This is a genomic window from Kluyvera genomosp. 1, assembly GCF_001266615.1.
GTDB classification, from domain to species: Bacteria; Pseudomonadota; Gammaproteobacteria; order Enterobacterales; family Enterobacteriaceae; genus Kluyvera; species Kluyvera cryocrescens_A.
On sequence record NZ_LGHZ01000008.1, the window covers coordinates 1 to 115,010 of the forward strand.

Sequence of the window (115,010 nt, forward strand, 5' to 3'; positions counted from 1 at the left end):
AGATGTGTATAAGAGACAGTCCCGGCGTTTCCCCTAATCACATTGCTTAAGTGAGCGGTGTTACGCTGCGGCGAGTTTTTTTATGTCTTTTATCAGTACGGTATTGTCTTCGTCATGCGGTGAGCGCGTTGCCTTTTGTGCGCTATCGGCAACATCAATTTTACAATGTGAACGGTTTTATATAGTATACCCCCCTATATTATTTGGAGGGCTTATGCCGCATTCACCTGAAGATAAAAAACGGGCATTAAGCCGCGTTCGTCGCATCAAGGGGCAGGTTGAGGCGCTGGAACGTGCGCTTGAGTCGGGTGAGTCCTGCCTGACCATTCTGCAACAAATCGCCTCGATTCGCGGAGCCTCTAACGGCCTGATGGGCGAAATGGTCGAAATGCACCTTAAAGACGAACTGGTGAGCGGTGAAACGACACCCGATCAGCGAGCCCTCAGGATGACGGAAGTCGGTCATCTGCTACGATCCTATTTAAAATAATCATCACAACGGAAGAGACAGCTATGAAATCACGTGCTGCAGTTGCGTTTGGCCCAGGTCAGCCGCTGAAAATTGTTGAAATTGACGTTGCACCGCCGAAGAAAGGTGAAGTGCTGGTCAAAATCACCCATACCGGCGTTTGCCATACCGACGCATTTACGCTGTCAGGCGATGATCCGGAAGGGGTGTTCCCGGCGGTGCTCGGCCATGAAGGTGGCGGTGTTGTTGTGGAAGTGGGCGAAGGCGTCACTAGCCTGAAGCCGGGCGACCACGTTATTCCGCTGTATACCGCCGAATGCGGTGAGTGTAAGTTCTGTAAATCCGGTAAAACCAACCTCTGTCAGGCGGTACGCGCCACGCAGGGTAAGGGGCTGATGCCGGATGGCACCACGCGTTTCTCCTACAACGGTGAGCCGATTTACCACTACATGGGCACCAGTACCTTCAGTGAATACACCGTGGTTGCTGAAATTTCACTGGCTAAGGTCAACCCGCAGGCGCCGCTGGATAAAGTGTGTCTGCTGGGCTGCGGCGTCACCACCGGTATCGGGGCGGTGCACAATACGGCCAAAGTGAAAGAAGGCGACACCGTGGCGGTATTCGGCCTCGGTGGGATTGGCCTGGCGGTTATTCAGGGTGCGGTTCAGGCGAAAGCTGGGCGTATTCTGGCGGTGGATACCAATCCAGAGAAGTTCAAACTGGCCGGTGAAATGGGCGCGACCGATTTCATCAACCCGAAAGATTACGATAAGCCAGTTCAGGACGTCATTGTTGAACTGACCGACGGCGGCGTGGATTTCAGCTTTGAATGTATCGGCAACGTCAACGTGATGCGTTCGGCGCTGGAATGCTGCCATAAAGGCTGGGGTGAGAGCATCATCATTGGCGTGGCGGGCGCGGGCCAGGAAATTAAAACCCGTCCATTCCAGCTGGTGACCGGCCGTGTATGGCGCGGTTCGGCATTTGGCGGCGTGAAAGGCCGTACCCAGCTGCCGGGCATGGTGGAAGAAGCGATGACGGGCAAAATTCAGCTCGATCCGTTTATCACCCACCGTCTGCCGCTGGACAAAATCAACGAAGCGTTCGATCTGATGCACGAAGGAAAATCCATCCGTACCGTGATTCATTTCGGCGATAAGTAATGCCGGCTATCCGCTAACGCCGTTCACTTAAGTAAAGTCATTAGGGGAAACACCGGGATTGGGTTCCCGGAGGGATGCCAAACCCGGTGGTCGCCCCGGGTATCTCAATCTTAAACTTACGGTGTTAGCCTACCCGCGGGATTTTTCCCGCGGGTTTTCTTATTTGTGACCCGCCTTGCGTTTTACACCTTTCCCGATAAGAAATTAGCGGCTATGGCCGATGACTCTATTACTTACCTCAAGTACAAGAGAGTCAACTCATGGATAAAAAATCTGCGCCGGGTCGTGCGCAAAAGATCGGTTTCCTCCATCACATCCGCCTGGTTCCATTCTTCGGTTCCGTGTTGGGCGGTATCCTGCTGCTGTTTGCCTTGAGTTCAGGTCTGGCAGGCTACTTCATGTGGCAGGCTGATGCCGATCAGCGGGATGTGACTCAAGAACTTCAGGTTCGCGTAGGGCTTTCGGACAGCGCTAACTACCTGCGTGAAGCGCGGTTGATGATGATTCATGCGGGGGCGGACAGCCGTATTGCGGAAATGGACAGCATGAAGAGAAACCTGGCGGCGGCGCAGGCAGGAATTAAGCGTTCACAGGAAGGTTATAAGCTTTACACCGACAGACGCGTTAAAACCGAGGCGGATGTCGCCCTCGAAGCGGAGATGAATCAGCGTTACAACGCTTATCTCGACGGCATGAAGCCGATGCTCAAGTACGCGCAAAACGGTATGTTTGAAGCGATCATCAATTATGAAAGCGAACAGGCTCGCGCGCTGGATGATGGCTACAATGCTGTGCGACTGAAGGTTATCGATATTCGTACCGCGCGCGCCAATCAGCTCAATGAACTGGCGCATAGCCGGACAACGCTGGGCGTGATGTTTATGATTGGTGCCTTTGTACTGGCGGTGCTGATGACCATCATCACCTTTACGACGCTGCATCGCGTGGTTATTGTGCCGCTGCAAAGAGCGGGTACCCGGATTGCGCAGATTGCTAACGGCGATCTGACCATGGCCGATGAAGCGGTCGGGCGCAGTGAGATTGGCCAGCTCAATGGAAACCTGCAAAAAATGCAGCACTCGCTGGTGAAAACGGTTGGGACCGTTCGCCAGGGGGCGGAAGAGATTTATCGCGGCACCAGCGAAATTTCGATGGGCAATACCGATCTCTCCTCCCGAACCGAGCAGCAGGCAGCGGCGATTGAACAAACCGCGGCCAGCATGGAAGAGTTGGCGGCGACGGTGAAACAGAATGCCGACAACGCGCACCACGCCAGCAAACTGGCGGAAGATGCCTCCGGTAAAGCGTCTCGCGGTGGGCAACTGGTCTCCGGCGTCGTTTCAACGATGGGCAACATTTCAAGTAGCTCGAAGAAAATCTCAGAAATCACCTCGGTGATAAACAGTATTGCCTTCCAGACCAATATTCTGGCGCTCAATGCCGCGGTAGAAGCGGCGCGCGCCGGTGAGCAGGGGCGTGGATTTGCGGTGGTGGCCAGCGAAGTGCGTACGCTGGCAAGCCGAAGCGCCCAGGCCGCAAAAGAGATTGAAGGGCTGATCAGTGAATCGGTCACGCTGATTGAACGTGGTTCCGATGAGGTTGTCCGCGCCGGTACAACCATGACCGATATCGTGGATGCGGTGAAAAGGGTCACCGATATTATGCTGGAGATCGCCGCTGCGTCCGATGAGCAAAACCGTGGGATTCAGCAGGTGAGCCAGGCGGTGACCGAAATGGATAACGTCACTCAGCAAAATGCCTCACTGGTAGAAGAAGCCTCGGCGGCTGCGGCCTCATTGGAAGAGCAGGCGGCGCGCTTGACTCAGGCTGTGGGGACGTTCCGTATTCAGGCAGGTGAGCGGGCAGTGGTGGAGACGGCGAACGTTAAGCCGACCTTTACGCCAAATCGTCCGGCGGTTGCCGGTGCGGATAACTGGGAAACGTTCTAAGGTAGGAAAATACCCCGTAACCGTTAAGGTTACGGGGTAGAGCGATTACTGAGAATCCGGTAACGCGTAGGCAATAATGTAGTCACCGCGATCTGGCGACTGACGTGCGCCACCGGCGTTAATCACGATGTATTGTTTGCCGGTTTTCGGCGACACATAGGTCATTGGGCCAGACTGGCTTCCCACCGGCAGACGGTCTTTCCAGATCTCTTTCCCGGTTGCGGTATCAAACGCGCGCAGGTAGAAATCCTGAGTCCCGGCGAAGAACAGCAGACCAGACTGAGTCGACAACGATGCACCTAGTGTTGGCATCCCGATTGGAATTGGCATATGCATGCGGATCCCCAGCGGCCCGGTGTCTTCAACGGTGCCGACCGGTACCTGCCAGACAATTTTCCCGGATTTCAGGTCTACAGCCGACATCGTACCGAATGGCGGTTTCTGGCATGGAATCCCCAGCGGTGACAGGAAGCGTTCGCGCATCGCGCCAAACGGTGTTCCGTCCATCGGTACGATACCCATCTCGATACCGCTGGCATTCTTGGCTACGTTGGCACGTGGCACCATGTAGTTGGCCAATCCCAGACGCATATCGTTGACGAACATCAGGCTGTTGTTCGGGTCAACCGACACGCTACCCCAGTTCATACCGCCCAGCGAGCCCGGATATTGCAGCGATCGGTCAACGCCCGGCGGGGTGAAGATCCCCTGATGACGCATCTCTTTAAACTGAATACGACACAGCAGCAGGTCAACCGGTGTGGCACCCCACATGTCCGACTCTTTTAAGGTTTCATTGCCAATCATTGGCATCCCGACGGAGTACGGCTGGGTTGGTGAATAGCGCTCGCCTTCGACGTTGCCTGCCGGAACAGGGCGTTCTTCCACTTTGGCCACCGGTTCACCGGTTTCGCGGTTGAGCATAAAGATCATGCCCTGTTTACTGGTTTGCACCAGAACCGGTGTAGTACCGCCTTTGCCGTCAGGTAAATCATACAGCAGCGGCTGGGAAGGCAGGTCGAAGTCCCACAGGTCGTGGTGAGTCGTCTGGTAATGCCAGCGTACTTTACCGGTTGTGGCGTCAACCGCCACGATGGAGGAGCTGTATTTGTCGTCCAGCGCCGTACGTTCACCAGCCCAGAAGTCAGGGGTGGCGTTACCGGTTGGCAGGTAAACGAGATTCAGTTTTGCATCATAAGACATTGCCGACCAGACGTTCGGCGTACCGCGCGTGTAGGTCTGTCCTTCCGGCGGCAGGCCGGTCAGGTTCGGGTTACCCGGATCCCAAGCCCATGCCAGTTTACCGGTACGGACATCATAAGCACGCACGACGCCCGGAGGCTCGCCGGTGGAGAAGTTATCCGCGACGCGACCACCCACCACCACCACATTCCCGGCAACCAACGGCGTTGACGTTTGCTGATAGTAGCCAGGTTTGATTTCACCCATACCAACACTCAGGTCAACCACACCGTGGTCACCAAAGTTATCGCACAGCTGGCCGTTATCGGCATTGATCGCGATGAGACGTGCATCAGTAGTCGGCAGGAACAGACGACGCGGGCAGGCGGCGGGTTGTGTTGATGCGGTTGGTGTAGTCAGTGCCTGGGTATCTTCAAAGTAGCCCAGCCCACGGCAGCGCTGCCAGTTTGGCGCGGTAGCCTTAGAATCGTAACGCCATTTCTCTTTACCGCTGTCGACGTCCAGAGCCAGAACTTTACTGTAAGGCGTACAGACGAAGAGGGTATCACCAACCTGCAGAGGCGTGTTCTGATCTTCTGCACCTGAGCCGTTGCTAACGGGAATATCACCGGTGTGAGCGACCCAAGCCACCTGAAGCTTATCAATATTCTGCTTGTTGATTTGATCCAGCGCGGCAAAACGGTCGCCGTGGGTGGTATTACCCCAATGTTCCCAGTTCTTCTGTTCTTCGCCTGCGGCGACGGGCTTCACCGGCACCGCTTCAGTAGCGGATACCAGCGCCTGTGGCTTAAACATCCAGCCGAGGCTGACGAGCAGAACCACCGCTAAAATAGCGGCCAGACCAAATGCAGGGCCTTTCGATGCAGGTTTGCTGCTGGACATGAATGGCCACACCAGTGCGCTCAACAGAGCCAAAACACCAAAGGCGAACAGGCGCGAGAACAGCGGCCAGTAATCCCATCCCGCATCCTGGATGGACCAGATTATGGCGACAATAAACGCCAGACTATACAGCGCGATCCCACCACGATGCTGGCGCGCAATGAGAATGGCGCTGACTATCATAACCAGCCCCATGAGGGCGAAGAACCAGGTCCCGCCAACGGTGGCAAGTTTCGCCCCAAGTGCGCCGATAGCGAGGCCGATTATCATCATCAGCGCGATAAGAAGCCACTGCAGGATCCGGGGGAATCCTCGCGGCACGTTGCCAATTTCCATACTCTTCTCCTTGCAAAAACAGATATAGATGCACGGAATGAACCATTTGGAATCATTGGGCCGTGACTCTATTACGAACGAAGCGATAGGTAGTCGCTAAATGAAAGAAAATAGTTCAGTTGAGAAACTATGCGTGAACCATTTGGTTAACTTATGGCTATGATAGATCTGTTAAAATGCATTGCGCAATTGTTAAAAAATAATTTCGCATTAATTGTGTATCCCTCCGCGTTATCCCATCCTCGAATGCGAGGGTGTACTGACTTTTTGGGCCTGATATCTGTGTTCTCCGTAGGTGCTGGCATTCAGGGCGAAAGCTACAACAGGTAAGTGAAGAAATGACCGTAGCTAAATGATGAATGTATTAAGGGTTAATTCTTCAGAAATGCGGTATGAGGTAGAATCATCGACATTTGTTAAGTGATAAAATAATGTTTGACTTATGGGTTAAAGATGCTTATATCACTATTGTCTATGCTACTTGCGGGTTTTATATAAATGCTAGGTACTGATGGTTTTTCTAAATGGATTTTTAAAACAATTTATCGTAATACCCACCCAAGACGTTATCATCACAATAAAAATCTATGGCCATATTTTCAAGTCAAGCGTAAGGACGATGGGTTTATTGGTGATGTTTATTTTAAGCATCATAAAATACCGAACTCTGTTCTTGATGTTCGTGTTAAAGCTAAGCCATTACTTATTATGGCAACAGGGCCTTCAGTGAGCAATATCGATAGTCAATTTTTCGATGCCTCTTTTGATTACCTAGGTGTTAACGGTGCATTCTCAATGAGAAGCGTTAAGTATAATTGGTATGTCATCATTGACCGAGACTTTGTCTACAAGAGGCTATCCCTGGTGCAAGAAATTGTGGCTAGAAAGGATATTATCCTGTTTTGTACCTATAATAGTCTGGGTGCTATCTTCGCTAATATTCCTACCGATAATATTCGCTGCCATTTTAAAATTTTTGAGGCAGCATCAAACGCTGGAGTTAAACGGTTTTTAGGTGCGGTTTCTCAGGTTGATTTTACTGATGAAAACTTTCATTGGCATAACGGTTTTGGATTCTCTGATAATATAGAAAAGCTGTTATTCGACTATGGTACGGTAACCTACGCAGCTTTACAGATTGCCTGCTTGTTAGGCTATAAAGAGATTTATATTGCGGGGTTGGATATGAATAACTTCAACACTCCCCGATTTTATGAAACCCCACAGGATAAGTTGTCAACAAGGCTTGATATCGATTTTGTAAATATTTATAACTCATTCATCTCGGCAAAAAAATATTGTTCATCACATAATATACAGGTGATAAATCTATCTCCGGAGAGTGCTATCGATGCTTTTCCGATGATCCGCTGGGATAATGTCGTAAAGCAGGCTTGAAATCGAAATTACGGCCCTGGTGGGCCGTACCCAGGTCACGATGGCATCGATTTACGCACCGCACTCAGCAAAATCTGTGCACCAGGCGACAGCGGGGTGTCTACACGGGTCAATATGCCAATTGGTTCGCCCTGGCCCTGCGTACCGATTGGTAAAGCGGTGAGAATACCGCGGCGTAAATCATCCTTTACCGCTCCGGATGGCACGAACCAAATATAGTTATAGTCGACCGTCAACTGGCGGGAGAGGGAGGCGGAAAGGGTTTCAATGCACCCAGCCGGCATTTTACATCCCTGGCTTTGTAGCAGCGTTTCGGCATTTTGCCGTGGAACTGTCCCTTTCGGCGATACCACCACCGGCCATTCCAGCACCCGGCTAAGGGTGATGTTTTCATGTAAGAGGGGATGGTCCGGGCGAACCACCAGCTTCAGTGATTCAAGGAACAACAGCTCATAATTCAGTCCGGTCATCAGCTCCGGATCGGACATCCGGCCAATTCCCAGATCGATATCACCCGACTTTAACGCCGCCAGCAGCATCGTATTGTTCATGGTGGCGACCTGTAAGGTCACCTCTTTTTGCTGCTGGTGGAAAGGTCCAATAACTGCGGGTAAAACGCCAAGGGCGGCAGTGGGAAGCGCGCCGATGCGCACGACATCATTGTTAACACCTTCTTTACGAATGAGTGCCTGCCCGGCGTTGTTCAGGGCATCAAGTACCTTCACCGCATGGGTTAAAAACTGCTCGCCGGTTAGGGTGAGCTGTGCGCCCATACGACCACGTTCGAACAGACGAGAACCGGTTAACTGCTCGAGCTCATTGAGGGTCTTAGAGAGCGCAGGCTGGCTTAAATTAAGGGTTTCAGCCGCTCGCCCCAAAGTTCCTTGCTGAGCGACGGCTACGAATGTGTGCAGATGGCGCAGACGAATGCGCTGACTAAAGAGAGCATTTTTTTCCATAAGCGATGTTAAAAACAGAGCGGCATCAGTGACAAGTAATGTTGTTTAATTTTGATAACTTGCTAGCAAATTATTATTAACATTTGTGCGGTTTAACAGACAAGCGTTTTGTTGCATCAGAGAAGGGTACCCGCTTCGTTGTGATGGCGAAGCGGGGAAAGGCGATCACACGTCGAAGAAAACGGTCTCTTTCTCACCTTGCAGATAGATATCAAAGCAGTAGACCGTTTCATTGCCACGGGTTTCTTTGCGGCCGATCAGAGTCTGCCGGCGGACTTCCCATTCAATGATATTCAGCACCGGATCTTTCGCGTTGGCTTCTTGTTCATCGGAGAAATACATACGCGTATTCAGACCGATGTTGATCCCGCGAGCCACAATCCACAGATTGACGTGTGGCGCCATTATTCTCCCATCGCGGCCTGCTACCGGACCGGGTTTGATGGTGTCGAAGCGCCATACGCCGCTGTCGAAGTTCGAGCAGGCGCGGCCCCAGCCGCGAAAATCCTCATCCAGCGCCTTTTCCTGTTGTTGGTCGGCAATGTGGTTGTAGCGGCCGTTGCTATTCGCCTGCCAGATTTCAATCAATACATCGCGGACTGGCGTACCGGAACCGTCGAACACGCGGCCTTCAATGGCAATGCGCTCGCCCGGCGTGTGGCTATTGGTCAGCGTTGGACCAAAATTTTTCTCGAAAATATGGAAACCTGCCGCATCGGGGGCAAGCCCAATATGTACGTAGGGACCGGCGGTTTGTGACGCGGTTTCCGGCAAATAATCTTTCATCGTGCAGCCCCCTGAGTGCGGTTTTCGAATAACGTGGCGCGGTGGCCGCGGAGAACTAAATCAAAGCGGTACGCCAGGCAATCCAACGGTATGGCTGCGTGGGTGTCCAGTTCGGCAATCAGCGTACGAATGGCATCGTCGTTGTTAATTGCCTTCACGATAGGGCACTGCTTAATGAGCGGGTCCCCTTCAAAGTACATCTGGGTGATTAACCGCTGGGCAAAGGCTTCACCGAAAATAGAGAAGTGGATGTGCGACGGACGCCAGTCGCTGGCCTGGTTACGCCATGGATATGGGCCTGGCTTGATAGTGCGGAAAAAGTAGTAGCCATTTTCATCCGTCATCACGCGACCACAGCCACCGAAGTTAGGGTCGATAGGCGCCAGATACTGATCTTTCTTATGGCGATAGCGGCCACCGGCATTTGCCTGCCATACTTCAACCAGCGTGTTTTTCACTGGGCGACCAAAGCCGTCACGCACGTAGCCGTGAACAATTATACGCTCGCCAATCGGAAGGCCTTCTTTGGCGTAGTTAAGGATCAGGTCGTTATCCAGCGGGCCGAGATCCTGCTGGGAAAAGACTGGTCCGGTAATTTCAGACAGCGAGTTTTGCAGCGAGATCAGGGCATTGCGCGGTGAACGCAGGACGCTGGTTTTATAGCCTGGCGCGTAGGCAGGGGGATGGTTGTTATAATCCCGGTGAATCACTTCTTGCGGTGACCATTTTGTGCTCATAGGTGGCTCCGTGTAGGGTATTTTATTATTGCCACAGACAGTGTGTGTAAATGCTTTGTTAATTTAAAGTGAATTTAAGGTTCTTTTTAAATAACCTGAAGTTATGCAATGCGAAAAATTCATTCGCTAAATCAACTCAGTAGCCGGGATCACACTTTGTAAATTCTTACCCCATAGCGTCTTTGGTTTTCCTAAACTGCAAATATGGTCACAGGAGACATGACACCATGGCGCACACCCTTTCAGCAGATGATATTCGGGAAGAGTTTTCACAAGCAATGTCGGCAATGTACCAGCAAGAAGTCCCGCAATATGGCACCTTGCTGGCATTAGTGGCTGACGTAAATCTGGCGGTGCTGGAAAATAACACGCGCTTACATGAGCAGTTGGCCAACGCTGATGAGCTGGCACGTCTGAACGTTGAGCGCCACGGTGCGATTCGCGTGGGTACCGCGGAGGAACTGGCAACGCTGTGTCGCATTTTCGCCATTATGGGAATGGAGCCGGTTGGCTATTACGATCTGTCGGTCGCCGGCGTGCCGGTTCACTCGACCGCGTTTCGGCCGGTGGACGACGCAGCGCTACAGCGCAACCCCTTCCGCGTTTTTACTTCTTTACTGCGTCTTGAGCTTATTGACGACGTGGCTTTGCGGCGCAAAGCCGAACAGATTCTGGCACGCCGTGATATTTTCACCCGTCGCTGCCGGGCGCTCATGGATATTCATGATGAGCAGGGCGGCTTGACCGCTGCCCAGGCGCATGAATTTGTCCGCGAAGCATTAGAAACCTTCCGCTGGCATCGCCACGCGACGGTAGATAAGGAAACTTACCAGGCGTTAAATCACCAGCATCGGCTAATTGCCGATGTGGTGTCCTTCCCGGGTTGCCACATCAATCACCTGACGCCACGCACGCTGGATATTGACCGGGTACAGTCACTGATGGCGGAATACGGTATTGAACCGAAAGCGGTGATTGAAGGCCCGCCGCGCCGTGCTGTACCGCTGTTGTTGCGGCAGACCAGCTTTAAAGCGCTGGAAGAGCCCGTGCAGTTTGCCGGTGAACTGAGCGGTACCCATACCGCCCGTTTTGGTGAAATTGAACAGCGCGGCGTTGCGCTGACGCCAAAAGGCCGGGCGCTGTACGACAAGCTGCTCGCGGAAGCTGGGGTTGGAAAAGACAATTTGACCCATCAGGAGCACCTGCAGGCGGTGTTCAAAGCTTTCCCGGACAGCGAATTTTTACTGCGACAGCAAGGGCTGGCATGGTTCCGCTACCGCCTGACGCCAACCGGCGATGCGCATCGGCAGGCGATTCACCCCGGCGACGACCCGCAGCCGCTTATTGAACGCGGTTGGATTGTCGCGCAGCCCATTACCTACGAAGATTTTCTGCCGGTCAGTGCGGCAGGGATTTTCCAGTCCAATCTCGGGGGGGATGCTCAAACCCGCAGTCATGGTAATGCAAGCCGTAACGCCTTTGAACAGGCGCTGGGGCGCGAAGTCCTTAATGAGTTCACCCTGTATGAAGAGGCTGAGATGCGCAGTAAACGCCGTTGCGGTCTGCTCTGAAACGAGTACCCTGCAGGGATTGAAAGCAAAAAGGACAGAAACATGCAGTATGCTTCAACCCACGTAGAAACCCAGCAGGGAAGGTTATCGGGCATTGTCGATGGGGATGTTCACCTGTGGCGCGGAATTCCTTTTGCCGCGCCGCCGGTCGGCTCATTACGCTGGCGTGCGCCGCAGCCGGTAATGCCGTGGACCGGTATTCGCCCGGCCGACCGCTTTTCCGCTTCAAGCTGGCAAAGCAGTGAATACTGCGTGGCGCTGGGCGGCGGCGATCCTGGCCGTTTTTCCGAAGATTGCCTTTATCTTAACGTCTGGTCGCCAGCCAGGCGCGACACGAACCTTCCGGTCATGGTGTGGCTTCACGGTGGCGGTTACGCTATCGGCGCAGGCGGCCTGCCACCTTATGACGGTAAAGCACTGGCGCAACGCGGCGCGGTGGTGGTGACAGTCAACTACCGTCTGGGGCATTTGGGCTTTTTTGCTCATCCGGCGCTGGAAAGCGAAGACGGTGAGCGGTTGTACAACTTTGGCTTAATGGATCAAATCGCCGCGCTTAAGTGGGTACAGGAGAATATTGCCGCCTTTGGCGGGAATCGCGACAACGTCACATTGTTTGGTGAGTCCGCTGGCGCGCGCAGCGTCATGTCATTGATGGTCTCACCGAAAGCGGGTGGGCTTTTCCACAAAGCGGTCATCCAAAGCAGCTATACGCTACCCGACCTCCCACGAGAGACAGCACTGGCACGCGGTCAGCGGCTGACTGAATATCTTAATCTTCCCAATGCCTCTGCGGATAGCTTGCGAGAGCTGCCGGCAGACGTGTTCTGGTCGCTTGAACCACCCCATAACATCGGCCCGGTTCCCATCGTGGGGGATGTGGTGTTGCCGCAGCCCATGCTCGATCTCTTTTTTGCCGGAAAACAGCACGCCATGCCGGTGCTGGTGGGTTCTAATAGCGATGAAGCCAGCGTGATGCCGGTATTTGGCATTGATCTTGCCGGACAGATTAAAAAGCTGCGCCGGGAAAGACGTTTGGGTCTGGGCCTGATTAAGCTTCTCTATCCGGGCGTAAAAGGTGATGAGGAGCTGGGGCGACAGGTTTGCCGCGATATGGCATTTACCACTCTTGGCTATGTGGTGATGCAGGCACAACAGCGGGTTAATCAACCTTGCTGGCGCTATTGGTTTGATTATGTGGCTGAAGCCGAACACCAGACCTACCTTCACGGTGCCTGGCATGGAAATGAAGTGCCTTACGTGTTTGATACTCTCGGACAAATCACGCCGTCTTGTGATTATGCCACCGAGGGCGATCTCGCATTTGCGGCGCAGGTTGCTGATTACTGGGTGGGCTTTGCCCGTGATGCTAGCGCTAGCCATACCGTGCTGACGGGGCCGGTGCGCTGGCCTGCTGCGGTCCGTGGCCGGGATCGCTTATTGCGCATGGGGCTTAACAAGCAGGCAGGATTCCACGTGGAGAACCGTTTTATGCGTGCGCGAATGGCGCTCTTTAAACGCGTAATGAAACACCATGTGAATCTGGATTAGCAGATTTTGTTCGCTGACCAATTGGATTATCAGTCAATTTTGTCTAGAGTGAGCGGTTCTGACGCCGTTTTTATTTTGCAGCATTCCGACTTTAAAAGGACGCTTTGCCAGGCATGAATCGCAGACACTTTCTCAAATCTTCAATGGCTGTTGCCGCCGTGTGCGGTACCTCCGGTTTTGCATCGCTTTTCTCCCAGGCCGCGCTGGCCCAGGAGTCCGATATCGCCGACGGCCAGACGCGTCGTTTTGATTTCAACGTCCTGCAATCTATGGCGCACGATCTGTCGCGCCAGCCGTGGAGCGGTGCGCCGCGCGCGCTGCCGGATACGCTGGCAAACCTGACGCCGCAGGCCTACAACAGCATTCAGTACGATGCTTCGCAGTCGCTTTGGAATAACGTTAAAGAGCGCCAGCTCGACGTGCAATTCTTCCACGTTGGCATGGGTTTCCGTCGCCGCGTGCGGATGTTCTCACTCGATCCGGCTAACCAGCAGGCGCGCGAAATTCACTTCCGCCCTGAACTGTTCCAATACAACGACGCGGGTGTGGACACAAAACAGCTGGAAGGCCAGACCGATCTGGGCTTTGCCGGTTTCCGCGTCTTTAAAGCGCCGGAACTGGCGCGTCGTGACATCGTCTCCTTCCTCGGTGCCAGCTATTTCCGCGCGGTGGACAGCACCTATCAGTACGGATTGTCGGCCCGTGGTTTAGCCATTGATACTTACACTGATAGCCTGGAAGAGTTCCCGGACTTCACCTCGTTTTGGTTTGAAACGGCAAAACCGGGCGCAACTACCTTTACTGTTTACGCGCTGCTCGATAGCGCCAGCGTCACCGGTGCCTACAAGTTCGTGGTGCACTGCGAGCAGGCGCAGGTGATTATGGATGTGGAAAACCACATCTATGCGCGTAAAGATATCAAGCAGTTGGGTATCGCGCCGATGACCAGTATGTTCAGCTGTGGCAACAACGAACGCCGCGTCTGCGATACGATTCATCCACAAATTCACGACTCCGATCGTCTGGCGATGTGGCTGGGCAACGGTGAGTGGATCTGTCGTCCGCTGAATAACCCGCAGAAGCTGCAGTTCAATGCCTATCAGGATAAGAACCCGAAAGGATTTGGCCTGTTGCAGCTTGATCGCGATTTCACCCACTATCAGGATGTGATGGGCTGGTACAACAAACGCCCAAGCCTGTGGGTTGAGCCGCGCAATCATTGGGGTAAAGGGGCCGTCAGCCTGATGGAGATCCCAACCACCGGTGAGACGCTGGATAACATTGTCTGCTTCTGGCAGCCAGAAAAACCGATGAAAGCCGGCGATACCATGGACTTCAGCTACCGCCTGTACTGGAGCGCGATGCCGCCAATCCGCTCTCCGCTGGCGCGCGTGCTGGCGACCCGTACCGGCATGGGCAGTTTCCCTGAGGGTTGGGCGCCGGGCGAGCACTATCCGGACAAATGGTCCCGACGTTTCGCCATTGATTTCGTCGGCGGCGATCTGAAAGCGGCTGCACCGAAAGGTATTGAGCCGGTGATTACGCTCTCCAGCGGTGAAGCGAAACAGATTGAGATCCTCTACGTCGAGCCGTTCGACGGCTATCGTATTCTGTTCGACTGGTATCCAACCTCGGATTCGACTGACCCGGTCGATATGCGCCTGTTCCTGCGTTGTCAGGGCGATGCAATCAGTGAAACCTGGCTGTATCAGTATTTCCCACCCGCGCCGGACAAGCGTCAATACGTTGACGACCGAATTATGAAGTAATGCCTCGACAGCCCGGCTGCACAATGCGATGCCGGGCTTTTTTATCCGAACGGAATGCCCGCATATGACGCCCATAGAAACCATTACTGCCAGTGAAACACTGACGCTCCAGGCCGTGAATGAAAGCCATATTCCCGCGTTGCATCAAATGGTGCTGGCGAACAAAGCCTGGCTTCAGCAGACGTTAAACTGGCCGCAGTTTGTGAAAAGCGAGCAGGATACCCGCCAGAACGTGCAGGGCAACATGATGTTGCATCAGCGCGGCATCGCCAAAATGTTCCTTATTTTTAATGATGCGACGATGGTCGGCGTGCTCTCGTTTAACCAGATAGAACCGTCGAATAAGACCGGTTACATCGGTTACTGGCTGGATGAACATGCGCAGGGTAAGGGACTTTTATCGGCGGCGCTGCAGGCGTTTATGAATTATTACGTTGAAAGCGGTGAGATTCGTCGCTTTGTGATTAAGTGTCGGGTAGACAATCTGCGCAGTAATCAGGTCGCGCTGCGTAACGGTTTTACCCTGGAAGGCTGTTTACGGCAGGCCGAATTCCTCAATGACGTGTTTTACGATCAGAATATCTACGCCCGAATTATCGATAAATCGGCGTCATAGCGTGCCGAATAACGGCGTGCGGATAATGCGCTGCGTACCGGTTAATGATTTACGTCCCCGCAGATGAATGGCATCTCCCGGCAGCGCTTCCACCACCACGCTGTCGGTTAAATCGATATGATGCTCCAGAAGGACATCGCCCATCACCTGAACGTCACCCTGAATCAGCACATGATCGTCGAGCAGAATAGGACCGCCGCGTAATCTTGCGTTACCACCAACCAGCACATGATGTTTCAGTACGCAGTTACCCTCGATAAGCGCATTCTCGGCAACCTGAGCGCTGTAGCGCAGGGTGGGGATCTCATCGTCACCGTACCCAGCAATAATATGTGCATGGCCGTAAACCTTCGCACAGTCGCAGACCCAGATATTGTTCTCCTCATTGCCTTCAAGCCGTGCGTGGTCATAAATTTCTGCACGGTGTTCGACAAACACGTAGTTAAGCCACGCATTGCCGTAGATTTGCGCCTGATGCACCACCCGGCAGTGGCTAAGGCGAGCACTATCAAAAATTTGCAGCTCCCGGTCCTGTTCGGCGGTTAACCCCTTGGCGCCAATGATTTGGCTTCGTTCGCCAATCCGCGCGTGACCGAATAGATGACAGGTGCCATGCACCTGAGATGTCTGTACTGTAACGTGGCCGCTCAGGCGCGCCTGATGGCTTATGTGGCTGCAATCCACCCATGCGTTATCGCTGATTACTGCTTGATGGCTGATTTCACAATGCCCGGTTACTCGCGCATGACCATCGACTCGTGCCTCGGCGTAGACCACGCTGTTTTCATCGTAGATCCAGCAATCGCCGTCCTGACTGAGTCCTTGTTCATCCTCCAGCCATCCACCGCGTGCACCAGCGGTGACGTCGGCAAAATTACGCAGGGCGATAAGCTGCCGCACAGTGCGAGTCTCTTTCGCGCCGGGGGCTCCAATCTGCACGCTGCGGGTTTCTTCGCTAAGACGGAATTTATTCATGATACCCCCGGAAAAATGCCTCTTTTAACTGTAGCAAAACCTGAACGAAAGCCGCGTTTATGCGGTATAACATGAGGTTCTTACAATAATAAACAGCAGGGGTGAACAGGGTGATTTCGAGTCTTATTGCCATAGCCGCAGTATTAATCATGGGCGTCATGAGTCCGGGGCCAAGCTTTATCTACGTGGCGCGAACCGCCGTAGTGCACTCACGACTGCATGGTTTAATGACAGCACTGGGAACCGGTGTTGGGGCGTCACTGTTTTCCATTATGGCGATGCTCGGACTGCAAAAAGTCCTCAATGCGGTACCGGAGCTATTTATGGGCCTGAAAATCGCAGGGGGTGCCTATCTCATCTGGATGGGAATCAAAATTTTCCGTGGTGCTCGGCAACCAATGGCAATTGCCCTCGGCGGCGAAAAATCAGACATGTCGCTTTGGAGCGCATTTCGCAATGGGCTTTTGACTCAGTTGAGCAACCCGAAAACGGCGATCGTTTTCGCCTCTATCTTTACCGCGCTGCTGCCGAGTCATATTCCAGTGGCCTTCTACTATATTGTACCGGTGATGAGCTTTGTGATTGATGCTGGCTGGTACTCGCTGGTGGCGTTTTTGCTGTCGGCGGAAAGGCCGCGCCGGGTTTATCTGCGTATCAAAGGCGCGGTGGATCGTACGTCGGCGACCATTCTGGGCATTCTTGGATGCAAGCTTATCTTTACCTCGTTTTCTCGCTAGCGTCACCAGAAAGAATCATTTAAAATGCAACTTAAACAATATTTGAATTAATAAACTAAATGCATAATGAAAACGATGAAGCCCGGGTGTTGCATCTTCCCGCAGGCTATTTTGGCATGGTTCTGGGCACCATCGGCATGGGCTTTGCCTGGCGTTATGCCAGCACGATCATGCCGGTGAGTCGTGCGATTGGTGATGGGTTAGTCATCCTGGCCATTGTGATGTGGTCTTTGCTCACGCTGTCGTTTGTGACCCGTGCGCTGCGTTTCCCATACAGTATCTGGCAGGAGATGAATCACCCGATCGCCAGCAGCTTTGTCAGTCTGTTTCCTGCCACTACGATGCTGGTGTCGATTGGTGTCACGCCATGGTCGCGATCGCTGGCGCTCGCACTGTTCAGTGTCGGTGTTGCGCTACAGCTATGCTATGCCGCGTGGCAAACTGCCGGGCTTTGGCGTGGTGAACATCCGGCGGAGGCGACCACTCCCGGTCTCTATTTGCCAACCGTCGCTAACAACTTTATTAGTGCGATGGCCTGCGGAGCGTTGGGTTTCAATGATGCCGGGCTGGTATTTCTGGGGGCGGGCGTCATCTCATGGCTGACGCTGGAGCCGGCAATCGTGCAGCGTTTGCGCAGCGGCGGTACGTTGTCTGTGCCGCTGCGAACCTCGCTGGGTATTCAGCTTGCTCCGGCGTTAGTGGCTTGTAATGCCTGGCTTAGTGTAAATGGTGGCCATGCCGATGTTTTTGCCAAAATGCTGTTTGGTTATGGCCTGTTACAACTGCTGTTTATGCTACGACTGATGCCCTGGTATCTCCGTCAGGCTTTTAACGCCTCGTTCTGGAGCTTCTCGTTTGGTATTTCTGCGCTGGCTTCGACGGGCCTGCATCTTGGTCACGCCAGCGGCTCCGGATTTTTCCACAATCTCGCGCTACCGCTGTTTGTTTTCACCAATATCATCATTGGCCTGCTGCTGCTCAGAACGCTGATGTTACTTCTACAAGGCAAACTTTTGACCCGCGTTGCCCCCTCAACGCTGATGAAACCGAAGGATGAATAATGACCATTCGTGATGAAAACTACTTCACCGACAAATACGGCCTGACCCGCACCCATTCTGACGTGGTGCATGCGGCAACCCTCGTTAAACCGGGCAAAACCCTTGATTTGGGCTGCGGCAATGGACGTAATAGTCTGTATCTCGCGGCTAACGGCTACGATGTTACCGCATGGGATAAAAACCCGATGAGCATCCAGAATCTGCTGTCGATCCGCGAGGCGGAGGGGTTGGAAAACCTTCAGGCGTCGGTTCAGGATCTCAATGCGATGAGTTTCGACGGTGAATATGATTTTATTCTCTCGACCGTGGTGATGATGTTCCTTGACGCCAAAACTATCCCCGGTTTGATTGCCAACATGCAGCGTTGTACCAAACCTGGCGGCTACAACTTGATTGTTGCGGCGATGGATACCGACGATTTCCCGTGCACCGTTGGGTTCCCCTTTGCCTTTAAGGCCGGCGAGCTGAAAAACTATTACGCAGGTTGGGAATTATTAAAATACAACGAAGACGTTGGCGAGTTGCACCGCACCGATGAAAACGGTAATCGCATTAAATTACGTTTTGCCACGATGCTGGCGCGCAAACAATCATAATTGCCATTTATATGACGGGCGCAAGCCCGTTATATAATGAATAGATATTGATAACAATTAATAAATATTGAGATCGATCTCCATTTTTGCCACAACAAATAGTCAATTCCTTTGCTATAACTTACTGGCATCTGTGCATTTTTCAGGGATCATTCTCATGCGTACTCAAGCATTTTTTAAAGTAGCGGCCCTTGTGGGCGTTATGGTTTTGGCTGGCTGTGCTTCAAAAACGACAACGCCTGAACAATATTCAGGCTTTTTAAAAGATTACTCTGGCCTAAAAGAAACAACCTCAGCATCAGGAAAAACGGAACTGCGTTGGATTTCTCCTGATTATAAATCGAGTAACTATACCAATATCGTCTACAACCCTGTGACGTATTACCCCGTACCTAAACCGACCACTCAGGTAGGGCAAAAGGCGCTGGCAGACATTCTCACCTACACCAACACCGAACTGAAGAAAGCGCTCAGCGAACGCAAACCGTTAGCGACGACGGCTGGCCCGCATAGCTTGATTTTCCGTGGTGCCATTACGGCGGTCGACTCCAGCAAGGAAGGGTTGCAGTTCTACGAAGTGATTCCAATTGCGATGGTGGTGGCGGGGACAGAAGCTGCTACCGGTCATCGGACGATGAATACGAACCTTTATTTTGAAGGGGAAGTGATCGACGCTACGACCAACAAACCGGTTATTAAGGTTGTGCGTAAAGGAGAAGGTAAAAACCTGGCCAACTCGGATACCCAGCTAACACTGGATACGTTGAAAAAAGTGATCGACGACATGGCAGTTGACGCCGTGAAGTTCGACCCTAATCAAAAATAACTCCCCATTTATTGAATTGCAAAGGGCGGCAGAAGATGCCGCCCTTTATTTATTCAGCTTCGGTAACAATCATTCGCCGATAATTAAGCGAATGATTAACGCAAACGAAAAGACATTTACGCGCGACTGGCGAAAGGCATACGCCAGACCTGCGGTTTAGCAAACATCACCAGATTCCCCAGCAGAATCAAGACCAGGCCGATAATGGCATTGGCGTGCCACTGGTATCCCTCATACAGAGTCGACAGCGTTAGCGCGACCAGCGGGAACAGCAGTGTGCTGTAGGCGGCGTTGCTGGCACCAATTCGCCCGACGAGGGTAAAGTACACGCCAAAAGCGATGACCGAACCAAAGATAGCCAGATACAACAGTGCGCCGACATAGCTCACCGTCCACTGGATAGCGAAGCTATCGCCGCGCAGCAGGGCGATAATGCCAATAATGGCGGTTCCGTAAAGCATCGCCCAGGTATTGGTGGTCAGCGTCTCTAGCCCACGCCTCTGGTGGCGCAGGCTGAGCATATTGCCCAGAGAAAAACCGTAGGTTCCCAATGCGCTCAGCAAAATCCCGGCCAGCAGGGTGCTGCTCATACCCACGGCGCGTAGATCTTGCCAGAACAACGTAATAATTCCTGCCAACCCTAAAAATGCGGCGAAATAGAAACGCTTGGGTGGCGTCTGGCGATAAAACAGGAAGCTATTGATGGCGTTAAACAGCACCGCCATTGAGAAAATGACCGATTCCAGCCCGGTATTAATCCATTTTGCGGCGGTATAAAAACACAAGAAGTTAAAACCGAATACGCAGCAGCCTTGGAGTACGCAGAAGAGATGGTCGCGCAGCGTCAACGGGCGCAGACGACGCAGGCTCAGCAGGATGGTCAGCATGGTGACGCTAGCAATGGCGAAGCGCCAGAAAATCGATACCGCTTCTGGCACCGGACCCTGTTGTAAAAAGATAGCAATCCAGGTGGTTCCCCAGATAACCACGACCAGAGCGTAAAGCAGCGCGTTCATAAATCCTCTCATCCCATGACAATATTGCATTTAGTCTGTCGCGACGTGACTACCGCCGCTTGCAGAAGGTTGCGAGCGACTTGCATATTCTTGCGGTTTTTTATCAGGCGTGATGCGCACAGTGCTGGAATCCCGGCGGCTCAAGCCCTAGACTGAGGAAATTGTTCTTTGTGGCTGAGATGTTAATGACCCACACCTACGCGACGTTTGAAAGATTACAGAGTCAGAATGCGGTTCTGAGGGAGACCGTCGCGCTCAATTCCGGGATCCAACTGGCGGCCTGGTACAACAAATGCGACAACCTGACGGTACAAAGCGACCATCACACGCTCAGTCTGTACGTGGCTGACGGCTATGAAAGCTATCAGAAAACGCCGCACGGCTGGAAAAACGGCGGTGGGCCGGATCGTTTCTGTCTGATGCCACAAGACAGCGAATCGACGTGGGATATCCGTGGCGATCTGTCGTTTGTGCATTTGTACTGCACCGAAGAACATCTGAGAAAGGTGGGGGAGCAGGTATGGGATCGCAGCCCAGCATCGCTCAGTCTGGATGAACAGATTTTTGGTGATGATGCAAAAATCACCTTACTTTACCGCCAGTTTTTGCTGAGCTACGACTGGCAGCAGGCGGCAAACCAGCTCACGCTCAGTAGCGCTAGCACGCTACTGTTGACCCATCTTTTGCAAAATTATGCCAACGTGAAGTGGCGGCTGCCGACCGTGACAGGTGGCCTGGCGCCGGCTGTGCTGCGCAATACGCTGGAGTACATCGACGCCCATCTCTCCACGCCGCTGACGCTGGCCGATTTGGCCGCACAGGCCAATTTAAGCGAATATCACTTTGCCCGGATGTTCCGCCAGTCGGTCGGGCTTGCGCCGCACCAGTATGTGATGCAGCGCAGAATGGATCAGGCTCAGCAGCAGGTCCGCTATACTGCGCTGCCGCTCACCGACATTGCGCTAAACTGCGGGTTTAGCTCTGCCAGCCATTTCAGCAATCGTTTCAAAGCGGCAACCGGTAAAACACCTTCTCAACTACGCGCTACGCTTGCGGGATAACAGCGCAAAGCTTATCCCGCCAATCACCAGCCCCCAAAATGCCGAGCCGATACCCGCCAGGGTAATACCGCTGGCCGTCACCAAAAAAGTGATCAGCGCCGCGTCACGTTCGTGCGCGCTGTTTAACGACTGAAACAGACTACCGCCAAGCGTCCCCAGCAGTGCCAACCCCGCCAGCATCTGGATCCACACGGTAGGCAACGCCGCCATCAGCGCGGTAATCGAACCGCCAAACATTCCCGCCAGCAGATAAAACACACCAGCGGCGGCCGCCGCTTGCCAACGTTTTTGGGCATCCGGATGTGCGTCAGGACTTTGGCAAATCGCAGCGGTAATGGCGGCGATACAGACTGAGTAGACGCCGAAAGGCGCTAAAAGCAGGCCAAATGCACCGCTGATGACAATTAAGGGCGAAATCGGCACGCGATAGCCTGAAGCCTGAAGCGTGGCGAGGCCAGGGGCGTTTTGTGATGCCATCGTTACCAGGAAAAAGGGAATACCAATACTCAGCAATTGGGTCATGGAGAAATGCGGAGTAATAAACTGCGGCGCAACGAAAGCCATGCTTAAGGAATTAGTGACAACGTCACCTTTTGCAACTGCCACAATAATACCGACTGCTAGCGCGGCCACCACCGCGTAACGGGGAGCCAGCGCTTTAAACAGCAACCAACCCACCAGCATACTGCCGCACAGCAGCAAATGTCCCTGTAGCGTGGCAAAAGCCTCGAGACCAAACCGCAGGAGGATGCCTGCAAGCATGGCGGCAGCCAGCGAATGGGGGATAAGCTTCATCAACCTGGCAAACCAGCCGGTGAGACCACACAGGACTACCAGCGCATTCGCAAAGATAAAAATGCCCACCGCATCATTCAGCGTTGAGCCCTGTAAGCTTCCCACCAGTAGCGCTGCCCCGGGCGTTGACCAGGCGGTGAGAATTGGGACTTTGCGCCACAGCGTCAGCACGAGGGTACTGACGCCCATGGCCAGGCCTAACGCCGTCATCCACCCGGATATTTGCAGAGCGTTGGCACCCGCGGCGGCGGCGGCCTGCCAGATGATGGCGGCGGAGCTGGCATAACCCACCAGAACCGCGATGAAGCCGGCCAGCAGAGTAGGAAAAGGAACGAAAGCAGCGCGCATTTGAGATCTCTTGTGCGTTATAACATCCGATTACTTTAGCATTGTGCGTTATAACGTACAACCGGTGTTGATGATTTGCTAAAGTGTGGGGTATGGCTGGGGTATACTGGCCGCGAGCAATGTAATGGAGGTGGAATGAATATTGCGCAACATCTTGCGGTGACGCTCAAAACGCTGCGCCAACAGCGCGGCTGGAGCTTGTCTAAGCTTGCGGAAGAGACCGGTGTCTCGAAGGCGATGCTGGGGCAAATAGAACGTAACGAATCCAGTCCCACCGTGGCGACTTTATGGAAGATTGCCACCGGGCTGAACGTACCGTTTTCGGTGTTTATCACCCCCGAAGAATCAAACGGCGAGCAGGCTTTTGACCCGCAGCAGCAGGCGATGGTCGTTACGCCGGTTTTTCCCTGGGATCCGGAACTGTGCTTTGACCATTTCTCCATTACTCTGGCCCCCGGCGCAGTCAGCGAATCGACGCCGCACGAAAAAGGGGTTATCGAACATGTGGTGGTGATCAGCGGAACGCTGGATATGTGCGTTGAAGGGCAATGGCAGTCGCTTGATGCCGGTAGCGGCTTACGATTTGCAGGCGATCTGGCTCACGCTTACCGCAATAGCGGCGAGCAGACTGCGCACTTTCACTCTATTATCCATTACCCCAAAGAAAAAGCCGCAGGCAAGCCCGCGGCAAATCACGACAATGAACCATAACGTGGCCGTTACGAGGAAGTCCGGAATACGACACTGACTGTACCGTAGCGGTACCGGCGGTGGAAATGCCGATTCTGGCAATAGGTTGTTGAAAATAATCTATTCGTGATGCGCTCTGGGGTAAATGATTTCGTCTGTTGTCGCTTGTGGCTACAATAGGCACATACTTTGTGAACCTACTGGATAATCCCGACTGTATGTACCCGCAGAACGCTCACCTTGAACTTCTTAGCCCCGCCCGCGATACGGCGATTGCCCGCGAAGCCATTCTCCATGGTGCTGACGCCGTCTATATTGGTGGCCCGGGATTTGGCGCGCGGCATAACGCCAGCAACAGCCTGCAGGATATTGCTGAGCTGGTGCCGTTTGCCCATCGTTACGGCGCGAAAATCTTTATCACGCTGAATACTATTTTGCATGATGACGAGCTGGAACCGGCTCAGCAGTTAATTACGCGTTTGTACGAGACCGGTGTGGATGCGCTCATCGTGCAGGATATGGGCATTTTGCAGCTGGATATTCCTCCAATAGAACTGCACGCCAGCACCCAGTGCGATATTCGCAGCGTAGAAAAAGCGAAGTTCCTCTCTGACGTGGGCTTCAGTCAGATTGTGCTGGCGCGTGAGCTCAATTTGTCGCAGATAAAAGCGATTCATGAGGCTACCGACGCGACCATTGAATTCTTCATTCACGGCGCGTTGTGCGTTGCCTATTCCGGGCAATGTAACATCTCTCACGCCCAGACCGGCCGTAGCGCCAACCGCGGTGACTGCTCGCAGGCTTGCCGCCTGCCGTACACCCTGAAAGACGACCAGGGGCGGGTGGTCGCATTTGAAAAACACCTGCTGTCGATGAAAGATAACGATCAAACTGCCAACCTTGGTGCGTTGATTGACGCGGGTGTTCGCTCCTTCAAAATTGAAGGGCGTTACAAAGACATGAGCTATGTGAAGAACATTACGGCGCACTATCGTCAGATGCTCGATTCCCTGATTGAACAACGCGGGGAGTTTACGCGCTCTTCAGCCGGCCGCACGGAGCATTTCTTTGTGCCATCGACGGACAAAACCTTCCACCGCGGCAGCACCGATTATTTCGTTAATGAGCGGCAAATGAATATTGGTGCCTTCGACTCACCTAAGTTTGTCGGCCTGCCGGTTGGCGAAGTGCTGAAGGTCAGCAAAGATACGTTGGATGTAGAAGTGACAGAGCCGCTGGCGAACGGTGATGGCTTGAATGTGCTGATTAAGCGTGAAGTCGTGGGTTTCCGCGCCAACACGGTCGAGAAAATAGGCGAAAATCGATATCGCGTGAAGCCAAATGAAATGCCGGCCGACCTGTATAAAGTGCGCCCGCATCAGGTGCTTAATCGTAACCTCGATCATAACTGGCAGCAGGCGCTGCTCAAAACATCCAGCGAGCGCCGCGTGGCGGTGGATATCGTGCTTTCCGGCTGGCAGGAGCAATTAATTCTGACGCTGACCAGCGAGGATGGTGTGTGCGTGACGCATACGCTGGATGGGGACTTTGCCGCCGCCAACAACGCTGAAAAAGCGTTACAACAGCTACAAGATGGGGTCAGCAAACTTGGGCAAACCCTTTACTATGCTCGCGATGTTGAGGTGATGTTGCCTGAAGCGCTCTTTGTGCCGAACAGCATGCTCAACCAACTGCGGCGTGAAGCGGTCGAGATGCTCGATAAGGCGCGTCTGAATGCCTATCGCCGGGGCCAGCGCAAAGCGGTCGCCACGCCACCACCGGTTTATCCGGACAGCCACCTGAGCTTCCTGGCTAACGTCTATAACCATAAAGCACGCGAATTTTATCATCGCTATGGCGTGCAGCTCATTGACGCTGCCTATGAGGCCCATGAAGAGAAAGGCGATGTACCGGTGATGATCACCAAACACTGCCTGCGCTTTGCCTTTAACCTTTGCCCGAAACAGGCCAAAGGCTCCATTAAGAGCTGGAAAGCGACGCCGATGCAGTTGGTTAATGGTGATGAGGTTCTGACGCTGAAATTTGATTGCCGTCCCTGCGAAATGCATGTTATTGGCAAAATGAAAAATCACATTCTGAAGATGCCGCTGCCGGGAAGCGTGGTGGCATCGATGAGCCCGGATGAGTTGCTGAAGACGCTGCCAAAGCGCAGAGGCTAAACGTCTGGAAATGAAAAGGCCGGAAAGTGGTGACACTTCCCGGCCTTTTTAATTAGTTACGCTGGCCGTTTGGCAGTGGCAGTTTGTTGTCGCCGTCGTGTTTTGGCGGCTGGCCTTTGCCATCATGCTGCTGGCCTTTATTGTCATGCGGCGGCTGGCCTTTGCCATCGTGCTGCTGGCCTTTGTTGTCACGTGGCGGTTGACCTTTGCCATCGTGTTGGCCTTTGTTATCACGTGGTGGTTGGCCTTTGCCATCATGATGTTGGTCTTTATTATCGTGCTGCGGTTGGCCATTGTGCATCTGTTCTACAGGTGGCTTTTTCGGCGGTTCCTGGTGGTCTGCCGCAAACGCTGTTGAACACAGACCCATTGCCAGAATGGCGGATAACGCAATTACTTTCTTCATCATGTACTCCAGACATTGCTTCGTTGATGGGCCTAGTTGACGCCCCAATCATGGAGTAATTGTGGAGGCCCGGGGAATTAGGATTACTCCGGGCGGTTTGTATAAAATACCATCTGATTGTTATTTCAGGATTTAAATCCGGCGGCGGTCATCAGAACGCGAAACAGGCCACCGACCACCGTTAGCGCCAATACGCTACTGCCCCACAGGGCGACTAACCAGAAAACCCGCGAAACCCATAGCTTCTTCATCAATGATACCCCTCATCCTGCGGGACTTTGCCGCGAAATACGTAGTAGCTCCAGAAGGTGTACGCCAAGATAACCGGAATAATAAACAACGCACCAATCAGCATGAATTCCTGGCTTTGTTCGGGCGCCGCGGCCTGCCACAGCGTAATCGATGGTGGAATAATGGCGGGCCAGATGCTGATGCCTAATCCGCTAAAGCCTAAGAATATCAGCGCCAACGTCAGGATAAACGGCTGCACATGGCTGGCTTCAAGGCCGAGATGGCGCCACAGCAGGGCGCTGGCGGTGACAACCAGCAGCGGCACTGGCAGGAGATAATAGAGATTTGGCAAACTGAACCAACGCGCGGCAATCTGGCTATGGATGAGCGGTGTCCACAGGCTAATCACAGCGATAACAGCCAGCAGCGCCAGCAGTAAGCCGCGTGCGGTTTTCCGCATTGTGTGTTGCAGAGTAGATTCACTCTTCATCACAAGCCAGGTCGCCCCCAGCAGGGCATACGCCACCACCAGTCCCACGCCGCAAAACAGGGTAAATGGGGTTAACCAACTGAACGGCCCGCCGCTGTAAGTCCGGCCGGTCACTTCAAATCCATTAATCACGGCACCCACGACAACGCCCTGGCAGAAGGTGGCGAGGATAGATCCGCCCATAAAGGCTTTATCCCAGAATGGACGATGCGACGGCGTCGCGTTGAAGCGAAACTCAAAGGCCACACCGCGGAAAATCAGCCCAACCAGCATCAGCGTCAGGGGAATGGTTAGCGCGTCAATAATGACCGCGTAAGCGAGCGGAAATGCACCAAACAGACCGGCACCGCCGAGCACCAGCCAGGTTTCGTTCCCATCCCAGACCGGCGCCACGCTGTTCACCATCAGATCACGATCCTGCGGGCTGCGGGTGAAGGGAAACAAGATACCGATCCCCAGATCGAAACCATCCATGACGATATACATCAGCGTGGCGAAGACAATAATCACAAACCAGATAACGGAGAGATCGAGGCTCATGGGCGCTCCTCCTGATGAGAACTCGGGGTGATGGCCGCGGATAACGGGCGCGCAGGGGTGCCGTGAGGCTCAACGTTGAAAGGCTGGGGGCCTTTACGGATCAGTCGCACCATATAGCTGTAGCCGACGCCGAAGACCGAAGTGTAAACCACGAAGAAGGCCAGCAGGCTGATGCTCATATGCAAGTCGCCGTGCGCGGACACCGCATCCACCGTGCGCTGTAAACCATATACAACCCAGGGCTGACGACCCACTTCGGTGGTGACCCAGCCAGCCAGGATAGCGATAAGCCCCGATGGGCCCATCAACAGGGCAAACCACAGGAACGGTCGTGAGGTGTAGAGCGTTTGTCGCTTGCGCAACCACAGTGCGACGACGCCCAGCAAAAGCATCAACATACCCAGCCCGGCCATAATACGGAATGACCAGAAAACAAGGGTGGAGTTAGGACGGTCCTGTGGCGCGAATTCTTTCAGCGCCGGTACCTGTTTATCAAGGCTATGGGTAAGGATCAGGCTGCCCAAGGCGGGGATCGCCAGGCCATAGCGGGTTCGTTCCTGTTCCATATCCGGCCAGCCGAACAGCAGCAGCGGTGTGGCTTCACCCGGTTTATTCTCCCAATGCCCTTCGATGGCGGCAATTTTGGCCGGCTGATGTTCAAGGGTATTGAGCCCGTGCATATCGCCAACCATCGCCTGAATCGGCGCGACGATAAGCGTCATCCACAGCGACATCGAAAACATAATGCGTATCGCGGGCGTTTGGTTGCCGCGCAGTAGGTGCCACGCTGCCGATGCGCCAACAAACAGCGCGCTGCTGAGAAAGGCTGCGATCGACATGTGGAACAGGCGGTAGGGGAATGAGGGATTAAACACTACCGCGAACCAGTCAACCGGGACGACCTGACCGTTGACAATCTCGTAGCCCTGAGGCGTTTGCATCCAGCTATTGGAAGCCAGGATCCAGAAGGTAGAAATAATGGTCCCCAGCGCGACCATGCAGGTCGCGAAGAAATGCAGTCCTGGACCTACGCGGTTCCAGCCGAACAGCATCACGCCGAGGAAACCGGCTTCAAGGAAGAAGGCAGTGAGTACTTCATAGGTCAGCAGTGGGCCGGTAATACTGCCAGCAAACTGGGAGAAACCGCTCCAGTTGGTACCGAACTGATAGGCCATTACCAGGCCTGAAACCACCCCCATGCCAAAGTTAACGGCAAAGATTTTGGACCAGAATTGATACAGCGAACGCCAGACCGGGTTACGGGTTTTTAGCCATAACCCTTCCAGCACCGCCAGGTAGCTGGCAAGGCCGATGGTGATCGCGGGGAAGATAATGTGAAAGGAAACGGTAAACGCAAACTGTATGCGCGCAAGGTGAAACGCATCAAGACCGAACATGCAAACTCCGTGGAGAAAAATGACTCGGTCTTGATTCTAAAGCTCGCCTGCTGCGGGTTGCAGAGACAGTCAGGCGCTATTAATCCATAACAGTTTCTCAACCCGACAGGCTAACTTTCCCCACAAAGACAACCGGCCCAGATGGCCCGATAAGTGTTGAACCACCAACGGGCTCGAGGCTGACCGCCAGCGTTGTCTGATTATCCAGCCTGGTATCGTCCAGGCGGAATGTATTGTGGCCCGGTTGGGTAATCAGCCCTAGCGACAGCGGTGGTTCATGGCCCTTAATCAGCCATAGCTGTAGGTTCTTGTCCTGTGGAAGCGTCACGTTAAGTGCTGAAACCTGAATCACGCGCGCTGATTTGTCGAGGCTGACCACGAATTGCGTGTTGGATTGTGTCCCATTAAGGATTGCCACGGGTTGCATCGCAGGTGAGGTCTCAGGCTTTTGTACCAGGTTGAAAATCAACACACCTGCCAGAATGGCAGCCAGCGACCAGCCAAGCCAGGTGGTAGCGCCTATTGGCGCTGGGGCTAGGGGAGCATGGTTCACTTTCTGGGCAATTTTTTGCCAAATTTCAGGTGACGGCACGCTCTCTGGCGTGATGGCATCCAGGCCGCTAAAGGCTTTCTGCCAGTGCAAAACCTGCTGAGCAAACGCATCATCCTCATTGAGCCGTTTATCAAGCTGTAGCCGAGTGGGGGTATCGACCAGCCCAAGCACATATTCGGCGGCGAGAATGGCATCATTTTCTTGCGTATTCATAGGCCAATGCACTCCCGAAGATGGATTAATGCGCGTCGAATCCAACTTTTAATTGTCCCTTCGGGTTGATTCAAAGAGAGCGCAATCTCGGTTTGTGACAACCCGCGATAATAAGCCAGTGCAATGCTTTGGCGCTGTTCCGCGGGGAGATGTTCCATACAGTGATGCAGCCGCTTCGCTTCCTGATGAATATCCTCAGCAGGGAGCGGTAATCGCGACATCTCATCTGCTTCATCAATCTCTTCGACTGAACAACAGCGGTTCTCGTGTTTACGTAAATAATCAATCGCGCGGTTGCGGGCAATATGATTGAGCCATATTTGCGGTTCACTGCGCTGCGCGTCGTAATACAGTGCCGATTGCCAGATTTGAATAAAAGTATCGTGAAGGATCTCTTCGGCCCAATCCCGGCGGCGGACAATGCGCAAAATAATACCGAATAACCGCGGTGATAGTGTTCTATAGAGCAGTTCAAGAGCCTGTTTATCGCCACAGGCAATCTGGCTCATTAATCCTGCATGGATATGCGCTGCATTTGTCGTCATTGGTGTCCCTGTTAAAGGTGCAGCCACAGGGCATGTGGCTGCACACAGTATAGGCAACAAATGCTTATGGCATCAGTACAGTATCAATAACGTCAATAACGCCGTTGCTTTGGTTGACGTCGTAGGTGCTGATGTTGGCAATATTGCCGCGCACATCTTTCAGCTGGATATTATGCGGGCCATTGGCCATCACCCACAGCGACTCCCCGTTTACGGTTTTCAGTTCGGCTTTACCGCCACCGGCTTTAATCTTTTTCTCAAGCGCTTTCATATCGTATTTGCCCGCCACTACGTGGTAGGTCAGTACGGCGGTCAGTTTCTGTTTATTTTCCGGTTTTAACAGCGAATCGACCGTTCCTGCCGGTAATTTTTCAAATGCCGTATTGGTTGGGGCAAAAACGGTAAAAGGCCCTGTGCCTTCAAGAGTCGGTACCAGGCCTGCGGCTTTTACCGCAGCAACCAGGGTGGTGTGATCTTTCGAATTCACCGCATTTTGCACAATATTTTTGGACGGATACATCGCTGCGCCGCCAACCATCACGGTGCTGTTGTCCATCATGGCCGCCTGAGTGACACCGCTCATGACCAGTGCTGAAAAAAGAAGAGATGGCAGAAATTGTTTCATTTTCATTTCCTCATTGATGTTTTCGGAGAAGGACTCCGTAGCCCTCATGAAGTAATACGATTGAGAACAGAAATCGGATGCACAAAAAACGAAAAAATAATCTGATAGTGTGGCGGCGGCTGAATTTATATCAGTTACATAAAAATGCATATTTTTTAACGCTGATATAATATAGGAGCTACGTTAGTGTCACCGGGAATCATCATGAAAAAATACCAGCGCCTCGCCGAGCAGATGACGGAACAGATAGCCCTCGGGGTGTGGCAGCCGGGCGATAAGCTACCGTCGCTGCGTGAGCAGGTGGTGAATAGCGGCATGAGCTTTATGACCGTGAGCCACGCCTACCAGTTACTGGAAAGCCAGGGACGCATCGTGGCGCGTCCGCAATCCGGTTATTATGTTGCGCCACGCCCGGTGGCAACGCGGCCCGTCTCGGCTCCCGCGCAGGTGATGCCGGATAATGCGGTTGATATCAATACCTACATTTTTGAAGTACTGCAGGCCAGCCGCAATGCTGCGGTATTGCCCTTTGCCTCGGCCTTCCCGGACCCTAAATTGTTTCCGCTACCGCAGCTCAACCGTTCACTGGCGCAGGTGAGCAAAACGGCGACCGCCATGAGCGTGATTGAAAACCTGCCGCCGGGAAATGATGAGCTTCGGCATGCCATTGCTCGGCGCTACGCGCTGCAGGGCATGACCATTTCACCGGATGAAATTGTGATCACCGCCGGAGCCCTTGAAGCATTGAACCTGAGCCTACAGGCGGTGACGGAGCCGGGTGACTGGGTCATTATTGAGAATCCCTGTTTCTATGGCGCACTGCAGGCGTTGGAACGCTTGAGACTAAAAGCGCTGTCGGTGGCGACGGATGTAAAAGAGGGGATCGATCTCGATGCGCTGGTGCAGGCGCTCGAAACCTATCCGGTCAAAGCCTGTTGGTTAATGACCAATAGCCAAAATCCATTGGGCTTTACCCTGTCGCCGGAAAAGAAAGCCCGGCTGATTGAGATTCTGACTGCGCACAATGTCACGCTGATTGAAGATGATGTTTACAGCGAACTGTACTTTGGTCGGGAAAAACCGCTGCCCGCCAAAGCGTGGGACAAAAACGATATGACGCTGCACTGCAGTTCGTTTTCTAAATGCCTGGTACCAGGATTTCGTATTGGCTGGGTGGCTGCGGGAAAACACGCCCGTCGCATTCAGCATTTACAGCTGATGAGCACACTCTCAACCAGCTCGCCGATGCAGTTGGCGCTGGTGGACTATCTGGCGACCAAACGCTACGACGCCCATCTTCGACGCCTGCGGCGTCAGTTGGCCGAGCGTAAACAGTTGGCCTGGCAGTCGCTACTGCGGTCTATGCCGCCGGAGGTGCATATTCACCATAATGACAGCGGCTATTTCCTGTGGCTGGAACTGCCCGCCGGGATGGATGCCGGCCAGCTCAGCGCCAAAGCGCTGGAGCACCACATCAGCATTGCACCGGGGAAAATGTTCTCGACAACCGATAACTGGGCGTCATTTTTCCGCTTCAATACCGCCTGGGGTTGGGGGGAAAGGGAAGATAAAGCCGTGGAAACATTGGGGGGGCTTATTCGGCAGTTAATGGGGTAATTTTCCACACATCATTTGTCCCCGCGTAAAGTCATTACGCAGGGATTTCTCTTTTCGGTCATAGGAAATTCGCATAGCGCCCTGTGGCCGATAACTCCTTGTCTATAATCCAGATTATCCATTCCCAATTGAGCATATTTGCGGAATGCGCCCTTGGTCACAACCTGTACAAATTTATGAAAGCCGCACAGGTGGCCGGCATGGCGACGTCTATTTTTAAACAGGGAGATATTTTTAACGGCACGGCTGCCGCTCAATTTCATTGTGACAGGAGTAAAACTTTATGAGCAAGAAATTTGCCCGCAGCAGCCTGTGCGCGCTTGTGATGACTGTGGCAACCGCCAATGCCGCCGAACCACCGACATCGCTGGGTAAGGGTGAAGGGCGTTTGGATATTATTGCCTGGCCGGGCTATATCGAACGTGGCCAGACGGATAAACAATACGATTGGGTAACCCAGTTCGAAAAAGAGTCCGGCTGCCAGGTAAACGTAAAGACGGCGGCGACCTCGGATGAGATGGTCAGCCTGATGGCAAAAGGCGGTTACGATCTGGTGACCGCTTCCGGCGATGCCTCTTTGCGTCTGATTATGGGCAAACGCGTGGTGCCTATTAACACCGCGTTGATTGAAAACTGGAAAACCCTCGATCCCAGACTGGCCAAAGGCGCGTGGTTTAACGTGGACGGCAAAGTCTACGGCACACCGTATCAGTGGGGGCCAAACCTGCTGATGTACAACACCAAAACCTTCCCAACGCCGCCGGACTCCTGGAACGTGGTCTTCGTTAAACAAAATCTGCCGGACGGCAAAAGCAACCAGGGACGTGTCCAGGCTTATGATGGCCCGATCTACATTGCTGACGCGGCGTTGTTTGTGAAAGCCACCCAGCCGCAGCTGGGTATTAGCGACCCCTACCAGTTGACCGAAGAACAGTACCAGGCGGTGCTCAAAGTGCTGCGCGATCAGCACGGACTGATTCACCGCTATTGGCATGACACCACCGTGCAGATGAGCGACTTTAAAAACGAAGGCGTTGTGGCCTCCAGCGCCTGGCCATATCAGGCCAACGGTCTGAAGGGCGAAGGTCAACCGATTGCAACCGTCTTCCCAAAAGAAGGGGTGACTGGCTGGGCGGATACCACCATGCTGCATGCTGAAGCGAAACACCCCGTCTGCGCCTACAAGTGGATGAACTGGTCGCTGACACCAAAAGTTCAGGGCGACGTCGCGGCTTGGTTTGGCTCGCTGCCTGTCGTGGCACAAGGCTGTAAAGCCAGTTCCCTGCTGGGTGATAAAGGCTGTGAAACCAACGGCTACAGCTTCTTTGACAAAATTGCCTTCTGGAAAACACCGATTGCGGAAGGCGGAAAATATGTGCCGTATAGCCGCTGGACTCAAGACTACATCGCCATTATGGGCGGCCGTTAATTCGCCAGGAGTCCATCATGACGTACGCAGTAGAGTTTCATGACGTCTCGCGGCTGTATGGCGACGTGCGGGCCGTGGATGGCGTAAGCATTGCCATCCACGATGGTGAATTTTTCTCCATGCTGGGGCCGTCAGGCTCCGGCAAAACTACCTGTCTACGTCTGATTGCTGGTTTTGAACAGCTTTCCGGCGGGGCAATTTCGATTTTCGGTCAACATGCCAGCGAACTGCCGCCGTGGGAGCGCGACGTCAATACCGTCTTTCAGGACTACGCGCTGTTTCCCCATATGTCGGTGCTGGATAACGTCGCTTACGGGCTGATGGTTAAAGGCGTAGCAAAAAAAGAGCGACAGAGCAAAGCCGCGCAGGCGCTGGAAAAAGTGGCGCTGGGCTTTGTTGCGGGACGTAAGCCATCGCAGCTTTCCGGTGGCCAGCGCCAGCGGGTGGCCATTGCCCGCGCATTGGTCAATGAACCGCGCGTGTTGCTGCTCGATGAGCCGCTAGGCGCGCTCGATCTCAAGCTGCGTGAGCAGATGCAGCTCGAACTCAAAAAGCTACAACAGGAACTCGGCATCACCTTTATTTTCGTCACGCACGACCAGGGTGAAGCGCTGTCGATGTCTGACCGGGTGGCGGTGTTTAACAACGGCCGTATTGAACAGGTCGATACGCCGCGTGCGCTTTATTTGCGCCCGCGTACGCCGTTTGTCGCCAGTTTTGTCGGCACTTCTAACGTTTTTGATCCGTCAACGGCGCAAACCCTATGTGGGATGGAAGGTAGCTGGGCGCTGCGACCAGAGCATATTCGGCTCAATGAAGGGGGAGAAGTTCAGGCCACAGGCCGGGTGCAGGCGGTGCAGTATCAGGGCGCGGCGACCCGCTATGAGTTATTGCTGGAAAGCGGCAGCAAGCTGCTGGTAAGCCAGGCCAACTTTTCCGCCGGGCTCAATATGGATGGCCCAACCGTTGGCAATACGGTAATGGTGTCGTGGGCGCGGGATGCGATGGTTGCTCTGGACGGAGGGAGGTGAATGGAGATGAGCATGACGCCGGTTCCTCCTTCTCGCGGTCTTAAACGGCTGTCGAGCCTGTTCTGGCGTCGGCCGACGCTGGGATTATTTCTTTTGCTGCTTGGGCCGCTGATGTGGTTTGGCATCGTCTATTTTGGATCGCTGCTCACGCTGCTGTGGCAGGGCTTCTACACATTCGATGATTTCACCATGTCGGTGACCCCGACGCTGACGCTGGCAAACCTGTACGCGCTGTTTAACCCGGCCAACTACGACATCATTGTGCGAACGCTGGTGATGGCGCTAGCGGTCACCGCCGCCAGCGCGCTGCTGGCGTTTCCGATGGCGTGGTATATGGCGCGCTACACCAGCGGCAAGCAAAAGGCCTTCTTCTACGTGGCGGTTATGTTGCCAATGTGGGCGAGCTATATCGTTAAGGCGTATGCCTGGACGCTGCTGCTGGCAAAAGACGGCGTGGCGCAGTGGTTTCTCAACCATCTGGGGCTGGGACCCATGCTGAGCGCGATTTTGGCCGTGCCGGGCGTTGGTGGCAATACGCTATCAACCTCTGGGCTGGGGCGTTTTCTGGTGTTCGTCTATATCTGGTTGCCGTTTATGATTTTGCCGGTGCAAGCGGCGCTGGAACGTATTCCGGCCTCGCTGCTACAGGCTTCCGCCGATCTGGGGGCGCTGCCGCGCCAGACTTTCCGCCACGTGGTGATCCCGATGGCCATTCCGGGGATTGCTGCCGGCTCGATCTTCACCTTCTCCTTGACGCTGGGTGACTTTATCGTCCCGCAGCTGGTGGGGCCTCCGGGCTATTTTATTGGCAACATGGTCTATTCCCAGCAGGGCGCTATTGGCAATATGCCGATGGCGGCGGCATTCACGCTGGTCCCGATTGTTTTAATTGCCCTTTATCTGGCGTTCGTGAAGCGCCTGGGAGCGTTTGATGCACTCTGAACGGGCACCGCTGTTTCTCAAAATCGCCGCCTGGGGCGGAGTTATCTTCCTGCATTTTCCGCTGGCGATCATTGCTATCTACGCGTTTAACACGGAGGACGCCGCATTCAGCTTTCCCCCGCAGGGCCTGACGCTGCGCTGGTTTAGTGAGGCGGCAGGGCGCGGTGATATTTTTGATGCAGTGACACTGTCACTTAAAATTGCGGCGTTTTCCACCGCGATTGCCTTAATACTTGGCACACTTGCTGCAGCGGCACTCTGGAGGCGGGATTTCTTTGGCAAAAGCGCCGTGTCCTTGCTGCTGCTTTTGCCCATTGCTCTACCGGGCATTGTGACCGGGCTGGCGTTGCTGACGGCATTTAAAGCCGTGAATCTGGAGCCGGGGCTGCTCACGATTGTTATCGGTCATGCCACCTTCTGCGTGGTGGTGGTGTTTAACAACGTGATTGCCCGTTTCCGGCGAACTTCATGGAGCCTGGTCGAGGCGTCGATGGATTTGGGGGCTAATGGCTGGCAAACCTTCCGCCATGTGGTGTTGCCGAATCTGAGTTCGGCGCTGTTGGCCGGCGGAATGCTGGCGTTTGCGCTGTCGTTTGATGAAATTATCGTCACCACCTTTACCGCCGGGCATGAACGTACCTTGCCGCTGTGGCTGTTGAATCAGCTAGGACGTCCGCGCGATGTCCCGGTCACCAACGTGGTAGCCCTGATGGTGATGGTTCTGACGATGATACCGATTTTAGGGGCATGGTGGCTGACTCGCGAAGATGAAGGTACCACCGGCGGAAGTACGACGTTTAAATAAAACAGGATCATGCTATGCAACATAAGTTACTGATTAATGGTGAACTGGTGGCAGGTGAAGGCGAAACGCAGCCGGTGTATAACCCGGCGACGGGTGAGATCCTGCTGACCATTGCGGAAGCGTCTGCAGCCCAGGTCGATACCGCGGTGATGGCCGCTGACCGTGCGTTTGAGCTGTGGGGCCAAACCACGCCAAAACAACGCGCGGAATGTTTGCTGAAACTGGCCGATGTGATTGAAGAACATGCGGAAACCTTGGCGAGGCTGGAGTCGCTTAACTGCGGTAAACCGCTGCACTGCGTGATAAACGATGAGATCCCGGCCGTTGTTGATGTGTTTCGTTTCTTCGCCGGTGCGGCACGTTGCCTGAATGGTCTGGCGGCGGGGGAATATCTCGAAGGACACACCTCGATGATACGTCGCGATCCGGTCGGCGTTGTGGCTTCCATTGCACCGTGGAACTACCCGCTGATGATGGCGGCGTGGAAGCTCGCTCCGGCGCTGGCGGCAGGGAACTGCGTGGTGATCAAGCCGTCTGAAATCACGCCGCTAACGGCGTTAACGCTGGCTGAACTGGCAAAAGATATCTTCCCGGCAGGGGTGATTAACGTACTGTTCGGACGAGGGAAAACCGTTGGCGATCCGTTGACCGGACACGCTAGCGTAAGGATGGTATCGCTGACCGGATCGATTGCTACCGGTGAGCATATTATTGCCCATACCGCGCCATCGATTAAGCGCACCCATATGGAACTGGGCGGAAAAGCACCGGTCATCGTGTTTGATGACGCGGATATTGATGCGGTGGTGGAAGGGGTCAGGACCTTCGGTTTTTATAATGCGGGCCAGGATTGTACTGCTGCCTGCCGTATTTATGCGCAGCAGGGCGTTTACGGCAAGCTGGTGGAGAAATTGGGCGCGGCGGTGGCCAGCATCCAGCTTGGTGCACCTGAAGATCCCGCGACTGAGCTGGGGCCATTAAGCTCTGAAGCGCATCTGGCGCGGGTGAGCGAAGCGGTGGCGCGGGCCAAACTGCTGCCGCATATCAACGTGGTGACCGGCGGTGAAAAAGCCCCGGGTAAGGGCTATTACTTTCAGCCGACTTTACTGGCCGGGGCGCGGCAAGAGGATGATATTGTGCAACGTGAAGTCTTCGGCCCGGTGGTCAGCGTGACAGCTTTTGAAGATGAAGCCCAGGTGCTGGCGTGGGCCAATGACTCCCAGTATGGCCTCGCCTCCTCGGTGTGGACGCAGGATGTCGGACGCGCACATCGCCTGAGTGCACGCCTGCAATACGGCTGTACCTGGGTTAACACCCATTTTATGCTGGTGAGCGAAATGCCGCATGGCGGGCAGAAACTTTCCGGCTACGGCAAAGATATGTCGGTGTACGGGCTCGAGGATTACACGGTAGTTCGCCACGTGATGATAAAACACTGATATACAAGTCACGATGAGTAAGGTAAGCAAAATTCTATTGATATCTATTTATTGCAGAGCATCAGCGGGCGGGGATTGCCGAACTCTCAATAATCGTTGTCTGCATCATTCATGGCAGATCTGATAATTAGCACAACCAACAACACCAAAACGGCAAGGATGCCGACTATCCACCACATATGTTTTCCTCGACACCACTTGTTAGTTAACTATTTACGATGGTGCAGAATTAATCCAATGAAGATGGTGATTTACATTGCGCTATAACCACGAATTATACCTCATTTCTTTTACCTTCGGAAAGATGCCCTGTCCATGATGATAAAAGACGCATTACTCCCTTCGCGGTAGACGCGCTGCCAGCCGCACGACGGTTCATTTTTGACATGCCGGGAGCAACGTGCGAGGATCCGCGCCGTTGAAAAACTGAGCATAGTTAGCGGAATGAATAAGAGTCTTGTTTTTACTGCCGTGGTGATTGCTGCGGCGATGAGCGTGGGTATTTGGTTTTCTGCCGGACGCATGGCGACATGCGAAGGTAATAATCGCGTCACGTCTGCCTGTTTAGGAGAGGTCTGGGACGCGGAAAAGGTGAATTTGATTCCACAGTACGATCCGAATCGCTATGTCAGCGATCCGACGGCTGACAGTATTTTTTCTCCCTCCCAGCTAAAACGCTAAGTTAAGCCTGAATCACAGAATTAACCGCCGCATAGGCATAGGATAATCCTGTCTTGATTTCGACATGCAGCAAATTCATCTGGAGATGAGTTGCTGCGTGCGAGATGCGTTCAGGCTTAAAGCGGCAAAAAACTTGATGTACGTCAAAAAAAGTAGCATATTGCGCCGCTTTAACTATCAATGATAAGGACTCGATTGGTGACGCTGTACCAACATATGCTCATCTTTTATGCCGTGATGAGCGTGATCTGCGCTTTTATTACCTGGTTTCTGACAAAGGAAAGCGCCACCATTCGGCTTATTGCTGCACTGCTGATTGGCGCAACCTGGCCATTTAGCTTCCCGGTTGCGCTATTACTGTCGCTGTTTTGACAACTACTTACTGAGATCGCTGAGCAGAATGGCAATGCTTTTCCCGCCTTCGGTCTGCTCAAGGGCAATTTTGACGATAATCGTCAGCGGTACCGATAACAGCATGCCGACCGGGCCGAGCAGCCATCCCCAGAATATCAGCGATAAAAACACCACCAGCGTAGACAGACCCAGACCGCGTCCCATGATGCGTGGTTCAAGAATGTTGCCAAATACCAGGTTAATCACCAGATACCCCGCAAGTACGATAAGCGCATCGTAAAAGCCGTTAAATACCAGAACCTGCAGGATAGGGGGAATCGCCGCCAGCACCGAGCCGATATTCGGAATATAGTTAAGGGCGAAGGCCAACAGACCCCAGATAAACGCAAAGCGAACATCCAGCAGCTCCAGCATCCCCCAGGCCACCAGACCGGTCACAATACTTATCGCGGTTTTCAGCACCAGGTAGTGCGATACGCTATCCAGCGCTCGTTGGATAGCAGCCATGCCTTCGATTGGTCTGGCCATCACCTGTTGAAACTTGGCCGGTAGCTGCGGGACTTCCAGCAGCATAAATACCACGGTAAGCAGCAGTAAAAAGATGGACGACATCGCGTTGGAGAGCTGCGTCAACAGCCTGGAAACCAGCGTCATAGCTGCATTAGGGTCGATATACTTAATCAACTCATCGGGGCTGACACCGATACCAAAACGCTGCAACCAGGGTTGTAGATTATACAGCGGCACCGCCAGCGATGAGCGATATTGCGGCAGGGTGCGCGCCAGTTCATTAAGTGACGTACCCAGCGATGCCAGCAGCAGCACGGCTGCCATGATGATCACCGCTATCAGTAACGAAATTGCCAGTACCCGAGGCACTCGCCAGCGCGCCAATAGCTGAACGACAGGGTTAAGTACCACCGCAATAAACAGCGCCAGCACGAAGGGGACAATGATGTCTGCGGCAAAGCGAATGCCGGTAAGTATGATCACCAGCATGCCCAGCATGATGACAATTTTTAATCCATTAAGCGTAATGATCGGCCTGGACACGTTGGTTAACTCCGCTAAAAACTATAAAGAATATGATAATTGCGATTTACCTGATAATAAATGCATTCACATCAAACAACATCGGTAAAGATTTGAAAACATTTTGAGATACTTCGACAACTGTGATAGAAATTAGCTGTGTTTAACTACTGAGGACAATTTTACTCCGCAATGATGAGAAGCAATACCGCGGATAATTGTAATTTTATGGACAATATGTTCAGGACGTACATTTCTACCAAACCTTCTGTTTTACCTTCCTATTCTGCCTTCTGTGGTGAGCAGCACTGGCGCAACGCGCTATAGTCTCCTTCTTCGTTTGAGCTAAATTTTAATCATTTTTTTTCAGTTTGCGTTTCTCGCAAGCTGCGCCGGATTATATTCTCATGCAGGAGAAGCACCATGTTTTATTGGATTTTATTAGCCCTCGCTATCGTTGCTGAAATTACGGGTACGCTGTCTATGAAATGGGCAAGCGTCAGTGATGGAAACACCGGCTTTATTTTAATGCTCGTGATGATCGCGCTGTCATATATTTTCCTTTCGTTTGCAGTCAAAAAAATAGCCCTCGGTGTGGCCTACGCGCTGTGGGAAGGTATTGGTATTTTACTGATTACCTTATTCAGCGTAATGCTGTTTGACGAAAGCCTGACAATAATGAAAGCTGCGGGCCTGGCAACGCTGGTTGCGGGTATCGTGTTGATCAAATCGGGTACGCGTAAATCTCCGCGTAAAGCGATGGATAAAGAGGTGAACCATGCAGCAGTTTGAGTGGGTTCACGGCGCGTGGCTGGCAGGTTCCATTGTTCTGGAAATTGTCGCTAATATTTTCCTGAAGTTCTCTGATGGCTTCCGCAATAAGCTGTACGGCGTGCTTTCACTGGTTGCCGTACTGGCGGCGTTCAGCGCGCTGTCGCAGGCGGTGAAAGGTATCGACCTCTCGGTGGCTTACGCTATCTGGGGTGGTTTTGGGGTTGCCGCAACGCTCGCGGCAGGGTGGATCCTCTTCGGCCAGCGCTTGAATAATAAGGGCTGGGTCGGTTTGGGCCTCCTTCTGGTCGGAATGGTACTGATCAAACTTGCCTGATGTGATCGCTGCCCGAGAAATCGGGCAGCGAAATCGCCCGTCTGTATTACGCTTGTAACAAAGGGTGGTTCGAGCAGAGGCGAGGGTGATATATGTTAAATCCGTCACGCTGGCGTAATATTGCCACAGCCAGAACGCTATTTGTGATGATCTTTTTGGCCGGCATCGGTCTGATATTTTCTATTATCTCTCTGCTCTATCTCTCACAGCAGCTGATTAGCACCAAAACGAATGATATCGACGCGCGGCGATCCGCACTTTCCGTTGATGGGGCGCTACAGACATCAATTAATCGCGTGTTGTCACTGGTTATTGATAACGCTATCTGGGACGACGCCGTTCGCGAAGTTTATACACCGACCCTGGATACAACCTGGCTGTATAACACCTGGGGTGCGGGCTATAAGATTAATAATCTTTATGACGGTACCTTCGTGCTGGATGAAAACTTTCACGTGCTGTGGGGATCGTTTCACTCCAATCCATTCAGTGAGCAAAACCTTAACTTCTTTGGTGAAGGGTTACAGTCGCTCATCAGTAAAAACCAGGCATCGCTTCGTGCAGGCAAAAATATGTTTGCCGGGATTACGCGTACCCGCGAGGGGATTGCGTTTATCGGTATTGGTCTTATTCGACCGATGACCGGGCGATTGCAGGTGTATGACGCCACCCGTCGCTATCTGGTGATCACACGGCACGTCAATCCAACGCTGCTGCGTAACCTTGGCAATACCTTTCAGATTGAAAACCTGACTCTGACGGATGCTCCGCGAAATCAATACAATATTCCAATTCGGACTGCCGGAGACAAGGTTGTCGGCTGGCTTGACTGGCAGTTGCGTCAGCCTGGAGCCGAAGCGGCAAGCGCGGCATCGCCGCAAATTCGTGAAATCGTTTTGCTGGCCGCCGGGCTGATCCTGCTGTTTATCCTGCTTAGCAGCCTGGGGCTTTGGAAGCTGGCGCGCGGCGAACGGCAGGCGCGGGAAATCGCGCTGACCGACTGGCTTAGCCATTTACCAAATCGCCGGGCGTTAATTGAACAGCTTGAGCGTATTAGCCTGCGCGGCGACAAAGATCTTAAAACGGTGGTCTTCATCGATCTTGATGGTTTCAAAGACGTTAACGACATTTACGGTCACGATATTGGTGATGTGCTGATTATTCGCATTGCCGACATGCTGCAAACGTTAGTGCCTTCTGGCGGAATGCTGGCACGCATGGGGGGCGATGAATTCGCCATGACCGTCGGCGGCCAGCGTTCGGAGGCGCAGGCTACCGAGTTTGCCGTACGAGTACTGGATTACCTGAATGCACCTATTCGTATTGGTGAACGGACCTTGCATATCAGCGCCAGCATCGGAATTGCCAGCGGCATGCTCCAGGATAGCTCAAGCTCCGAACTGTTCCGCCAGGCGGATATTGCCATGTACCACTCAAAAATTACCGGCAAGGGGCGAATCACCCATTATGATGCCGAACTTAACAGCGTCCGCGAGTATCAGCTGTCAATTGAAAACGATATTCGCCATGGCCTTGAACATGATGAATTTGAAGTCTGGTACCAACCGATTGTTTGTGCGCGTTCGCAGGCGATGGTTGGTGTTGAGGCGCTGGTGCGATGGCCGCGTCGGGCGAAAGGGGAACTGCGCCCTGACGCCTTTATCTCGATTGCTGAAACCAGCGGGCTGATTTATTCCCTTGGCCAGTTTGTGCTGGCGCGCGCCTGCCGGGATCTGTTAGCGCATAATGATTTGAAACTGTCGGTGAATATTTCTCCAGCGCAGTTTCGCGATCCGGAGTTTGAAGAAAAAGTCTCCAGCGTGCTGAAATCGTCGGGGTTTCCTCCTGCGCGATTGCAACTGGAAGTGACTGAAACTTATGTGCTGGAAAAACCGGAACGCGCACGCGCGGCTATCTCGGCGCTGAAAGCGCTTGGCACCGCAGTCGCGCTGGATGATTTTGGTACCGGGTATTCCAGCATCGGTTATCTCCGCCGTTTTAACTTTGACACCATCAAGATTGATAAATCGCTGGCGGGGCTGGTTGATAACGACGACCAAGCGGCAGCGCTGGTGGGGGGGACCATACGTATCGCGAGCGCGCTAGGGATGACGGTGATTGCTGAAGGGGTCGAGACCGAGAAGCAGATGAAGCTGTTGCGGCTGGCGGGCTGCGATCAGCTGCAAGGTTTTTACTTCAGCGAACCCATGCCGCTGTCATCGCTGCTGGCGCTAAGACACCAGCAGCGCTTGAGCTAGTTTCCTGCGGCCAGCGCTTCGAGCTTATCGCGAAAACCAGTGACGGAGATTGCGCGGTTATCCGCGCGCCAGCGATCTTTCGCCGCCGGTGCCGAACTTTGTACCGCAATTACCTGCCAGCCCGCATCAGTTTTTAACAACAGCGGTGAGCCACTATCGCCTGGCAGAGTATCGCACTGATGTGAAAGTACTGAGGTTTGTGCCCAACCGGTGACCGTACAATCCTGATGGCTGTAAAGAGAATCGAGGTGATCCACCGGGTAACCTGACTGCGTCACTTTACGATCTACCGCTTTCAAGGCTGCGGTGAGTTCGGCCTTATCGCCGGTAAACAGCGGAATTGGCGTAATGCCGGACGGCGGATAGCGCAAAACTATCAGACCAAAATCCCAGGGCGCGGCGGAGGCGGGAACAATCCAGCCGTCACCGTCGGCTTTAAGCCGCTTACCGAGCGATGGATCAACGCGACCTTCAATACCGTGAATTTCATAGCGCCAGCTGCCTTTTTGCGAAATGAATCGCAGGGCAACGGCTTTGTCCAACTTACCGCGCGGAGGCTCAAGCAGACAGTGCCCGGCGGTGAGCGCCAGGTTAGGGGAAATTAGGGTGGCGGTGCATAGGTTACCGCTGGCGGTTTCCAGTTGCCCGATGGCATCCCACGGTTGCTGCGCCGGATTGGTCACCAGCACGCGATCGTCCTGACCAAAGAACAGGGTTTTAATATCTTTTGCGCTGATGTCGCTATCACCGTCATCGGCGTGTGAAAGAAAAGGCAGTACCGATAACGATCCCAGTAAACAACACACAAAGGCTGTACGCATATCACTCTCTGATGGGGCAATTATGATTATTAATGAAATACCCAATGAGACTACTATAGACGGGAGAAATGAAAAGTGGGAGAAAAATCAGCGAACTACACTCAGTAAAAGAAAAACTGGGTTGCGATGAGTGCGCAGACGATAAGTAAAGCCAGGATGAGCTCGAAACGATAGCGCCGCAACATGATTGCTCTCCAGGAAAAAATCGGCGCTATATAAGCGCCGATGTATTATCAAGAATTAACTACCGCTTGAATTACGCAGCTGGCTGAGCAGCTGGTTTTGCAGCTTCGTGTTTCACTGCTTTTTTGTGTTTTTTAGCAGCTTGAGCTTTCTGCGCTACAGCTGGTTTAGCAGCCGCTTTTTTGTGTTTTTTAGCAGCCTGAGCTTTCTGCTCTACAGCAGGTTTGGTTGCTTCGTGTTTTGCTTTTTTGTGTTTTTTAGCGGCCTGAGCTTTCTGTGCTGGAGCAGCTTTTTTGTGTTTTTTGTGATGAGTCGTTTTTGCTGGAGCCGCGTGAGTAGCGGTTGCAGATGCAGCCGGAGCTGGAGTAGCAACAGCGTCAGCAGCGAATGCAGCGGAAGACAGACCCATAGCAGCGGCAACAACCAGAGCTAATACTTTTTTCATTCTAATACCCTCGAATTGGTTTTTTCATTCAACCCCACTGCGGGGCCGTTGAAAGAACTATACCTTCGAGCGTGAATGTCTTCCGTGAGTGATTGGTTTCGGCGTGTAACGTAATGTACGAGATTTGTAGACTCTCTGTACGGGGCAATTTTTCATTGCCCCGTAGCATCTTAGCTATGGCGAGCCGTTTGAGCTGAGCGTCGGGAAATGTACACGCGCAGGATAAGCGCAAAGGCCATGGCAACCACGACGGCGGCAATCAGGTAAATACTCTCAAGCCCATAATAACCCGCAATCCAACCGGCAACAGGCCCGGTAATGCCCAGGGCTAAATCCAGGAACGCGGAGTAAGTACCCAGCGCCGTTCCCTGGTTTTGTTCTTCCACCTGTTTAACCGCTTCAACGCCCAGCGCCGGGAAGACCAGCGAAAAGCCAGAGCCAGTCAGAAATGCGCCAATGCCAGCAACCCATGCATTGGGCGCCTGCCAGATGATCAACAGACCCAAACACTCCACCACAAAACAGATTAGCGACACGCGCACGCCGCCAAAACGAATAATGGTATTGCCAAGAACGAGGCGAATGCAGATAAAGCCGATGCTAAAGAGCGATAGCGTAAACGCCGCACCTTGCCAGCCATGGGCGGTAAAATAGAGAGTGATGAACGTCGCGATGACCCCAAAGCCGACGGTGCCTAAACCCAGCCCCAGACCGTAAGGCCAGATTTTACCCGCCACCACATGGAACGGGGCGCGAACGCCGGCACTCACGCTGACATCGGCACGGGTACGAGCAAACAGCAGACCTATCAGCGCAATGATCACGATAAGCGCGGCAAACCCGGCGATACCGAACCAGCCGTTTAACAGCACGCCGAGCGGCGCACCGGCGGCCATAGCGACGTAGGTGGCGACGCCGTTCCACGAGATCACTCGTGAAGTGTGGATAGCGCCAACGGTTTTAATGCCCCATAGCGTGGATCCGGTGGAGGTAAAGCTTTCACCCACGCCCAGAAACACGCGTCCTATCAGCAATAGCGCCACTGCTGTGATAGGACTGGCCATCGCCGCTGCCGCCGCAAGGGTAAATAACCCGCTCATCAGGCAGCAGATGATGCCCAGACTCACGACTTTTTTCGGCCCCCAGATGTCGGTATAGCGGCCGGCATGCGGACGACTGACGAGGGTCGAAATGTACTGCAGGCTTATTACGGCACCGGCAACCAGCGTGCTGTAGCCGAGGTCATAGTGAATAAAGCCCGGCAGTACCGCCAGCGGAAGTCCGATGGAGAGGTAGCAGATACAGGTAAAAACGACGATCGAAATAATGCGTAGATTGAGCTGCGTGTTGCTGGTGTCGGGAGTCATAACGCTAAATTGATCAGACAAAAAGGGGCTTCATTATAGGAAGTGCCAGCTAGTATGGCGAGACGATAAGGCATTTTATGACAATCACATAAGTACTAAATATAAGGGGCGGCAGATCAGTCGCCGCCCCTTATGGTTAACGTAAGCGTCTATGCAGCAGTAGTCCGGTCAGCAGCGCTCCAATCAGCAACAGCGCGATAAATCCACCCACGCCGTTCCAGCCATATTGATGCCAGAATACGCCGCCTAGCGTCCCGGCAATGCTGGAACCCAGATAGTAGCTAAACAGATACAGCGATGACGCCTGGCCTCTGGCGCGACGTGCACGAGGACCAATCCAGCTGCTGGCGACCGAGTGCGCGGCAAAGAAACCAGCCGAAAAAAGCAGCATGCCGGGGAAAATCACCCACAGCGGGGAAAAGAGCGTCAGCAGCAGGCCGAGCAGCATCACGCCGGTAAAGAAGATCATCACCGGCCCGCGCCCGTAGCGAGTGGTCATCATCCCGGCTTTTGGTGAGCTCCAGGTCCCGGTGAGATAGGCAACGGAGAGCAAACCGACGACCGCTTGATTGAGCGACCAGGGCGACAGCATCAGCCGGTAACCAATATAGTTAAACAGCGTGACAAAGGCGCCCATTAACAGAAAGCCTTCCACGAATAGCAGCGGCAAACCGCGATCGCGCCAGTGCAGGAGGAAGTTAATCAGCAGCGATTTGGGTTTCAGTGAGCTTGGGCGAAAATGGCGAGACTCCGGCAGAATGCGCCAAAACATAATCGCCGCGCCCAGCGCAAAGGCGCTGATAACCGCCAGCGCCACCCGCCAGCCGAAGAAATCGGTAAATACCCCGGTAAGCAAACGGCCGCTCATGCCGCCAATCGAGTTGCCGCTGATATAAAGTCCCATCGAGAAAGCCACAAAACTCGGGTGGATCTCTTCACTTAGATAGGTCATACCGACCGCTGCCACCCCGCTAAGCGACAGGCCAATCAGCGCGCGCATTATCAAAATGCCGTGCCAGCTGGTCATCATGGTTGAGAGCAGTGAACAGCATGAGGCCAGCACTAAGGCAGTCACCATCACCTGTTTACGACCAATTGCGTCGGACAGCGGGCCGGTAAACAGCAGACCCACTGCCAGCATGGCCGTTGATATCGAGAGTGAAATACTGCTTTGCGCCGGTGAGACGCCAAACTCGTGAGAGAGCACAGGCAGAATCGGCTGTACACAGTACAGCAGGGCGAAAGTCGCAAGCCCCGCAGAGAAGAGCGCCAGCGTCACGCGGATAAAGGGCGGCGTACCGCGGCGTATGAAGGTATTAGATGCAGAAGGGGTATCATCGCGGACATCAATTACGGGAGTATGGTCTGCGGTCGTTGTGCGGCTCACGGGAAAATCCTTGCTCAAAAACGAGATGTAATAACGACATAGGTCACATAATTAGAGTAGGAAATCGTAAATATTCTGTCTAATATATTAATAATCTCAATTAAGACTTTAAAAATATGAATATTGAGCTTCGCCATCTTCGCTATTTTGTGGCCGTCGCCGAGGAGCTGCATTTTGGCCGCGCGGCTGCACGATTAAACATCTCTCAACCGCCGCTCAGCCAGCAAATTCAGATTCTCGAACAACAGGTGGGGGCCCGTCTTTTCGCCCGCACCAACCGCAGCGTGAGCCTGACGGAAGCAGGGCGACAGTTTCTTGCCGACAGCCGACAGATTCTGCTGCAGGTCAACGAAGCGGCCGCACGAGCCAGCCGTTTGCATCACGGCGAGACCGGCGAACTGCGCATCGGTTTTACCTCGTCGGCCCCGTTTATAAAAGCCGTCTCCGATACCTTGTCGACCTTTCGGCAACGTTATCCCGATGTGCACATCCAGACGCGTGAAACCAACACGCGCGAGCAAATCTCGCCGTTGACCGAGGGTGGCCTGGAGCTAGGGCTGATGCGTAATACGCAGCTGCCGGATACCCTCGACTGGCAGGTCATTTTGCGCGAACCGCTATTAGCGATGATTCACCGCGACCATCCGCTGGCGCGTCAAGAGGCAGTGAGTTTGGTTGAGTTGGGTAAAGAACCGTTCGTTTTCTTCGATCCTCATGTCGGAACCGGGCTGTATGACGACATTCTGGGGTTAATGAGACGTTACGGCGTCACGCCTACAATTACCCAGGAAGTTGGAGAGGCGATGACCATTATTGGCCTCGTTGCGTCTGGGCTTGGTGTCTCGATTTTGCCCGCCTCATTTCGGCGGGTACAGCTGCAGGAAATGCGCTGGGTTCCGATTGCGCAAGAGGATGCGGTATCGGAAATGTGGCTGGTTTGGTCAAAGCATCATGAGCTCAGCCAGGCGGCGGAGCGGTTTAAACAGCATCTGTTAACTGCGGCAAAGGTGAGCGTTTCGGCGTTAAAAGTGTGAAAAAATGTGCGGTAAATCACAAGGCTAAGTAAAAATTTGACGCAGGCCATTGAAGTACTTCACCATAGCCCAAAGTTTATTTCGAAGCGCGAAAATAAGGGAGTTTTACGGTGGTAGCGGACAGTCAGCCAGGCCATATCGATCAAATCAAGCAGACCAATGCGGGGGCCGTTTATCGCCTCATTGATCAGCTCGGCCCGGTATCCCGTATCGACCTCTCCCGACTCGCTCAACTGGCCCCGGCCAGTATCACCAAAATCGTTCGTGAACTGCTGGAAGCACATCTGGTCCAGGAAACTGAAATCCAGGAAGTGGGCAGCCGCGGGCGTCCTGCCGTCGGTCTAAAGGTGGAAACCGAGGCCTGGCACTATCTATCAGTGCGCATTGGTCGAGGTGATATTCATCTTTCTCTACGCGATTTGAGCAGTAAGCTAGTGGTTGAAGAGCTGCTTGAACTGTCGCTTGAACACGCCGAACCTTTCTTAAACCGCGTGCTTGCGCATATTGATCAATTCTTTATTCGTCATCAGGCGCTGCTTGAACGTTTAACGGCGATTGCCATTACGTTACCCGGCATTATTGATACCGAGAATGGGATAATTCATCGGATGCCGTTTTACGACGTCACCGACGTCCCGCTAGGCGCAACGCTTGAAGCGCACACCGGCGTGCCGGTTTACATCCAACATGATATCAGCGCCTGGACCATGGCCGAGGCGCTGTTTGGCGCGTCGCGCGGCGCGAGAGATGTTATTCAGGTGGTGATTGATCATAACGTGGGCGCCGGGGTGATTACCGATGGCCGCCTGCTGCATGCGGGCAGCAGCAGTTTGGTGGAGATTGGCCATACTCAGGTCGATCCCTACGGAAAACGCTGCTACTGCGGTAACCATGGGTGCCTGGAAACCATCGCTAGCGTGCAAAGCGTGCTGGAACTTACCCAGGTGCGTATGCAGCAGTCAATGAGCTCAATGCTGCACCAAAAGCCTCTGACCATCGACTGGCTGTGCCAGGCGGCGCTGCAGGGCGACCTGTTGGCGAAGGACATCGTCGGTAGCATCGGGACTAACGTCGGACGTATCCTGGCCATCATGGTGAATCTGTTCAATCCGCAAAAGATTCTTATCGGTTCGCCGTTTAATCTGGCCTCTGACATTCTGTTCCCGGCCATTGCTGACTGCATTAAGCAACAGTCCCTTCCTGCGTACAGCAAACATATCTCCGTCGAGCAAACGCAATTCTCTAACCGGGGCACTATGGCCGGTGCGGCGCTGGTGAAAGATGCGTTGTATAACGGAACCTTGCTCATCAGACTGTTACAGGGTTAACAATTTTTTGCGGTTTTGCAAAAAATTGCGCTACCTCAATCTGCCTTAGCTGTGCATCACGTAAACTTTCACCCGGTTGAATTATTCATTGCCTTGATTTTTACAGGCGTCGCTGTGGGGTTAGTTAGTCATGCTTAATCGTTTCTTTATAACTGGGACTGATACTTCTGTCGGTAAGACGGTGGTTTCTCGTGCGCTATTACAGGCGCTCGCCGCCAGCGGGAAACGGGTAGCGGGATATAAGCCGGTCGCAAAAGGCAGTAAAGAGACCGCGGACGGTCTGCGCAATAAAGATGCGCTGGTATTGCAAAGCGTTTCATCGCTGGCGTTGCCTTATGAGGCAATCAATCCCATTGCGCTAAGCGAAGAAGAGAGCAGCGTGGCGCACAGTTGTCCTATCAATTACACCTTGTTGTCCGATGGCTTAGCGAATCTCAGTAAGCAGGTGGATAACGTGGTGGTCGAGGGCACCGGTGGCTGGCGTAGCTTGATGAACGATCTGCGTCCGCTCTCCGAGTGGGTGGTGCAAGAACAACTGCCGGTATTGATGGTGGTGGGGATTCAGGAAGGTTGCATCAACCATGCGCTGTTGACGGCACAGGCGATTGCCAATGATGGCTTGCCGCTCATTGGCTGGGTCGCTAATCGTATCAACCCCGGGCTTTCGCACTACGCGGAAATCATCGATGTGCTGAGCAAGAAACTGCCGGCGCCGTTGATTGGCGAGCTACCGTATCTCCCGCGTCCTGAACAGCGTGAACTGAGTCAATATGTTGATTTAGCGATGCTCAGCAACGTGCTGACGGTAGATCGAATCCTGGCGTAGGGTGCGAGACAGCACTGATGCAATAACGCAGGCAATCAGTAAGCCGGGCAGCAGCGTATACTGCCCGGTCATTTCACAAATCATCAGCGTCGACATAATCGGTGCATGGGTCGTGGCGGCCAGCAGCGTGGCCATACCGGTTATCCCCAGTAAAATAGCCATGTCGTGACCCCCACTAAACAGCGCACTCCATGAATCGGCAAATAAAATCCCGACTGCCAGCCCGATAAACAGCGTTGGCGTGAAAACCCCACCGGGCGCGCCCGAGCCGCTGCTGGCGAGAATTGCCAATAGCTTACAGAGAAATATCCCGCCAATCACCGCAAATACTGGCGGCGCGAGTAAAAAGCCCTGTACCACGCTGTAGCCGTTGCCCCATACGGCAGGAGTCAGCAACGACAATAAACCGACCAGCAAACCACCAAGTGCCAGTTGCCAGGGCGGGGAGAGTTTGAGCAGTAAGAAACCGCGATGGCTGGCGTCCATCAGCCACATCAGTAGCGGCCCTGCGAAACCACAGACCAGACCAGTCGCAAGCATGAGCGCGTAGTGGGTCGCGTTGAGCGTCGGGAGATCGCCGACGCGGTACAGCAACTCTGCGCCACCGTTCATCATTTGGGTAGTCAAGAGGGCGACGACTGCGGAAATCACCACTGGGCCCAGCGAGGCGAGCATCAACGTGCCAAAGAGGATCTCGGCAATAAACAGGCTACCGGCTAACGGTGCGTGATAGGCGCTGGCCATCCCGGCCGCGGCCCCGCAGGCAATCCACAGTTTCCATTCCGCTTTTGGCGTGAAGCGTTGCGCAAAGAAAGAGGCCGCAAGTGCCGCCAGCAGGATCATTGCGCCTTCACGACCAATGGCGCTGCCGCTGGCAACAACCAACAGCGAGGCCGTGGATTTGATGAGGCTTGCGCCGGTGTCAAATTTTCCTTCATCACTTTCCAGGGCCTCCATGTAATCCGTAGGCGCATGAGGGCGCTGGCGAGTATAACGTTGCCAACCCCACAACAATGTCCCAGCGGCCAGCCCGCCGAGAGCCGGGGTTATTAGCCTTCGCCACCAGACCAGACTCTCAGCCGCGTTGACCAGGCTGCCGCTGTCATTGCTTAACAGCAGCCACTCCAGGAAGTACATCGCGTGACGGAACAGTGCTACCGCGAGCGCAGCCAGAACGCCGATGACGGTGGCAATGAGCAGGCGGCGCAGCATGGCCGTGAGGTCAGGATAGTGATGAAGACGCTGCATGGTGATTAGCGATACAGCTTTTTATCAGCGACAGGGATCAGCAGCGCTGACTGCCAGTGACCCAACGTTTGCTGTGTCAGTTGCCCCAACGCGGTAAAAAACGGATGCTCGGCTTTATCGATAAATTCGGCAATAAAACGGTTAGCCCACGGCAGCAGATGCCAGGCCAACAGCTGATCGCAAGCCGGCTGGCGATTATTTTCCAGCAGCCAGGCCGCCAGCATTAATAGCGTGCCAAAGTGGTCTTCCGGCTCATTTTGCTGGACGTCAAAGGCAATCTGGTTGTCGCGCATCCATTGACGCAATGCCAGCGTGGAGTCGCCAAATAAGACGTTTTCGCGATCCAACCATACCGAACCCCACGGCGGTGTTGGCAGTGCAGAAGGGCCGATAAACAGTCGCTGCCAGGCCTGGGCCAGTGACTCGTCGCTGGTGGCGGCAAAGCCAGCAGACAGTGCTTCAGCATTTTCAACCGGATAGGGCCATTGCGCGGCCCATTCGCCAGCGGTAAAGGCGGCAACCAACGGCTCAGCCAGCGTGCTATCCGGTGCGAAGTAAAACAGTGCGCCGAGAACACGGGCGGAGAAGGCTAATGCGTCATCGTGCTGAACGTCATTCATTACTACATATCCTTAAAAGTGTGCGGGACGAATCCCGCACCGATAGATTACCCGGCAATCGCCATACCGACGGTCATATGCAGGCCGTAAAACAGCCCTCGGCCGATAAACTCACCTGCCAGCATCAGCAACAGGCCGATACCGAGGCCAATTGCACGCGGCGGTACACGGCGCAGCAGCGGGCACAGCCAGCAGCCTAAGCCTGCCGTTAGCAGGGCAAAACGCCAAACCTGCAGGCTGCCCCAGTTTGGCAAGAGCGCATTGGCCTGCTGTACGGAGCTGTGAATAGAGCCAAGCTCAGAGGTTTGCAGCACCACGACTGCAAGGCTTGCCAGTAAAGCCAAAACGCTTAACGATGCAAAGAATTTGCCGTTAAACGGTACTTTCGCCAGCTTCAGCAGCAGGGCGGCAAACAGCGGCCCGGTGAGTACCACGGTTAAGAAGAACGAGGCCGTCGTGTAACCATTATACCAGGTTGGGACCGTATCTATCTGATAAACCCGCGTCATCGCCCAAACAAACAGCAAACCCAGCACCATGGCGATCGCCATCCAGATACGCCCGAGCGCAGCCGGCATTTTCCCGAGAACGGAGAGCAGCCACCAGAAGCCGCCTACGGCAAAAAATATCGAGCCGCTGGCGATTTCATTACTCAGCGCTGAAGCACCGATGCGATTGAGTGAATTGAATGCGCGTAGCGGTGAACCGAGGTGCAGAACTGACGCAAAGAAGGCGATTCCCATGATGAGCCACAGGAAAAACATATTGAGCACGATCCGTCGCTGATCCGCCATTTCATTTCGCGCGGCCAGCCAACCCATACCGGTAATTATTGTTGCGCCGACAACGCATTGCCCCAGTACCGTAAACAGTACTAACGGCCATTCATGCCATCCACTTCCCATCTCACACCTCCTTTGGGTTGGCCAGATAGCCGGTTGTGTCACCGCACGGACGTGCGTTGGCGTTAGGTTTAATCACAATGCTCGGTTTAGTGAAGTGCGCGGATGGCAGCGGGGCCACCGCAGCCAGCTGGCCGTGCTTCTGGCGCAGCTCTTCAATCGGGCCGAAGTCCAGCGCGCGCAGCGGGCAGGATTCCACACAGATCGGTTTCTTGCCGTCCGCTACGCGTTCGTGACAACCGTCGCATTTGGTCATGTGACCTTTAGCGGCGTTGTACTGCGGCGCGCCGTATGGACAGGCCATATGGCAGTAGCGGCAGCCGATGCAGACATCTTCGTCAACAACCACAAAGCCGTCTTCACGCTTGTGCATCGCACCGCTCGGGCAGACCTTGGTACAGGCCGGATCTTCACAGTGGTTACAGGCTATTGACAGGTAGTAGGCAAAGACGTTCTGGTTCCAGACGCCGTTGTCCTCCTGCCAGTCACCGCCCGCGTATTCGTAAATACGGCGGAAGCTGACGTCCGGGGTTAAGTTCTTGTAATCTTTACAGGCCAGCTCACAGGTTTTGCAACCGGTGCAGCGTGCAGAATCGATGAAAAATCCGTATTGCGTACTCATGGGCTAGTCCTTATACCTTCGCGATCTCAACCAGGTTTGTGTGCTGTGGGTTGCCTTTCGCCAGCGGTGATGGGCGATGGGTGGTCAGCGTATTGATACACGACCCGTGGTCAACGCGATCGCCGTTCATATCGGCATCGTGCCATGCGCCCTGGCCCATTGCAGAGACACCCGGCATGATGCGCGGCGTCACTTTTGCCGCAATACGGACTTCGCCACGACCATTAAACACGCGCACCATATCGCCGTTCTTGATGCCGCGTTTTTGCGCATCAATCGGGTTAAGCCACACTTCCTGGCGGCAGGCTGCCTGTAGTACATCGACGTTGCCATAGCTGGAGTGGGTGCGGGCTTTGTAGTGGAAGCCGAACAGCTGTAGCGGGAATTTGTCGCGCATCGGGTCGTCCCAGCCTTCGAAGGTGGAGGCATAAACCGGCAGCGGGCTGATGGTTTCATCTTTCTCAAGCTGCCAATTGGCGGCGATATCAGCCAGACGCGCGGAGTAAATCTCAATTTTCCCCGACGGGGTTTTCAACGGATTGGCTTCAGGATCGTTGCGGAAATCTTTATAGGCGACAAAGTGGCCGTTCGGATCTTTGCGCTTGTAGATACCCATTTTCTTGAGTTCATCGTAGGTCGGTAGTTCGGCGTCTTTCGCGCGCATTTTGGCGTAGAGATATTGCAACCACTGCTCTTGGGTTCGGCCTTCAGTAAACTTCTGGTGCACATCATCACCCAGGCGTTTGGCGATTTCGCTTAGGATCCAGTAAATCGGTTTACGCTCAAACTTCGCGCGGGTTACCGGCTGGATAAAGATCAGATAGCCCATATTCCCGGCATAGTCGTTCGGGATAATATCTTCTTGCTCAACGGTCATCAGGTCGGGCAGCAGGATATCAGCGTATTTCGCCGACGCGGTCATGAAGTTTTCAATCACCACGATCATTTCGCACTTGCTCTCATCCTGCAAAATCTCATGGGTTTTGTTGATGTCAGAGTGCTGATTGATGATGGTGTTACCGGCATAGTTCCAGAAGAACTTAATCGGGACATCGAGTTTGTCCTTGCCGCGCACGCCGTCGCGAGTGGCAGTCATTTCCGCACCGTGATCGATGGCATCGGTCCAGGTAAAACAGGAAATCGCCGTTTTGACTGGATTGGTGAGTACCGGGAAGCGTTCGATGGTGATGGTATAGGTGGATTCACGGGCGCCGCTGTTGCCGCCGTTGATACCCACGTTGCCGGTGAGAATCGATAGCATCGCAATGGCGCGGGCGGCGAGCTCGCCGTTGGCCTGGCGCTGTGGTCCCCAGCCCTGGCAAATATAAGCCGGTTTGGTGCTGCCAATTTCACGTGCCAGCTTGATAATGCGATCGGCGGGAATGCCGGTGATGCGCGATGCCCATTGCGGTGTTTTGGCGATGCCGTCGTCACCCTGACCCTGAATATAGGCTTTATAGTGGCCGTTGGCCGGCGCACCTTGCGGCAGTGTGGTTTCATCGTAGCCCACGCAGTATTTATCGAGGAACGGCTGGTCAACGAGGTTTTCGTCAATCATTACCCAGGCAATACCGGCGACCAGCGCCGCATCGGTACCGGGGCGAATCGGGATCCACTCATCTTCACGCCCGGCAGCCGTGTCGGTATAGCGTGGATCGATAACGATCATGCGCGCATTTGAGCGTTCGCGCGCCTGCTCGAGGTAGTAGGTGATCCCGCCGCCGCTCATGCGCGTTTCTGCCGGGTTATTACCAAACATCACCACCAGTTTGCTGTTTTCAATATCGGAGGTGCTGTTGCCGTCGTTAGTGCCGTAGGTGTAGGGCATAGCGCAGGCGATCTGTGCGGTACTGTAGGTGCCGTACTGGTTGAGCGAACCACCGTAGCAGTTCATCAGGCGCATCACCGCGGAGCCGGAAGGCGAGGAGCGTGTAATATTACCGCCGACGATCCCGGAGGAGTAATTGATGTACACGGATTCGTTACCGTAGTCTTTCACCACTCGCTGCAGGTTGCTGGCGATGGTATCCAGCGCCTCTTTCCAGCTGATCCGTTCAAATTTGCCTTCACCGCGCTTGCCCACGCGTTTCATCGGATAGTTCAGACGGTCGGGATGATTGATGCGGCGGCGAATGGAGCGTCCGCGCAGGCAGGCACGCACCTGGTGATCGCCATAAATATCATGTCCGGTGTTATCGGTTTCAACCCAATAAACTTCATCATCCCTTACGTGTAAGCGAAGTGCACAGCGGCTGCCGCAGTTGACGGAACACGCCCCCCAAACGACTTTATCGTCAGTACGATTGGCCTGCTGGACGGCGGCCGCAGTGGCGCGTAAAGAGAAGGGCAGTGAAAGCCCACCTGCCGCCAACGCTAAAGAACCGATGGCTGATGATTTAATCAGGCTGCGCCGACTCAGCCCTCCCTGCTTTTCCAGATTCGACATGACTCACTCCATTATTGTTTATTGATTTCAGATGGAAATTAAAATCCGACTAATAATGGGGGGATAATACCTGGTTAGTGGTATACAAGTATTATCCCTGGTCAAATAGGAATATGACTACATCCGGATATTTTCGGTGGGGTGTTTGCCAGGTTCTCACCTGCTGTGCATAATTGTTTTACAACAAGAAAACATTATTTTTACGGTTTATGTTTTTCGCGCAAAGCAGAACATTCACTGTCCCCTACAGGAAAATACTCATGCAGGATATTGCTTCGCACATCGTTCCGATGCCGGCGATCGATACGGTCACGGTTCCCTACAAAGGGGTAAATTTTTTGCGCCCCGAAATTTTGCTCGATTTTATTAGCGTGACAAAAGGACATGTTCTGGCTATCACGCCGCTGGCGGTGCTCTATTCCACCGTTGGCGTGTCGCAAGCAACTGAACTGCGTAAGATCCCGGTGTTGGTATCCGGGCGGGTGATTTATCCCATCAGCTCTCAAACGCTACCGTGCCTGCACGCGAAGCTCACGATTAATACACATTCACAGCAGCTGCGCTTCCAGGGCAATCTTGATGCGCTGTCTGACGATAGGTCATTAAAAGATGTCGTGTTAATTGGGATAGCGTTGTCGTTCACGGTGACGCAGGAGGAGTGAAACGCGGCCGCCTCCGGAGAGGCGGTACGACGTTACTGGGCACTGTCGGTACGGGTATAGAGGATTTTGAATGTGTCGTTGGCGCAGTGCCCAACCACCTGTGCTCCCGGCTGATCGGCCTGATCATTGGGAACCACATCAAGCGTGAAGGCACTTTCAACCACGCCGTTGTTGACGATTTTTTGCTGAATGTCGCTTCTGACGCGTTCGCATGAATCCGGGACCGCTGCCAGCGCGGGCATAGCGCCTACAAATAAGAGTGCCAGTAACCAGCGTGAAGATCTCATGATCGGCTCCTTTTCAATAGACTCGGAAAAAGTATAGCAGTGGTAGTGTAAATAATTGTATTTGCTAATATCATTGAGAAAATCCCTAAACAGGACGGCGGTGTGAAGAAACTTATTTTATTGGCGTCAGTGATGACGGTACTCAGCGGCTGCGACAAAAACGATTCGCCTGAGGCATACACGCCGGAAATGGCCAGCTTTTCTAATGAGTTTGATTTCGATCCGTTGCGCGGTCCGGTGAAAGACTTCAGCCAGACGCTGCTTAATGAGAAAGGTGAGGTGGCAAAGCGGGTCAGCGCGCAGCTGTCTCGTGAAGGCTGCTTTGATTTGTTGGAGTTTCACAATATTGAAGAAGATACCGCCGCGCTGCTGGTGCTTGATGCAAACTACTATCTGGATGGCGTGACGCGCGAGAAGCGGGTGCGTTTACAGGGGAAATGCCAGTTGGCTGAATTTCCGTCGGCGGGAGTTGCCTGGGAAACCGATGACAATGGATTTGTGGTGAAAGCGCTCAGTAAAGAGAGCGAAGTGGATTACCGCTATGACGGTGAAGGTTACCCTTTAGGGAAAACCTCAACGGTGAAGGACAAGACGCTGTCGGTGGTTTCGACGCCGTCGCAGGATGGGCGTAAAAAACTCGATTACACCGCAGTCAGCCTGCTGAATAAGCTGCCGATTGCCAACGTTACGCAGAGTTGTCAATACGACCGACACGATAATCCCGTGAGCTGCGAACTTAAAATTGTCGATGAAAGTGCAAAGCCTCCGGTGACGCAGCACTACACCATTAAAAATACGATTGAGTACTACTGAGTCGAAATGAGAAGGGCGCCGATGGCGCCCTTTTAACACTATGGGTTGATTGAGCGACCGGTTGAACGGTCGAGGCAACGCAAGGTGTTAGGTTCCCAGTACGCATTGACGTTCGGGCTTTGCTGACATTTATCGCGGGCGTCAAAAGCAACATCGGTTTTATCCCACTCTTTTTCCGCGCGTTTGTTGACCTTCTGGCGCAATTGGCGGGTGTCGTTCCACTGCTCTTTGTCCATCGCTGCATTCTGGCGGCTCTGGGCGCTATCGCCAGATTCGATAACCAGTTTGTTGGTTTCAGCAGAGGCAGATGCGGTGTACACGATGGCACCCAGCGCGAGCATTGCCGTCAGGCACAGGCGTTTGCCAAGTGTAATTTTCATTTGCATGTTCCTTTGAGATAGTGAATACGATAACTCCTGACTTCAGTCTACTACATCTCTTTCGGCTGGCATACCTGCGAAAAAAACGTGGTCGAATCGCCTGATTTTTTCCGTATGATGGGTAATCCCTTCAATTATCAATGAATCATCATGTTAAAGACCTCACTGTTATTTTTCGCGACTGCACTGTGTGAAATTATTGGTTGCTATTTACCCTGGTTATGGCTGAAGCGGGGCGCAACGCCGCTACTGCTGGTACCTGCGGGTCTGGCACTGGCCATGTTTGTATGGCTTTTAACACTACATCCTGCCGCCAGCGGGCGGGTTTATGCAGCCTATGGCGGGGTTTACATCTTCACTGCGCTGCTGTGGCTTCGGGTGGTGGAAGGCGAAAAGTTGACTCTCTACGATTGGCTCGGCGCGGCGGTTGCACTGTGCGGGATGCTGATTATTGTTGCTGGCTGGGGGCGGGGCTAAATCCGCTGCCCATGCTGAGGTGTGGGCTTTTCATCTCTCCTGATTCATCCCCTTTATTTTGTGATCCCTCTCGGCATTTTTGATCTCTATACTTGTATGGTAGTAGTTCAGGGCGTAAATTTCGCTCACTAACCGATGAGATGTAAGGATTGAAGATGAAAATTGTGGGTGCTGAGGTTTTTGTAACCTGTCCTGGTCGTAACTTTGTCACATTGAAAATTACCACCGATAGCGGATTGATCGGCTACGGCGATGCCACGTTGAACGGCCGCGAGCTGCCGGTGGCATCCTATCTGAAAGATCATCTGTGCCCGCAGCTGGTAGGGCGCGATGCTCACCGCATCGAAGATATCTGGCAGTTCTTCTATAAAGGCGCTTATTGGCGTCGCGGCCCGGTGACCATGTCGGCCATTTCGGCCATCGATATGGCGCTGTGGGACATTAAAGCCAAAGCGGCCAACATGCCGCTTTACCAGTTGCTGGGGGGGGCGTCCCGTGAAGGCGTCATGGTTTATTGTCACACCACCGGGCGGACCATTGATGAAGTGCTGGAAGATTACGCGCGTCACAAAGAGATGGGCTTTAAAGCCATTCGCGTGCAGTGCGGCGTACCGGGAATGAAAACCACTTACGGGATGTCAAAAGGCAAGGGCCTGGCGTATGAACCGGCGACCAAAGGTCAATGGCCTGAAGAGCAGCTGTGGTCGACGGAAAAGTATCTCGATTTCACGCCAAAACTGTTTGATGCCGTCCGTAATCAGTTTGGCTTTGACGAACACCTGCTCCATGATATGCACCACCGTCTGACGCCAATTGAAGCGGCGCGGTTTGGTAAAAGCATTGAGCAATACCGGCTGTTCTGGATGGAAGATCCAACCCCAGCAGAGAACCAGGAATGTTTCCGTCTGATTCGTCAGCATACTGTGACACCTATTGCGGTCGGTGAAGTGTTTAACAGCATCTGGGATTGTAAACAGCTGATTGAAGAGCAGCTGATTGACTATATCCGCACCACCATTACCCACGCAGGTGGCATTACCGGGATGCGCCGCATTGCTGACTTTGCCTCCCTCTACCAGGTCCGTACCGGCTCCCACGGCCCATCCGATCTTTCCCCTGTTTGCATGGCGGCAGCGCTGCACTTTGATCTGTGGGTACCGAACTTTGGCGTTCAGGAATATATGGGCTATTCCGAGCAGATGCTGGAAGTCTTCCCGCACAGCTGGACCTTTGATAACGGCTATATGCACCCAGGTGATAAACCGGGCTTAGGTATCGAGTTTGATGAAAAGCTGGCGGCCAAATATCCGTATGAACCTGCGTATTTGCCGGTAGCGCGTCTGGAAGATGGCACGCTGTGGAACTGGTAAGTCAATTAACTTTTTCATTTTCTTAATCATTATTAGCGAGAAATAACATGGACTTCATTAACGATCGTTTCATGATCGAGAGTGAAGTCGGTGTTCGGTTATATAAAGAAGTCGCAGCACAATTACCGATCATCGACTATCACTGTCACCTTGATGCTAAAGAAATATACGAAAATAAAAGAATTAAGAATATTACTCAGCTATGGCTGGCGGGTGACCATTATAAATGGCGTGCAATGCGTGCTAACGGAATTGCAGAACATTTTATTACCGGGGATGCCAGTGCAGATGAAAAATTTAAAGCGTGGGCTGAAACGGTGGAGGCGTCATTTGGCAATCCGCTATATCACTGGACGCATTTAGAATTAAATAAATACTTTGCCTGCAATGAGATGCTAAGCAGTGAAAACTGGCAACGCATTATGCAGCACTGTAATCAGCAGATGGCTAGCGATGACTTTACGCCGCGTAGCTTGATTATGCGTTCTAATGTGGAAGTTATCTGCACTACCGACGCGCCGTTAGACTCGCTGGAATACCATCGTTTGCTGCAGCAGGACGCAACCTTTAAACCCCGCGTTTTGCCGACGTTCCGTCCGGATGATGTTTTTGAGCCTGATGCAAGTGTCTTCGCGCGCTTTGTCGATAAACTGGCGGCGCTGACCGGCCAGAATATTGACTCGTTTGCGAATTTTTCAGCCGCTCTCGCGCAGCGTATCGACTGGTTCCATGAATCGGGATGCCGTATTTCCGATCACGGTCCGGTAGCTGTGGAATATCAGGCGGCGGATGAGCAACACGTTAACGCGTTGTTCTGCCAAAAGCGCGGGGGGAAAGCATTAAATGGGCTAGAAGGGGCGCAGTTAAGCAGTGCGATCTTTGTCATGCTCGCAAAGGAATACAAACAGCGCGGCTGGGCAATGCAGATTCACTTCGGTGCGATTCGCAGCAACAACAGCAAAATGTACCAACAACTTGGAATGAATACCGGGTTTGATTCCATCGCCGACCAAAGCAATCTGGCTGCCGGTTTGAACTCGTTGCTCGATGCAATGGCGAAGGCGGATGGGTTACCAAAAACCATTCTCTACAATCTTAACGCCAGCTATAACGATATTGTTGCCACCACCATTGCGAATTTCCAGTCGGGCGAAGACGGTGTGAAATCACCGATGCAGTTTGGTTCCGGCTGGTGGTTTAACGATACCCGTCGCGGTATGGAGAATCAGCTTAATAGTTTAGCTGACCAGGGTTTATTGATGCACTTTGTTGGCATGCTTACCGACTCCCGGAGTTTGGTTTCTTACACACGTCATGATTATTTTCGTCGGATTCTTTGCAATTTAATAGGCAGTTGGGTTGACCGTGGGGAAATTCCTGATAACGACAGGATTTTAACGCGGATGGTTAGAAATATATGTCACGACAATGCGGTTAATTATTTTAGATTCTAACGTCCTTCCTTAAATGAGGGTAGAACATGTCTCGTACTAATAGAAAAATAACAATTCCCGTCAGTATTGGCTATGGCTTAACAGATATCATGGGTGGCGGTGCGTTTACCGTTATTGGCGCCTGGCTTTTATTCTTTTACACAACATTTGTCGGTTTATCGCCGGTCGAGGCTGCATCAATTGTCGCTATTGCGCGTATTGTTGATGCGATAGTCAGCCTGTTTATGGGCAGCTTTACTGACCACTTCTATAAAAATGCATTAGGCAAAAGATTTGGTCGTCGCCGCTTCTTCCTGCTGATTGGCGCTCCGCTGATGCTGGTCTACACGCTGCTGTGGGTAACCGGTATGAGTTTCTGGTTCTATTTGGCGGTATATCTGGCCTTTGAAGTGATTGCGGCGATGGTGCTTATTCCGTGGGAAACACTGCCATCGGAAATGACCAAAGACTTCAACTCCCGTACCAAACTCTCTACCTGCCGTATGTTCCTGTCGGCCTCCGGCACGTTTCTGGCAACCTTCATTCCGGGGCTGTTGATCAGCCACTTTGGTGAGCACGATCCGCACGCGTATTTTATTAACGGCGTCGTCTTCTCGGTGCTGTTTATGCTGTGCGTGTTTATCTCCTGGAAAGTGACCTGGGAGCGCGAATTAACGCCAGAAATGCAGGCTGAACTGGAAAGCCACCGCCAGCCGACGTCCTTTATGGAGAAAGTGGCGGCCGTGGGCAGCCTGTTTAAAGAGTACTACTCCACGCTGAAAGTTCGTGCGTTCAGAAAGCACCTGGCAATTTATCTGTTCTCCTTTACGGCGAAAGATGTCTATAACACGGTGTTTGTCTTCTTCTGCGTTTACTGCCTGAATGTCTCGTCTTCGTTGTCGGGCACGCTGTTGTCGATGAGTATCGTGGGTCTGCCGGTGACGTTGTTAGCGGGTGTGGCGATTATCAAATTTGGTCCATCGCGGCTGTATGTCTTCGCTTATACGCTGATGATGCTGTGTCTTGCCGGGTTGTTTATGGTTTACCAGTTCCCGACTGACAACAAAGTCACCATTCTGCTGGTGCTGGCCGCGCTGTATCAGGTGGGGCGCTGCGTACTGGAGTTTACGCCGTGGAACGTCTTCCCATTCATCCCTGATATTGATGAGATGATTACCCGGCAGCGTCGTGAAGGGCTGTTTGCTGCAGTTATGACGTTCTCTCGCAAAACCACGGTGGCAATTGCGACGTTCGCCGTCGGTGTGATGCTGCAAGAGGGCGGTTTTGTGAAGGGCAGCCAAGTGCAGCCGGAAAGTGCGGTCAATACCATCGCCATGATGCTGTTTATCGGTACGGCGGGTCTGCTCCTGATTGCTCTGTGGCAGGCATTGACCTTCCATCTGAATAAACAGACGCACAAGATTTTTGTCGATGAAGTGGAGCGCCTGAAGGCCAACGGTTCGAAACTGGACGTTACACCGCAGGCTCGGCATATCGTCGAAGACCTGACCGGTTACTCGTATGACGATCTGTGGAACGAACCTCAGAACGTTGAGGAACAAACGTCTCGCCCCGCTCGGGCGCACTAACGATACCGCTGACAGCATAGGTAGGTTTTGCCTATGCTGTCACACAACTTAAAAATCATGTCATACCAATCACCAATAAGTTAACGCAAATCAAAAACACGTCGAATGAACTCGTTAATCTAGTATGGCAATCAACGTTCTCTACAGTGAGTCAAAAAGATGCAGAATAAGCTATTAACCGCTAAGGCAACTCTCCCGACCTACGACCGCAGCAAACTGGTGTCCCGTATCGTACACCTTGGCTTTGGTGCGTTCCATCGCGCTCATCAGGCTGTCTATGCCGATATCCTTGCCGCAGAACACGGCAGCGATTGGGGTTATACCGAAGTTAACCTGATTGGCGGTGAGCAGCAGATTGCCGACCTGAATCATCAGGACAATTTATACACCGTGGCAGAAATGTCGGCTGATGCCTGGACTGCTCGCGTAGTCGGTGTCGTCAAAGACGCGCTGCACGCCCAGGTTGATGGCCTGGAAACCGTGCTGGCAAAAATGTGCGAGCCTCAGGTTGCCATCGTCTCCCTGACCATTACCGAAAAAGGCTATTGCCACTCACCGGCAACCGGCCAACTGATGCTCGATCATCCATTTATTGTGGCTGACTTGCAGAACCCGCACCAGCCGAAATCCGCACCGGGCGTGGTAGTTGAAGCGCTGGCGCGTCGTAAAGCGGCGGGTCTACCGGCATTCAGCGTGATGTCCTGCGATAACATGCCGGAAAACGGCCACGTGATGCGTAACGTGGTATGTGCCTACGCGCGCGCTGTTGATGCAGATCTTGCGGACTGGATTGAATCCCACGTGACGTTCCCGTCAACAATGGTTGACCGTATTGTGCCTGCCGTGACGGCAGAAACGCTGGATAAAATCGAACAACTGACCGGCGTTCGCGATCCGGCGGGTGTCGCCTGCGAACCGTTCCGTCAGTGGGTTATCGAAGATAACTTTGTCGCGGGTCGTCCGGCGTGGGAAAAAGCGGGAGCGGAGCTGGTCAATGACGTTATCCCCTTTGAAGAGATGAAGCTGCGTATGCTGAACGGCAGCCACTCTTTCCTCGCGTATCTGGGCTATCTGGCAGGTTACCAGCATATCAACGACTGCATGGGTGATGAGAACTACCGCCGCGCGGCGCATGATTTAATGTTAAAAGAGCAGGCGCCAACGCTGAAAGTGCAGAATGTCGATCTGGCGCGCTACGCCGATCTGTTGATTGCGCGTTATACCAACCCGGCGCTGCGTCACCGCACCTGGCAGATCGCGATGGATGGGAGCCAGAAGTTACCACAGCGTATGCTCGATTCCGTACGCTGGCATCTGGCAGACAATAGCAGTTTTACCCTGTTAGCCTTAGGCGTCGCTGGCTGGATGCGCTACGTGGGCGGCGTGGATGAGCAGGGGAACGCGATTGAAGTCTGCGACCCACTGCTGCCGGTGATTCAGGCGGCCGTTGCACAAAGCAAAGAAGGCGAATCCCGCGTGAAAGCGTTGCTGGCCATCGAAGCGATCTTTGGTAACGATCTGCCGCTGAACGGCAAATTTGTCGACCAGGTGACTAACGCTTATCTGTCGCTTGTGAGCAAAGGTGCGAAAGCTACCGTTGCGGAATATACCGCCTGATAGAAAGACGGCGTTCTAGCCTACGGGTTTCTCATTCTGGAACATGTACCGCAGAACGGTTAATGGCCTGAATTGATCCCTATCAAGCATTGTGAATGAACCCGCTTCGGCGGGTTTTTTATGCTTGTTGATCGGCTTCTTCGGTGGCACATTGCCACCACACAAAAGGAGTGGTTATGGCCGACATCAGAAAATTCACCTCACGTATTCCATCAGAGCTTTATGTTTTTCTTGAGAAAATGGCAAAAGATGAAAGTCAGTCGATCAATGGAATGATTATTAAATTGTTGAAAGACGAAAAAAACAGCCGGGAATCGGCAAAAAAATAGGATTGGCGGAGCTGCCAACATCTGAATCATTCAGGCCCGGAATGGCGCTGTTTGAACCCCGGTTGACGTCCCGTTAGCGTTACGGGGAGGTGAGGAATTTACCTTGTTATCACACGGGGAAATTTCCCCTGAATGGTGCTGGACGGTTGGGGATGCAGGATATATCCCGTAAAAATTGACGGCCATCAATTAGATCTCATTCATTCATCGTAGTGATGATTTTTCAATTGTCATACATTTAATGTGGTGGCACATTGCCACCACACCAGCCAAGCAGGCAGGTCTGCGTCGGAGCGCTTACTCCGCTCTGGAACCATCATGAAACTGCCTGTCTCTTTCAATCTCTTTGTATTGCTGTCTGCCTCGTTACTTGCTGGTTGTGCCGCTACTCCTCCCACACCGGCCATTCAGTTGACCGATACCGCGTTATGTACTGAACTTGGTCACGCACAGGCCGTGGGGGATTCAGCCCGCGTCGCGGAGGTGATTGGGGAGGGCAAAAGCCGCGAAGCGCACAACGCCTTAACTCTAGATCAGGGAACATGCACCACGCTTGCGCAAACGGGGGCAAACGCCGCCCAGCAAGAGGCTATCCAGGCCCAACAGCAGCGCCAGGCATGGGCTTCAGCTAGCGCTCAGCTTCAGCAGTACGCAGCTCAACAGCAACAGCAAGAATATCAACAGCAGCAGTTGGCCAACCAGCAAATGCAGCAGGCGCAGCAGAATATGAATGCGTGGCAGCAAACGCAGGCGCTGAATCGCATTGCCAATGGGCTGAATGGCTATTAATTTATCAAACAGTCAGGTGCAATACGTTAATTAAGACGACGTTATGATCTTGAAGCATGAAATAACGGTAACTGAAATTAGCTGTGGCATGATTAAATCGTTATTCAGTTTATAAACCATTCGCCATGAATAATTTTATCTTTGGCGCTGTCTTATTGGCGGCGCTATTTGGAATTGTGCGGGCTTTTGAGCAAATTGCTTACGTATCAGGACTAAATAAATGAAGATTTTCCACGATAAATTTCATGCCAACCACTGTGCGCGTCTGGTTGTTGCTTATCTGATTGTGTTCTGGATGGTACGATTCTTTCATATTCCGGATGGCACCTGGCCTTTGATTACCTTAATTGTCCTGATGGGACCAAACAGTCGGACGGAGAATGTCGTCAAGAGGGCATGTCACCGGTTAGGCGGCACGTTGACCGGAGCCGCTTGCGGGATGCTAGCGCTATACCTTGAAGTTTGGTGTTTCCCCGCAGCCGTGGTTTGGGTGGCGCTGACTATTTTATTATGCGGTTATTTCACGCAGAGTAAGCGTCCGTATATGGCATTGCTCATAGGTGTAACGTTTTCCGTGGTGGTACAAACGCCGATTGCCGGCGACTATCATGTCGCATTGTGGCGCTGCCTGGATGTGATGATTGGTGCCGCTGTCGCGATGGCCTGTTGCATCCCATTCCAGTATCGCGAGAAGGCTGTGCAATGATTTATCGGTTTCAGCGTGTTTTAATGCGCAGATATTACATTTCTTGAAAATAACTCAAGAGACTTGAAATAATGGACGATTATTTTCATGTATGAGACATCATTGTGAACAATTAATACTATGTCCATGAAGACAATTATGGCATGGTTATAGCAGGAGATTAATGGACTATCTGGAATAAGGAGCTCGGGCTATGTACAAAAAAATTCTCATGCCTGTAGATGTGTTCGAAATGGATTTGAGCGATAAAGCGATTCGTCATGCGGTATATCTGGCAGGCGAAAGCGGTGAAATTACGCTACTCAATGTATTACCTAACAGCAACCGTTCAATTTTACGTGGTTTCGCCTCAGATATTAAAAAGTTTGAGGACTACATGCTGGCAGAATCCACCAAAAAGATGGTTAACCTACAGCGCTTATTTGATATGCCATCTGAGCGTCTGCATACCGAAGTCCGCTTTGGCAATATTCGCGATGAGATTTTGGCGATGAGTAAAACCGGTGAGTACGATGTCATTGTCATCGGGTCACGTCAGCGGGGAATGAGTACTCATTTGCTGGGGTCAAACGCAGAATCTATTCTGCGCTACGCGAATATCCCTACGATGGTTGTTCGCTAATAAAAAAGGCCTTCATTGTGAAGGCCTTTTTACTATTCTTCGCTAAACCAATCGCGATTTTCCTGACGAATAAGTAACACCGACTCGCTAATTTCTTGTAGATGCTGAGTCATGGCTTTATCTACGGCATCGACATCGCGTTTCTCCAGTGCGGCAAAGATTTCGTGATGCTGTTTCAGCAGCATTTCAGGAGAAGAGACGTGATCAAGGCTCATATAACGCACTCGGTCAATGGCGGCTTTAATATTCTCGATGGTATCCCAGGCCAGCTGGCAATCGGCAATACTGGAAAGCAGTTGATGGAATTCATCATCAAGCTGGAAAAAATCGTTAAGCTGCTGACGGTCAATAGCAATACGCTGCTGATGCAGATTCTGCTCAAGCTGATAGCTTTGCGCGTCGGTTATCATGGTTGCTGCGCGACGTGCCACGGCGCACTCGATGGCCTGGCGGACAAAGCAGCCGTTACGCACTTGTGAAAGCGAAATTTTATTAACGTAGCTACCGCGCTGCGGGCGAATTTGAATAAGACCGTTCTCGGCAAGCTTAATAAATGCTTCGCGTACCGGCTGACGGGAAACGTCAAACCGCAGAGAGACCTCTTTTTCAGACAGCGGGGTACCTGGTGCAATAAGACAATGCACAATATCACGACGCAGAATGCGATAGATCTGTTGGTTGACGGGCTGTGTAGGGTTCAGTTGGGTTTCGGCGGCCATTGAATCGTTCTTATCAGCTGATTAAGCTGCTATTTTACGCTTTTTTTACCCTCTAGCCCAGACCCGACCGACGGTCGGGCCGGGATTTAATGCTAACTTTGGCGATGAACGCTCAGGCCAGCGTATGTTTGGCTAACCGGCATCATTTCAACGGTATTGATGTTAACGTGTTTTGGCAGCGTCGCAACCCACCAAACCGCTTCGGTGACATCTTCCGGGGTCAGCGCATTGGCGTTTTGATAAGCTTTATCGGCTTTCGCGTCGTCACCTTTAAAGCGGACGTTTGAAAACTCGGTGCCGCCTACCAGGCCTGGCTCAACGTCGGTCACGCGAACGGCTGTGCCGTGCAGATCGGTGCGCAGGTTCAGGCTGAACTGACGAACAAAGGCTTTGGTTGCGCCGTAAACGTTGCCGCCGGCATAAGGCCAGCTGCCAGCAGTGGAGCCGATATTGATAATATGTCCGCGATTACGTTCGACCATGCCCGGCAGAACCGCGCGAGTCATATACACCAGGCCTTTGTTGTTGGTATCAATCATATCTTCCCAATCTTCGACGCTGGCTTTATGCGCCGGTTCCAAACCCAGCGCCAGACCGGCGTTGTTGACCAGAATGTCGATTTCGCGCCATTCGGCAGGAAGATTGGCAATGGTTTCTTCGATGGCGGCGCGATTGCGCACGTCCAGCTGTACGGTCAGTACGCTGTCGCCCAACTCATCTTTCAGTGTTTTTAAACGTTCGTTGCGACGGCCAGTGGCAATCACTTTATGCCCGTTGGCAATAAAACGGCGTGTGATGCATTCGCCAAAACCCGCCGTTGCCCCGGTTACCAGTACGATCATCTCTCTGTTCCTTCAACGCGTTAATGTGTCCTCACGATAGCACGCTATCTTTATCTGGGGGAAGATACCGCAATAGCCCGAGAAATCATTGCGGTCTATCAACGGCTTGCTACTCTATGGCAAAGTCTTAATCAGGAGCACACGATGTCGGTCATGAATCCATTTTTTTCCAGCAGCACGCTGCCTTACCAGGCACCGCCGTTTAACGAAATCAACGACAGCCACTATCGTCCCGCTTTTGACGAAGGTCTGAAGCGCAAACGTCAGGAGATTACTGAGATTGCGGAAAACCCGGCGCCTGCGAGTTTTGATAATACCTTTGTGGCGCTGGAAAAAAGCGGTGAAATGCTCTCCAGAGTCACCTCGGTTTTCTTTGCTATGTCGGCCTCCCACAGCAACGATGAAATTCAACGCCTGGACGAGCAGTTTTCGGCGGAATTGGCTGGGTTAGCCAACGATATTTACCTTAATGATGCGCTGTTTAAGCGTATTCAAAATATATGGCAACAGCGCCACCAATTAGCACTGGATGCAGAGTCACTGCGTCTGGTTGAGGTCATTTATCAGCGCTTTATTTTGGCGGGTGCCATGCTTGAAGAGACACAGAAAGCGGAGCTCAAAGCCTTAAATACCGAAGCCGCCACCCTAAGCAGCCAATTTCATCAGCGTTTGCTCGCTGCGGCAAAAGCGGGTGGATTAGTGGTCGAAAGCGCGGCAGAGCTGGACGGTTTTAGCGACGATGAAATTGCAGCTGCCGCAGCTGCTGCATCCGATCGCGGTTTTGCCGAACGCTGGCTGATCCCTTTGGTTAACACCACGCAGCAGCCGGCACTGGCGTCGCTTCGTCAACGTCAAACGCGTGAAAAACTGTTCAAGGCTGGCTGGCAGCGTAATCAGCAGGGGGACGATAACGATACCCGCGAACGATTACTGCGGCTGGTGGCTATTCGGGCGAAGCAGGCGGAGTTGATGGGCTACGATGATTACGCCAGCTGGAGCATGGCCGATCAGATGGCCAAAACGCCAACCGCCGCCTTTAACTTTATGCGTGAAATCACCCCGGCAGCGCGAGCGCGTGCTGAAAGCGAGCTGGCGGATATTCAGGCTCTTATCGACGATAGTGGCGAACATTTTAACGCCGAGGCCTGGGACTGGTTGTTCTATTCAGAACAGGTACGCCGTGAGAAATATGCGATTGATGAAGCGCAAATTAAACCGTGGTTTGCTCTCGACAGCGTGCTGGAGAAAGGTGTGTTCTGGTCGGCGAGCCAGCTGTTCGGTATCCGTTTTGTCGAACGCTTTGATCTCCCTGTCTACCATCCTGATGTGCGTGTCTGGGAGATTTTCGACGCCGACGGTGAGGGGATGGCGCTGTTTTACGGTGATTTCTTCGCGCGTGACAGTAAAAGCGGCGGGGCGTGGATGGATAACTTTGTGCCGCAGTCTACGCTTTTCGGCACGCGTCCGGTCATCTACAACGTGTGCAACTACCCAAAACCCGTAGCAGGTAAAAGTGCGCTGATTTCCTGGGACGACGTTATCACATTATTCCATGAGTTCGGACACGCGTTGCATGGGCTGTTCGCTAACCAGCGCTACGTCACGCTCTCCGGCACCAACACGCCGCGCGATTTCGTTGAGTTCCCTTCGCAGATTAACGAACACTGGGCTAGCCATCCTGAGGTATTCGCCCACTATGCGCGCCATCATGAAACCGGTGAACCGATGCCGGAATCGCTGCGCGACAGTTTGTTCCGGGCGGCAAACTTCAACAAAGGTTATGACATGACCGAGTTGCTGAGTGCGGCTCTGCTGGATATGAACTGGCACAGCGTGGAGACCTCGGCTTTACCGCATCACGTTGATGAATTTGAAACACAAATATTGCGCCAGGAAAATATCGATCTCGCCGCTGTTCCGCCACGCTATCGCAGCAGCTATTTCTCACATATTTTTGGCGGTGGGTATGCGGCAGGGTATTACGCCTATTTGTGGACACAAATGCTCGCCGATGATGGTTACCAGTGGTTTGTGGAACACGGTGGCTTAAATCGTGAAAATGGTCAGCGCTTCCGTGACGCTATTTTATCCCGGGGTAATAGCAGCTGCCTGGAACAACTCTACCGGGACTGGCGCGGCCACGATCCGTTAATTGCTCCGATGTTAAAAAATCGCGGATTGAGCGATTAAGATTATCTCTGGATAAAACGCCCGGTGGTCCACATTGACGCCGGGAAAATAGAAAAAAAACCCGCACACAGGGCTGGCGGGTTAAGTCGAACAATAAATAGAGCATTCATGCTGTCTTCCCTGGAGTGAAGACAACCGCGTCAGTTTTACGTAACGGTAACAGTTACGCAACCTGACATTTTCGGTAGGGTACGAAGGGAGAAAGGTAATTGGTGCGCTGGCTCACGCACTCTTTACAAATGCGTGCAGTTGTTGAAGAAACTCGGCATTAGCCTTGTTACTATTGAGGGGTAACTTGTTGAGTTAATGGATTTAATATCGACATTCTGCCCGGAGGCTATAATGAAAAAATCCCAGCGTAAAGCACGTCGCGAATCTCTCTGGTCTACCCGTCCTGAGCATCAGGACTTACAGGAGTCGCGTTCCGGCAGATTGTGGGCAGGGCGCAAAGCGAGCTGCCAGAGTAAAAAAGCGTGGAAGAATTCTGATTTAATGAATCCGCTCGCCGTTTAGCGTTAGTTGAATATTGTGATGATAGGATTCTTATCAGAAACGGTTATCTATTCCAGGAGGGAGGATAGCTGTAGAAAGAAAATCTATCCATGCAAGCATTTATACCGCCAGCTTTACTGGCGGTTTTTTTTGCCCGTTAATCATTCCACTTTCCGCTTAAATAGGCTGTCAGAAAACCGGAAAAAAGAATGAGACCCATCGCAATAACAAAAACTTGCATATTATCCGGCATGATGACCTCCGCTTTAACGATCGACGACACTCATCCTCTAGCGTACTCATTTAAACGTAGACTAACGGCGTTATTTGTTAAATTAATTATTTGTTGCAGTAAACTTTTTACGGTAGGCCAGCGGGCTTATTGCTAAATGTTGCTGAAAACGCAGCCGCAAGTTTTTCGCATTGCCAAAGCCGGTTAATTCGGCGATCTTTTCCATACTGTCTCGACGTGTGGCCAGGTAATGTTGTGCTAATTGAAGACGCTCATCGAGCAGCCAGCGGGCAGGGGTTTTGCCGGTAGCGTCCTGGAAACGCCGCAGGAAGGTGCGTTCACTCATTCCTACCCGCTCGGCAAGCGATCGCACGCTATGGCTCCCGGCCAGATTCTGATAGAGAAAATCATATAACATCCCCAGCCTTTGACTTTCGCGGGAGCGTGCTACCGGCTGTTCAATATGCTGTTTCTGCGCGCCGTCGCGATGCGGCTGGATAACTAATCGACGTGCCACCTGGTTGGCGATCTCAAGCCCGTAGTCCAGACGCACCACGTGCAGACATAAATCAATTCCCGCCGCACTGCCGGCTGAGGTAAACACCGACTCCTCCGCAATATAGAGCACATCCTCGACCACGCGGATATCAGGAAAACGCTGCTGCAAATCTTCGGTATAGCGCCAGTGGGTGGTGGCCCTTTTTCCAGTCAGCAGACCCGCTGCCGCGAGCACAAACACGCCGGAACAGATGGATAATACCCGGCAGCCGCGTTGATTCGCACTGACCAATGCCTGACAAAGCGCCTCCGGTACCAGGCTATTGCCTCCGCGCCAGCCGGGAACAACAATCGTATCCGCCTGCTCAAGGAGGCTGAGATCGCCATCAGCCATGACCCTCACGCCGCCCGTGGCGCGTAGTTCACCTTCATCAATCGCAGCCACGGCAAAGCGATACCAGTTCTCACCCATTTCCGGTCGAGGTAGGCCAAAAATCTCCACCGCCACACCAAATTCAAAGGTACAAAGGCCGTCATAGGCGAGCACTACAATCAGTGGGGCTAACTTTGTCATTTTATGGCTGTTTTCTGTCATTTCTGCGGGCAGTCCTCATGCAAGCGGCCTGTATATACTCAAGCGGTTGTTGCCATAGAGGTAACATATAACAGGAGAATAAACGATGAGTTATGTAACTGAATACCCTGCAGCGCCTTCGCCTCTGGCCACCGTCCACTTTCGTCAGCGACTGGCGCTGGAGACCGATTGCGCCGATGTTTACGCCTCAATGCAGCAGCATGATGCCGATTTTGTACTGCTGCATGTTGTCGGCAGCCCGGAAGCTTTTGCTCGTCGCCATATTCCCGGAGCTATTCATCTTCGTCACGCGGAGATCACCGGCGAGAAAATGCAGGAATGGCCAGAGGACACGCTGTTTGTCGTCTATTGCGCAGGACCACATTGCAACGGTGCCGACCGCGCCGCGCTGAAGCTTGCCGAGCTGGGCCGTCCGGTAAAATTAATGCTGGGTGGGATTACCGGCTGGGAAGACGAAGGTTTTGCATTTAGCAGTGGAACATGAATTTTCTTCACGTGTGATGAAATTTTCTCGTTTGCCAGCGCCGGTGATGGATGACAGTATTTGGACATATAGCCGTCCAGAAGGCTAAATAATTCAAATAATACATTATCACTCAGGGCAACCAGTTTGTCCGAGTGAATAAGGAGAATCGCATGCCACATCAACACGCACCTTATCGCGCCGACATCGTTGGCAGTTTCTTACGCCCGCTGGCCATTAAGCAGGCACGCCAGCAGTTCGCTGACGGTGAAATCGACGCGCAGCAGCTTCGCGCCGTTGAGGATGCGGAAATCCGCCGTGTGGTGCAGCATCAGTGTGACTGTGGCCTGCATGTGGTGACCGACGGTGAGTTCCGCCGTGCCTGGTGGCATTTTGATTTCTTTGACGGCCTGCAGGGCGTTGAACGCTATGACTCCGATAAAGGTATCCAGTTTAACGGCGTGCAAACCCGTGCCCATGGTATCCGCGTGACGGGAAAACTGGGTTTTGGTGAGCATCCAATGCTGGAAGATTTCCGCTTTCTGAAAAGCATCAGCGGCGAGGCAACGCCGAAAATGACCATTCCAAGCCCAAGCGTGCTGCACTTCCGCGGTGGGCGTAAAGATATTGATGCCACGGTATACCCAGATTTAGCAGACTACTTTAATGACCTGGCTGATACCTGGCGTGATGCGATCCGTGCCTTCTATGACGCAGGTTGCCGCTATTTGCAGCTTGATGACACTGTCTGGGCCTATCTGTGTTCCGATGAGCAGCGCCGTCAGGTTCGTGAGCGCGGCGACGATCCGGACCAGTTAGCGGCTATCTATGCCGATGTACTGAACCGCGCGCTGGAAGGTAAACCTGACGATCTGATTATCGGTCTGCACGTTTGTCGCGGTAACTTCCGTTCAACGTGGATTTCTGAAGGCGGCTATGAGCCGGTGGCAGAAATTCTCTTCGGTCGCGTCAAAGTGGATGCGTTCTTCCTGGAATACGACAACGACCGTTCCGGTGATTTTGCGCCGCTGCGTTTTGTCCCTAAAGGTGAACAGAAAGTCGTGCTGGGTCTTATCACCACCAAAAACGGCGAGCTGGAAAATCCGGAAGGGGTTAAAGCGCGCGTGGCAGAGGCGGCAAAACATGTCGCGCTGGGCCAAATCTGCCTTAGCCCGCAGTGTGGTTTTGCTTCCACGGAAGAAGGTAATAGCCTGTCCGAACAACAGCAATGGGATAAAGTGCGTTTGGTAACGGGAATTGCCGCCCAGGTTTGGGCGTAAGATTTCAGCGGATAAGTATGACGCCACCCGATGGTCGGAAACGATTGTCGGGTGGCGTTTTGCTGTGTGTGAACTTAGATAGCGTTCAATTCCGGACGCCAGGTACTGGCTTTGATGCCGCGGAAGATCAGTGCCCAAGCCAGCACGATGGCAATCATCATGATAGGGAACAGCGTTAACGGCGGGAAATGCGTGAGGATCTGCCCGGTCAACAGTGGGTTAAATGCCGCCCCCAACCAACCCAACGCCTGGGCGGAGAAGTAGCTGGCTTTCATGCCCGGTGGCGCGATGTTATCGATCAACATGTATTCACCCGGAGCATAAATTATCTCGCCAAGAGTGAAGACGGCGGCCGCGAGCCCCCAGTACACCAGATTGTTGCCTGACAGCATAAAGCCTGCCAGCCCCAGTACGTAGCAGATGGTTCCGAAGGTCATTAGCGGGCGCAGGTTATTGGCCGTTAATTTGCGCCCAATGGCGTACTGCAGCGTGACGACTACCGCAGCGTTGACCGGCAGGATCACCGCCACCACTTTTTCGGCAAAGGTACTGTCACCGATGGTCAGTACGTACTGAGACAAACAGGAGGCAAACGATCCGCCGACGAAAGAGGCCAGCAGTCCGGAAAGGGTAAACCACAGCAGCGCCCGGTCATGCAGCAGCACTGATGGTGACCAGGCGACGGGTTTCTCCGTCATCTCACCGGGGGTTAGACGTTCAACGTAGCGCTGAATAAACAGCAGCGGGAAGGCGGCACAAATCGCGGCCAGCCAGAACGGCAAATTAATGCTGTGCATCACCAGCAACGTGCCAATCGGCGGGCCAATGGTCCAGCCAATATTCAAAAATGAGTAGTTCAGTGAGAACACCCGTGCCTTGGTGCTGGCGGCCAGTGTATCGGAAAAATAGGCTTTCAGGACGGTTGAAAAGACCGAATAGGAACAGTTAATCAGGGCGAAGAAGAACACCACCAGCGGAATGCTATTCACCAGTGGAATGGCAACAAATCCGGCGATGAAAAAGGCCACGGCAATCAACATGTAGCGCTTTTTATCAAACTTGTCGGCCAGGATGCCGAAGCCAAGGCTGAAGACCACGCCGACTACCAGCGCGATAGACATGGCATAGCCGATGGTATCTACCTTCATGGCGTATTGCCGGGTGAGGTAGATGGTCATAAAGGGGAGTGTGGCACCGCGCCCGATAGTTAACAGCAATGACGATGCCAACAGCGCAATCGTGGATCGTCTGGTCGTTGGTTTCATTTTCTTGCCCAAATGGTGTTGTTGTCTTGGTTTTGTTATCCCTTTCACAAATATCACGCCATAAGAAGCTTGTATAGCGGTGCAGGTGTCGGTGAGTGCGATTTCATCCCGCCAATAATAATGATCTATTCCTGGGACGAAATTTTCGTTACTTTGATTGTGTTTACATAAATTTAATAAACGTTGAGGCGAGTATGACGCGTAAAGATGGGCTACTGGCGCTGCTGGTAGTGGTGGTATGGGGGCTAAACTTTGTGGTTATCAAAGTGGGGCTACATGGGATGCCGCCGCTGCTGCTGGCCGGTTTACGCTTTTTGTTTGTTGCGTTTCCGGCGCTGTTCTTCGTTCCTCGCCCGCGCGTACCGCTCCCGTTATTGCTGGGCTATGCGTTGACCATCAGTTTCGGTCAGTTTGCCTTCCTGTTCTGCGCGATTAACTTCGGTATGCCTGCAGGGTTGGCGTCGCTCGTTTTGCAGGCGCAGGCCTTCTTTACCATTATTCTCGGTGCATTTGTCTTTGGCGAGCGGCTCCAGCGCAAACAGCTGGTAGGGATTTCGCTGGCAGTATTTGGCGTACTGGTGTTGATTGAAACGAGCATGAACGGGCAAAACGTGAAACTGCTGGGCTTTATGCTGACGTTGGGAGCGGCGCTGTGCTGGGCATGTGGGAATATCTTTAACAAAAAAATCATGCTGCATCCCTCTAAAACAGGCGTGATGTCGCTGGTGGTATGGAGCGCATTGATTCCGATTGTTCCATTTATGCTCAGCTCGTGGATATTTGAAGGGCCGCAGGTCATGGCACAGAGCTTAATTCATATCGATATGACCACCGTGCTGTCGTTGGCCTACCTTTCATTTATGGCGAGCATCATCGGTTATGGTATTTGGGGTTCTCTGCTGGGGCGTTACGAGACCTGGCGGGTGGCGCCTTTATCGCTATTGGTTCCGGTGGTTGGGCTGGCGAGTGCCGCGCTGTTACTGGGTGAAACGCTCTCATTGATGCAGCTTGCCGGTGCGGTGCTGATTATGGCGGGGCTGTTGATTAACGTTTTTGGTTTCCGTTTACCGGGAAGGCGTCGGGCGGTAAAAGGGTAAAAAAAGCCCCGCGATGGCGGGGCAATTGCATTTAGCGATTAATATCGTTGTTGTAATACGGCACGCCCAGCTCATCCGATTTGTCGCTACCGGCGGCCATGTGATTAAAATCAAATGGTGACTGGTTGCTGGCAGAGGGCATCAGCATGGTGTGGTGGGCGTTATTTTGTGCCGGGAGTTGTTGCTCCGCAAAGCTTGGGCTTGCAGCCACCGCCAGCAGGGCGAAGGCAACGGAAGCGAACAGTTTCATTATTTCCTCGATACGTCTTTTGGCAGGCGATTAACAAACACAGTGATCAATGGGGTGGAGGTAGCGAGACTCTCCGTGCATATTGGTGACGCGATACTTGTGTGGTGGCACATCGAAATAGTTTTTAAACGTTCGCGTCAGCGTCTGCTGCGATTCAAAACCGTAACGCTCCGCCAGATAGAGGATCGGCTCGTTACTTTCTTTTAATTTCTGGGCAATTTCCGTCAGTTTACGGGTGCGGATGTATTGACCTAATGAGTGACCGGTCTCTTTTTTGAACATCCGCTGCAGGTGCCACTTGGAGTAACCAGAACGCTCGGACACTTTTTCAAGCGACAGCGGGGATTCCAGGTTATCTTCGATCCAGCCCAAAATGCTATGAATAGTAATAGCGTCGGTGTTGCGTCTGGACATCGTCTTACCTCTTCTTCTGTTTACGGCAATATTTTTTTAAGTAGAAGCTCAAGCGTTGCCACTTCATTTGCCGTTAAGTTTTTTGTTAATTCCTGGTGCAGGTTTTGCCCAACGAGCTGATGACATTGCTCACAGATTGCCGCGCCTTCTGGCGTTAGCTGAATCAATACCCCTCGCTTATCGTTTGGATTGGGTAACCGAGCTATCCAGCCCCGACACAACAAACGGTCCAGCATGCGGGTGAGTGCACCCAAGTCCACTGAGAGGGTCTTCTTCAATTCCACAGGGGTGATACTGCCCTGACAGCGAATGGAGCACAGAACCCTGAACTGCGAGGCGGTAATGTCTTCTGGCGATAAATGCTCGTTGAGTAAGCGATCTTTTTTCTGGTTAACCATGTGAATCAAATGCCCAAGTGGAATCATTTCATTGAAGAGATTGCTTGTGCTGTTCACTTTGGTTGCCCTGGCAAGTACTTTAGTTGCGGAGGATATTATTTCCCATGCAACCATAAGTCAACTGAATGGATGGCGGGATGCCACGAATTGCTAAAACGGTTCAAATAACGATAAATAGGATATCCTGTACTTAGCTAAGCGAGAGCGAAAGCTGCTGTGCTGAACGGCTAACGCCCGGCGTTCAGCGCGTTTTTTTCCGTAAAACAGACAGGATTTTGGATATCTATGAAGGAACTCTTTCAGGCAATTGGCCTTGGGCTGGTAGTGCTGCTGCCGCTGGCGAACCCATTAACCACCGTCGCGCTGTTCCTCGGACTTTCGGGAAACATGAATAATGCGGAGCGTAACCGCCAGTCTTTGATGGCCTCCGTCTACGTGTTCGCTATCATGATGGTGGCCTATTACGCGGGTCAGGTGGTGATGAATACATTCGGTATATCAATACCTGGCCTGCGTATTGCCGGGGGATTGATTGTTGCCTTTATCGGTTTCCGGATGTTGTTCCCGCAGCAAAAAGCGCATGAATCGCTGGAAGCGCAGAGTAAATCGGAAGAGTTAAAAGAAGAGCCGACTGCTAATATCGCCTTCGTCCCGCTGGCGATGCCGAGCACCGCCGGGCCGGGGACCATTGCGATGATCATCAGCTCAGCGTCTACAGTCAAACACGGCGTTAATTTCCCTGAGTGGGTGGTGCTGGTGGCTCCGCCTATGATCTTCGCGCTGGTTGGGGTGATCCTGTGGGGATGTTTACGCAGCTCCGGTGCCATCATGCGTTTGGTGGGTAAAGGGGGGATTGAAGCGATTTCCCGACTGATGGGCTTCCTGCTGGTGTGTATGGGCGTGCAGTTTATTATTAACGGTGTGCTGGAGATTATCTCTACCTATCACGCGTGATTCACATCGAGGCCGCATCGTGTGATGCGGCCTCGATAGTATCAGTGTTGATGCGCCTGTTCTTCTAATGACGTCGCCGGCCAGCGGCGGAAAATTACGACCGACCAGATAAAAGCAGCCAGTGCCGGCACCGCGCCGACATAGCCAATGGCTGACATTGAGAAATGGGTGCTTATTTGGCTACCAAGCAGCGCACCCGCACCAATTCCGATATTAAAAATCCCCGAGAACAGTGACATCGCCACATCGGTCGCATCCGGAGCCAGCGCCAGTACTTTGACCTGCATTCCCAGGCCAATCACCATAATCGCGATACCCCAGAAGACGCTGAGTACCGCAAGATGGCTGGCGTCCTGGGATGCGGGCATCAACAGCAGTAAACATGCCAGCAGCAAACCAATGGCGCTGCTGACCAGCCCGGAAGCATGTTTGTTGCCCAGTTTACCAAACAGCACACTACCGATAATCCCCGCACCGCCCAGGACCAACAGCAGAATGGTGGCGAAATTGCCGCTCAGTCCGGCGACGGTTTGTACGAAGGGCTCAATATAGCTGTAGGCAGTGTAATGTGCGGTCACTACCACTACGGTCAGCAGATAGATACTGACCAGCGCCGGACGGCGGAACAGTACCGGCAGGCTTTTCAGCGATCCGGAGTGTTCGCTTGGCAGCAGCGGCAGCAGCTTCACCAGCGCCAGCAGGGTAATGAGTGCACCCACGCCAATGGCGAAGAATGTGGTGCGCCAGCCGAAGTATTGGCCAACGATACGGCCAATCGGAATGCCGAAAACCATCGCCAGAGCGGTACCGGTAGCGATAAGACTCAGCGCCTGGGCGCGTTTACCAGCAGGGGCCATACGAATGGCCAGTGAGGCGGTTATCGACCAGAACACCGCATGGGCAAAGGCAATCCCGATTCGGCTGGCCACCAGCACGGTAAAGTTCCACGCCAGGAAAGAGAGCACGTGGCTGGCAATAAATACAATAAACAGGCCGATCAGCAGCTTGCGGCGCTCCATTTGGCTGGTTAACAGCATAAATGGCAGCGACATGAGCGCGACGACCCAAGCGTAAATGGTCAACATGATACCGACTTCGGCGGTTTGCATACCAAAGCTACCGGCAATGTCGGAGAGCAGACCGACGGGGACAAATTCGGTGGTATTAAAGATAAAAGCAGCGATAGCCAGCGTGACCACCCGAAGCCACGCGATCCGACGAGAGACCGTGTTAGTTGTCATAGAAATGCACCGGGAGCGTTAGAGAAATGATGAGATGCTTGATCTTAAAGCGATTGTTGCGCGGAATACAAACATTTTGTGAGTTATATCTCATTTTTATATGGTTGTGACGTTGTCACAAATATTCCTGTTGAAGACGCTTGTCGATGTTAAATTTTCGTGTCAATTTGCTATAAAAAGAGAGAACAGCGCGGGGAACCTTATGCACGAAATTGATTTTTATATGGTTGATGCCTTCAGCCGCCATGCCTTTGGTGGGAATGCGGCAGCGGTCTGTGTTCTGGACGATTGGCTGCCGGATGAGGTGATGCAACAAATGGCATGCCAGCATAACCAATCGGAAACCGCGTTTATCGTCAAACAGCAAAGCGGTTTCGCCTTGCGCTGGTTTACATCGCGCATTGAAGTCAATCTCTGCGGCCATGCGACGCTCGCCAGCGCCCATGTGGTATTTAATCATCTGCACTATCCCGACGAACGCATCCACTTTGACACGCTCTCCGGCCGCTTGACCGTCTCGCGTAGCGGTGAGTGGTTGACGCTGGATTTTCCGGCGTGCCCGACACAAGAACAAACACCGCCCCCTGAAATGCTCCGCGCGCTGGGTATCGACAGCTACCTCAATGCGCGTAAGGGACGCGCATGGGTGATTGAACTGGAAAATCGCCAGCAGGTTGAAGCGCTGACGCCGGATATTGCGGCTATGACGCCGGTTGAACATAAGGTATCGGTGACCGCCGCAGGAGACGGTGAATATGACTTTGTCAGCCGTTTCTTCTCGCCAGGTGAAGCGGTCTGGGAAGATCCGGTCACCGGCTCGGCGCATACCATGCTTATTCCCTACTGGGGCGAAAAGCTCGGTAAAAAGCTGATGCTGGCACGACAGGTTTCCGCGCGTGGTGGCGATGTCCGCTGCGAATGGGCAGGCGAGCGGGTGTATATGAGTGGGACGACGCGAACCTATTTGCAGGGAAAAGTCTTACTGGATTGATGCCTTGTCGGCTACGCCCTGCGAACGCAAAACGTAGCCGACGTTGCTTGCTGCCTAGGGTAGCAAGGCAATATTCGTTTTAATTACCTCTACGGAGTGCGCAAACTTCTCTAGCTCATCGTCAGCGAGCTGCAGTTCAATTATCTGCTGGACACCGCTTTGTGCTAATACGGCAGGCACACCAATCGCTACGCCGTTTACACCATATTCACCGTCCACAATGCAAGAGATCGCCAGCGCGCGATGGCTGCCGGTGAACACATTGCGACAAATCTCGGCAATGGTCCCAGCAATACCGTACTCGGTACAGCCTTTGCCAGCATAAATTTCAAAACCCAGTTTACGTACGCTCTCAGCCATCGCCTGACGATCGAGCGCTTTGCCGGTACGCCGTTGGTAAACCTGTTCAATCGGCGAACCGTAAACCGAGGAGTGCGACCACACCGGGAACTGCGTGTCGCCGTGTTCGCCAAGGATAAAGGCATCAATACTTTGTGCTCCGATATCCAGATCCTGCGCCAGCTTACGCCGCAGGCGGGTGGTATCGAGCCATACTCCAGTGCCAATGACTTGGTTACGCGGCAGACCAGAGAGCTGCCATACCTGCCAGGTAATGATGTCGCATGGGTTTGTGGCAATCAGGAAAATGCCGTTAAACCCGCCGGCCATCATTTGCGGAACAATGCTGTGCACGATACGGGCGGTACCGTGCAGTTCATCGAGGCGCGTTTGGCCGGGCTTCAATGCACCGCCGGAGACGGTGATGACCGCGATATCGACATCGGCACAATCGCTGGCTTCGCGACAAGAGATAGTCATCATGCCGGGCATATAGGCTGCGGCATCGCTCAGATCCTGGGCATGCGCTTGCGCGCGGTCCTTATTCAGATCGACCAGGATTAATTCTTCGCAAATATTCTGATTCAGCAGCGCATAGGCGGCCGATGCGCCAACGTTACCGGCGCCGATGATCATGACCTTACGGGCTTTGGTATTCATGGTATTTCCACTAGATAGAGAAACAACAGGGGATAAAACTACTCGTTAACAAGCGGTTAGCGCAATAGTCTGCCGCAATTATAAGTTAACGATCTGAGTCGATGAACAGCCGAATGGTAGAGTGGGGAAACAATTAAAAGCCGGAGCCGCCTATGTACACTATCGCTGTGACATCCACCGCTGATGCGGGAATTCATTCTCTCATCGCCGCCCTTGATCGTTACCAAATGGCGCTTTATCCACAGGAGAGTAATCATCTGGTCGATTTATCACAGCTGCCGCAGGAGCAACTGATACTGTTGGCTATTCGCCACGGTGAACAGGCTATTGGCTGCGGAGCCATTGTTGTCGGTGAGGGGGGGCGCGCAGAAATGAAGCGTGTGTACATTGACGACACGCATCGCGGACAACGGTTGGGTGAAAAATTGTTGGCTGAACTCGAGCGTGCCGCGTGGCAACGTGGTTGCCATACGCTGCAATTAGAAACGGGAATCCATCAGCACGCGGCCATTCGACTCTATGAACGCTGTGGCTATGAAGTGTGTGACGCGTTTGCCCCGTATCAGCCCGATCCGCTGAGCATTTTTATGACGAAAGTGCTGGCTCATCCAGTAACGCAATAAACGCCTCCAGCTGACGACTCATCGCCCCGCGTCGCCATACCAGCCAGGTCGTCAGCCAGCGCCATTTCTCGGCCAGCGGCCAGGCCGATACCTGGTGGTGACCGGGCATACTTTCCAACATGCTGCGCGGTATCAGCGCTAAACCGGCCCCGGCTATCACGCAGGCTAACATGCCGTGATAAGACTCCATTTCGTGGATACGACCCGGCATGGCTTTGTCTGCATGAAACCAGCTTTCAAAATGACGACGATAAGAGCAGTTGGCGCGAAACGCGTAGATACTCACCCCGTTCACCTCGCTGGCGCGCGTAATCGGCGGATGCCCGTGGGCGGCGACTAACATCATCTCTTCCTGGTACACCGGCATACCATCAAGACCTGGATGCAGTATGGGCCCATCAATAAACGCCGCGCTTAGCGTACCTTCAAGCACGCCATCGGTCATGGTGCCTGAAGGCCCGGTCGCCAGATCGAATTGGATGCGCGGGTAGCGCTGATTATAACGTGCGAGCGTTTCCGGAATACGCACGGCGGCGGTGCTTTCCAGCGCACCCAGAGCAAACAAACCCTGGGGCTCATCGCCAGAGACGACCATTCGCGCTTCATCGACCAGCGCAAGGATCTGCTGGCTATAGCGAAGAAAACTGTGTCCAGCAGGAGAAAGGCGCAGACGCTGGTTCTCGCGGATAAATAGCTCAACGCCGAGATCGGCCTCCAGTTGACGAATGCGGGTCGTCAGGTTGGAAGGTACGCGGTGCACCTTCTGCGCGGCTTGGGTAATGCTACCGGTCTGGGCGACGGCGTTGAACATTTCCAGTTGAGTTAAGTCCATGGTGTTCTCGTATCGTGAATGTTTCGGTTAATATTATTCAGTTTTCATAAATAGCAGAATAGGCGAGGATGTCACCACTGCGCAATTGACGAGGAAAGAAAAAATGAATTCACCTGCAACCCACGCTGTTTCGATTAACCCGGCTACTGGCGAAACGATTTCCTCGCTGCCTTGGGCGACGACGGCAGAAGTCGATGTTGTGATTGGTCTTGCTGATAATGCTTTTCGCCAATGGCGTAAGACTTCTGTTACCCAACGCGCCGATGCGCTACGTGCCGTTGGCCGCGTACTGCGTGAACGCGATGAAGAGATGGCGCAGTGCATTACCCGTGAAATGGGGAAACCCATTAATCAGGCACGGGGTGAAGTGGCTAAATCTGCCCACCTCTGTGATTGGTATGCGGAACATGGCCCGGCTATGCTGGCGACCGAAGCGACTCAGGTTGAGCACAACCAGGCCGTTATCGAGTATCGTCCTTTAGGGCCGGTATTAGCCATTATGCCGTGGAACTTCCCGCTGTGGCAGGTGCTGCGCGGTGCGGTGCCGATTATGCTGGCGGGCAACAGCTATATTCTTAAGCATGCGCCTAACGTTATGGGCTGTGCGACGCTGATTGGCGACATTATTACGCAGGCAGGCGTACCTGCAGGCGTCTTTAATTGGGTCAACGCAACCAACGACGGCGTGTCGCAGACCATCAACGATCCGCGCGTGGCGGCAGTGACGGTTACCGGTAGCGTGCGTGCCGGGAAAGCAATTGGTGCACAGGCCGGTGCAGCGCTGAAGAAATGCGTGCTTGAACTCGGTGGCTCCGATCCGTTTATTGTTCTCAACGATGCAGACATCGATATGGCGGTGCAGGCGGCTGTCATTGGCCGTTATCAAAATACCGGACAAGTCTGCGCGGCCGCAAAACGCTTTATCGTGGAAGCAGGTATTGCCGAAACCTTTACGCAGAAGTTTGTCGAAGCAGCAAAAGCCCTGAAAATGGGTGATCCCGGTGAAGAGGAGAACTATCTGGGGCCAATGGCGCGTTTTGATCTGCGCGATGAGCTGCACGATCAGGTGATGGCGACCGTTAAAGAAGGCGCAACTCTGCTGCTCGGTGGCGAGAAGCTCAGCGGTGAAGGTAACTATTATCCCGCGACGGTGCTCGCCGATGTGCTGCCTGATATGACCGCGTTCCGTCAGGAGATGTTTGGCCCGGTGGCGGCGATTACGGTAGCTAGCGACGCGGATCATGCGCTGGCTTTAGCTAACGACAGTGAGTTTGGTTTATCGGCTACCGTATTTACCGCCGATAGCGCGCAGGCGCAGCGTTTTGCCGACGAACTTGAGTGTGGCGGCGTCTTCATCAATGGCTATAGTGCCAGTGATGCTCGGGTCGCGTTTGGCGGTGTGAAGAAAAGCGGTTTTGGCCGTGAGCTGTCACACTTTGGCCTGCGTGAGTTCTGTAACGTGCAGACCGTGTGGAAAGATCGTCGCTAAGCGAAACGACGTAGCCATGCCACTCTGCTATACTCCCAGGCCGAAAATAGCCTGAGGGCAAGGAGCGTAAGTGGCTACGGTTATCAATAATGCCATGCTAACGTCGATTCTGAACGACGTACGTCCGCTGATTGGGCAGGGTAAAGTGGCGGACTATATTCCGGCACTGGCCTGCGTCAGCGGTAATAAACTGGGGATTGCTATCAGCACCGTTGACGGGCAGCACTTTAGCGCCGGCGACGCCAGCGAGCGATTCTCGATTCAGTCCATTTCAAAAGTTCTCAGTCTGGTGGTGGCGATGAACCACTATCAGGCTGAGGAGATCTGGCCGCGCGTTGGCAAAGATCCCTCCGGTCAGCCGTTCAACTCCCTTCTGCAGTTGGAAATGGAACAGGGCATTCCGCGTAATCCTTTTATTAACGCCGGGGCGCTGGTGGTCTGCGATATGTTGCAAGGGCGGTTAAGCGCGCCTCGTCAACGTATGCTTGAGATTGTGCGTAAGCTAAGCGGTGTCGACGATATCAGCTACGATCTGCAGGTCGCACGTTCGGAGTTTGAACATTCAGCGCGCAATGCGGCGATTGCCTGGCTGATGAAATCCTTCGGCAACTTCCATCACGATGTGACCACGGTTTTACAAAACTACTTCCACTATTGCGCGTTGAAGATGAACTGCGTGGAGCTGGCACAAACGTTCTTATTTCTGGCGAATCAGGGGCTGGCTCCGCATTTGGATAAACCGGTTATTTCGCCGATGCAGGCGCGGCAGGTGAATGCGTTAATGGCGACCAGTGGGATGTACCAAAACGCCGGTGAGTTTGCCTGGCGAGTTGGGCTGCCGGCGAAATCCGGGGTTGGCGGTGGGGTCGTGGCTATTGTGCCTCATGAGATGGCTATTGCCGTATGGAGCCCGGAGCTTGATGAAACCGGTAACTCGCTGGCAGGTGTGGCGGTGCTGGAAAAACTGACTCAACAAATAGGACGTTCGGTTTACTGATGGATACGCTGGAAAACCTGTTTTCGCGTCTACAGCGATCGCCGTTTCGCAGCCGTTTTCGGCTGGGCGAGAAAGAGCGGCAGTATTGTCTGGATAAAGGTGCCGAAGTGATTGACCGTCATGCGGCCGATTTTGTCGCCGGGCGTCTGGCTCCGGCGCAACCGAATAACGATGGCAAGCAAACGCCGATGCGCGGACATCCGGTATTTATTGCGCAACACGCGACGGCGACCTGCTGTCGTGGCTGTCTGGCAAAATGGCATCATATTCCCCAGGGACGAGCGCTGAGCGAAGCGCAGCAGCACTATATTGTGGGGGTTATTCATCACTGGCTCGTGATTCAGATGAATAAAACCGAGAGGTAGCACGCATAAGTTTAATCTGAAAAGCTATCTATTTTGATAGCTTGCTCAAACGAACGTCGCTCAATATGATAGGCCGGGCGACGTATCGGAATAAATTGTGTTATGAATAGTTTTGGCAAACTAATTGCGAATAATGGGGTGACAGGAACCCGGTTTGTCAGACGAATGTATCTGATGCGGATCCTTGGCACCTTTCTCTGCTTTTTTCCCATCCTTTCTGTGCTTATTGAGCGTCAGCAACCACAGTTCCTAATGATGCTGCTGGGCATCAATGCTTTTGTCTGGCCGACTGTCGCCTTTCTTCGTGCACGTAAAGCCCCCATGCCCAGGGAGGCTGAGCAACAAAATCTTCTGGTGGATGCGGCGGTGGGGGGATTTTGGATAGCCATGATGGCCTGCAACCCGCTGCCGTCGGTAACGATCGCGACGATCCTGATGACCGATAGACTCTCAGCCGGTGGCGTGAAGCTCATGCGTAAAGCGGCGGGAACCCTGCTGGCGGGGTTTGCCGTTAGCTGGGTACTTACCGGAATGCCTTTTACACCGTATGTCTCTCAGCGCACGATGCTGGCGACGCTGCCGCTGATTTCACTCTATGTGCTCGCACTGAGTCTTTTGACCGACAGTATCGCCGTGAAGCTGCGCTTGAAGAGCCAGGAGCTGGAACGGATTGCTATGCTCGATCCCCTGCTGGATATCGCGAATCGGCGCCTGTTGGAGCAGCGAATTGCCTGGGAACTTATTCGACTTAAGCAGCACTGTGGACATTCACTGCTGATGTTTATCGACCTGGATAATTTTAAAGAGATCAATGACAGTTTTGGCCATAAGGTTGGCGATGTGATGCTTAAAACCGTGTCGCAGATTTTGCAGATGGCTACGCGTCCTACCGATACGCCCGCACGTTTGGGCGGCGACGAGTTTGTTATCCTGCTACCGGATACTTCGCCCGAAGAGGGGCGTGCGATTGCTCAGCGGATTATGGACGCGACATCGGTGGTGACCGAACGTCCACATCATCATCAAACATTAACGCTGAGCATTGGTATTGCCGACGCACTACCGGAAATGAACGAAGTTACGGATTGGCTGCAGGCGGCAGACAGTGCGCTCTATGAAGCCAAGCGCCGTGGTAAAAATCAGATCTTCGCGCATTAAGACATACGAAAATCCAATGACGCTACCCGTTGTGTTATCAAATGGTTAACGAGATAGTGGTCTCTTCATTTTATGGGGAAGATCATGCACACATCCTTCACGCTTCATACTTTCACTGAGAACGATATTCTGGCACATCTCGATGCGCTGAGTGACGTTCTGTCTAACTGCGTTAATGGCGGCGCGTCAGTCAGCTTTATGCTGCCCTTTACTCTCGATGCGGCTCAGGCTTTCTGGCGTCGTACGGCGTCAAGCGTAGCGCGTGGCGAACGCGTGGTGCTGGTGGCGAAAAATGCCCAACAGCAGGTGGTAGGGACAGTCCAGCTCATCACCGATCAGCCGGAAAACCAGCCGCACCGTGCCGATGTTGCCAAGCTGCTGGTGCATGAATGTGCGCGACGCAGCGGTATTGCTCGGGCGCTGATGCAGCGGCTTGAAGAGGTGGCAGCCGATGCACAAAAATCCGTATTGGTATTGGACACGGCCACCGGGAGTGGCGCAGAACATTTTTATCAGCAATGTGGCTGGCAGAAAGTCGGTGAAGTCCCGCGCTACGCCTTAATGCCTGACGGAGAACTGACGGGCACCTCAATTTTTTACAAATTTTTATAGACTCGCTATTTATTCTCTCACTTTTGATCAAAACACGGTTTCATAAGCGGAAAATCTGATAAGTTATTACACCAATTGAGCAGGTTGTATGACTAATCCAGAAAGGAACCCATTGTGAAAACACTGAACCGCCATGATTTCCCCGGTGCCCAATATCCTGAGCGTATCATTCAGTTTGGCGAAGGAAACTTCCTGCGTGCGTTCGTTGACTGGCAGATTGATCTGCTGAACGAACACACCGACCTGAATTCTGGGGTGGTCATCGTCCGCCCAATCGCTAGCGATTTTCCACCGTCGCTCAGTACTCAGGATGGCCTGTACACGACAATTATTCGTGGCTTGAATGAGAAGGGCGAGGCGGTGAGCGATGCTCGCCTGATTCGCTCCGTCAACCGTGAAATCAGCGCCTACAGTGATTACGATGCGTTCCTGAAACTTGCGCATAACCCTGATATGCGTTTTGTTTTCTCCAATACCACTGAAGCCGGCATTAGTTATCACGCGGGTGACAAATTCGATGATGCGCCTGCGGTAAGCTATCCTGCGAAGCTCACTCGTCTGCTGTTTGAGCGCTTCAGCCACTTCAACGGTGCTGCAGATAAGGGTTGGGTTATCATTCCGTGTGAGCTGATTGATTACAACGGTGACGCGCTGCACGAGCTGGTTGTCCGCTATGCGCAAGAATGGGCACTTCCCGCTGAATTCATGAACTGGCTGAATGAATCTAATGCCTTCTGCTCTACGCTGGTGGACCGCATTGTCACCGGTTATCCGCGTGACGAGGCTGCTAAGCTGGAAGCTGAGCTGGGTTATAAAGATGGATTCCTCGATACCGCGGAACATTTCTACCTGTTTGTGATTCAGGGGCCAAAATCACTGGCTCGTGAACTGCGTCTCGACAAGCTGGCGTTGAACGTATTGATTGTCGACGATATTAAGCCTTATAAAGAACGTAAAGTGGCGATTCTTAACGGCGCGCATACGGCGCTGGTACCGGTGGCGTTCCAGTCTGGTATTGATACTGTTGGCGAAGCGATGAACGACGCTGAAATCTGCGCCTTCGTTGAAAAAGCGATATATCAGGAAATTATTCCGGTATTAGATTTGCCAAAAGATGAGCTGGAATCCTTTGCCAGTGCGGTTACCGGCCGTTTCCGCAACCCGTACATTAAGCACCAGTTACTGTCTATCTCGCTTAACGGGATGACCAAATTCCGTACCCGTATTCTTCCTCAACTGCTGGCAGGGCAGAAAGCGACGGGTAAACTGCCTGCTCGTTTGACCTTTGCTCTGGCGGCCCTGATTGCGTTTTATCGCGGTGAACGTAACGGTGAAGCCTATCCGGTACAGGATGATGCGCACTGGATTGAACGCTATCAAAAACTGTGGGCTCAGCATCGCGATCAGCAGATCAGCACCGCTGATTTGGTGAAAGCGGTACTGTCAGTCAGCGATCACTGGGAACAAGATCTTACACAGGTTTCTGGATTGGTCGAACAGGTTGCAGTTGACCTCGACGCAATCCTGAACTTAGGCATGCGTAAAGCCGTTCAGCCACTGTGCTGATGGTGTTTTAGCGTGATGCAACCCGGCTCAGGCCTAACGCTTTAAATTTAAGATTGAGATACCCGGGGTGACTGCCGGGTTTGGCGTCCTTCCGGGAGCCAAATCCCGGCGTTTCCCCTCATCGCTAAGCTTAAGTTAATGGAGTTAGGGCTCGAGCCGCTTTTTTAGGGCATTATGTGCGATTAATTAGTTACAACATACATATTGAGTGTTGTTGCTATCCCAATGAAACATCGTGCAAAACCTGGTTGTCTGACAGGAATCAGGAGGGCGATAGCATACCACTGCGATGCGTCTGCTGCTTGAATACATGACATAGATCACGTTTAATATACAAATTGTTAACCAGATTGATAAAAACATGATCGTCCGTCCTCACCAGCACTGGCTGGCTCGTATCTTTGTCTGGCACGGTTCCGTGCTACCGAAAATTTTCTCCCGTCTGTTACTTAATTTTCTGCTTTCCATTGTTGTCATTCTTATCTTGCCCTGGTATTCGTCTTTAGGGTTCAAGCTGACCGTCGCGCCATTCAGCATTCTTGGCGTGGCAATTGCCATTTTCCTTGGTTTTCGTAATAACGCTTGCTACGCGCGTTACGTCGAGGCGAGACAGCTCTGGGGGCAGTTAATGATTGCCTCGCGCTCGTTGTTACGGGAAGTGAAAAACACGCTGCACAATGCTCCGCAACTGGGGGAGTTCGTTGGCCTGCAAATTGCCTTCGCTCACTGCTTACGCCTGACTTTGCGTCGCCAACCCATTCGCGCAGTGCTGGCCAGCTATCTGTCTGATGAACATTTGGCACAGGTGACGGCGGCTCAATCGCCGGCGAACCGTCTGTTGCTGATTATGGGAGAGTGGTTAGCCCAGCGGCGGAGAGAAGGGGAACTGTCGGACATTTTGTATCACAGTCTCAACATCCGCTTAAACGATATGTCGATCGTACTGGCGGGCTGCGAGCGCATTGCGAATACACCGGTCCCGTTTGCCTATTCCCTGATCCTGCATCGTACCGTGTATCTGTTCTGCATCATGTTGCCGTTTGCCCTGGTGGTGGATCTCCACTATATGACGCCTTTTATTTCAGTTCTGATTTCGTACACTTTCATCTCTTTAGATACACTTGCGGAAGAGCTTGAAGAACCCTTCGGTATGGAAAATAATGACTTGCCGCTGGATGCTATCTGCAACGCCATCGAGATCGATTTGCTGCAAATGAATGATACGCCACAGATACCTTCCCGGATTACCGTCGATAAGTACTATCAACTAACCTAAAAGGTGGCGTTGTGACCGTAAAATTTCGTCCCATTCAACCTGAGGATAAGGCGCAGTGGCTCGCGTTGTGGAAAGGGTATACCGAGTTTTATGAAAGCCAGGTCCCGGATGTGGTTACTGAACATACCTGGGCTAGAATCAACGATGACGCATCGTTGATGTTTTGCCGCGTCGCGGTTGTTGACGGCATCGTGGCAGGCTTCGCCGTTTGTGTACTTCATGAAGGAACCTGGGTGACCGCGCCAATCTGCTATCTGGAAGATCTGTTTGTTGATCCGACGTATCGCGGTAAGGGTGTGGCGCGGCAGCTGATACAATTCGTGCTAAATGAGGCGAAAGAGCAGGGATGGTCACGTTTCTACTGGCATACTCGTATTCATAACCCGGCGCGTAAGCTTTATGATGAATTCGTCGCAGCCGACGATTTTGTTCGCTACAGTGTGACGCTCTAACCGCAATGCGCGGAATAAATCATTAAGGTTTTCCATGTTTAATGGTTGTACCGACATAGGGAGAATCAAAATGGAAAAGAGAATCGAAACGGCCGTTAACGTTATTTTGTTCATTTCGCTGTTTGCGACCGCTTGGGATTTATCGCTGGTACAGGCCTTAAACTGGTAACCGTAAACGCGACATCCTCTCGGGCGTAGCGAGTTGCTGCGCCCTTAATCACTCCCCAAATCTCCGTTAATCAACGGCTTTTAGGCCGATTACCCACAAGGTTGTGCACCGTTTCTGTGGATAACATTTCACTTGGACGCACTTCCCTGAAACGTTCTACGCCACTCCTGCGGGCTAACTCCCAGTTTTTCGCGGAAGGCCTGACGAAAGGTCACCGAAGACTGAAATCCCGACCGTTCAGCAACCCGTTCTATTGATAACTCGCTGGTTTCCAGCAGTAGCTGGCTACGGCGTAACCGCTCGGTCGTTATCCATTCCCCTAATGACATACCGGTTGCTTTCTGAAAGTGACGAGTCAGCGTTCGGCGACTCATTGCCGCCTGCTCGGCGAGATTATCGATGTTATGCGGTCCTTCAAGATTGGCTTGTAAATACTCCAGCAGCTGGTTAATACGATTATCGCCGGTGCGGTGCGGCACCGCATGCTCTATATACTGTGCCTGACCACCTTCACGGTATGGTGGGGTGACCATCCGGCGGGCGATTTGATTGGCGACGCTGGCGCCAAATCGCTGGCGAATGACATACAGACAGCAGTCCAGCGCGGCCGCGGTCCCTGCTGAGGTGATTATTCCGTCATCTTCCGTGTACAGAACGTTGACGTCGAGATTGACGTGAGGGAACAGACGCTGGAAGGCCTTTTCAAACTCCCAGTGCGTGGCGGCCTGGCGGTGGTCGAGCACACCCGCATAGGCGAGGACGAACGTCCCCAGACAAAGTCCAACCAGCGTCGCGCCATTGTTTCGTGCCTTAACGAGCGCCTCCAATAACGCCGGTGACGGTTTTTCATCCACCTGTCCCCAAAATGGAACGATGACGATGTCAGACTGCGCTAGCATATCGAAATCGTGCGTAGCCTGCACCGCGGTACCTTCCTTAGACCACACGAGCCCCGGGTTCTCCGCGCAGATATAGCGCGTGAAACGCTGTTGTTCACCAAGGTTTTCACCAAAGAGAATGAGCGGTACCGAAAAGTGAAAGGTACTAAAACCTTCGCTGGCAACGATCGCAACCGTGGTTGGCATACCGCTATTCTCCACTGTGTATGATTATAACGTGACACTGTCACCGTCATCTGGTGCGCTGACAAACGATTGTATTTCATTATCTTGCGCATACTGCAGCAGTTCACGCCGCGTGACCAGACAGTGGTTGACCGCTTCCATATGGGTGGCAACAATGTGCGCCCGTGGCAGAGTCTGATGCGCCTTCAATACATCTTCTTTGCCAAAAATGATCGGGCCAAAGCCCAACAAATGTGCCCAGCCGGTGTTCATGATGACCACACCCGGTTGGTAATGGCGCATATTATCAGCAACATCATCAATCCAGATAGAATCGCCCACGAGATACAACGTTTTTTCTGCGGGATGTTGAAACACCACACCACAGGCTTCACCTAGCCGTTCGGCCAATTCGGGAATGGCATAAGCGTCATCTGAACCGTGCTGGCCGCTGGTTTTGGTGAGTTGAATATCGCCGAAACGGCTCTCTGCGGAAAGTTGGCGCAGCTGTGTAAAACCTTGTGCCCGCAAAATGGCTTCATCGCTGCTATTTTGTACATAAATTAACATTGATTTAGGAATGTGCGCTGCTGCCGCTTCATCCCAGTGGTCTGGGTGGGTATGCGTCACGATGATGGCATCGACGTCGAGCAGCGCATCGATAGTGGTCGGCAGTTCAACCATCGGGTTGCGAATCTCTGCGCGTGCGCTGCCGCTAAATCCGGGGTAGGCCCCTTTTTTGGCCAACATTGGATCAATTAAAAAACGTTTACCGGCATAAGTGATGATCTGAGTTGCGTTCCGAATCTGTGTGATTTTCATGGCTGAGTTCCTGTGACTTTGCTATCTGTTGACAACATTATGAAGGACCCCATGATTTCTGCCGCTGGCCAAAAGACAACTTTCGATGATATTGGGCCAATCGTTGCACTCTGATTCTGCAATGATGCCATTTGGGCATAGTAACCATGAAAAATGAGTATGAAGTGCGGGGTGAAAACCATAGACAGTGGCGTTATTTTGTATTTATCATACAAATAAATTAAGCCATAGCGCCTCCGCGATTTTTCATTCACTGACGGGTTTTCTGATTATGTCTGCAGAAGTTAATGCTCTGATAATGCTTGCACAGCTCAATGAATCTAAAGGTTTTTTTCGACGCGCACTGTGCATCTGGCAGGATATTTCCGTCAGCGTGCTTGCCACAAGTGAACAATGTCGAATGGCATGGGATAAAATCAATCTTTGTCGCCTACAGCTACAAATGAAAGCAGTGCCGGAGGCGGCCTCTGGAAATTCGCGGAAACAAGATGTGGAGCGCGATAAAATAAAGATTCAGCAGTTATTACAGCAGGGTTATAGCATTAAAGAGATTCAGCTGATGACTGGCAGATCGAGCGCGTTTATATACAAATATAACCCGAAAACGAAAGCGATTCATTAATAGCTGGATGGGGGAACGCCAAACGCCTGACGAAATGCGTAGCTAAAGGCCGCGGTGCTGGAATAACCCACTTCAAGAGCAACCGCTGTCACGTTTTTATTCTTTTTGAGAATCATCACTGACTCAAGAATACGCATCTTTTGTTTCCAGGCGCTAAATGGCATCCCGGTCTCTTTTTTAAAGTGGCGTGAAAATGTTCGGGCGGACATGCCAAGATGACTCGCCCAGTCTTCCATCGCGTGTTCCAGCCCCGGTGATTCCTGGATGGTGCGGCAAATCTTCATTAGCGCCGCGTTCTGCGGCCATGGCAGCATCAACTCCACTTCCGGTAGTTGTAAAATCACATCCAGCAATACGCTGACAAGTTTTCCTTCTTTACCTTTTACATCAAAACGTTCTGCCGTATTGGTCGTGGCGTAGTGAATAAACTCGCGCACAAAATCGCTGATGGCGACTACCTTACATTCATCAATCGGCGACGGTAAAAAGTCAGGTTCAATGTCTATATTTTCCAGATGCACATCGTCCAGTGCCCAGACGGCATGATCGGTATTATGCGGGATCCAGATTCCGTAGTGAGCCGGGATCACCCAGCATTTCCCCGCGACATCAATACGCATGCTGCCTTGACGGGCGAAGTGAAACTGGGCGAAGGCATGGCGGTGCCTATCAACATGGTTGTTGGCAGCAAGCACGTAGGAGCGGAAGTAGACCGGCTGCGGCAGCGCCTTCATCGAGTCATCCGGTGAAGAGATCCAGCGTTTCGCAGGCACAGGGGAGAAATCCATTATTTGGCTTCTATTCGATAAATATTGTCCTCACATCATAATACATACCATCCCGTTATCAATAATAATCTTACCCAGAATATACTGACTCAATTATGGATAGGATCATGGCCACGGTTTGCTCAGACGTAATAAGTATTAATGAATTAAACGATAACTGGTCTCGAATGGGTAACGATCTCCTCCGTCAGGCCGATATTATGATTAATGGCGTGCGGCCGTGGGATATTCAGGTGCATCATGCCGACTTTTTCAAACGCGTATTTCAACAGGGTTCACTCGGTTTGGGTGAAAGCTATATGGAAGGGTGGTGGGATTGTGAACGTCTCGATATCCTTTTTTATAAAATATTAAAAGCCAAACTGGATAAACAGGTTCCCGGAAATCTGAAAGATATCTTGCGTATTGCCAGCGCCCGTCTTTTTAATCTGCAATCGCGCAGTCGTTCCTGGATAGTGGGTAAAGAGCATTATGATATCGGTAACGATCTCTTTACCCTGATGCTCGATCCTCACATGCAATATTCCTGCGGCTATTGGAAAGAGGCCGAGACGCTCGAAGACGCGCAGAATGCAAAACTGAAAATGATCTGCGAAAAGCTCAAACTGCAACCGGGTATGCAGCTGCTGGATATTGGCTGTGGTTGGGGAGGGCTCGCGGCTTATGCCGCGCGTCATTATGGTGTTAGCGTTGACGGCGTGACCATTTCACGTGAACAACAAAAATTGGCACAGCAGCACTGTGACGGGCTCGATGTGTCGATTTTGCTCCAGGACTATCGCGATCTGAGTAAAACCTACGACCGCATTGTTTCTGTCGGGATGTTTGAACATGTCGGGCCAAAAAACTACGACACCTATTTCAGCGTGGTTGATCGCTGCCTGAAACCAGACGGCATTTTCTTATTACACACGATCGGTAGCAATGAAACCGGGGTCAACGTTGACCCGTGGATCAACAAGTACATCTTCCCGAATGGATGTTTACCCTCTATTCGTCAGATTGCCAACGTCAGTGAGTCTCGGCTTATTATGGAAGACTGGCATAACTTTGGCAGCGACTATGATAAGACGTTGATGGCGTGGCACCAGCGATTTAACGCCGCATGGCCTGAGCTGGCTCCGCATTACACTGTGCGTTTTCGTCGAATGTTTAACTACTATCTGTGTGCCTGTGCCGGGGCGTTTCGTGCGCGGGACATCGAACTTTGGCAAGTGTTGTTCAGCCGAGGCGCAGAAGGTGGAATGTACGTTTATCGCTAGCCGATACCAACGGGCCGGGGCATTCCCGGCTTTCGTTGATACATTCACTATCAAGCTATAAATCCATTTTATTGTATTTTATTCGGCGTAACGTCCTATAAATCCCATATTTTGTGGTTTACATTCTCTTTCCATTTTACGGATGTAAATCTATAATATTGGGTATTAACTTCAACCATTCGAGTTAAAACACATTATGTTGGATTTATCACTTAGTAAACCTGCTGAAGTGGTTAAACTACTTTGTGGTCGGTTACGCCAGGAACGACTGACTCAGCAGGCGACACAAGCCGAGATCGCCGCAAGAGCGGGGATTGGTGTGAATACGGTGTCTAATCTGGAAGCGGGACGAAATGTCAGCTTTGACAGCCTGGTCCGCGTCGCGATGGTACTGGGTTTTGCCAATGAACTGGAATCCTTATTCAAACCTCGTGTCGACAGCCTTGACGATATTCTGCGTTATGAAAAAAGCGCTAAACGCCAACGGGTGAAACGGAAGGGTGACAATGCCTGACATGATTGAAGTGTATTATCAAGGCTTTGGAGAACGCTGGCTTTGGGGCCGGCTTATCACTTCGACTGCGCTGACCGGGCGTCCGATGATTGCTTTTGAATATAGCGAAGAGGCGATTAAAAAGGGGCTTGAGCTATCGCGTATGACCTTACCTCTTAATGGTCCGCGCCTAAGGCGTGATTTTCCACCTCACCAGTTAGGGTTACCTGGCCCGGTTTACGACGCCTTACCCGACGGTTGGGGGATGCTACTCATGGACCGGCTTTTCAAACGCCGAGGACTTAATGCTGCACGGGTTGGGCCACTGGAACGCCTGACCTATATTGGTGATAGCGCCATGGGGGCCATGACGTTCCACCCGGTACAACCGGATGGGGCGGAAACCGTAAAAGAGAATGTGCCGCTTGCCCAATTGGCTGCCGAAGTGCAGGCCGTGTTGAGCGGTGAAGGCGGCGAGTTTTTACAAACATTGCTCCAGATGGGAGGCTCGCCGCAAGGGGCAAGGCCAAAAGTTCTGTTATATCGTGACCCACAGACTCAGCAGTTCACCACGGTTTCTCAACCGGGCCTTGAAGCCTGGCTGGTTAAATTTCCAGCGCAGCGTGAACATCCAGAAGTGTGCGCGATAGAAGCGGTGTACGCAGAGTGTTTGCGCCAGTGCGCAATTGCAACACCCGACACGGCCTGGTTTGCGCTACCCGATGGGCAAGCCGCCTTTGCCAGTAAGCGTTTCGATCGCCATCTTGGCCAACGTGTACCCATGCAAAGCCTGGCGGCATTTACCGGCGCTAATTATCAGCTTGCCGGTTCTCTCGATTACGTTAACTTCCTGCGCGCAACGCAAATATGTACCAATGATGTTCGGGAAAAAGTTCGTGCGTTTGAGCGCGTCGTTTTTAACGTGATCTTTAATAATCGCGACGATCACCCTAAAAACTTTGCTTATTTAATGGCGGAAAATGGCCAATGGTCGCTGGCTCCGGCGTTCGATGTGACCTTCAATGAAGGGCCGGGCGGCTATCACCAAATGGATGTGATGGGGGAAGCGTTAGATATTGAGCGTCAGCATATTGAAGCGTTAGGGCTGCAGGAGGCCGAACTCACCAGCGCGCAAATCGCTGCCCTGATTACCCGCTATAGCGCAGTGGGAAGCGCTTTCTCAGAGACTGCTCGCGCCTGCTATCCAGGACAGATAACGGAGGAAACGCTCTGCTATATTCAGCAGCAGATTGACACTAATATTGCGCGGCTACAGCGCTAATCGACTGTCGCTTTACGTCAGAAATTGCCACACCGGGAGATAACCGGTGTGGCGTATCCGTTAAAACATGGAATAGAGCAGCGCTGATACGGTCAGCACACCGCAGATCATAACCATCATGGAAACCAGTCCACGCAGTGGTTTCAACGCTGGACGGGTGAAAATTAACCACGTTGGGATAATAAACAGGAATATCGCAATCAGTGGTCCGCAGACGGTTTCAATCATATTGATAACATCTGGGTTTATATAAACCACCAACGATGTGACAATAAACATCAATACTGAAATTGCTAACTTAATATGCTTAATCTGGCTAGCGCGCTTTATTTTGAACAGGTCCGCCGCCAACACATTAAAGGTTTCGGCAACCGGCATTGAAATCCCTAAAAATGATTTGGTCATCCCCAAAATAGCAATAAACGGTGCCAGATAAAGAATGGCGCTCATCCCGCCGTTACCACCAATGACCGATAACACGTTCAGGTTCTGCGCTTTCGCCATCTCAAATGTCTCGCGAGGCGTACTCAAAATACAGCTCAACACGAAGAAGATGATGCTGAAAAAAATGAGCGCGTAGGCACGACGAATCACGCGTACGGACTGGCTCTCACCTCCATGTCCCGGCTCACGATACCAGGATGCCAGCGCCGGAATAAGCGGAGCCGAGCACAGTGAAAAGGCAATTAACGGCAGCGTGAGCCATAAATCTTTCAGCGAACTGCTCATTGATGACGATTGCGTCTGCTGCCAGGCATGGGTGATATTGCTGAAATCCCACGCGGGGATCTGCGAGGCGGCTATTGCGATGATGGCAATGGCAAACGGTAGAGCCAGCGCACTCATGGTGCTGACGACCTTATCGCGACCTTTACTCAACACGAGGTGCAGAATAAGCAGTACGACCAAAGTCAGGATGCCACGGTTAATTCCAGCGACGTGCAGCCGCTCCGTTAAAAAGTGGCTCAGGGCATTTATCAACGAAACCGCGTACACCAGCGTGACCGGGTAATGCGCGACGCAGAAAAACAGCTTCATTGCCTGACGGCCTTTGACACCGAAAAATGACCCAAACAATGGCAACGTTTGATCGGCTTGGTCGTGGCCTTGGTGATCACGCATAAATACGCGACAGATGAGCACATGCGGAATCAGCGCGAGGGGGATGGCGAGTAGGAGTAGCATAAGAAAGATCAGCGGGCCGCGCGTACCAATTTCAACCGGTAGGAACAGCGTACCTGCTCCTACCGTTGCGCCATAAACACCCATCATCCAGATGGTATCTTTTGGGGTCCATTGAGGACGAGACTGCGCTGTTTCTTTAATCATAATACTCATAAATATTGAAAAATAACGCGAACGTTAACGGTGAGTTATTTGGGGTAACGTGAAAGGGGAAGAAAAATAAGTGGAGTAAATGCTTTATATATTTACAGCAGTTATGTCTTGCATACCTTTAATTTGATACTACTGGCTATTCTGCACGAGCAGCAAGTGGTTTTTGGAGTTATTCGGAAATTTACCGACATTGATAATAATATTTCACATTATGGTAACGTATTGACTGCGAAGAAAAGAATCGGTGAGGATTCACCGATTCTTTCAATGATTAATTACCCCAGCGATCTTTGAGGTAATTCACTGCGTCCTGCGTTTGAGGCTGTTCGAGATAGCCTTCACGGAAGAGGATCGTGCCGTTAATGTTGCTGGCAGATTCATTGAGGTCGATCTGTTTTTTCAGCTCCGGTACGCCGCCTTCAATGGTCCAGTCGGGCTCATTCTTTGAGGGCTCGCCGATTTTATACAGCGCAATGCCAATGTAGAGGCGCGTGTTGGTTGGCTTAACGACATCTGCCCACCATTTTGCCAGCACATCGTAGCGCGCAGCATCGCGGGCAAATGGCCAGTACAGCTGCGGAGCAATGTAGTCGAGCAAACCTTGCTGCACCCATTGGCGGGTATCGGCATAAGACTCGTCGTAAGCCGCGGCACCGCGCGTATCCGAACCCGCAGGATCGTGCGAGCGGTTACGCCACACGCCGGCCGGGCTCACGCCAAATTCCACATTAGGATTAAGCTGCTTAATAGTGCGCGATACCTGAGATATCAGCTGCTGGGTATTGTGGCGACGCCAGTCGGCTTTGGAGGCAAATCCCTGGCCATATTGGCGGAAAGTGGCATTGTCATTGAGCGCAGAGCTACGAGTTTCAGTATAAAAATAGTCGTCAAACTGTACGCCATCGATAGGGTAGCGAGAAACCACCTCCGCCACGATGCTGGTTATCCAGTCTCGTGCTTCCGGGATGCCCGGGTCGACAACAAAACGATCGCCAGATGTGCGGATCCAGTCGCGGTGCAGCACATAAACGCTAGGCGGCGATTGCGTCAGCGTATTGTTGAGCGCAGCAATGGTTGATGGTTTTGTGTTTACCGATACCCGGTATGGGTTAAACCATGCATGCACTTTCATTCCGCGCTTATGGGCTTCATCTAGCACGAACTGCAGCGGGTCATACCCAGGATATTCGCCAATATTACCGGTCATCATATCCGACCACGGCAAAATGCTGGATTGCCACAGCGCAGTCCCATCCGGCTTGACCTGAAAGAAGATGGTATTAATTCCAAGACTCTTGAGGTTGTCGAGCTTCGCCCGCATGGCCGTTTGTTGCTGGTTAATACGCAACGTGCTGCTGCCGGCATTAATGGAACTGATTGGCGGCCAGTCCAGGCGGGACACCGTTGTTAACCAGACGCCGCGCATCGGTTCATTGCTGTGTTCGGTTTTACCCGGCGTTGAGGTAGACGGTGATTTAACCGGGGTCTTTGAGTCACAGCTCACCAATAAAAGTGCGGCGGCAATCAACGCGCCGGCCGTTTTCATTTTCGACATACGGGAAAAGCTAAAAGAACGGAGAGTCATAGATTCGGTTGTTCGGGTTGTCACGAGTGAGGAACATTCTCTTACTATTGGCGATGAAGTCAATCGCAAAGCCAGCAGAGAATAGGGGCTTTGTTTATCCAGAACAATGAATCTGCTGTTGGAGCGAAGCGATCCCTTATTATTTTGATAAAAAACGATTATTACTTTGAGAAAACTGCTTATCGATGGTGAGCGAAGTGTCTGAAAAAACGCGCTACCGCTGCAGCCAGGCCAGAAGCAGCGCCAATGCGGGGATTAAAAATAGAAGATAAAATCGAAACGACTCGATAGCCCAAGGTTGAGACCTGCCTGAACGACAGGCAGGCTCATCCAGAAAAGTACGATTGCGGAGAGAACAAGACGAATGAGCATAGTGTTTCCTGATAGTGAGCGTGAATAACGTGGCGCTGGGATGTGACTCCCAGCGCCCAATGGCGATTATTCATCCGGGTGTTGCTGTTTTTTCACCTTACGCAGCAGTAAAAACATCCGCATTGTGCGTGGCTGTCGCTGCGATGCTGGGGTATCGGGAATCAGGCCGGTATGTTTGTTGTAGCCGTTGAAAAACAGATTCAAGGTGACGGCGCTGAAGGTGGCCAACATGATCCCGCTGTGCAGCAGCGGTTGTAGTGCAGTCGGGAACTGTGAGAAAAAGTCCGTTGAAAGGGTTGGCGTCAACCCCACGCCAAGACTGATGGCCACGATGTAGAGGTTGTAACGGTTAGTGGAATAGTTAATCCGCGCCAAAATGCGGATCCCAGTGGCGAGGACCATACCAAACATCACAAGCCCTGCACCTCCCAGCACGAACTGGGGAATTGAAGCCACCAGCACCGCCATTTTAGGCACCATGCCGAAGATAATCAGAATACCGCCGGAAGCCACGCAAACCCAGCGGCTATGTACGCCAGTAACGCCCACCAGCCCGATATTCTGCGAAAATGAGGTATGCGGGAAACTGTTGAAAATGCCGCCAAAAATCGTGCCCACACCGTCAACTCGCAGTCCCCGCACGATATCCTGCGGGGTAAGCTTACGGCCAACGATCTCGCCCAGCGCCAGGAACATGCCCATCGACTCAATAAACACGATGATCACCACGGCGGTCATGGTCAGAATAGAGATGGGATCAAAAACCGGTGTACCCAATGCAAACGGAGTTACGATGGCGAACCACTTTGCATTATATAAACCGGCGAGATTAACCTCATTCATCATCATCGACAGAACAAAACCAAAAATAATGCCCAGCAGCACGGCTACGTTCGACATAAAGCCTTTGGCAAATCGGGTAACCAGCAGAATAAATAGCAGTACAGCAAATGAAATACCGAGATAAACGGGGCTACCATAATGAGGATTGCCTTTACCGCCAGCGGCCCAGTCAATACCGACCTGAATAATACTCAGACCAATCGAGGTAATGACAACACCGGTTACCAAGGGTGGAAATAATGGCATCAGTTTGCCGATTAACGGTGCAATCAGCGTGGTGATAATCCCTGCGCCAATGGTCGCACCAAAAATCCCCATCAAACCAATATCCGGGTTAATCCCAATGGCAATCATCGGCGTCACCGCTGCAAAGGTGACGGACATAATGACCGGCAGGCGAATGCCCAATACGCGGCCAATGCCGATACATTGCAATAAAGTCACGATCCCGCAGCAAAAAAGGTCTGAGCTTATTAAAAGTGCTACGGTATCTTTACTGAGACCAAGACGGTTGCCAATCATTAAGGGGACGGCAACCGCACCTGCGTACATCACCAAAACGTGTTGTAAACCAAGGATGACCAACTTTCCCGGAGGAAGCAGGCGGTCCACCTCATCAGTCGCCTGGTGGCTATCGGTCACCGAAGGGGGTTGAGAATCAATGGCGCTCATAATTGTTTCTCCAGAAGGTATTTACACAGGCCTGACATGGCCCTCAACGGATAAATATAAGGATGCAGAACACGCCTATGCGTCATGCTTAGGTGATGCCAGTTTTGCTAACTGCAGCGATAAAAATGCCGAACTGGGTGGGGCATCACATAAAAAACAGAATAAAAAGAAAGAAGCGGCAGAAATTGAATGGACTTGATGAATATCGTCTCACAATGAGATAAGTCTCATGAGGAGGTATCGCAATTTGATTCTTTGAAAATTGAATATCTATTTTTAGCGGTGGAATTAAACAAGGTTTTTTAGATCTCGCTCGCAAAAATAAGCCATGGTCGCCATTAAGTATAAAGCGTGTCTAATTATTGCATAGCAACCCTTGATGAGATGAATAAATAACAAAAGGGAAGCCGATGAATAAATTTATTTTTGCCGATACGTCACGCTGTATTGGCTGCTATGCCTGCGAAATCGCCTGCGTTACGGCTCACCATGATGATACCTGGCCTCAGCGGCGGCAGGATTATCAACCTCGACTGAATGTTATTTCCCAGCCTAAAGAGAGCCATGTCGCAACCTGTCGCCACTGCAATGACGCACCATGCGTGGCCTCATGCCCGACTGCTGCTCTCTATCTCGCCGACAACAGTATTCAGCTTAACCCGCAAAAATGTATTGGCTGTAAAAACTGCGCCGTCGCGTGCCCATTTGGCGCCATCAGGATGGTGGCAGCCAATAAGGGTTCGCCACAGCTGGCGCAAAAATGCGATCTCTGCCGTGACCACGCCAGCGGGAAGCCTGCCTGCATTCGCGTTTGTCCCACGCAGGCTCTGCGTTTAATGGATGAGCCTGAATTAAACGCTTTAGGTCGTGACAGGCGAAAAAAGATCGCACAAGGGCAGCCGGGGCAACCTCGTCTGCTTAGCTATCGCGAGACATTTCTCGCCAGGCCACCACGCGTTGGCGCTCGGAAAATCGCGGCGGCCACACGGAAAATGCATTTTGCTGAGATCTACCACGGTTTGAATCAGCAAGAGGCTGAATATGAAAGCGATCGCTGCCTGCACTGCGCCAGTAAAGCACAATGCAACTGGACTTGCCCGCTACATAACTCAATCCCCGAATTTCTTCGTCTTGTACAGCAAGGCAAGATCGTCGAAGCCGCAGAGCTTTGTCATCAGAGCAGCTCGCTGCCGGAAATCTGTGGTCGGGTTTGCCCACAAGAGCGGCTGTGTGAAGGGGCATGTACGCTCAAGAACGCCGGCGGTTCGGTCATGATTGGCAATCTGGAGCGCTATATCACCGATACGGCGCTGGCCATGGGCTGGCGTCCACAGGTTGGTGCCATCACGCCGCGTAAGGAGCGCGTTGCCATTATTGGCGCCGGCCCAGCGGGGCTTGGCTGTGCGGATATTCTGGCGCGAGCGGGCGTTCAGGTGGATGTTTTTGATAAACATCCAGAAATTGGCGGCCTGCTGACTTTCGGCATTCCGCCTTTCAAACTGGATAAAGATCTTCTCCGCGTCAGGCGGACGTTATTTAGCGAAATGGGCATAACGTTCTACCTCAACCAGGAGGTGGGGCGCGACATCACATTTGGCCATCTGGTCGATGAGTACGATGCGGTGTTTCTTGGTGTAGGCACCTACGGGTTGATGGCGGCGGGGCTGGATGGGGAAGAGGCTCCTGGCGTTATTCAAGCGCTACCATTCCTCACGGCCAGCACTCGGGAAGTCATGGGACTTGAAGCCAGTGCAGAATATTCGCTCATCGAGCTTAAAGACAAACACGTCGTGGTGTTAGGCGGTGGGGATACGGCGATGGACTGCCTGCGTACGGCGGTACGTCGCGGCGCGGCCAGCGTAACCTGTGCCTATCGGCGTGATGAAGTCAGCATGCCTGGCTCCAAAAAAGAGGTGATAAATGCGCGGGAAGAAGGCGTCGAATTTCAGTTTAATGTTCAGCCGCAGTACATTCAGCGCCATCGGAAAGGGCACATCACCGGCATCGGCATGATCCGTACCGATATGGGTGAGCCGGGTGCCGATGGCCGTCGTCGCCCACGCCCCATTGTGGGCTCAGGTTTTGAATTGCCAGCCGATGTGCTGATTTTGGCTTTTGGTTTCCAGCCGCATGATATGCCATGGCTACGTGGCCACGGTGTCGAACTCGACCGCTGGGGGCAAATTCAGACCGGGGGCGAGGGGCGCAGTACCACGCAGACCGGGAATGAGAAGATATTTGCCGGTGGCGATGCGGTGCACGGCGCCGATCTGGTGGTGACGGCAATGGTCGCAGGACGGCAGGCCGCTCGCGATATGCTCACTTTGTTTGAGAAAAAGGAGGCCGTGTGACCCACTTTATTCTGGCGGATGCGGGATCCTGTATCGGTTGTCGCACCTGCGAGGTGGCCTGTGCGCTAGAGCATCAAACTAATAGCTCGGACTTCTCGCCACGTTTAACAGTCCTCAAACTTAACGCGCTAAGCGTGCCGGTGATGTGCCATCAGTGTGGCAATGCACCCTGTATTTCTGCCTGCCCGGTGGGGGCCTTGTATTTAGGTGACGACCGGGTTGAGGCCGATTCCTCTCGCTGTATCGGTTGCCAAAGCTGCGTTGTTGCCTGTCCCTTCGGCGTAATTTCGATAAGCCAGCGCATGGAGATAGTGAAATGCGATCTTTGCGCGGAACGCGAGCACGGTCCCGCATGCGTAGAAGTGTGTCCGACATCAGCACTGCGCAAAATCACCGCTGAAGACCTTATGATCATGCAACAGCAACGTAAGCGAGCCACGGTATTCTGAGCAATCAAATAAGCCGCAGCGTTAATACTGCGGCTCGGAGGGAGATGAAGTGGGTTAGTTCAGCGCATCCATACGTTTCCACATTTTTGCCGCCGCTTTACGGGCTTCAGCAAAAATCGGTTCGCAATCGAAGGTAAACTCTCTGTTTTCATACACCATCATGCCGTTGACCATGACGCTATGCACATTGTTTGACCCCATGCCAAAAGCGATATGCCCAGCGATATTTTCCGCCAGTAGCGGCGTTGGCGCCAAATAATCGGCGATGGTTAAATCGGCTTTATACCCCGCCTCAATGCGGCCAAATCGCGCGTTAAAGTTACGGCTCAGGAGCACATTGCCGTTGCTTAGCGCGCGGGCAAAACTGTCTGGCCACCATGCACCGCCCGCATCACGATGCTTGAAGAAGGCAAACTTCAGCTCCTCAAACATGTCTGAACCGATGCCGTCGGTACCCAGCGCCAGATTGCGGTATTGCGGGAGCCGATGGTTATAACCAACATGATTGTTCATATTGGAACGGGCGTTGTGCACCAGGAAACCATCCTGTTCATTCAACAGCGCAATATCTGCGTCGGATAGATAAAGTCCGTGGGCAACGAGCGTTTTGCTGTTGATAAGGTCATATTCCGCTAGCCTCACCAGCAGGTCTTTTCCGTAGTGGTGATGACTGTGGGATACATCGTAGCTGTCTTCGGCGGCATGAATATGCAGCCCGCGACCAGTGGCTTTTAACGCCTCTTTCAGCATCGACAGACCATCGTCGGTAACAGTGAATGGGGCATGCGCACCGATATGCGCCTCTACCAGGTAGGGTTCGCGTCCGGCTTTACGGGCCTGGTCAATCTCATTGGCAAAGCGGATATTTTCTTCCACGCCTGCCTGCAATTCTTTTTGCCCACCGTTACGGTCGGTGGTTTCAAAGCAGGTCATTCCGCGTAGGCCAACCCTAAGAAACGCATGGCGTAACTGGCTTAGCGAACCATTAATATAATGGGGTGATGCATGATGATCGATGACCGCCGTACAGCCGCTGCGAATAGCCTCGAGTGAACATATTAACCCGCTGTAGTAGAGCGATTCTTCGTCCAGCGCGCGGTCAAGGCGCCACCACAAATTCTTCAGCGTAGAAATAAAGTCCGGGCTCGGCGCAATATTGGCTTGAATACCGCGCGACAAACCGGAGTAGAAGTGGTTGTGGGAGCAGACATTGCCCGGCATCACCAGCCGACCGTGCATCTCTTTGACGGTAGCCTGAGGATAGTGGGAAGCGATGCCGCTGCCGACGGCAATGATCTCTTCATTTTCAATGACGATATCAACATTGTTTTCTACCTTCGCTGGATGAACCTGGACAGCGGTAGCATTTTTCAGGATTAGCATACTCATGCGGCGACGGCTCCCAGAAGATAATGATGGTGGTGGTAAACGTGGCTAATGATGCGGCACATCGCGTCAAGCTGCGTTGGGATTTGCGTGAACTGACCTTTATCATCCAGCGTCAGTAGCCAGGTTTTATCATCCTGACGAATGTGCACCTGTTGGCCTTCTACCAGGAACCCTGGATTGCTGCTGTTCGCAAAATCCTGTGGCAGGCTAAAGACGGTGACTTTGTCTTTGTACGGTTTTCCCTGCCAAGGGCAGAACTGAGCGCAGTTACCGCATTCGTTACAGTAAGCGTCGAGGTGAAGTGTCTGATAGCGGTTTTCAAAACCCGGTACGGCGATAGAGACGTTGGCGCGGTTCGGACAAACGTCCACGCATTTGCTGCAGACGTAGTTGCATTCCAGGCAGCGGGCCGCTTCCTGGGCAACGAATGCTTCACGGTCGTCCTGATCAACATTCGCAATCACAATTGCCCCTTTACGGGCATACACTTCTGATGGATCAACGTTGTTCCAGCGTTTAGTGCCGTGATGGCTGCGAATATTCTCACGTGCCAGAATGGCATCGGTCGCCCGACGGGCATTGCCAATCGCGGAAACGATAGAAGAAGGACCGCGCTGGACATCGCCTATCAGGAAGACGCCAGAATGGCGGGTTTCACCTTCGGCATTGACCTCCGGCCATCCGTATTCATCGAGCGGGATTCCCATGGCGGCGAGTGCCGCGCCATCCTGCTGTTCACCGATCGCGGTAATCAGCGTATCTACTTGTAACGTGCAGGTTTCGTCAGTTTCGACTGGGCGACGGCGACCTTTTTCATCCGGTTCGCCCAGCGCCATGATGCGAACCGTGAGGGTGCCATCGGCGTCAAATTGCTCGGGGTTATTGAGGAAACGGAAGGCGACCCCATCGTGAAGTGCTTCCTCATACTCTTCACGCCAGGCGGGCATTTCCTGCTGAGAACGACGATAAATAACGGTGGCTTGTTCCACCCCCGGTACGCGCAGCGCGGCTCTGGCGCAGTCCATGGCGGTATTCCCGGCACCGACGATCGCAACGTGCTTACCTAGCTGGAGGTTTTCACCGCGGTTATATTCGCGCAGAAATTGCAGCGACTTGCGTACGTTAGGGTTATTACCACGCAGTTTCACTCCGCTGTTTTTATCGGTACCGGTGCCGACCAGCACGTAGCGGAAACCTTCCTGCTGTAGTTTTTCGACTGTCAAATGCGGGTCGCAGCCATAAACAATCTCAACACCGTGGCTGACCACAAAGTCGATATCCTGCTGGATAAGCTCACCGGGAATGCGGAACTGGGGGATGATATTACGTACCACGCCGCCGGCGTTCTCTTCACGCTCAAATAACGTGACACTGTAACCCGATCGAGAAAGGAAATAGCCAGCGGCAAGCCCCGCAGGGCCCGCACCAATCACCGCTACCGGATGCAGGGTGCCCGAGCCCGCCGGTTTATGCCAGCGGCGCTGGTATTCATCCCAGCCTTTTTCCAGTGCGACTTTTTTTAGCTCGCGAATGTTCAATGCACTATCGTAATCGAGTCGAGTACAGTTGTACTGACACTGGTGATCGCAGATATGCCCGGTAATCGCCGGCAGTGCATTGCGTTGGTAAATAAGTTCCAGCGCATCAGCATAGCGCTTTTCACCCAGCAGGCGGATGTACTCCGGAATATCCTGTTTGATCGCGCAGGCCGTCACGCAGGGTGCAACGTAACAGTCAGTCATTGGCAGTTTTTCTGCCACGTTGATGCGGTCGTTCGGCTTCCACTGTTTTTGGGTGTACTCCATGCTAACGGCTTTTTCCGCCAGCGCGTTAAGGCGTTTGATGTCCACCTGGGTCATTCCCCAACCATCGGACTGTTCCAGTTCGCGCATGCACTCGCTTAAACGCAAATAGCCACCCGGCTTGAGAAGATCGGTGGCCATCGTTATGGGGTGAATACCGGTTTCAAAAATCTCGCGAATGTTGAGCTGGCTGGCGCCGCCGGAGTAGGAAATAGGCAACTTGCCATCAAATTCCCGCGATAGCAGGGCGGCGACGTTAATAGAGAGCGGGAACAGCGCTCGCCCGGACATATACATTTCGTCGCCAGGCAGCGCGCCTTTGTTGTTCACCGTGCCGAGCGTATTGGTTAGTTTGACGCCGAAACCGAGTTTTTTCTCTTTTGCCAGCGCCATCAGGCGTTGCAGCATGTCAAGCGCCTGGCCGATTTTGAGATCGTGATTGAAAGATTCTTCATTTAGACCGATGTAGTCAAACCCACAGGTATCGAGGATTTCACGCACGCGCGGGTAACCCAGCAGCGTTGGATTGAGCTTAACGAAGGTGTTGATACCTTTTTCTTCAAGCATATAGCGGCAGATCGCTTCAATCTCATCCGGCGGGCAGCCGTGCATGGTCGACAGCGTGACCCCTTGCACCAACTGCGCAGGTATGCGATTGACCAATGTTTTCAGGCCCGGTGTGCCGTGGTGAGCAAGGAATTTATCGTCCGTAATCCAGTGGTTAAGCGTCGCCCGGTACTGAGCAAATTGCGGAGTTTTGCTGGCATCCATCATACCGTCGATGAATTGTTGCATCGGCGGCTGTTTGATTCCATCGAGGTTGTAGCCCACGCTCATATTAAAAATAAAGGATTTTCCCGCTTTCATCGGTGTGAGAGGGAGAATTTCCTCGAGTAAATGCAGGATAAACCAGGCTTTGAGATATTCGTCCGCTGCTTTCACCAGCGTGAATTCGGTTGACCATTCGGTATTGAAGCATTCGTCTTCCGCGTCAATACAGGGTTTTTCCAGCTCGAGTCGGTCAAGGATTTGCACCGTTTTCAGCTCAATGAACCGTCCACCGGTGAGCCATGAGGTCACAATATTTTGTGCCAGCTGTGTATGAGGGCCTGCGGCCGGGCCAACGGGAGTCGCGCAGCTTTCCCCAAAAACGCTGAGCTGACGGTGAACGGCGGGCGAGTAGAACTGCTGTTCAGGAATACCAAAAATAGAACGGTGCTGTTGGTATTCATCAAAAATACGCGTCAAAAGTTCCTCAAACGGAACAGGACGCATGATATCTCCCATAACCCTCTCCTTAGACTTTCTGGTTTAATCACATAAGCCGGACAGCGAGCGTTCCGACGCAATGAGAGAGCAGGAGCAACAATCACACCAGTTATTTCATCGAAGGATAGTGAGATGAATATTTGTGAAGGAGATCTAAACTTAAGAACACTTTGTGAAATATCTCACCATGACTTAATGAGAATTAAAATCAATCACCGAAAGCGGCTTTTATTATTTATCAATACCAGTCTGAATCTATCAATATGAGAATATCACGAGGAGAGTCGAATATTCAGACGCCGCTGTAGGCGTAAAAAATCCTCTGGCGTATCGATATCAAAGAGAATATCTGAATAATCAATCGGCAGTCGTAGATGCTTATCGGCCAGCAGGCGCTGGCGTACAGAGTGACCTTGCCCATGTTGTAAACAATGCAATAGCGTTTGGCGTGCAACGAGTATGGGGTGGCCTGGTATACCTTGATACTCCGGAAGCAATGAGCCTTTAATCCTTTGTAACCAAAGAGAATGAAAGATGGGTGATGTTAGAAAGGGCAAATCCCCGTGGGTGATAAAACAGTAGTCCTGAGTTAGTGCTTGTGCGCCAGCTTGCACCGATGATAGCAGGCCTTGTTCATAATTGGGGTTATAAACGATGGTAATGCCGGCTCTCTCATAATAACGTTCAACGAGTTCCTGATGCCGATATCCACACACCAGAATAATATGTGAACAAAATGATTGCGCATTTCTAATACTTGTATCAAGTATTGTCCCTTCCTGACAGGGTAACATCATTTTCCATTGCCCCATTCGGCTGGATAATCCGGCAGCGGTAATAATACATTCAACCTGCGTCATTTTTTCCTCAGGATAATGGAATAGAAGTCAATATATGGAAAATATACCCGGTGTTGCTGAACTGTTCTGTGATTTAAACGCTGATACCCGCCCGTTACTCATTTCAGCAGTGGGTGCCGGGGGGAAAACCAGTACGTTGCTATGGCTAGCCACTCTTTTTGCGCAGTCGGGCCGCAGGGTATTACTCACCACGACCACCCATATGTGGCTGCCACAATCCCTTCCAATCCTGTTTTGCCGGGATCCACTAGCACTTCCAGCCTCCAGCTGGCAGCGCCCGATCGTAGCCTGTTATTCCGCATGGCTTGCAGAGGTGGGCAAGGTCAAAGGCTTTTCGCCGCAGACGATAGATTGCCTGATGGCACAGGGTAACGTTGACGTTGTGCTGGTAGAAGCTGACGGCGCTCACGGTTTTGCATTGAAAGCGCCAGCTGAGCATGAACCTTGCATCCCTCAATCCAGTTGTTGCGTAGTTGCTGTCATGGGAGCAGGGATGCTCGGAGAAATGCTTGGGCCAGCAAGCGTTCATCGCTGGCCACTTTTTTCCTGCGTAACCGGTGCGGCAGAAGGAGAACGCCTGACATGGCCGGTACTGCAGCGTTTGGTCAGCCATCCACAGGGGGCGTTCAAAGGCGCGCCGAAAGGATGTCGACGGATAGCATTGTTTAACCAGCTTTCTCAAAATGAGAATTTACCGCCGGATTCGCTGATGGTTGACGGTGCGGTGGATGTCATCTGGGCTGGGGCAGTACAGGAGCAACCGGCAATTACGCACAGACAAGTGAGAACGTGACTCCATTCTGGGGTGGTGAAGGATATCCATTTGAGGTTGTTATGAATATTTTCTCAGAAGCGGCAAGACTCGAAGAACAAAACCGTCCGTTTGCGATGGCCCAGATTGTTGATAGCCGTGGTTCAACGCCCCGACATTGCGGTCAAATGTTGGTACGCGACGATGGCAGCATTGTCGGGACAATAGGGGGAGGCATGGTTGAACGGCGAGTCATTGATGAAGCGCTGGATGCCCTGCGTAATAAAACCTCACGCATGTTTCATGGCCGAATGGCTCGAACCGGCAGCGATGCCGTCGGTTCAGACTGCGGCGGCGCAATGTCGGTTTATATCAGCGTCCACGGCCTGCGGCCAAGATTAGTCCTGATAGGTGCCGGACATGTCAACCGGGCCATCGCTCAGAGCGCAACCCTATTGGGTTTTGACCTTGCCGTGGCGGATATTTATCAGGAAAGCCTTAATCCGGATCTTTTTCCCCCCTCCACCCAGTTACTGCACGCCGAAAGCTTCGGTGCGGCAATCGAGAAACTGGCCATCCGGCCAGATAACTTTGTACTGATCGCCACCAATAATCAGGATCGCGAAGCGTTGGATAATCTTGTCACCTTACCAACTGCCTGGCTGGGGCTTTTGGCCAGCCGCCGTAAGGTGCAGGTGTTTTTACGTCAACTGCGTGAAAACGGGGTAGAAGAAGAGGATATTGCGCGTTTGCATGCGCCGGTGGGTTATAACATCGGCGCTGAAACGCCAAACGAAATTGCTATCAGCGTGTTAGCGGAAATCCTGCAGGTGAAAAATCAGGCGCCCGGAGGGCTGATGATGGCAAGCGAGTCATCTTTACAGCCAATGCGGGTGGTTATTCGCGGTGCTGGAGATATTGCCACCGGCGTGGCCATGCGCCTTTGGCATGCGGGATTTAAAGTGATTATGCTAGAAGTGGAGAAGCCTACGGTGATCCGCTGTACCGTGGCGTTCGCCCAGGCTGTATTTGATGGTGAAACGACGGTAGAAGGGGTCACTGCCCGGCGAACGATGTCGGTCAGCGAAGCCCTGAAGGCGGCTGATAACGGCGAGATCCCCGTGCTGGTCGACCCGCTATGTGAAAGTTTGCTCGAGCTGCAACCAGGATGCGTGGTCGATGCCATTTTGGCGAAAGAAAATCTGGGAACCCACTGCGGGCTCGCGCCTTCAGTGATTGCACTAGGACCGGGTTTTTGTGCTGGAAAAGATTGCCACGCGGTGATTGAAACCAATCGCGGTCACTGGCTGGGACAGGTGATTTATGCCGGTTGCGCGCAGGAAAATACCGGCGTACCGGGCAATATTATGGGGCATACGGCGAAAAGAGTCATCCGCGCACCGGGGCCTGGCGTAATGCGTTCCCGCGTCAAACTGGGCGATATTGTCAGCGAAGGGGATATTATCGCAACGGTTGGTGAACATGAGATTCTGGCACCGCTGGGCGGCATGGTTCGTGGCCTATTAAACGATGGGCTGGTTGTCGACAGCGGTTTTAAAATTAGCGATATTGATCCGCGTGGCGAGAATGCGGATTACACCAGCGTCTCCGATAAGGCGAGAGCCATTGGTGGTGGGGTGCTTGAAGCTTTGATGACGCTGATGAATCAACGCATTAAACAGCAGAAGAAGCCGCTAACCACGGTGTAATTAATGCTGTCCGGCAATATGATTGATTGCCGGACAGGCTTTAGAATTTACCCGGACGCGGGTCATCATCCGGCCCGGGTTTTCAGATTACCCTTCAATAATTGTCCCCGTTTTACCTTCAATACCTTCTTTCGCTTTACTCAAAACGGTAATGAGTGCTTTACGTCCTGGACGTGAACGGGCAAACGAGGCTGCGGCTTCCACCTTCGGCAGCATCGAGCCTTTAGCAAAATGGCCTTCGGCAATAAAACGATCCGCGTCGCCCAATGTTAATTTGTCCAGCCACTGTTCATTTGGTTTACCGAAGTTAATCGCCACCTTTTCGACTGCCGTCAGAATTATCAGCATGTCGGCATCGATCATCGCTGCCAACTTGGCACTCGCCCAATCTTTATCAATCACTGCGCTGGCACCGCGCAGGTGGTTGCCTTCACGAATCACCGGGATCCCGCCGCCACCGACGGTAATCACCACCTGATGCGCATCCATCAGTGCTTTAACCGTCTCTTTTTCAATGATGTCTACCGGCATTGGTGAGGCAACCACCCGGCGATAGCCGCGTCCGGCGTCTTCTTTCAGCGTATAACCATTGCGCGTAAGCTGTTCGGCCTCTTCTTTGCTAAAGAAGGAGCCAATAGGTTTTGTCGGGTTGCTAAAGGCCGGATCGTTGGCATCTACCTCCACCTGCGTGACGAGGGTCGCCACGGGAATTGGCATGTTGCGCGAGAGTAGCTCTTCGCGCAGCGCATTTTGCAGGTCATAGCCGATATAGCCCTGACTTAGCGCCACACATACCGACATCGGCAACATCGGCGTATGGGCCTCCGTTTTCGCGGCCGCCTCAAACGCGAGGTTAATCATCCCCACCTGCGGACCATTACCATGGGTAACGACCACTTGATGTCCTTGGGCTATCAGATCAACGATGGCCTGTGACGTTTGTCTCACCGCCTTCATTTGCCCCGCCAGATCGTCACCCAACGCGTTGCCGCCAAGGGCAAGCACAATTTTTTTGCTCATTCATTCCTCTCTTTAAGATGCAAACCCACCGGCTGGAAGCAAAGTGGGTGAAAACGGGTTACGACGAAGGAAACGGCCCTGACCAGCGACGCCACAGAACGTGCCGTTACTGAAAATGACGCGGCCACGCGAAAGGGT

Annotated in this window: 114 protein-coding genes (1 of these 114 running past the window's edge); 66 read left to right on the forward strand and 48 right to left on the reverse strand. The window is 52.7% G+C overall.

The window, feature by feature from the left end:
* Positions 1-214 precede the first annotated feature (214 nt).
* From KP80_RS04985 to KP80_RS04995, 3 genes are all read left to right on the forward strand, one after another.
* Positions 215-490: a metal/formaldehyde-sensitive transcriptional repressor gene (locus KP80_RS04985; protein WP_052282486.1), complete on the forward strand. Its 276-nt coding sequence runs from the start codon at positions 215-217 to the stop codon at positions 488-490.
* Positions 491-513: 23 nt separating this feature from the next.
* Positions 514-1,632 carry an S-(hydroxymethyl)glutathione dehydrogenase/class III alcohol dehydrogenase gene (locus KP80_RS04990; protein WP_052282487.1) on the forward strand — a complete coding sequence of 373 codons (1,119 nt, stop codon included), beginning with the start codon at positions 514-516 and terminating at the stop codon, positions 1,630-1,632.
* A gap of 260 nt (positions 1,633-1,892) precedes the next feature.
* Positions 1,893-3,581, forward strand: coding sequence for a methyl-accepting chemotaxis protein (locus tag KP80_RS04995; protein ID WP_052282488.1), 1,689 nt, complete (start codon positions 1,893-1,895; stop codon positions 3,579-3,581).
* Between the two features lie 45 nt (positions 3,582-3,626).
* Here the strand turns inward: KP80_RS04995 and KP80_RS05000 are convergent, their stop codons facing one another.
* The gene (locus KP80_RS05000) at positions 3,627-6,002 is read right to left on the reverse strand and encodes a glucose/quinate/shikimate family membrane-bound PQQ-dependent dehydrogenase (RefSeq protein ID WP_052282489.1); all 2,376 of its coding nucleotides are present in this window, start codon (positions 6,000-6,002) and stop codon (positions 3,627-3,629) included.
* Between the two features lie 498 nt (positions 6,003-6,500).
* On the opposite strand from KP80_RS05000, the gene KP80_RS05010 reads away from it, so the two are divergent.
* The gene (locus KP80_RS05010; RefSeq protein WP_072129043.1) at positions 6,501-7,400 is read left to right on the forward strand and encodes a hypothetical protein; all 900 of its coding nucleotides are present in this window, start codon (positions 6,501-6,503) and stop codon (positions 7,398-7,400) included.
* A gap of 35 nt (positions 7,401-7,435) precedes the next feature.
* On the opposite strand, the gene KP80_RS05015 is transcribed toward KP80_RS05010, so the two are convergent.
* The 3 genes from KP80_RS05015 to pcaH form a co-directional block, all read right to left on the reverse strand.
* Positions 7,436-8,359: a LysR substrate-binding domain-containing protein gene (locus KP80_RS05015; RefSeq protein WP_052282492.1), complete on the reverse strand. Its 924-nt coding sequence runs from the start codon at positions 8,357-8,359 to the stop codon at positions 7,436-7,438.
* A 165-nt stretch (positions 8,360-8,524) separates the two neighbouring features.
* Positions 8,525-9,145 carry a protocatechuate 3,4-dioxygenase subunit alpha gene (gene pcaG / locus KP80_RS05020; protein ID WP_052282493.1) on the reverse strand — a complete coding sequence of 207 codons (621 nt, stop codon included), beginning with the start codon at positions 9,143-9,145 and terminating at the stop codon, positions 8,525-8,527.
* Positions 9,142-9,882 (reverse strand): protocatechuate 3,4-dioxygenase subunit beta, encoded by a 741-nt coding sequence (pcaH, locus tag KP80_RS05025; protein ID WP_052282494.1) that lies wholly within the window; start codon positions 9,880-9,882, stop codon positions 9,142-9,144. The genes pcaG and pcaH overlap by 4 nt, the downstream gene beginning before the upstream one ends.
* Positions 9,883-10,109: 227 nt before the next feature.
* Here pcaH and KP80_RS05030 point away from each other — a divergent pair, with 227 nt between their 5' ends.
* From KP80_RS05030 to rimL, 4 genes are all read left to right on the forward strand, one after another.
* Positions 10,110-11,453, forward strand: coding sequence for a VOC family protein (locus tag KP80_RS05030; protein WP_052282495.1), 1,344 nt, complete (start codon positions 10,110-10,112; stop codon positions 11,451-11,453).
* 42 nt (positions 11,454-11,495) lie between these two features.
* Positions 11,496-13,001, forward strand: a complete 1,506-nt coding sequence (locus tag KP80_RS05035; RefSeq protein WP_052282496.1) for a carboxylesterase/lipase family protein — start codon at positions 11,496-11,498, stop codon at positions 12,999-13,001.
* Positions 13,002-13,114: 113 nt separating this feature from the next.
* Positions 13,115-14,770: a glucan biosynthesis protein D gene (locus tag KP80_RS05040; RefSeq protein WP_052282497.1), complete on the forward strand. Its 1,656-nt coding sequence runs from the start codon at positions 13,115-13,117 to the stop codon at positions 14,768-14,770.
* Between the two features lie 64 nt (positions 14,771-14,834).
* On the forward strand, positions 14,835-15,386 hold the full coding sequence (rimL, locus tag KP80_RS05045; RefSeq protein ID WP_052282498.1) for a 50S ribosomal protein L7/L12-serine acetyltransferase: 552 nt from the start codon (positions 14,835-14,837) through the stop codon (positions 15,384-15,386).
* Here rimL and ydcK read toward each other — a convergent pair.
* The gene (ydcK, locus tag KP80_RS05050) at positions 15,381-16,361 is read right to left on the reverse strand and encodes a YdcK family protein (protein ID WP_052282499.1); all 981 of its coding nucleotides are present in this window, start codon (positions 16,359-16,361) and stop codon (positions 15,381-15,383) included. The two genes, rimL and ydcK, sit on opposite strands and share 6 nt — an antisense overlap.
* Positions 16,362-16,510: 149 nt before the next feature.
* Between ydcK and KP80_RS05055 the strand changes: the two genes are divergently transcribed.
* The 4 genes from KP80_RS05055 to KP80_RS05070 all read left to right on the forward strand — a co-directional run bounded on the left by KP80_RS05055 (position 16,511) and on the right by KP80_RS05070 (position 19,581).
* Positions 16,511-17,098 carry a LysE family translocator gene (locus KP80_RS05055; protein WP_052282500.1) on the forward strand — a complete coding sequence of 196 codons (588 nt, stop codon included), beginning with the start codon at positions 16,511-16,513 and terminating at the stop codon, positions 17,096-17,098.
* Positions 17,099-17,157: 59 nt separating this feature from the next.
* Positions 17,158-18,159, forward strand: coding sequence for a dicarboxylate transporter/tellurite-resistance protein TehA (gene tehA / locus KP80_RS05060; RefSeq protein ID WP_052282501.1), 1,002 nt, complete (start codon positions 17,158-17,160; stop codon positions 18,157-18,159).
* Entirely contained in the window at positions 18,159-18,755 is a 597-nt protein-coding gene (gene tehB / locus KP80_RS05065) for a tellurite resistance methyltransferase TehB (RefSeq protein WP_052282502.1), read from the forward strand. Before tehA ends, tehB begins: the two co-directional genes overlap by 1 nt.
* 157 nt (positions 18,756-18,912) lie before the next feature.
* Entirely contained in the window at positions 18,913-19,581 is a 669-nt protein-coding gene (locus KP80_RS05070; RefSeq protein ID WP_052282503.1) for a DUF3313 domain-containing protein, read from the forward strand.
* A gap of 116 nt (positions 19,582-19,697) precedes the next feature.
* Here KP80_RS05070 and KP80_RS05075 read toward each other — a convergent pair whose 3' ends face one another.
* Positions 19,698-20,597, reverse strand: a complete 900-nt coding sequence (locus KP80_RS05075; RefSeq protein WP_052282504.1) for a DMT family transporter — start codon at positions 20,595-20,597, stop codon at positions 19,698-19,700.
* 185 nt (positions 20,598-20,782) lie between these two features.
* On the opposite strand from KP80_RS05075, the gene KP80_RS05080 reads away from it, so the two are divergent.
* The gene (locus KP80_RS05080) at positions 20,783-21,658 is read left to right on the forward strand and encodes an AraC family transcriptional regulator (protein ID WP_052282505.1); all 876 of its coding nucleotides are present in this window, start codon (positions 20,783-20,785) and stop codon (positions 21,656-21,658) included.
* Here KP80_RS05080 and KP80_RS05085 read toward each other — a convergent pair.
* Positions 21,635-22,801 (reverse strand): benzoate/H(+) symporter BenE family transporter, encoded by a 1,167-nt coding sequence (locus KP80_RS05085; RefSeq protein WP_052282506.1) that lies wholly within the window; start codon positions 22,799-22,801, stop codon positions 21,635-21,637. The two genes, KP80_RS05080 and KP80_RS05085, sit on opposite strands and share 24 nt — an antisense overlap.
* A gap of 135 nt (positions 22,802-22,936) precedes the next feature.
* On the opposite strand from KP80_RS05085, the gene KP80_RS05090 reads away from it, so the two are divergent.
* Positions 22,937-23,512 carry a helix-turn-helix domain-containing protein gene (locus tag KP80_RS05090; RefSeq protein ID WP_052282507.1) on the forward strand — a complete coding sequence of 192 codons (576 nt, stop codon included), beginning with the start codon at positions 22,937-22,939 and terminating at the stop codon, positions 23,510-23,512.
* Between the two features lie 197 nt (positions 23,513-23,709).
* Positions 23,710-25,671, forward strand: a complete 1,962-nt coding sequence (locus tag KP80_RS05095; RefSeq protein ID WP_052282508.1) for a peptidase U32 family protein — start codon at positions 23,710-23,712, stop codon at positions 25,669-25,671.
* Between the two features lie 52 nt (positions 25,672-25,723).
* Here KP80_RS05095 and KP80_RS05100 read toward each other — a convergent pair whose 3' ends face one another.
* From KP80_RS05100 to KP80_RS05125, 7 genes are all read right to left on the reverse strand, one after another.
* Positions 25,724-26,080 carry an acid shock protein gene (locus KP80_RS05100; protein WP_231625904.1) on the reverse strand — a complete coding sequence of 119 codons (357 nt, stop codon included), beginning with the start codon at positions 26,078-26,080 and terminating at the stop codon, positions 25,724-25,726.
* 122 nt (positions 26,081-26,202) lie between these two features.
* Entirely contained in the window at positions 26,203-26,328 is a 126-nt protein-coding gene (locus tag KP80_RS22215) for a DUF2474 domain-containing protein (RefSeq protein ID WP_231625905.1), read from the reverse strand.
* On the reverse strand, positions 26,328-27,338 hold the full coding sequence (cydB, locus tag KP80_RS05105; RefSeq protein ID WP_052282510.1) for a cytochrome d ubiquinol oxidase subunit II: 1,011 nt from the start codon (positions 27,336-27,338) through the stop codon (positions 26,328-26,330). The genes KP80_RS22215 and cydB overlap by 1 nt, the downstream gene beginning before the upstream one ends.
* Positions 27,335-28,735, reverse strand: coding sequence for a cytochrome ubiquinol oxidase subunit I (locus tag KP80_RS05110; protein WP_052282511.1), 1,401 nt, complete (start codon positions 28,733-28,735; stop codon positions 27,335-27,337). Before KP80_RS05110 ends, cydB begins: the two co-directional genes overlap by 4 nt.
* Positions 28,736-28,832: 97 nt before the next feature.
* Entirely contained in the window at positions 28,833-29,501 is a 669-nt protein-coding gene (locus KP80_RS05115) for an anti-sigma factor (protein ID WP_052282512.1), read from the reverse strand.
* Entirely contained in the window at positions 29,498-30,046 is a 549-nt protein-coding gene (locus KP80_RS05120) for a sigma-70 family RNA polymerase sigma factor (RefSeq protein ID WP_052282513.1), read from the reverse strand. The genes KP80_RS05115 and KP80_RS05120 overlap by 4 nt, the downstream gene beginning before the upstream one ends.
* A 64-nt stretch (positions 30,047-30,110) precedes the next feature.
* Positions 30,111-30,671: a fasciclin domain-containing protein gene (locus tag KP80_RS05125; protein ID WP_052282514.1), complete on the reverse strand. Its 561-nt coding sequence runs from the start codon at positions 30,669-30,671 to the stop codon at positions 30,111-30,113.
* A 204-nt stretch (positions 30,672-30,875) separates the two neighbouring features.
* On the opposite strand from KP80_RS05125, the gene KP80_RS05130 reads away from it, so the two are divergent.
* From KP80_RS05130 to KP80_RS22220, 8 genes are all read left to right on the forward strand, one after another.
* Positions 30,876-32,288, forward strand: a complete 1,413-nt coding sequence (locus KP80_RS05130) for a PLP-dependent aminotransferase family protein (RefSeq protein ID WP_052282515.1) — start codon at positions 30,876-30,878, stop codon at positions 32,286-32,288.
* Between the two features lie 283 nt (positions 32,289-32,571).
* Positions 32,572-33,717: a putative ABC transporter substrate-binding protein YdcS gene (gene ydcS, locus KP80_RS05140; protein ID WP_052282517.1), complete on the forward strand. Its 1,146-nt coding sequence runs from the start codon at positions 32,572-32,574 to the stop codon at positions 33,715-33,717.
* Positions 33,718-33,734: 17 nt separating this feature from the next.
* Positions 33,735-34,748 carry an ABC transporter ATP-binding protein gene (locus KP80_RS05145; protein ID WP_052282518.1) on the forward strand — a complete coding sequence of 338 codons (1,014 nt, stop codon included), beginning with the start codon at positions 33,735-33,737 and terminating at the stop codon, positions 34,746-34,748.
* 12 nt (positions 34,749-34,760) lie between these two features.
* Positions 34,761-35,690, forward strand: a complete 930-nt coding sequence (locus tag KP80_RS05150) for an ABC transporter permease (protein ID WP_419772950.1) — start codon at positions 34,761-34,763, stop codon at positions 35,688-35,690.
* Complete coding sequence (locus tag KP80_RS05155; RefSeq protein WP_052282520.1) at positions 35,680-36,495, forward strand: ABC transporter permease; 816 nt, start codon at positions 35,680-35,682, stop codon at positions 36,493-36,495. Before KP80_RS05150 ends, KP80_RS05155 begins: the two co-directional genes overlap by 11 nt.
* Before the next feature lie 14 nt (positions 36,496-36,509).
* On the forward strand, positions 36,510-37,934 hold the full coding sequence (gene patD, locus KP80_RS05160) for an aminobutyraldehyde dehydrogenase (RefSeq protein WP_052282521.1): 1,425 nt from the start codon (positions 36,510-36,512) through the stop codon (positions 37,932-37,934).
* Between the two features lie 444 nt (positions 37,935-38,378).
* Positions 38,379-38,615 carry a hypothetical protein gene (locus KP80_RS05165; protein ID WP_052282522.1) on the forward strand — a complete coding sequence of 79 codons (237 nt, stop codon included), beginning with the start codon at positions 38,379-38,381 and terminating at the stop codon, positions 38,613-38,615.
* 198 nt (positions 38,616-38,813) lie between these two features.
* On the forward strand, positions 38,814-38,987 hold the full coding sequence (locus KP80_RS22220) for a GhoT/OrtT family toxin (RefSeq protein ID WP_072129045.1): 174 nt from the start codon (positions 38,814-38,816) through the stop codon (positions 38,985-38,987).
* Between the two features lie 3 nt (positions 38,988-38,990).
* Here the strand turns inward: KP80_RS22220 and KP80_RS05170 are convergent, their stop codons facing one another.
* Positions 38,991-40,022 carry an AI-2E family transporter gene (locus tag KP80_RS05170; RefSeq protein ID WP_052282523.1) on the reverse strand — a complete coding sequence of 344 codons (1,032 nt, stop codon included), beginning with the start codon at positions 40,020-40,022 and terminating at the stop codon, positions 38,991-38,993.
* Between the two features lie 216 nt (positions 40,023-40,238).
* Here KP80_RS05170 and KP80_RS23430 point away from each other — a divergent pair, with 216 nt between their 5' ends.
* The 4 genes from KP80_RS23430 (at position 40,239) to KP80_RS05185 (ending at position 43,367) form a co-directional block, all read left to right on the forward strand.
* Positions 40,239-40,328 (forward strand): hypothetical protein, encoded by a 90-nt coding sequence (locus KP80_RS23430; protein ID WP_419772951.1) that lies wholly within the window; start codon positions 40,239-40,241, stop codon positions 40,326-40,328.
* A 96-nt stretch (positions 40,329-40,424) separates the two neighbouring features.
* Complete coding sequence (mdtJ, locus tag KP80_RS05175; RefSeq protein WP_052282524.1) at positions 40,425-40,793, forward strand: multidrug/spermidine efflux SMR transporter subunit MdtJ; 369 nt, start codon at positions 40,425-40,427, stop codon at positions 40,791-40,793.
* Entirely contained in the window at positions 40,780-41,109 is a 330-nt protein-coding gene (gene mdtI / locus KP80_RS05180) for a multidrug/spermidine efflux SMR transporter subunit MdtI (RefSeq protein ID WP_052282525.1), read from the forward strand. The genes mdtJ and mdtI overlap by 14 nt, the downstream gene beginning before the upstream one ends.
* A gap of 92 nt (positions 41,110-41,201) precedes the next feature.
* Positions 41,202-43,367: a bifunctional diguanylate cyclase/phosphodiesterase gene (locus KP80_RS05185; RefSeq protein WP_052282526.1), complete on the forward strand. Its 2,166-nt coding sequence runs from the start codon at positions 41,202-41,204 to the stop codon at positions 43,365-43,367.
* Here the strand turns inward: KP80_RS05185 and KP80_RS05190 are convergent.
* From KP80_RS05190 to KP80_RS05205, 4 genes are all read right to left on the reverse strand, one after another.
* Positions 43,364-44,188 (reverse strand): trypsin-like serine peptidase, encoded by an 825-nt coding sequence (locus tag KP80_RS05190; protein ID WP_052282527.1) that lies wholly within the window; start codon positions 44,186-44,188, stop codon positions 43,364-43,366. The genes KP80_RS05185 and KP80_RS05190 overlap by 4 nt on opposite strands.
* Positions 44,189-44,444: 256 nt before the next feature.
* Positions 44,445-44,816 (reverse strand): acid resistance repetitive basic protein Asr, encoded by a 372-nt coding sequence (gene asr, locus KP80_RS22865; protein ID WP_052282528.1) that lies wholly within the window; start codon positions 44,814-44,816, stop codon positions 44,445-44,447.
* A 170-nt stretch (positions 44,817-44,986) separates the two neighbouring features.
* Positions 44,987-46,183, reverse strand: coding sequence for an MFS transporter (locus KP80_RS05200; protein WP_052282529.1), 1,197 nt, complete (start codon positions 46,181-46,183; stop codon positions 44,987-44,989).
* A 136-nt stretch (positions 46,184-46,319) separates the two neighbouring features.
* Positions 46,320-47,570: an MFS transporter gene (locus KP80_RS05205; protein ID WP_052282530.1), complete on the reverse strand. Its 1,251-nt coding sequence runs from the start codon at positions 47,568-47,570 to the stop codon at positions 46,320-46,322.
* Positions 47,571-47,686: 116 nt separating this feature from the next.
* On the opposite strand from KP80_RS05205, the gene KP80_RS05210 reads away from it, so the two are divergent.
* The 3 genes from KP80_RS05210 (at position 47,687) to bioD (ending at position 50,758) form a co-directional block, all read left to right on the forward strand.
* Positions 47,687-48,604 (forward strand): LysR family transcriptional regulator, encoded by a 918-nt coding sequence (locus KP80_RS05210; protein ID WP_052282531.1) that lies wholly within the window; start codon positions 47,687-47,689, stop codon positions 48,602-48,604.
* Between the two features lie 110 nt (positions 48,605-48,714).
* Positions 48,715-49,932, forward strand: a complete 1,218-nt coding sequence (mlc, locus tag KP80_RS05215; RefSeq protein WP_052282532.1) for a sugar metabolism global transcriptional regulator Mlc — start codon at positions 48,715-48,717, stop codon at positions 49,930-49,932.
* A 130-nt stretch (positions 49,933-50,062) separates the two neighbouring features.
* Positions 50,063-50,758, forward strand: coding sequence for a dethiobiotin synthase (bioD, locus tag KP80_RS05220; RefSeq protein WP_052282533.1), 696 nt, complete (start codon positions 50,063-50,065; stop codon positions 50,756-50,758).
* Here bioD and clcB read toward each other — a convergent pair.
* The 5 genes from clcB to ynfE are packed head-to-tail and all read right to left on the reverse strand — an operon-like array spanning position 50,711 to position 56,596.
* Positions 50,711-52,006 (reverse strand): voltage-gated ClC-type chloride channel ClcB, encoded by a 1,296-nt coding sequence (gene clcB, locus KP80_RS05225; protein WP_072129047.1) that lies wholly within the window; start codon positions 52,004-52,006, stop codon positions 50,711-50,713. The genes bioD and clcB overlap by 48 nt on opposite strands.
* A gap of 5 nt (positions 52,007-52,011) precedes the next feature.
* Positions 52,012-52,626, reverse strand: coding sequence for a Tat proofreading chaperone DmsD (gene dmsD / locus KP80_RS05230; RefSeq protein WP_052282535.1), 615 nt, complete (start codon positions 52,624-52,626; stop codon positions 52,012-52,014).
* Positions 52,627-52,673: 47 nt separating this feature from the next.
* On the reverse strand, positions 52,674-53,531 hold the full coding sequence (locus KP80_RS05235; protein WP_052282536.1) for a DmsC/YnfH family molybdoenzyme membrane anchor subunit: 858 nt from the start codon (positions 53,529-53,531) through the stop codon (positions 52,674-52,676).
* 1 nt (position 53,532) lies between these two features.
* Entirely contained in the window at positions 53,533-54,150 is a 618-nt protein-coding gene (locus KP80_RS05240; protein WP_052282537.1) for a DMSO/selenate family reductase complex B subunit, read from the reverse strand.
* A 10-nt stretch (positions 54,151-54,160) separates the two neighbouring features.
* Positions 54,161-56,596 (reverse strand): selenate/tellurate reductase subunit YnfE, encoded by a 2,436-nt coding sequence (ynfE, locus tag KP80_RS05245; RefSeq protein ID WP_052282538.1) that lies wholly within the window; start codon positions 56,594-56,596, stop codon positions 54,161-54,163.
* 260 nt (positions 56,597-56,856) lie between these two features.
* On the opposite strand from ynfE, the gene KP80_RS05250 reads away from it, so the two are divergent.
* The gene (locus KP80_RS05250; protein WP_072129048.1) at positions 56,857-57,258 is read left to right on the forward strand and encodes a dTDP-glucose pyrophosphorylase; all 402 of its coding nucleotides are present in this window, start codon (positions 56,857-56,859) and stop codon (positions 57,256-57,258) included.
* 32 nt (positions 57,259-57,290) lie between these two features.
* Here KP80_RS05250 and KP80_RS05255 read toward each other — a convergent pair whose 3' ends face one another.
* Positions 57,291-57,545, reverse strand: coding sequence for a DUF1161 domain-containing protein (locus KP80_RS05255; protein WP_052282539.1), 255 nt, complete (start codon positions 57,543-57,545; stop codon positions 57,291-57,293).
* Between the two features lie 102 nt (positions 57,546-57,647).
* On the opposite strand from KP80_RS05255, the gene KP80_RS05260 reads away from it, so the two are divergent.
* Positions 57,648-58,358, forward strand: coding sequence for a YnfC family lipoprotein (locus KP80_RS05260; RefSeq protein ID WP_052282540.1), 711 nt, complete (start codon positions 57,648-57,650; stop codon positions 58,356-58,358).
* A gap of 38 nt (positions 58,359-58,396) precedes the next feature.
* On the opposite strand, the gene KP80_RS05265 is transcribed toward KP80_RS05260, so the two are convergent.
* On the reverse strand, positions 58,397-58,738 hold the full coding sequence (locus KP80_RS05265; protein ID WP_052282541.1) for a DUF1283 family protein: 342 nt from the start codon (positions 58,736-58,738) through the stop codon (positions 58,397-58,399).
* 150 nt (positions 58,739-58,888) lie between these two features.
* Here KP80_RS05265 and KP80_RS05270 point away from each other — a divergent pair, with 150 nt between their 5' ends.
* The 9 genes from KP80_RS05270 (at position 58,889) to KP80_RS05305 (ending at position 67,670) form a co-directional block, all read left to right on the forward strand.
* On the forward strand, positions 58,889-59,215 hold the full coding sequence (locus KP80_RS05270; RefSeq protein ID WP_052282542.1) for a YnfA family protein: 327 nt from the start codon (positions 58,889-58,891) through the stop codon (positions 59,213-59,215).
* Positions 59,216-59,370: 155 nt separating this feature from the next.
* Positions 59,371-60,585 carry a starvation-sensing protein RspA gene (gene rspA, locus KP80_RS05275; RefSeq protein ID WP_052282543.1) on the forward strand — a complete coding sequence of 405 codons (1,215 nt, stop codon included), beginning with the start codon at positions 59,371-59,373 and terminating at the stop codon, positions 60,583-60,585.
* A 47-nt stretch (positions 60,586-60,632) separates the two neighbouring features.
* The gene (uxaC, locus tag KP80_RS05280) at positions 60,633-62,039 is read left to right on the forward strand and encodes a glucuronate isomerase (RefSeq protein ID WP_052282544.1); all 1,407 of its coding nucleotides are present in this window, start codon (positions 60,633-60,635) and stop codon (positions 62,037-62,039) included.
* Positions 62,040-62,065: 26 nt separating this feature from the next.
* Positions 62,066-63,607 (forward strand): MFS transporter, encoded by a 1,542-nt coding sequence (locus tag KP80_RS05285; RefSeq protein WP_052282545.1) that lies wholly within the window; start codon positions 62,066-62,068, stop codon positions 63,605-63,607.
* A 159-nt stretch (positions 63,608-63,766) separates the two neighbouring features.
* Positions 63,767-65,224, forward strand: a complete 1,458-nt coding sequence (locus KP80_RS05290) for a mannitol dehydrogenase family protein (protein ID WP_052282546.1) — start codon at positions 63,767-63,769, stop codon at positions 65,222-65,224.
* 176 nt (positions 65,225-65,400) lie between these two features.
* Positions 65,401-65,553, forward strand: coding sequence for a hypothetical protein (locus tag KP80_RS23020; RefSeq protein ID WP_156315582.1), 153 nt, complete (start codon positions 65,401-65,403; stop codon positions 65,551-65,553).
* A gap of 318 nt (positions 65,554-65,871) precedes the next feature.
* On the forward strand, positions 65,872-66,342 hold the full coding sequence (locus KP80_RS05295) for a hypothetical protein (protein WP_052282547.1): 471 nt from the start codon (positions 65,872-65,874) through the stop codon (positions 66,340-66,342).
* Between the two features lie 220 nt (positions 66,343-66,562).
* A complete protein-coding gene (locus tag KP80_RS05300) occupies positions 66,563-67,048 on the forward strand; it encodes an FUSC family protein (protein ID WP_052282548.1) in 486 nt (161 codons plus the stop codon).
* Positions 67,049-67,241: 193 nt separating this feature from the next.
* Positions 67,242-67,670 (forward strand): universal stress protein, encoded by a 429-nt coding sequence (locus tag KP80_RS05305; RefSeq protein WP_052282549.1) that lies wholly within the window; start codon positions 67,242-67,244, stop codon positions 67,668-67,670.
* Between the two features lie 32 nt (positions 67,671-67,702).
* Here the strand turns inward: KP80_RS05305 and KP80_RS05310 are convergent, their stop codons facing one another.
* On the reverse strand, positions 67,703-68,389 hold the full coding sequence (locus KP80_RS05310) for a GntR family transcriptional regulator (RefSeq protein ID WP_052282550.1): 687 nt from the start codon (positions 68,387-68,389) through the stop codon (positions 67,703-67,705).
* A gap of 92 nt (positions 68,390-68,481) precedes the next feature.
* Complete coding sequence (ydfG, locus tag KP80_RS05315; RefSeq protein ID WP_052282551.1) at positions 68,482-69,231, reverse strand: bifunctional NADP-dependent 3-hydroxy acid dehydrogenase/3-hydroxypropionate dehydrogenase YdfG; 750 nt, start codon at positions 69,229-69,231, stop codon at positions 68,482-68,484.
* Between the two features lie 144 nt (positions 69,232-69,375).
* Between ydfG and dcp the strand changes: the two genes are divergently transcribed.
* On the forward strand, positions 69,376-71,421 hold the full coding sequence (gene dcp / locus KP80_RS05320) for a peptidyl-dipeptidase Dcp (protein ID WP_052282552.1): 2,046 nt from the start codon (positions 69,376-69,378) through the stop codon (positions 71,419-71,421).
* Positions 71,422-71,763: 342 nt separating this feature from the next.
* Positions 71,764-71,934 carry a hypothetical protein gene (locus tag KP80_RS23025; RefSeq protein WP_156315584.1) on the forward strand — a complete coding sequence of 57 codons (171 nt, stop codon included), beginning with the start codon at positions 71,764-71,766 and terminating at the stop codon, positions 71,932-71,934.
* A 136-nt stretch (positions 71,935-72,070) separates the two neighbouring features.
* Here KP80_RS23025 and mgtS read toward each other — a convergent pair whose 3' ends face one another.
* A complete protein-coding gene (gene mgtS / locus KP80_RS23030) occupies positions 72,071-72,166 on the reverse strand; it encodes a protein MgtS (RefSeq protein WP_156315592.1) in 96 nt (31 codons plus the stop codon).
* 82 nt (positions 72,167-72,248) lie between these two features.
* Positions 72,249-73,238: a transcriptional regulator FtrA gene (gene ftrA / locus KP80_RS05325; protein WP_052282553.1), complete on the reverse strand. Its 990-nt coding sequence runs from the start codon at positions 73,236-73,238 to the stop codon at positions 72,249-72,251.
* A gap of 85 nt (positions 73,239-73,323) precedes the next feature.
* Between ftrA and KP80_RS05330 the strand changes: the two genes are divergently transcribed.
* Together KP80_RS05330 and KP80_RS05335 are read left to right on the forward strand one after the other, a co-directional pair.
* The gene (locus KP80_RS05330; protein ID WP_052282554.1) at positions 73,324-73,722 is read left to right on the forward strand and encodes a rhodanese-like domain-containing protein; all 399 of its coding nucleotides are present in this window, start codon (positions 73,324-73,326) and stop codon (positions 73,720-73,722) included.
* Between the two features lie 152 nt (positions 73,723-73,874).
* The gene (locus KP80_RS05335) at positions 73,875-74,981 is read left to right on the forward strand and encodes a cobalamin-independent methionine synthase II family protein (protein ID WP_052282555.1); all 1,107 of its coding nucleotides are present in this window, start codon (positions 73,875-73,877) and stop codon (positions 74,979-74,981) included.
* Positions 74,982-75,055: 74 nt separating this feature from the next.
* Here KP80_RS05335 and ydeE read toward each other — a convergent pair whose 3' ends face one another.
* Complete coding sequence (gene ydeE, locus KP80_RS05340) at positions 75,056-76,246, reverse strand: efflux MFS transporter YdeE (protein ID WP_052282556.1); 1,191 nt, start codon at positions 76,244-76,246, stop codon at positions 75,056-75,058.
* 194 nt (positions 76,247-76,440) lie between these two features.
* On the opposite strand from ydeE, the gene eamA reads away from it, so the two are divergent.
* Entirely contained in the window at positions 76,441-77,343 is a 903-nt protein-coding gene (gene eamA, locus KP80_RS05345; protein WP_052282557.1) for an O-acetylserine/cysteine exporter, read from the forward strand.
* 31 nt (positions 77,344-77,374) lie between these two features.
* Here eamA and marB read toward each other — a convergent pair whose 3' ends face one another.
* From marB to marR, 3 genes are read right to left on the reverse strand one after another with little or no spacing between them, the layout of a single operon-like run.
* Positions 77,375-77,593 carry a multiple antibiotic resistance protein MarB gene (gene marB, locus KP80_RS05350; protein WP_052282558.1) on the reverse strand — a complete coding sequence of 73 codons (219 nt, stop codon included), beginning with the start codon at positions 77,591-77,593 and terminating at the stop codon, positions 77,375-77,377.
* Positions 77,594-77,623: 30 nt separating this feature from the next.
* Positions 77,624-78,007, reverse strand: a complete 384-nt coding sequence (gene marA, locus KP80_RS05355; RefSeq protein WP_052282559.1) for an MDR efflux pump AcrAB transcriptional activator MarA — start codon at positions 78,005-78,007, stop codon at positions 77,624-77,626.
* Between the two features lie 20 nt (positions 78,008-78,027).
* Positions 78,028-78,462: a multiple antibiotic resistance transcriptional regulator MarR gene (gene marR, locus KP80_RS05360; protein WP_052282595.1), complete on the reverse strand. Its 435-nt coding sequence runs from the start codon at positions 78,460-78,462 to the stop codon at positions 78,028-78,030.
* Positions 78,463-78,690: 228 nt separating this feature from the next.
* On the opposite strand from marR, the gene KP80_RS05365 reads away from it, so the two are divergent.
* A complete protein-coding gene (locus KP80_RS05365) occupies positions 78,691-79,359 on the forward strand; it encodes a MarC family NAAT transporter (RefSeq protein ID WP_052282560.1) in 669 nt (222 codons plus the stop codon).
* A gap of 41 nt (positions 79,360-79,400) precedes the next feature.
* Here KP80_RS05365 and KP80_RS05370 read toward each other — a convergent pair whose 3' ends face one another.
* Positions 79,401-80,600: a sugar transporter gene (locus KP80_RS05370; protein WP_052282561.1), complete on the reverse strand. Its 1,200-nt coding sequence runs from the start codon at positions 80,598-80,600 to the stop codon at positions 79,401-79,403.
* 202 nt (positions 80,601-80,802) lie between these two features.
* Here KP80_RS05370 and KP80_RS05375 point away from each other — a divergent pair, with 202 nt between their 5' ends.
* Positions 80,803-81,591: a PhzF family phenazine biosynthesis protein gene (locus KP80_RS05375; protein WP_052282562.1), complete on the forward strand. Its 789-nt coding sequence runs from the start codon at positions 80,803-80,805 to the stop codon at positions 81,589-81,591.
* A 54-nt stretch (positions 81,592-81,645) separates the two neighbouring features.
* Here KP80_RS05375 and KP80_RS05380 read toward each other — a convergent pair whose 3' ends face one another.
* Positions 81,646-82,590 (reverse strand): L-lactate dehydrogenase, encoded by a 945-nt coding sequence (locus tag KP80_RS05380; RefSeq protein ID WP_052282563.1) that lies wholly within the window; start codon positions 82,588-82,590, stop codon positions 81,646-81,648.
* A gap of 152 nt (positions 82,591-82,742) precedes the next feature.
* Here KP80_RS05380 and KP80_RS05385 point away from each other — a divergent pair, with 152 nt between their 5' ends.
* Positions 82,743-83,213, forward strand: a complete 471-nt coding sequence (locus KP80_RS05385) for a GNAT family N-acetyltransferase (RefSeq protein WP_052282564.1) — start codon at positions 82,743-82,745, stop codon at positions 83,211-83,213.
* On the opposite strand, the gene ptrR is transcribed toward KP80_RS05385, so the two are convergent.
* Positions 83,176-84,045 carry a putrescine utilization regulator PtrR gene (ptrR, locus tag KP80_RS05390; RefSeq protein WP_052282565.1) on the reverse strand — a complete coding sequence of 290 codons (870 nt, stop codon included), beginning with the start codon at positions 84,043-84,045 and terminating at the stop codon, positions 83,176-83,178. The two genes, KP80_RS05385 and ptrR, sit on opposite strands and share 38 nt — an antisense overlap.
* Before the next feature lie 103 nt (positions 84,046-84,148).
* Here ptrR and sad point away from each other — a divergent pair, with 103 nt between their 5' ends.
* The 8 genes from sad to KP80_RS05430 all read left to right on the forward strand — a co-directional run bounded on the left by sad (position 84,149) and on the right by KP80_RS05430 (position 91,960).
* Positions 84,149-85,534, forward strand: coding sequence for a succinate-semialdehyde dehydrogenase (gene sad / locus KP80_RS05395; protein ID WP_052282566.1), 1,386 nt, complete (start codon positions 84,149-84,151; stop codon positions 85,532-85,534).
* Between the two features lie 70 nt (positions 85,535-85,604).
* On the forward strand, positions 85,605-86,531 hold the full coding sequence (gene glsB / locus KP80_RS05400) for a glutaminase B (RefSeq protein WP_052282567.1): 927 nt from the start codon (positions 85,605-85,607) through the stop codon (positions 86,529-86,531).
* Entirely contained in the window at positions 86,531-86,896 is a 366-nt protein-coding gene (locus tag KP80_RS05405) for a DUF4186 domain-containing protein (RefSeq protein WP_052282568.1), read from the forward strand. Before glsB ends, KP80_RS05405 begins: the two co-directional genes overlap by 1 nt.
* Before the next feature lie 165 nt (positions 86,897-87,061).
* Positions 87,062-88,054, forward strand: a complete 993-nt coding sequence (locus KP80_RS05410; protein WP_052282569.1) for a sensor domain-containing diguanylate cyclase — start codon at positions 87,062-87,064, stop codon at positions 88,052-88,054.
* An 84-nt stretch (positions 88,055-88,138) separates the two neighbouring features.
* Positions 88,139-88,666: a GNAT family N-acetyltransferase gene (locus KP80_RS05415; protein WP_052282570.1), complete on the forward strand. Its 528-nt coding sequence runs from the start codon at positions 88,139-88,141 to the stop codon at positions 88,664-88,666.
* A 114-nt stretch (positions 88,667-88,780) separates the two neighbouring features.
* Positions 88,781-90,232 carry a tagaturonate reductase gene (locus tag KP80_RS05420; protein WP_052282571.1) on the forward strand — a complete coding sequence of 484 codons (1,452 nt, stop codon included), beginning with the start codon at positions 88,781-88,783 and terminating at the stop codon, positions 90,230-90,232.
* A 361-nt stretch (positions 90,233-90,593) separates the two neighbouring features.
* Positions 90,594-91,508 (forward strand): bestrophin family protein, encoded by a 915-nt coding sequence (locus KP80_RS05425; RefSeq protein WP_052282572.1) that lies wholly within the window; start codon positions 90,594-90,596, stop codon positions 91,506-91,508.
* Between the two features lie 11 nt (positions 91,509-91,519).
* A complete protein-coding gene (locus tag KP80_RS05430; protein ID WP_052282573.1) occupies positions 91,520-91,960 on the forward strand; it encodes a GNAT family N-acetyltransferase in 441 nt (146 codons plus the stop codon).
* A 297-nt stretch (positions 91,961-92,257) separates the two neighbouring features.
* On the opposite strand, the gene KP80_RS05435 is transcribed toward KP80_RS05430, so the two are convergent.
* Together KP80_RS05435 and KP80_RS05440 are read right to left on the reverse strand one after the other, a co-directional pair.
* On the reverse strand, positions 92,258-93,214 hold the full coding sequence (locus tag KP80_RS05435; protein ID WP_052282574.1) for a GlxA family transcriptional regulator: 957 nt from the start codon (positions 93,212-93,214) through the stop codon (positions 92,258-92,260).
* Positions 93,215-93,238: 24 nt separating this feature from the next.
* Positions 93,239-94,015 (reverse strand): MBL fold metallo-hydrolase, encoded by a 777-nt coding sequence (locus KP80_RS05440; RefSeq protein WP_052282575.1) that lies wholly within the window; start codon positions 94,013-94,015, stop codon positions 93,239-93,241.
* Positions 94,016-94,286: 271 nt separating this feature from the next.
* On the opposite strand from KP80_RS05440, the gene KP80_RS05445 reads away from it, so the two are divergent.
* The gene (locus KP80_RS05445) at positions 94,287-94,637 is read left to right on the forward strand and encodes a hypothetical protein (RefSeq protein ID WP_156315596.1); all 351 of its coding nucleotides are present in this window, start codon (positions 94,287-94,289) and stop codon (positions 94,635-94,637) included.
* Here the strand turns inward: KP80_RS05445 and KP80_RS05450 are convergent.
* Complete coding sequence (locus KP80_RS05450; RefSeq protein WP_052282577.1) at positions 94,634-95,425, reverse strand: helix-turn-helix domain-containing protein; 792 nt, start codon at positions 95,423-95,425, stop codon at positions 94,634-94,636. The two genes, KP80_RS05445 and KP80_RS05450, sit on opposite strands and share 4 nt — an antisense overlap.
* Positions 95,426-95,532: 107 nt before the next feature.
* On the opposite strand from KP80_RS05450, the gene cfa reads away from it, so the two are divergent.
* From cfa to KP80_RS05465, 3 genes are all read left to right on the forward strand, one after another.
* Positions 95,533-96,687 carry a cyclopropane fatty acyl phospholipid synthase gene (gene cfa / locus KP80_RS05455; RefSeq protein WP_052282578.1) on the forward strand — a complete coding sequence of 385 codons (1,155 nt, stop codon included), beginning with the start codon at positions 95,533-95,535 and terminating at the stop codon, positions 96,685-96,687.
* Between the two features lie 199 nt (positions 96,688-96,886).
* Entirely contained in the window at positions 96,887-97,201 is a 315-nt protein-coding gene (locus tag KP80_RS05460) for a helix-turn-helix domain-containing protein (RefSeq protein ID WP_072129051.1), read from the forward strand.
* The gene (locus KP80_RS05465) at positions 97,194-98,462 is read left to right on the forward strand and encodes a type II toxin-antitoxin system HipA family toxin (protein ID WP_052282580.1); all 1,269 of its coding nucleotides are present in this window, start codon (positions 97,194-97,196) and stop codon (positions 98,460-98,462) included. The genes KP80_RS05460 and KP80_RS05465 overlap by 8 nt, the downstream gene beginning before the upstream one ends.
* Before the next feature lie 60 nt (positions 98,463-98,522).
* Here the strand turns inward: KP80_RS05465 and KP80_RS05470 are convergent, their stop codons facing one another.
* From KP80_RS05470 to KP80_RS05480, 3 genes are all read right to left on the reverse strand, one after another.
* Positions 98,523-99,734 carry an AAA family ATPase gene (locus KP80_RS05470; RefSeq protein WP_052282596.1) on the reverse strand — a complete coding sequence of 404 codons (1,212 nt, stop codon included), beginning with the start codon at positions 99,732-99,734 and terminating at the stop codon, positions 98,523-98,525.
* Between the two features lie 337 nt (positions 99,735-100,071).
* Entirely contained in the window at positions 100,072-101,346 is a 1,275-nt protein-coding gene (locus tag KP80_RS05475) for a glycoside hydrolase family 10 protein (protein ID WP_052282597.1), read from the reverse strand.
* Between the two features lie 477 nt (positions 101,347-101,823).
* Positions 101,824-103,272, reverse strand: coding sequence for a nucleobase:cation symporter-2 family protein (locus tag KP80_RS05480; protein WP_052282581.1), 1,449 nt, complete (start codon positions 103,270-103,272; stop codon positions 101,824-101,826).
* Between KP80_RS05480 and KP80_RS23040 the strand changes: the two genes are divergently transcribed.
* From KP80_RS23040 to KP80_RS22230, 3 genes are all read left to right on the forward strand, one after another.
* Complete coding sequence (locus tag KP80_RS23040; RefSeq protein WP_156315598.1) at positions 103,262-103,471, forward strand: hypothetical protein; 210 nt, start codon at positions 103,262-103,264, stop codon at positions 103,469-103,471. The two genes, KP80_RS05480 and KP80_RS23040, sit on opposite strands and share 11 nt — an antisense overlap.
* Before the next feature lie 211 nt (positions 103,472-103,682).
* On the forward strand, positions 103,683-105,623 hold the full coding sequence (locus tag KP80_RS05485) for an FAD-dependent oxidoreductase (protein WP_052282582.1): 1,941 nt from the start codon (positions 103,683-103,685) through the stop codon (positions 105,621-105,623).
* On the forward strand, positions 105,620-106,072 hold the full coding sequence (locus tag KP80_RS22230) for a 4Fe-4S dicluster domain-containing protein (protein WP_072129049.1): 453 nt from the start codon (positions 105,620-105,622) through the stop codon (positions 106,070-106,072). Before KP80_RS05485 ends, KP80_RS22230 begins: the two co-directional genes overlap by 4 nt.
* A 54-nt stretch (positions 106,073-106,126) precedes the next feature.
* On the opposite strand, the gene ssnA is transcribed toward KP80_RS22230, so the two are convergent.
* From ssnA to KP80_RS22235, 3 genes are all read right to left on the reverse strand, one after another.
* On the reverse strand, positions 106,127-107,461 hold the full coding sequence (gene ssnA, locus KP80_RS05490) for a putative aminohydrolase SsnA (protein ID WP_052282583.1): 1,335 nt from the start codon (positions 107,459-107,461) through the stop codon (positions 106,127-106,129).
* Positions 107,458-110,550 (reverse strand): putative selenate reductase subunit YgfK, encoded by a 3,093-nt coding sequence (gene ygfK, locus KP80_RS05495; protein WP_052282584.1) that lies wholly within the window; start codon positions 110,548-110,550, stop codon positions 107,458-107,460. The genes ssnA and ygfK overlap by 4 nt, the downstream gene beginning before the upstream one ends.
* Before the next feature lie 254 nt (positions 110,551-110,804).
* On the reverse strand, positions 110,805-111,392 hold the full coding sequence (locus KP80_RS22235) for an NTP transferase domain-containing protein (protein ID WP_072129050.1): 588 nt from the start codon (positions 111,390-111,392) through the stop codon (positions 110,805-110,807).
* 34 nt (positions 111,393-111,426) lie between these two features.
* Between KP80_RS22235 and yqeC the strand changes: the two genes are divergently transcribed.
* Both yqeC and yqeB read left to right on the forward strand, forming a co-directional pair.
* Positions 111,427-112,185 carry a selenium cofactor biosynthesis protein YqeC gene (gene yqeC / locus KP80_RS05500; protein WP_052282585.1) on the forward strand — a complete coding sequence of 253 codons (759 nt, stop codon included), beginning with the start codon at positions 111,427-111,429 and terminating at the stop codon, positions 112,183-112,185.
* A 41-nt stretch (positions 112,186-112,226) separates the two neighbouring features.
* A complete protein-coding gene (gene yqeB / locus KP80_RS05505) occupies positions 112,227-113,852 on the forward strand; it encodes a selenium-dependent molybdenum cofactor biosynthesis protein YqeB (RefSeq protein ID WP_052282598.1) in 1,626 nt (541 codons plus the stop codon).
* Between the two features lie 87 nt (positions 113,853-113,939).
* Here the strand turns inward: yqeB and arcC are convergent, their stop codons facing one another.
* Entirely contained in the window at positions 113,940-114,872 is a 933-nt protein-coding gene (arcC, locus tag KP80_RS05510; RefSeq protein WP_052282586.1) for a carbamate kinase, read from the reverse strand.
* Between the two features lie 12 nt (positions 114,873-114,884).
* Positions 114,885-115,010, reverse strand: the end of a protein-coding gene (hydA, locus tag KP80_RS05515; RefSeq protein ID WP_052282587.1) for a dihydropyrimidinase. 1,281 nt of this gene lie beyond the right edge of the window; only the last 126 of its 1,407 coding nucleotides appear in the window; its start codon lies beyond the right edge, outside the window; it ends in the stop codon at positions 114,885-114,887.

Coding starts and splice junctions, on each gene's coding strand:
- KP80_RS04985 (WP_052282486.1), top strand. CDS start 215: ATGCCGCATTCACCTGAAGATAAAAAACGGGCATTAAGCCGCGTTCGT.
- KP80_RS04990 (WP_052282487.1), top strand. CDS start 514: ATGAAATCACGTGCTGCAGTTGCGTTTGGCCCAGGTCAGCCGCTGAAA.
- KP80_RS04995 (WP_052282488.1), top strand. CDS start 1,893: ATGGATAAAAAATCTGCGCCGGGTCGTGCGCAAAAGATCGGTTTCCTC.
- KP80_RS05000 (WP_052282489.1), bottom strand. CDS start 6,002: ATGGAAATTGGCAACGTGCCGCGAGGATTCCCCCGGATCCTGCAGTGG.
- KP80_RS05010 (WP_072129043.1), top strand. CDS start 6,501: ATGCTAGGTACTGATGGTTTTTCTAAATGGATTTTTAAAACAATTTAT.
- KP80_RS05015 (WP_052282492.1), bottom strand. CDS start 8,359: ATGGAAAAAAATGCTCTCTTTAGTCAGCGCATTCGTCTGCGCCATCTG.
- pcaG (WP_052282493.1), bottom strand. CDS start 9,145: ATGAAAGATTATTTGCCGGAAACCGCGTCACAAACCGCCGGTCCCTAC.
- pcaH (WP_052282494.1), bottom strand. CDS start 9,882: ATGAGCACAAAATGGTCACCGCAAGAAGTGATTCACCGGGATTATAAC.
- KP80_RS05030 (WP_052282495.1), top strand. CDS start 10,110: ATGGCGCACACCCTTTCAGCAGATGATATTCGGGAAGAGTTTTCACAA.
- KP80_RS05035 (WP_052282496.1), top strand. CDS start 11,496: ATGCAGTATGCTTCAACCCACGTAGAAACCCAGCAGGGAAGGTTATCG.
- KP80_RS05040 (WP_052282497.1), top strand. CDS start 13,115: ATGAATCGCAGACACTTTCTCAAATCTTCAATGGCTGTTGCCGCCGTG.
- rimL (WP_052282498.1), top strand. CDS start 14,835: ATGACGCCCATAGAAACCATTACTGCCAGTGAAACACTGACGCTCCAG.
- ydcK (WP_052282499.1), bottom strand. CDS start 16,361: ATGAATAAATTCCGTCTTAGCGAAGAAACCCGCAGCGTGCAGATTGGA.
- KP80_RS05055 (WP_052282500.1), top strand. CDS start 16,511: ATGGGCGTCATGAGTCCGGGGCCAAGCTTTATCTACGTGGCGCGAACC.
- tehA (WP_052282501.1), top strand. CDS start 17,158: ATGCATAATGAAAACGATGAAGCCCGGGTGTTGCATCTTCCCGCAGGC.
- tehB (WP_052282502.1), top strand. CDS start 18,159: ATGACCATTCGTGATGAAAACTACTTCACCGACAAATACGGCCTGACC.
- KP80_RS05070 (WP_052282503.1), top strand. CDS start 18,913: ATGCGTACTCAAGCATTTTTTAAAGTAGCGGCCCTTGTGGGCGTTATG.
- KP80_RS05075 (WP_052282504.1), bottom strand. CDS start 20,597: ATGAACGCGCTGCTTTACGCTCTGGTCGTGGTTATCTGGGGAACCACC.
- KP80_RS05080 (WP_052282505.1), top strand. CDS start 20,783: ATGACCCACACCTACGCGACGTTTGAAAGATTACAGAGTCAGAATGCG.
- KP80_RS05085 (WP_052282506.1), bottom strand. CDS start 22,801: ATGCGCGCTGCTTTCGTTCCTTTTCCTACTCTGCTGGCCGGCTTCATC.
- KP80_RS05090 (WP_052282507.1), top strand. CDS start 22,937: ATGAATATTGCGCAACATCTTGCGGTGACGCTCAAAACGCTGCGCCAA.
- KP80_RS05095 (WP_052282508.1), top strand. CDS start 23,710: ATGTACCCGCAGAACGCTCACCTTGAACTTCTTAGCCCCGCCCGCGAT.
- KP80_RS05100 (WP_231625904.1), bottom strand. CDS start 26,080: ATGATGAAGAAAGTAATTGCGTTATCCGCCATTCTGGCAATGGGTCTG.
- KP80_RS22215 (WP_231625905.1), bottom strand. CDS start 26,328: ATGAAGAAGCTATGGGTTTCGCGGGTTTTCTGGTTAGTCGCCCTGTGG.
- cydB (WP_052282510.1), bottom strand. CDS start 27,338: ATGAGCCTCGATCTCTCCGTTATCTGGTTTGTGATTATTGTCTTCGCC.
- KP80_RS05110 (WP_052282511.1), bottom strand. CDS start 28,735: ATGTTCGGTCTTGATGCGTTTCACCTTGCGCGCATACAGTTTGCGTTT.
- KP80_RS05115 (WP_052282512.1), bottom strand. CDS start 29,501: ATGAATACGCAAGAAAATGATGCCATTCTCGCCGCCGAATATGTGCTT.
- KP80_RS05120 (WP_052282513.1), bottom strand. CDS start 30,046: ATGACGACAAATGCAGCGCATATCCATGCAGGATTAATGAGCCAGATT.
- KP80_RS05125 (WP_052282514.1), bottom strand. CDS start 30,671: ATGAAACAATTTCTGCCATCTCTTCTTTTTTCAGCACTGGTCATGAGC.
- KP80_RS05130 (WP_052282515.1), top strand. CDS start 30,876: ATGAAAAAATACCAGCGCCTCGCCGAGCAGATGACGGAACAGATAGCC.
- ydcS (WP_052282517.1), top strand. CDS start 32,572: ATGAGCAAGAAATTTGCCCGCAGCAGCCTGTGCGCGCTTGTGATGACT.
- KP80_RS05145 (WP_052282518.1), top strand. CDS start 33,735: ATGACGTACGCAGTAGAGTTTCATGACGTCTCGCGGCTGTATGGCGAC.
- KP80_RS05150 (WP_419772950.1), top strand. CDS start 34,761: ATGACGCCGGTTCCTCCTTCTCGCGGTCTTAAACGGCTGTCGAGCCTG.
- KP80_RS05155 (WP_052282520.1), top strand. CDS start 35,680: ATGCACTCTGAACGGGCACCGCTGTTTCTCAAAATCGCCGCCTGGGGC.
- patD (WP_052282521.1), top strand. CDS start 36,510: ATGCAACATAAGTTACTGATTAATGGTGAACTGGTGGCAGGTGAAGGC.
- KP80_RS05165 (WP_052282522.1), top strand. CDS start 38,379: ATGAATAAGAGTCTTGTTTTTACTGCCGTGGTGATTGCTGCGGCGATG.
- KP80_RS23430 (WP_419772951.1), top strand. CDS start 40,239: ATGTTCAGGACGTACATTTCTACCAAACCTTCTGTTTTACCTTCCTAT.
- mdtJ (WP_052282524.1), top strand. CDS start 40,425: ATGTTTTATTGGATTTTATTAGCCCTCGCTATCGTTGCTGAAATTACG.
- mdtI (WP_052282525.1), top strand. CDS start 40,780: ATGCAGCAGTTTGAGTGGGTTCACGGCGCGTGGCTGGCAGGTTCCATT.
- KP80_RS05185 (WP_052282526.1), top strand. CDS start 41,202: ATGTTAAATCCGTCACGCTGGCGTAATATTGCCACAGCCAGAACGCTA.
- KP80_RS05190 (WP_052282527.1), bottom strand. CDS start 44,188: ATGCGTACAGCCTTTGTGTGTTGTTTACTGGGATCGTTATCGGTACTG.
- asr (WP_052282528.1), bottom strand. CDS start 44,816: ATGAAAAAAGTATTAGCTCTGGTTGTTGCCGCTGCTATGGGTCTGTCT.
- KP80_RS05200 (WP_052282529.1), bottom strand. CDS start 46,183: ATGACTCCCGACACCAGCAACACGCAGCTCAATCTACGCATTATTTCG.
- KP80_RS05210 (WP_052282531.1), top strand. CDS start 47,687: ATGAATATTGAGCTTCGCCATCTTCGCTATTTTGTGGCCGTCGCCGAG.
- bioD (WP_052282533.1), top strand. CDS start 50,063: ATGCTTAATCGTTTCTTTATAACTGGGACTGATACTTCTGTCGGTAAG.
- clcB (WP_072129047.1), bottom strand. CDS start 52,006: ATGCAGCGTCTTCATCACTATCCTGACCTCACGGCCATGCTGCGCCGC.
- dmsD (WP_052282535.1), bottom strand. CDS start 52,626: ATGAATGACGTTCAGCACGATGACGCATTAGCCTTCTCCGCCCGTGTT.
- KP80_RS05235 (WP_052282536.1), bottom strand. CDS start 53,531: ATGGGAAGTGGATGGCATGAATGGCCGTTAGTACTGTTTACGGTACTG.
- KP80_RS05240 (WP_052282537.1), bottom strand. CDS start 54,150: ATGAGTACGCAATACGGATTTTTCATCGATTCTGCACGCTGCACCGGT.
- ynfE (WP_052282538.1), bottom strand. CDS start 56,596: ATGTCGAATCTGGAAAAGCAGGGAGGGCTGAGTCGGCGCAGCCTGATT.
- KP80_RS05250 (WP_072129048.1), top strand. CDS start 56,857: ATGCAGGATATTGCTTCGCACATCGTTCCGATGCCGGCGATCGATACG.
- KP80_RS05255 (WP_052282539.1), bottom strand. CDS start 57,545: ATGAGATCTTCACGCTGGTTACTGGCACTCTTATTTGTAGGCGCTATG.
- KP80_RS05265 (WP_052282541.1), bottom strand. CDS start 58,738: ATGAAAATTACACTTGGCAAACGCCTGTGCCTGACGGCAATGCTCGCG.
- KP80_RS05270 (WP_052282542.1), top strand. CDS start 58,889: ATGTTAAAGACCTCACTGTTATTTTTCGCGACTGCACTGTGTGAAATT.
- rspA (WP_052282543.1), top strand. CDS start 59,371: ATGAAAATTGTGGGTGCTGAGGTTTTTGTAACCTGTCCTGGTCGTAAC.
- uxaC (WP_052282544.1), top strand. CDS start 60,633: ATGGACTTCATTAACGATCGTTTCATGATCGAGAGTGAAGTCGGTGTT.
- KP80_RS05285 (WP_052282545.1), top strand. CDS start 62,066: ATGTCTCGTACTAATAGAAAAATAACAATTCCCGTCAGTATTGGCTAT.
- KP80_RS05290 (WP_052282546.1), top strand. CDS start 63,767: ATGCAGAATAAGCTATTAACCGCTAAGGCAACTCTCCCGACCTACGAC.
- KP80_RS23020 (WP_156315582.1), top strand. CDS start 65,401: ATGGCCGACATCAGAAAATTCACCTCACGTATTCCATCAGAGCTTTAT.
- KP80_RS05295 (WP_052282547.1), top strand. CDS start 65,872: ATGAAACTGCCTGTCTCTTTCAATCTCTTTGTATTGCTGTCTGCCTCG.
- KP80_RS05300 (WP_052282548.1), top strand. CDS start 66,563: ATGAAGATTTTCCACGATAAATTTCATGCCAACCACTGTGCGCGTCTG.
- KP80_RS05305 (WP_052282549.1), top strand. CDS start 67,242: ATGTACAAAAAAATTCTCATGCCTGTAGATGTGTTCGAAATGGATTTG.
- KP80_RS05310 (WP_052282550.1), bottom strand. CDS start 68,389: ATGGCCGCCGAAACCCAACTGAACCCTACACAGCCCGTCAACCAACAG.
- ydfG (WP_052282551.1), bottom strand. CDS start 69,231: ATGATCGTACTGGTAACCGGGGCAACGGCGGGTTTTGGCGAATGCATC.
- dcp (WP_052282552.1), top strand. CDS start 69,376: ATGTCGGTCATGAATCCATTTTTTTCCAGCAGCACGCTGCCTTACCAG.
- KP80_RS23025 (WP_156315584.1), top strand. CDS start 71,764: ATGAAAAAATCCCAGCGTAAAGCACGTCGCGAATCTCTCTGGTCTACC.
- mgtS (WP_156315592.1), bottom strand. CDS start 72,166: ATGCCGGATAATATGCAAGTTTTTGTTATTGCGATGGGTCTCATTCTT.
- ftrA (WP_052282553.1), bottom strand. CDS start 73,238: ATGACAGAAAACAGCCATAAAATGACAAAGTTAGCCCCACTGATTGTA.
- KP80_RS05330 (WP_052282554.1), top strand. CDS start 73,324: ATGAGTTATGTAACTGAATACCCTGCAGCGCCTTCGCCTCTGGCCACC.
- KP80_RS05335 (WP_052282555.1), top strand. CDS start 73,875: ATGCCACATCAACACGCACCTTATCGCGCCGACATCGTTGGCAGTTTC.
- ydeE (WP_052282556.1), bottom strand. CDS start 76,246: ATGAAACCAACGACCAGACGATCCACGATTGCGCTGTTGGCATCGTCA.
- eamA (WP_052282557.1), top strand. CDS start 76,441: ATGACGCGTAAAGATGGGCTACTGGCGCTGCTGGTAGTGGTGGTATGG.
- marB (WP_052282558.1), bottom strand. CDS start 77,593: ATGAAACTGTTCGCTTCCGTTGCCTTCGCCCTGCTGGCGGTGGCTGCA.
- marA (WP_052282559.1), bottom strand. CDS start 78,007: ATGTCCAGACGCAACACCGACGCTATTACTATTCATAGCATTTTGGGC.
- KP80_RS05365 (WP_052282560.1), top strand. CDS start 78,691: ATGAAGGAACTCTTTCAGGCAATTGGCCTTGGGCTGGTAGTGCTGCTG.
- KP80_RS05370 (WP_052282561.1), bottom strand. CDS start 80,600: ATGACAACTAACACGGTCTCTCGTCGGATCGCGTGGCTTCGGGTGGTC.
- KP80_RS05375 (WP_052282562.1), top strand. CDS start 80,803: ATGCACGAAATTGATTTTTATATGGTTGATGCCTTCAGCCGCCATGCC.
- KP80_RS05380 (WP_052282563.1), bottom strand. CDS start 82,590: ATGAATACCAAAGCCCGTAAGGTCATGATCATCGGCGCCGGTAACGTT.
- KP80_RS05385 (WP_052282564.1), top strand. CDS start 82,743: ATGTACACTATCGCTGTGACATCCACCGCTGATGCGGGAATTCATTCT.
- ptrR (WP_052282565.1), bottom strand. CDS start 84,045: ATGGACTTAACTCAACTGGAAATGTTCAACGCCGTCGCCCAGACCGGT.
- sad (WP_052282566.1), top strand. CDS start 84,149: ATGAATTCACCTGCAACCCACGCTGTTTCGATTAACCCGGCTACTGGC.
- KP80_RS05405 (WP_052282568.1), top strand. CDS start 86,531: ATGGATACGCTGGAAAACCTGTTTTCGCGTCTACAGCGATCGCCGTTT.
- KP80_RS05410 (WP_052282569.1), top strand. CDS start 87,062: ATGTATCTGATGCGGATCCTTGGCACCTTTCTCTGCTTTTTTCCCATC.
- KP80_RS05415 (WP_052282570.1), top strand. CDS start 88,139: ATGCACACATCCTTCACGCTTCATACTTTCACTGAGAACGATATTCTG.
- KP80_RS05425 (WP_052282572.1), top strand. CDS start 90,594: ATGATCGTCCGTCCTCACCAGCACTGGCTGGCTCGTATCTTTGTCTGG.
- KP80_RS05435 (WP_052282574.1), bottom strand. CDS start 93,214: ATGCCAACCACGGTTGCGATCGTTGCCAGCGAAGGTTTTAGTACCTTT.
- KP80_RS05440 (WP_052282575.1), bottom strand. CDS start 94,015: ATGAAAATCACACAGATTCGGAACGCAACTCAGATCATCACTTATGCC.
- KP80_RS05445 (WP_156315596.1), top strand. CDS start 94,287: ATGTCTGCAGAAGTTAATGCTCTGATAATGCTTGCACAGCTCAATGAA.
- KP80_RS05450 (WP_052282577.1), bottom strand. CDS start 95,425: ATGGATTTCTCCCCTGTGCCTGCGAAACGCTGGATCTCTTCACCGGAT.
- cfa (WP_052282578.1), top strand. CDS start 95,533: ATGGCCACGGTTTGCTCAGACGTAATAAGTATTAATGAATTAAACGAT.
- KP80_RS05465 (WP_052282580.1), top strand. CDS start 97,194: ATGCCTGACATGATTGAAGTGTATTATCAAGGCTTTGGAGAACGCTGG.
- KP80_RS05470 (WP_052282596.1), bottom strand. CDS start 99,734: ATGATGGGTGTTTATGGCGCAACGGTAGGAGCAGGTACGCTGTTCCTA.
- KP80_RS05475 (WP_052282597.1), bottom strand. CDS start 101,346: ATGAAAACGGCCGGCGCGTTGATTGCCGCCGCACTTTTATTGGTGAGC.
- KP80_RS23040 (WP_156315598.1), top strand. CDS start 103,262: ATGGCGCTCATAATTGTTTCTCCAGAAGGTATTTACACAGGCCTGACA.
- KP80_RS05480 (WP_052282581.1), bottom strand. CDS start 103,272: ATGAGCGCCATTGATTCTCAACCCCCTTCGGTGACCGATAGCCACCAG.
- KP80_RS05485 (WP_052282582.1), top strand. CDS start 103,683: ATGAATAAATTTATTTTTGCCGATACGTCACGCTGTATTGGCTGCTAT.
- ssnA (WP_052282583.1), bottom strand. CDS start 107,461: ATGAGTATGCTAATCCTGAAAAATGCTACCGCTGTCCAGGTTCATCCA.
- ygfK (WP_052282584.1), bottom strand. CDS start 110,550: ATGGGAGATATCATGCGTCCTGTTCCGTTTGAGGAACTTTTGACGCGT.
- KP80_RS22235 (WP_072129050.1), bottom strand. CDS start 111,392: ATGACGCAGGTTGAATGTATTATTACCGCTGCCGGATTATCCAGCCGA.
- yqeC (WP_052282585.1), top strand. CDS start 111,427: ATGGAAAATATACCCGGTGTTGCTGAACTGTTCTGTGATTTAAACGCT.
- yqeB (WP_052282598.1), top strand. CDS start 112,227: ATGAATATTTTCTCAGAAGCGGCAAGACTCGAAGAACAAAACCGTCCG.
- arcC (WP_052282586.1), bottom strand. CDS start 114,872: ATGAGCAAAAAAATTGTGCTTGCCCTTGGCGGCAACGCGTTGGGTGAC.